The sequence below is a fragment of the Curtobacterium sp. MCPF17_051 genome, assembly GCF_003234595.1.
Taxonomy (GTDB): Bacteria; Actinomycetota; Actinomycetes; order Actinomycetales; family Microbacteriaceae; genus Curtobacterium; species Curtobacterium flaccumfaciens.
On record NZ_QKSE01000011.1, the window covers coordinates 57,672 to 157,649 of the forward strand.

Here is a 99,978-nt window from a genome sequence, read left to right on the forward strand (position 1 = left end):
GTTGCCGTAGGCCGAGCAGGAGTCGCCGGTGCCGTAGAGGTTCGACATCGCCGCCGTGTTCGGCGTGTACGGGGTGTAGATGTACAGGCCCGCCGTCGCCTGGTTCTTGATGTAGACCGTCTTGCGCCCGCACGCCGCGTTCGGGTTGTAGAGGATCGAGTTGTTGCGGCCCGCCTGGTACGCCCACGACGTCGGCGACGCCTGGTAGCGCTTGAACTGCAGTGCCGCGGCGTAGACCTGCTGGCCGAAGCCGTAGTACGCCGGGTCGCACGGTGCGGTGTCCGGGCAGGCGAAGCCGGTGGCGTGCAGGTACATGTAGCTCGTCGGCGAGTTCGTCGCGACGATGCCCTGCTCCTTCTGCAGCAGGACCAGCAGCACCTTCTGGCTGATCCCGCACGCGGCACCCACCTGGGCGATGACCGTGGCGGCGGACTTGTTGCCGCCGGGGATCGCCGAGCACCGGTTCGGGACGACCCCGATGGCGCTCATGTTCTGCGTGAAGTCCTTCAGGCAGGCCGGGCCGCCGGAGGCGCGCTTGCAGTTCGGGGCGACGCTGTTGAGGAACGACTGGACGGCCGATCCGCTCATCGCGCCGCCGTCGTAGAAGTTGGCGTCGCTGATGATGTTGCCCGGGTCGAAGTTGGCGGCGACCGCGGCCGAGGCCGGTTCGGTCGTCGTCTGTTCGGACACGATCGCGCCGATGGTCAGGCCGCTCACCGCGATCGCCAGGGCAGCGGTCATGCCGAGCACCGCACGCAGGGGTCGACGGCGACCGCCACGGTCGAGGATGGAACGCATCACGGCACCTCCGCCGTCATCGGCTCGGACGTGGTCGACTTCGACCCGACCGAGTACTGCAGGGTGATGGACCACGTGCCGGTCGACACCTGGCTCGCGGGGAACGACGCCTGCGCGCAGTTCACGGACGAGGCGCTGGCCTGGGCCGTGCTCGTCGCGCTGCGGGTGACGCCGCCCTTCTTCGCCTGGAAGGTGCAGGTCCCCGAGGCGTCGGTCGTGCCGGACACCAGGCCGCCCGCCTGGAGCGTCTTGCTGCCGGCATCCCAACCGGAGAACGTGACGACCGCCGTCGCCGGGAAGTCACCGGGGTCGACGTCGGGCTGCGGGGTCTCGCCGCTGCCCGGGAACGCCGTCGGGAAGTCGTCGTCGGACGGCTCCGCGGTCGGCTGGGTCGACACGGGCGTCGAGGGGGTCGCACTCGGCGACGTCGTCGGGGTCGCGCTGGGCGTCCGCGACGCGCTGGGCGTGGGTCGGGGGCCGTCGCCGGAGGAACACCCCGCCGCGAAGAGACTGAGAGCACCGACCACCGCGAGCGCAGCGATCGACCGTGGAGCAAGCTGCATGCTGACGGGCCGTCCTGTGGTTGTTGACAAGGGTCCGGGTTGCGTCAACGGTAACCCCAAAGTGAAGGTTGAGAGTTGTTCTCGCGCACTTTGGCCCCCGCACGGGGGCGGAGTCGCGAGGGGTTCCGCGCACGGGACGCGCGGCGTTCCCCCGCTGTGCAATGAGTATGCTGTTCCGGTCCTGCCCCCACGAACGAAGAGACGTATGGTCGACCAAGCCCGCATGACGGCGCTCGCCAAGGAGCCCCTCGTCGTGATCGGCGCTCCGACGAGCGCCTTCAAAGGCACCTGGAGAGAACTGCGCGACGTCTTCCGTCAGCGCGAGATGCTCGGGATGCTCATCCGCCGCGACCTGAAGGCGCGGTACAAGGACTCGGCCCTCGGGTTCGTGTGGACGCTGGTGCGTCCGCTGACCCAGCTGATGATCTACTACTTCGTGATGGGCAAGATCCTCGGCTCGTCACGGGCGATCGACAACTTCGCGATCTACGTGTTCACCGGCCTGACCGCCTACACGCTCTTCAGCGAGATCGTCGCCGGCTCCACCGGTTCGATCGTCGGCAACAGTGGACTGATCAAGAAGGTCTACGTGCCGCGCGAGGTCTTCCCCCTCGCCAGCGTGGGGGCCGCCCTGGTCAACTTCCTGATCCAGTTCGCGATCCTCATCGCCGCGACCGTCGTGCTCGGGGTCTTCCCCTGGCACGAGGGGTTGATCTACCTCATCCCGTCGCTCCTGGTGATCCTGGTCTACGGCGCGGCCATCGGGCTCGTGCTGTCCGCGCTCAACGTGTACCTGCGCGACGTGCAGTTCGTGATCGACGTCGGCCTCATGGTGCTGCTCTGGGCGTCGCCGATCGTCTACTCGTACTCGATGGTCGTCGCCGAGCTGAAGGTGCAGTGGCTGTTGGCGGTCTACACGAACAACCCGCTCACCCTGTCGGTGCTCGGACTCCAGAACGCGATCTGGCTGCACCCGACGCCGGTCGACTACCCCCCGCACCTCATGATGCGCCTCGGCATCGCCCTCGTGATCGGGCTCTTCTGCCTGCTCGGGGCGCAGCGGGTGTTCTCCCGGCTGCAGGGCAACTTCGCGCAGGAGCTCTAGACCATGGCCATCAGCACCCCCGTCGCCCCGGCGACCTCCGGCGCCGACACCGACCGCCCGGACGTCATCGTCATCGACCACGTCCGCAAGCGGTTCGTCGTCCGCAAGGACAACACCATCCGCGAGCGGATCGTCACCCTGGGCCGTGCCGGCCGGAAGCACCGGCAGGACTTCTGGGCGCTCGACGACGTCACCGTCTCGATCCAGGCCGGCACCACCGTCGGGCTCATCGGGCAGAACGGTTCCGGCAAGTCGACCCTGCTGAAGGCCATCGGCGGGATCATCCAGCCGACGTCCGGCACGGTCGCGCGCCGCGGTCGTCTGGCAGCGCTGCTCGAGCTGGGCGCCGGGTTCCACCCGGACCTGTCCGGCCGCGAGAACGTGTTCCTCAACGCGAGCCTGCTCGGCCTGACCCGGAAGGAGACCGAGGAACGCTTCGACGACATCCTCGCGTTCTCGGGGATCGGCGACTTCATCGACACCCAGGTGAAGTTCTACTCATCCGGCATGTACGTGCGGCTCGCCTTCGCGGTCGCCGTGCACACCGACCCCGACGTCCTGCTGGTCGACGAGGTGCTGGCCGTCGGTGACGAGGCGTTCCAGCGCAAGTGCCTCGACCGCATCCGCTCGTTCCAGGAGCAGGGCAAGACGATCATCATCGTCACGCACTCCCTCAGCCAGGTGCAGGAGATGTGCGACCGGGTCGTGCTCCTGAACAAGGGCAAGGTCCTGCACGACGGGGACCCGATCGGTGCGGTCAGCCTGTTCCGCGACGTCCTCGAGGAGCGCCGGGCCGGTGAGCTCAGCGCCGACGTGGCGGTCGGCCGCGGCACGGTCATCGCGGCCTCGGTGCACGCCGACGGCAAGGGCCAGCGCGACGGCGTCACGCCGGGCGACGACCTGCTGGTCGACATGGAGTTCGAGCACCTGGACGGCGTCGAGGACTGGGAGGCCGCGGTCCAGATCAACAACACGGCCGGACAGGTGGTGTACGGCACCACCACCGGCATCATGGGCATCCACCTCGACCCGCTGCACGGCCGCAAGAAGCTCCGCCTCCGGATCGCGGACACGAACTTCGGCACCGGCAAGTACTTCATCAACGTGTCGATGATGGACTCCGCGGGTCGGCACCTGCACGACCTGCCCGAGTGCGACTCGTTCGAGGTGCCGTCGTTCGGCGACGCCGTCGGCAGCGTGTACGCGAAGCCCTCCATCGAGGAGCTGGCCTGACGATCCCCGACGGCGTGACCAGCACCGCGGTCGTCGTCGTCAACTGGAACCGCGCCGACCTGACCACCGCAGCCGTCCGCGCCGTGCTCGCCGAGGGCACCGCCGACGACGTGATCGTCGTCGACAACGGATCATCCGACGACTCCGTCGCCGTGCTCCGCCGCGACCTGCCGGACGCCGTCGTGATCGCGCGGGACGACAACGGCGGTTTCGCCGCCGGCGCGAACACCGGGATCCGGCACACCGACGCCGACGTCGTCGTGCTCCTGAACAACGACGCGGTCCCCGCGCCCGGCTTCGTCGCGGCGCTCCGCGACCACCTGGCGCAGGCGGGGCCGGAGGTCGCGGCGGTGACGGGCCGCATCGTGCTCGCCGGACGCTGGATGGGCCTCCCGGCCGGTGCGGAACCCGCCCCCGACGCGCGCGTGCTGCGCGACCACGACGGCCGTCCCTGGACGCCGTCGGCGGACGGCGAGGTCCGCCTGAACTCCACCGGCGTCCGCGTCGACCGCGACGGCAACGGCATGGACCGGGACTGGTTCGCGCCCGTCGACCGCGTCGCCGACGTCGACGTCTTCGGCTTCTCCGGCGGCGCGTCGGCCCTGCGGCGGAGCGCGCTGGACGACGTCGGCCTGCTCGACGAGTCCCTGTTCATGTACTACGAGGACACCGAGCTCGCCTGGCGGCTCCGCCGACGTGGATGGCGCGTCGAGCACGCCGCCGGCGCGGTCGTGGAACACGACCACTCGGCGTCGTCCGGGGTGCAGAGCGACCTGTTCCTCTTCCGCAACGCCCGGAACCGGATGGTCGTCGCGCTCTGGCACGCACCGTGGCCGACCGTCCTGCGGGCGAGCGCCCGGACCCTCTTCCGCGGTCTGCGCGGACTGCTCACCGCGTCCACCCGTCGGGAGGCCCGGCTCGTCCTGGCAGCGTTCGCGGACGTCGTCGGGGCGCTCCCGTCGCACCTCGCGCGCCGGCTCCGCGAGTCGCGGCGCGCATCCGTCCCTCGTCGCGGCGTGGGCCCGGGCGCATGAGCGCGGAGGGATATCCTGGTCACTCCCCCGCCGACGGACCCGACCGTGGCGCCCCCGTTCGGAAGGACCCACGCGTGCCGCAGCTCACCGTCCTCGTCGACGGGACCGCGGTACCGCGCGAACTCGGCGGTGTGGGCCGGTACGTCGACGGCGTTGTGTCACACCTGACCGATCCGGCGCTCGACGTCCACCTGGTCGTCCGACCCGTGCACGCCGAGCACTTCCGCGCCGTCGCGCCGCACGCCACCGTGCACACCGCGCCGGCGTGGACCGACTCCGTGCCGCTGCGGTTCCTCTGGGAGCAGACCGGCCTGCCGGCACTCGGCCGCAGGATCGGCGCGCAGGTGCTGCACTCCCCGCACTACACGTTCCCGTTCGGCTGGCGCGGCGGATCCGTCGTCACCCTGCACGACGCCACGTTCTTCTCGAACCCGGAGTGGCACTCCCGCTTGAAGCGCACGTTCTTCACCTGGTGGAGCCGTCGCTCGCTGCGCACCCGCCCGGTCGTCATCGTGCCGAGTGCGGCCACCGCGACCGAGGCCGCGCGGGTCGTCCGCGGGATCCGCGCGGACGTCCGGGTCGCACCGCTCGGCGTCGACCGTGCCGTGTTCCACGAGCCGTCGATCGCCGAGGTCGAGGACGCGCGGATCGCGGCGACGCTGCCCGAGGGTGCACCCTGGATCGCGTTCCTCGGCACCATCGAGCCCCGCAAGAACGTCACGGCGTTGTTGGACGCCTACGCCACCGTGCGGGCGTCGCGAGCGACCGCCGGTTCGGACACCCCGTGGCTCGTGCTCTCCGGGGCACGCGGGTGGGACGAGTCCGCGATCGCACGGCTCGACGCCCTGCAGCCGGACGACCGCGTCATCGAGGCCGGCTACCTGCCCCTCGAGGACCTGTCCGGCTACCTCGGCGGCGCGGAGTTCGTCGTCTACCCGTCGCTCGGCGAGGGCTTCGGCCTGCCGGTCGTCGAGGCGATGGCCTCAGGCGCCTGCGTCCTGACCACCCGGCGGTTGTCGCTGCCCGAGGTCGGCGGGGACGCAGCCGTGTACACCGAGCCGTCCGCTCCCGCACTGGCCGAGGCGATGGCCGCGCTGCTCGACGATCCCGCCCTCGTGGCGTCGCACCGGGCGGCGGCGCTGGCGCGTGCCGACGTGTTCACCTGGCAGGCCACCGCGGCCGTGCACGTCGACGCGTACTCCGCCGTCGCCGGGGGTGCACGGTGATCCGGGTCGCGGTGCTGACGGTCACCTACAACACCGGTGAGACCATCCGGCCGTTCTTGGCGAGCGTCGCCGCTGCGTCGTCCGAGCCGGTCGCCGTCGTGATCGCGGACAACGGGTCGGCCGACCTCGACGCACTGCGGGCGATCGGCGAGTCCTACGGTGCCGTCGTGGTGTCCTCCGGGGGCAACCGCGGCTACGGCGGGGGCATCGACGCCGCGCTGAGCGCCCTCGACGACGTCCTGCCCGACGTCCGCCCCGAGTTCCTGCTCGTCACGAACCCCGACGTCGTCCTCGCACCGGGATCGATCGACGAACTCGTGCGCGCCGCCGACCGGCTGCCGACGGGCGGGTCGTTCGGGCCACGGATCCTCGACGAGCAGGGCGAGACGTACCCGTCCGCGCGCCAACTGCCGTCGCTCCGGACCGGACTCGGCCACGCGGCGTTCTCGCGGTTCTGGCCCGCCAACCCCTGGAGCCAGCGGTACTGGTCCACGACGCAGGTCGTCGAGCGTGAGGCCGGGTGGCTCTCCGGCGCGTGCTTCCTCATCCGCACCGACCTGTTCCGGCAGCTCGACGGGTTCGACGAGTCGTACTTCATGTACTTCGAGGACGTCGATCTGGGCCAGCGCGTGGGTCGCTCCGGTCGCGCGAACGTGTACGTGCCGACCGCCGTGGTCACCCACACCGGGGCGCACTCGACGTCGTCGAACCGTCGCCGGATGGAGATCGAGCACCACCGCAGCGCGTACCGGTTCCTGTCGCGGAAGTACCGGGCGTGGTGGCTGTTGCCCCTCCGTGTGGTGCTGCACGCCGGTCTGTCGCTCCGAGCCCGCTGGGTCACGCGCAAGTAGCGCGAGCCGGCGGCGGGCGTCAGGAGCCGGGGCGCAGACGCCTGCGTGCGGCGCGTGCGGCTGCGAGCAGCACCGTGGCCCGGGCGTCGAAGGAGTGCTCCGCCGCGATCCGATCGGCGACCGCAGCACGTTCGGCGGCCGCCGGCCACGCGTGCGCCGGGTCGAGCAGGGCGGCCACGTCGTCCCGCGAACGGGAGACGGCGAGCGTCGGGACGTCGAGCACGTCCCCGAGGCCGGCGACCTCGTCCGTGACGACGACCCCACCCGACGCCAGCACGTCGAACACCCGGTTCGACACGAAACCGCCCGCCGCCATGTCCGGCCAGTGGTCGTTGAGGACCACGCGGGCGGACGCGTACGCCGTCGCGACCTCGGCCCGTGAGAGTGCGACGGCCCCGAGCATCGCAGAGGGCACGACGCCGTCCCACCCCGGGCCGTGCACACGCAGGTCGGTGCCGAGTGCGACCGCGTCGGCGACCACCGGCCGGGCCGCGCCACGGGTCGACCCGACGAAGACGACGTGCCCCGCGTCCGCGCCGGACTCCGACCGGGCGGCCGGGTGGAACACCGCCGGGTCGGTCGCCTGCAGCAGTGTCCGGACCGGCACGCCGGCACGTGCGGCGGCTTCCGCAGCCCACACCGGACCCGCCGCGAACGCCGCGTCGAACGACCGGAGCTCGGTGTCCGAGACGTCGTCGGGGTGGCTGATCACCCAGAGCAGGTTCACCGACGCGGGGTTCGGCGGCACACGGTCCAGCCCGCGGATGACGAGCGTGACGTCGTCTGCGGCGTCGTCGTCCCGGACGTGCGCGTCACGCCGGTCGACGCGGACCTGCTGGCCGAGGCCCTCGAGAGCGCTCGCGAGCTCGGTGGCGAAGTGCACGTCGCCCCATCCGTCGCCCTCGGGGCCGGCCGGGGCGGCGATCTTGACGGACCAGGACAACCGGTCGTCGTCGGATCGCGATCGGAGAGCCGGTGTGACGGGTCGCGCACCCCACGGGGGCAGCGGGGGTCCGGCTGCGACCGCTCCGTCGCCGTCCGGCGCCCGGTCGCGCCAGACCGAGAATGCATCCACCGTCGACGCGTCGACCGTCCGTCCGGCCTCCGCCGAGCGGTCCAGCGACCACACCGCGCGCACGGGTCCGCCGTCGCGGTCCGCGACCGCGCGGGTCCAGCTGGTCAGGGTCATCCGCTCGTCCGGGAGGCACGGTGCCGCCACCAGGGAAGCGCCCGGCATCGAGACGGCCGGCTGGTCCGCTGCGAAGACCGGCACCACAGCGAGCGGGAAGCCCTCGCGGTCGTCCGCCTGGCTGCGGACCGGGCTCGTCGACCCGTCGTCGGACCAGGGAAGCGCTCCCGGGCGCACCAGCCGCACGCCGTCCCGCTGCGAACCGTCGGGCATCCGGATGCGGGCCTGGGCCACGCCGCCGCCGCCGGCCTCCGCCAGGACCTGCAGGTCCTGGTCGGTCACCCAGACCGTCGAGTCGACCACCAGGAGCACCCGCCCGACCCCGTCGGCGACCCCGGCGTTGATCGCCGAGCCGATGCCGTCGACCGGGTCCGAGCGGACCCAGGGGATCCCCCGCGCCTGCTTGCCGACCGGCGACGCATCGGCGACGTAGCCGACCGCGCGGGTGTCCGCCGAGGGGCCGAACGCCATCCGGGCCGCGGTGACCATCGACGGCAGCGCGTCGTACCGGTCGGACCGGCTCACCAGCAGCACCGTCACCGACCGGTCGAGTGCCGGCAGGGCACCGTCCCAGCCGACCACCCGTTCGGGGTGGTCCGGCGTCACCGACGGGCGACGGGCCTCCGAACCGGAGACCGCCGCATCCGGTCGGCGGCGACGGAAGAGTGCCATGCGAGGACCGGCCGGGGGCGACGTCAGACGGCGAGCAGTCGCTGCAGGTAGACGCCGTAGCCGCCCTTGACGAGCGGTGCGGCCAGGTCGGCGAGCTGCGCGTCGTCGATCCAGCCGTTGCGCCAGGCGATCTCCTCGATGCAGCCGATCTTGAAGCCCTGACGGTCCTCGATGACCTTGACGTACTCGGACGCCTGCATCATCGACTCGAACGTGCCGGTGTCGAGCCAGGCCGTCCCGCGGTCGAGGACCTGGACGCCGAGCTCGCCCGCCTCGAGGTAGCGCTCGTTGACGGTCGAGATCTCGAGCTCCCCGCGGGCGCTCGGCTCGATCGTCTTCGCGATCTCGATGACCTTGTTGTCGTAGAAGTACAGGCCGGGGACGGCGTAGTTCGACTTCGGCTCCGCCGGCTTCTCCTCGATGGAGACGGCGGTGAAGTCGTCGTCGAACTCCACGACGCCGTACGCCTTCGGGTCGGCCACGTGGTAGGCGAAGATGGTGGCGCCGTCGACCTCGGTGTTCTTCCGCAGGTTCGTGCCGAGGCCCGTGCCGTGGAAGATGTTGTCGCCGAGGACCAGCGCGACGCTGTCGTCGCCGATGAACTCCTCGCCGATGACGAACGCCTGCGCGAGGCCGTCCGGGCTCGGCTGGACCGCGTACTGGATGTCCATGCCGAGGGACGAACCGTCGCCGAGCAGGGCACGGAACTGGTCGTTGTACTCCGGCGTCGTGATGACGAGGACCTCGCGGATGCCGGCCATCATGAGGGTCGACAGCGGGTAGTAGACCATCGGCTTGTCGTAGATCGGCATGAGCTGCTTGCTGATGCCCTTGGTGATCGGCCAGAGACGGGTGCCGGAACCCCCGGCCAGGATGATGCCCTTCATCGCGGTGTGCTTCCTTCGTTCGTTACTTGGTCGTGCGGAGCGACTCGGTGTACGCCACGCACTCCTCGTAGGTGGGCAGCAGACCCGCGGCGGCGGCTTCCTCGAGCGTCGGCGCGCTGGTGTCCTTCTCGGACAGGACCGGCTCGCCGAGTCCGTCGGGCAGCTCGAGGCCGACCGTCGGGTCGAGGATGGTGATCCCCTTCTCGCGCTCCGGGGCGTAGTGGGCGCTGACGAGGTAGTTCACCGTGGACTGGTCCTCGAGCGCGACGATGGCGTGCCCGAGGCCCTCGGACAGGTAGACGGCCCGACGGTCGACGTCGTCGATGCGCACGGAGTCCCACTGCCCGAACGTCGGCGAGCCGACCCGGATGTCGACGATGTAGTCGATGAAGGCGCCGCGCACCGCGGTCACGTACTTGGCCTGGCTCGGCGCGACGAGGGCGTAGTGGATGCCTCGGGCCACACCGGCCGCGGAGATCGACATGTTCACCTGTCGGAGGTCCAGCGGGTGACCGACCGTCTCTTCGAGGACGTCGGCGCGGTACGCCTCGAGGAATGCTCCTCGTGCGTCGCCGTGCTGGACGGGCGTGAACTCCCACGCGCCGGGGATCTTCAGTTCGCGGATCTGCACGGCTGCACCCTACCAAGCCGCCCGCCCCTGGACCCGTCGGCAGGCCGTTCCTGCGGCGGTCCGCGGGTTCGCATAGGCTGTCATGGCCTCGCGCACCTGCCGGACCCCATGAAACGAGACACTGCGAACCCGTGAAGCTCTTCATCCAGATCCCCTGCCTCAACGAGGAGAACACCCTCGCCAGCGTCATCGACTCCATCCCGCGGGAGATCGACGGCATCGATGAGATCGAGATCCTGGTGATCAACGACGGCAGCACCGACCGCACCGTCGAGGTCGCCAAGGAGCACGGTGTCAAGCACTTCGTGCACCACACCACGAACATGGGGCTCGCCCGCTCCTTCCGGGACGGCGTCGATTACGCGCTGCTCCACGGCGCGGACATCGTCGTCAACACCGACGGTGACAACCAGTACCCGCAGGCGCAGATCGCCGAACTGGTGCAGCCGATCCTCCGGAAAGAGGCCGAGATCGTCATCGGCGACCGGCAGACGCGCACCATCGAGCACTTCTCCGGCTTCAAGAAGCTCATGCAGCGCTTCGGCTCGTGGGTCGCCAGCCGCGCCGCCGGGCTCGACCTGCCCGACGCCGCGAGCGGGTTCCGCGCGTACTCGAAGTACTCGCTCATCCGCCTGAACATCGTCACGCGCTTCAGCTACTGCATGGAGACCATCGTGCAGGCCGGCTACAAGCGTCTGGCCATCGCCTCGGTGCCGATCACCACGAACCCGAAGACCCGCGAGTCGCGGCTGTTCAAGAACATCTGGCAGCACATGTTCCAGTCGGGTTCGGCGATCGCCCGCGTCTACCTGATGTACCGGCCGATGGCGCTGTTCCTCTGGGTGGCGGCGATCCTCGGGGCGCTCGGGGCCTGGCCGCTCGTCCGGTACCTGGTGCTGCTCGCGATGCACACCGGCGGCAACCACCTGCAGTCGATCATCCTCGGCGTCGTCCTGTTGATCACGGCGGTGCTGAGCATCGTGATCGGCGTCGTGGCGGACCTGACCCGCCTGAACCGGACCCTGGCCGAGGAACAGCTCGACCTGCAGAAGCTGCAGCGGTATGGGGACTGAGCGCGGAACGTCCTTGCTCGACCGGCGGACACGCTTCGCGCTCTGGGTCCGTCGACCCGGCAGCTGGGTGGAGATCGCGGCCTGGGCTGCGCTCGCAGCGTTCGTGGTCTGGACCATCGGACCGGCACTGATCGGACACGGCACCTTCCTGAACACCGGCCTGCTCGGGCGGTACACCCCGTGGGGTGAGACGTTCCAGTCGACGACGGCGTCGACCAACATCCTGAACAGCGACACGATCGACACCGTCGCGCCGCAGAACTCGCTCCTGACCCGCCTCGCCCACGAGGGCGTCTTCGGCGCGTGGAACCCCTACGTCGCCGGTGGCGCGGAACTCGGCGGCGTGCCCGACTCGGGCGCGTGGTCCCCGCTCGCCCTGCCCTGGTGGATCCTCCCCCTGGCCGCCGCCCCGGGCTGGGTGAAGCTCCTCGAGATCGTCGTCGTCACGGTCGGCATGTCCCTGCTGCTGCGCCGCTGGGGTGTCCCCCGCGCGGGCTGGGCGATCGCCGCCCTCGTCTACTCGTCGTCCGGGTTCATGGTCGCGTGGTCGAACTGGCCGCAGACACGGGTCGCGGCCTGCATCCCCCTGCTCTTCTGGGCGATCGACCGCGCCGCGGTGGAGCTCCGCGCGCGTGACGTCATCGCCGTGGGCGTGCCGCTCGCGTCGATGCTGCTCGGCGGGTTCCCGGCCATCGTCGGCTACGCCCTCTTCATCGGTGGGCTGTACTTCCTCGTCCGCACGATCGTCGCGCACCGACGGTGGGTCCCCGTGCTCGTGAGCGGGGCGATCGCGGTGGGCGGCATCCTGTTCGGCCTGCTGCTCTCCGCGTGGCAGCTCGTCCCCTTCGCCATCAACGCCACGAGCCTGGTCGACTTCAGCGGCCGTGGGCAGAGCGGCCCGAACGGTCTCGGCACCCCGCCGCTCGTCAGCGCGTGGGTACCGGACATCTCGTTCGTGCAGAGCACCGGCCCGGCCTGGGGCATCCGCAACCCGGTGGAGGAGTACTCCTACCTGGGGATCGCGGCCGTGGTGCTCGTCGCCGCGGCGGTCCTCATCCGCCCGGCGACGCACACCGTCGCGTCCCTGCCCGACGACGCCACACCGGCCGTCCGCGCACGGCACGACCTGGTCCGACGTCGCACCCGCGGCGTCGTCGCGATCGTCGCCTCGATGCTGGCGCTCGCGGTGGTCATCGTCTACCTCGGCGGCCCCGTCCTGTCCGCCGTCCGCGAGCTGCCGGTGTTCGACACGAACCCGATCGGTCGCGCCCGCGTCGTCGTGATGTTCCTCGCCGCCGCCATGGCCGGGGTGGGCTTCGGCCGCCTCGTGCAGCCGGAGAACCTCCGTGACGAGCTGGCACGCTTCCGCGCCGCCGGGCCCCTCCGGCGCACCGGTCGGATCGCCGCGGTCGCCGTCGTGTTGTTCACCGCCGTCGGGGTGGGGATGCAGACCCTGCTCGCGATCCCGCCGATCGCCGAAGAGTACGTGCACCGCACCAAGCTCGAGATCCTCACGGTCGGCATCCTCGGCGCGGTCACCGTCGTGCTCGTCGTGCTCGTCTGGGTGTTCCGGTCGCGGGTGCTGGCGACCGTCGCGGCGGTCGGGGTCGTCGCGCTCGTCGTCGTCCCCGCCGTGACGGCCACGAAGCCCTGGTGGCCGATCGCGCCCACCTCGACGTTCTACCCGACCACCCCCGCCATCGACTACCTGCAGGAACACGTCTCCGCGCAGGACCGCTACGCCGCCACCGGCAGCGCCATGCTCCCGGGGTCGTCCTCCTACTACCGGATCCGCGAGACCACCGGACACGCGTTCCAGACGGGCGAGTGGAAGGACCTCATGCGGGCGGTCGACCCGGACACGTACCCGACGGCCACGTACCTGACGTTCGAACCGAACCTCATGCCGTCGCTCGCCCGGTCGGGGATCCTCGACCGGCTCAGCACGAAGTACCTCGTCGCCGATCCGTCGGCGCCGCTCGCCGGCACCGCCGAGGCGGGTGCGGCGCAGACGAAGTGGTCGGACCTGACCGCGGACAACCCCTCGGTGGACTCGGCCAGCAACACCGGCCCGGTGAACGGCATCACCTTCACCGGTCCACCGGCCCCCACCCTGACGCCCGGGGGCATGACCCTCGACGTGGCGATCGTCGCGGACGACTCCGGCAAGACGATCACGTCGACGTCGACCCGCGTGCCGGGCCTCGGCGGCCCGCGGAACGTGGCGCTCCAGGGCTCCACCATCCCGAGATCGACCTCGTGGCACGTCCGCATCACCGTGACCGGGCAGGACAAGCTCGTGCCGATCGGCACCGACGACGCCGGCGACGCCGTGATGAGCATCATCCGTCCGGTCTCCGGTGACGGCGTCCGGGTGGTGCACACCGGCGATGCGACGATCTACGAGCGCGGTGCCGCCCTGGACCGCGTGCGCTGGGCGTCCGACCAGGTGGTGGAGCGCACCGGACCGGCGCGCGTCCGGGCACTCGCCGACCAGTCGCTGCCGGACTCGACCGTCGTCCTGAGCGCTCCGTCCGAACACACGGCCGACCCGGACTCGAGCGCCGAGATCACCCTGCGGGGCAGCGACGTGAACAGCACGGTCGCCGAGGTCGACGCCACCGGGAGCGGCTGGGTGGTCGTCGCCGACTCGCTCCAGCGCGCCGGCTGGACGGCGACCGTCGACGGCGAACCGACCGACCTCGTCGCGGCCGACGACGCCGGCGCCGCCGTGTGGGTCCCCGCCGGCGAGCACACGGTGGAGCTGCGGTACACGGTGCCGGGCGCCCGGACCGGGTACCTGCTGACCGGCGGCAGCGTCGTCCTCGCCGTCCTCACCTGCACCGTCGTCACCCTGCTCGTCCGGCGCCGCCGCAGGCCGGGCGACGACGCGGCACGGCTGTGACCGGCTGGTATCGTCAACCGATCCACGGTCGACCGGCGGTCCTGAACGACACGCCGACGACCGACGCACCACCGGACGGCCACCGTCGACCGGAGAACACCGATCCCAGAACCACACCGACTCCGAAAAGGAACCAGACCTCGTGAAGATCCTCGTCACCGGCGGAGCCGGCTTCATCGGCTCGAACTTCGTCCGACGCACCCTGCAGGACGCGTACCCCGGACTCGAAGGCGCCGAGGTCGTCGTCTACGACGCACTGACCTACTCGGGCAACCTCGAGAACCTCGCCCCGGTCTCGGACTCCCCCCGGTACACGTTCGTGCAGGGCGACATCCGCGACGCCGCGAAGCTCGACGAGGTGATCCCCGGCATCGACGCGATCGTGCACTTCGCCGCCGAGTCCCACGTCGACCGGTCGGTCCGCGACTCCGGCATCTTCGTCGAGACGAACGTCGTCGGCACCCAGCGTCTGCTCGACGCGGCGCTCCGCCACGGCACCGAGCGCTTCGTCCACGTGTCCACCGACGAGGTCTACGGCTCCATCAGCGAGGGGTCGTGGGACGAAGAGCGCCCGCTCGAGCCGAACTCGCCGTACTCGGCGTCGAAGGCCGGCAGCGACCTGCTCGCCCGCAGCTACCACCGCACGCACGGGCTGAACCTCTCGATCACCCGCTGCTCGAACAACTACGGGCCGTACCACTTCCCCGAGAAGGTCATCCCGCTCTTCGTCACGAACCTCATCGACGACCTGCACGTCCCGCTCTACGGCGAGGGCAACAACATCCGTGACTGGCTGCACGTCGACGACCACACCCGCGGCATCGCGATGGTCCTGACCCGCGGTCGCGCCGGCGAGATCTACAACATCGGCGGCGGCACCGAGCTGACCAACAAGGAGCTCACGCAGCTGCTCCTGGACGCGACCGGCAAGGACTGGTCGTACGTCGACCGCGTCGCCGACCGCCTCGGCCACGACCTGCGCTACTCGGTCGACATCTCGAAGATCAGCAGTGAGCTCGGCTACGAGCCGCAGGTGCCGTTCGAGCAGGGCCTCGCCGACGTCGTGCAGTGGTACCGCGACAACCGCAGCTGGTGGGAGCCGCTCAAGGAACGCGCCGCCCTCTCCTGAGCCGCCGTTGGCCCAGGAGCACACCGGCGTGCTCCTGGGCCGACCCCTCTCGACCGCCACCCCCGACACGGAAGCGACACCATGACCCGGTACCTCATCACCGGCGCCGCCGGCATGCTCGGCCACGACCTGCAGCACGCCCTGGCCGGCCGCGACGTCACCGCCCGTTCCCGTGCCGAGCTGGACATCACCGACCCCGAGGCCGTCGACGCCGCGGTCGCCGGGCACGACGTCGTGATCAACTCGGCCGCCTACACGAAGGTGGACGACGCGGAGACCCACGAGGACACCGCGACCGCGGTGAACGCGGACGGGCCGGCGTTGCTCGCCGAGGCCGCGGTGCGGCACGGGGCCAAGCTCGTGACGATCTCGACGGACTACGTGTTCGACGGCAACGGCACCGCTCCCTACGCGGAGGACGCCCCCACGGACCCCCTGAACGCCTACGGCCGGTCCAAGGCCGTCGGCGAAGCCCGCGTCCGCGCGATCGCGCCGGACTCCTCGTACGTCGTCCGGACGGCGTGGATCTACGGCGCACACGGACCCAACTTCGCCGCGACCATGCTCCGGCTCGCGGCGTCCCACGACACCGTGAGCGTGGTCACCGACCAGGTCGGACAGCCCACCTGGACCGGTGACCTGGCCGCACGCATCGTCGAGCTCCTCGACGCCGACGCACCCGCCGGCATCTACCACGGCACGAACAGCGGTCAGGGCTCGTGGTACGACTTCACCCGGGCGATCTTCTCCGAGAACGGTCTCGACCCGGAGCGCGTCCTGCCGACCGACAGCGGCGCCTTCGTCCGTCCGGCGCCCCGCCCGGCGTACAGCGTGCTCGGCCACGACGCCTGGTCGCGCGCGGGCCTCGCCCCGATGCGCGACTGGCGCGAGGCGTTGCACGCGGCGACCGAGGCCGGGATCTTCCGCGCATGACCCAGCCGTCCACCCTGGTGGTCGGCGCCGGCGGGTTCCTCGGCGGCGCCGTGCACCGGTCACTCGTCGGTTCGGACGCAGCGACCATCGCCGCCCGCGTGCCGTGGGACGACCAGGACGCCGCCGTCGAGGCACTCGTCGACGCCTTCCGCTCGGTGCGGTCGCAGCCCGGCCGCTGGCGCGTGCTGTGGTGCGCGGGCACGGGGGTCGTCGCCACCGGAGCCGACGTCTTCGACGAGGAGCAGCGCCTGATCGCCCGGGTCCTCGACGCGACCCGGGACGACCCGTCCGGAGACGGCACGCTCTTCTTCGCGTCGTCGGCCGGAGCGGTCTACGCCGGCAGCGCCGAACCGCCCTTCGACGAAGGCACCGAACCGCTCCCGCTGGCTCCCTACGGCCATGCGAAGCTCGCTGCCGAGGCCCAGTTCCGGTCCTGGGCCGCGGAGACCGGCACGCGCCTCGTGGTGGGACGGATCTCGAACCTCTACGGACCGGGCGCGAACCTCGGCAAGCCGCAGGGGCTCGTCTCGCAGCTCACCCTCGCCCACCTCGAGGGCCGGCCGTCGTCGATCTACGTGCCGATGTCGACCACCCGCGACTACCTGTACATCGACGACGCCGTCGACATGGTGCTCCGGACCATCGACCTCGTCGAGCAGGCCCCCCCTGCGGCCGCGGTCACGAAGATCCTGGCCTCCGGACAGCCGGCGACGATCGCCGAGGTCATCGACGCGGTCGAGCAGGCGATCGGCAGCCGCCTGGACATCCGCGAGGGCGCCGACCCCTCGGCCACGTTCCAGGGACTCGACCTCCGCATGCGGTCCGAGGTGCTGCCGCAGGTCGGCGACCGCACCTTCGTCCCGTTCCCGCAGGGGGTCGCGACGACCGTCGAAGCCATCCGCGCCCGTCGCGCACCGGTCGGGGCCGAACCCGCCGAGCAGTAGGATCGCCGCATGCGTGATCGCCCCGCGGGCCGCATCGGGTCGTTGGACGGACTCCGTGGCGTCGCCGCCGCCGTCGTCCTGATCCACCACGGACTCCTCGTGGTGCCGACGCTCTCCGACGGCAACAACGGCCAGCCGATCCCGGCGAACCGCGCCTGGCTGGTCGACACGCCCCTGCACCTGTTCTGGGCCGGCGGCGAAGCGGTCTTCGTCTTCTTCGTCCTGAGCGGTTTCGTGCTGACGCTCCCCGCACTCCGTCGCGCACAGGACTGGATCGCCTACTACCCGAGCCGCCTGCTCCGGCTCTACATCCCCGTGATCGCCTCGGTCGGTCTGGCGCTGGCCCTGTTCCTGCTCGTCCCCCGGACCCCCGAAGCCGGGGCCTCGGGCTGGCTGCTCCGGCACGTCGAACCGCTCACCGCCGGCGGCCTGCTGGGCGACCTCACCCTGTTCGCGCCGACCCGACTCAACAGTCCGCTCTGGTCGTTGACGTGGGAGGTCGCGTTCTCCCTCCTGCTGCCGCTCTTCGTGCTCATCGCGAAGGCCACGCACCGGGTGTGGTGGCTCACCGCGATCGCCGCGCTCCTGCTCTCGGCACTCGGTCGGCAGTACCGCGAGGACTGGCTGATGTACCTGCCGATGTTCCTGCTCGGGTCCGCCCTGGCAGCCGGGTGGGAGCGGATCCCCGAGATCCGGCGTGGCCCGGGCTGGGCCCTCGCCGTGCTGGCGGTGCTCGGCATCACGTTCGAGTGGTGGCTCCCCCGCTCGCTGGTCGGCATCCACGTCCCGATGGTGGTCGTCGCCTCGGCCGGGCTCATCGTCCTGCTGTGCGGGAAGTGGCTGCCGGCGGAACGCGTGATGCTCGGACCGGTCCCCCGGGCGCTCGGACGGCTCTCGTTCAGCCTGTACCTGGTGCACGAGCCGATCACGGTGTCGGTCGCCTACCTGCTGCCCACCTCGGTGCCGTGGCTCACGATGCTCGTGGCGATCCCGGTCGCCGTCGTGGTCGCCGGGCTCTTCGCCCGGCTCGTCGAGCTGCCGGCGCACCGGCTGGCCAAACGGGTCGCGCGGACCATCACGGCGCGACGCGGACGCGTCGGCGGCCCGCCCGCCCGCGCCGACGACGCACGGCTCCCGGACGACGACCGCCGCGCAGCCTGACGGACGTCAGGTCGCGGGAACGGGACGGAACGACCCTGCGGGCCCGGAGGCGCGTGACGGCGCCGCCACGCGCCTCCGGGCCGCCCGTGGTCGCGTCACCTGGTCGAGGGGACGATCCTGACTACCGGGCGCGCGCGGCGGTGAGCAGGGTGCGGTACCGGTCGCCGACGGCGCCGACGGTGTGTGCCGCGGCGGTGTCGGCCGCGGCACGGCCGAGCCGTTCGGCCAGCGCGGGATCGGCGAGCAGGCGGTCGATCGCCGCCGCGAGCGCACCGGCGTCGCCGGGTTCGACGAGCAGTCCGTTCACGCCGTCCTCGACGACGTCGACGATGCCGGGGACCGCCGAGGCGACGATGGCGCAGCCGGCCGACATGGCTTCGAGGAGCGCCACCGGCAGGCCGTCGCGGTCACCGTTGGCGGCCGGCACCGACGGGTAGAGCGCGATCGCCGCCTTCGCGTACTCGGACGCGAGCGCTTCCTTCCCCTGCGCCCCGAGGAACGTCACGGCCGAACCGGCACGGGCCTCCAGCTGGGCGCGCAGCGGACCGTCCCCGACCACGGCCACCTCGGTCGGCTGCTCGGCCATGCGGTCGAGGGCGTCGAGGAGGACGGTCGCGCCCTTCTTCTCGACGAGGCGGCCGACGAAGAGCACCCGGCCGGGCACCCGGGCCTCGCGCTCGACGGCGCGCGTGATCGGGTCGAGGTCGACACCCATCGGGACGACGTGCACCTGGTCGTCACGGGCGCCGAGCTTCCGGAGTTCGCGCGCCATGTCGGTGCTCATGCAGGTGACCGACGCGGCGCTGCGGATGACGGACCGCTTGACGGCCTGGAGGACCGGGTGGCGCAGCGCGTACAGGTCGCCGCCCAGCGTGGTCACGACGCGGGGCAGGTCGCCGAGCACGACACGGCCGACGGCTCCCTGCGGGATGATCCAGTGCAGCAGCGCGACGTCGGGCTGCGAGCGGCGACGCTCGCGCCGGAGCGCGGCGGCCATGGAGACGAAGAAGAACGGGACCTGCAGCCAGCGGGACTTCTTCGCCCGCAGGTTGTCGACGATCGCGCCGTCCGCCAGGTCACGCCAGCGCGACGGGAAGTAGCCGAACCGACGGACCTCGACGTCCCCGATCCGCTGGTGCGCGCGGGCGCCCTTCGTCATCGGGGCGACCACCACCACGCGGTACTCGTCCGACAGTGCCGTCGCCAGGTCGAGCACGAAGCCGGGCGTGCCGTCGCCGGCCTCGGCGGGGAAGGTCGACGCAGCGACGAGCAGGGTCGGGCGGAGTTCCGGATCGGGTCGCATCCAGCGCGCTCCCTTAGAGTTGTCGGTCGATGGACGCACAACAGCCTACGGGGTCGGCCGCGGGGTCCCCGGACCCGCTCGACACCTCCGCCGACGCCGCGATCGGCGCCGTCCCGACGACCGGACGGCGGGCCCGTGTGCTCACCGTCGTCAAGTGGGTGGCGGCCGTCGTGGCCCTCGCGTTCCTGGTCTGGAGCATCGCGCGGCAGTGGGACGACATCGCTCGCGACTTCGTGCGGCTCGACGCCCTCACGATCGTCCTCGGCGTCGCCGCGACGATCGTCGCCCTCGTGGCGAACATGCTCTCCTGGCGGGCCATGATGTCGGCGAGCGGGTTCCGGGTGCGCCTCGCCGCGGCGTCCTCGATCTTCTTCGTCGGCCAGCTCGGCAAGTACATCCCCGGCGGCGTGTGGTCGATCGCCGCTCAGGCCGAACTCGGGCGCGCACACGGCCTGCAGCGCACCGGCAGCGCCGTCGCGGCACTGGCGTCGATGCTCGTGAGCATGGTCACCGCGGCCGTCGTCGGGATCGTCGCGGTCCTGCTGGCCTCCTCCACCGGGTTCGCGACGTTCTGGTGGCTCATCCCGGTGATCGTGGTGGGGCTGGTCTGCCTGACCCCGCCGGTGCTCGGTCGCCTCATCGCCGTCGCGTTCCGGGTCCTGCGTCGCCCCGCCCAGGACACCACCCTCACGTGGACGGGCACCGTCATGTCGCTCGTCTGGTCGCTCGTCATGTGGCTGGCGTACGGGGTCCAGGCCACCCTCGTGCTGCGGGTCTTCGGGGCCGACTCGCCCGCGCTCTTCCCGGTGGCCGTCGGCGCGTACGCCGTCGCCTGGCTCGTGGGGTTCGTGGTCGTCATCGCCCCGGCGGGCATCGGGCCGCGCGAGGGCATCCTCGTCCTGCTCCTCGGCAGCGTGGCCGGTGGATCGGCGCCGCTCGCCCTCGCCGTCATCAGCCGGGTCTTCATGACCATCGGAGACGTCGTGCTGGCCGGGGTCGGCGCGCTGCTCGCAGCGCGCCACCGCCGGAAGTCGGCCGCCGCCGCGCTGGGCGGTGGCGCCCCGGGAGCGCCCCGTGCCGACTGATAGGGTCGGCGTTCGGCCGCGCCGCGCGCACGGCAGCACCACGAGGAGGCGCACCACATGACAACGCTCCACGTCATCGTGGACCAGGTCGTCGCCCCGGTCCCCGGAGGCATCGGTCGGTACGCCGAAGAGCTCACCCGCCACCTCATCGAGCACGCCCCCGTCGGCTGCGAGGTGTCCGGGGTCGTCTCGGCGGTGGGCCGCGACGAACTCGCCCACATCCGGACCCTGCTGCCCGGGCTCGCCGACCTCGACCGGCTGCCGCTCCCCCGCCGCGAGCTCTCCCTCGCCTGGCAGGGCGGGATCGTCGGCGGCCTGGCGAAGGGCATGGTGCACGCTCCGAGCGTGCTCGCCCCGCTGGTCCGGCACGACCGTTTCCAGGACCCGGGCCGGCAGACCGTCGTCACCGTGCACGACACGGTCCCGTGGACCAACCCCGAGACCCTGACGCCGCGCGGCGTCCACTTCCACAAGGCGATGGTCAAGCGTGCGTGGAAGCACGCCGACGCCGTGGTGGTGCCGACCCACGCGGTCGCGAGTGCGCTCAACGAGATCCACCGGTTCGACGACCGGCTCCGGGTCATCGGCGGAGCGCCGAGCGGGCGGCTCCGGCTGCCCGTCGACGCCGATCTCCGCGCCGAGCGGCTCGGGCTGCCGGAGCGGTACGTGCTGGCCGTCGGCACGCTCGAGCCACGGAAGGCGCTCGGATCCCTGATCGAGGCGATGGCGCACCCCGACGCGCCTGCCGACATCCCCCTCGTCATCTCCGGCCCGGACGGTTGGGGCGACGTCGACGTGTACGGCACGGCGGAACGAGCCGGTCTCTCGCGGGACCGGGTGAAGGTGCTCGGGCGGATCGACGACGCCGACCTCGCCGTGGTCTACGACCGGGCCACCGTGTTCGTGTTCCCGAGCCTGGCCGAGGGGTTCGGCCTGCCCGTCATCGAGGCGATGAGCTTCGGCACCCCGGTCGTGCACTCGGACGACCCCGCCGTGTCCGAGGTCGCGTCGGACGCCGGCGTCACGGTCGCCCGTGGTCCGAAGGAGTCCTACCCGGAGCGGCTCGCGCAGGCCGTCTACCAGGTGGTCAACGACCCCCTGCTCGCGGGGCAGCTGGCCGTCGCCGGCCCCGATCGCGCGCGCATGTACGACTGGAGCGATTCCGCCGCCGAGACCTGGCAGCTGCACGCCGACCTCTGACGGCGTGCAGCTGCCCGTCCGGCGGTCAGCCCGTGTACGAGTAGGTCGTGACCCAGTCGATGTACAGGTGGCCGAGCCCGCCCCAGTTGCCCACCTGGAACATGTAGCGGTGCGCGGTGGTCGGGACGTCCTTGGTGATCGTCTTGATGACCTTCCCGTCGAGCGAGTACGACACGGACTTCCCGGGGATCCACTCGATCGAGTAGGTGTGCCACGAACGCCACGACGTCCCGGTGCTCAGGCTGGTCGCCGTCGCTTCACGTCCGGGCGTCATCGAGTGCTGGTGCAGCATCGGTGCGGACTCGAAGTTGGACTCCGGGTAGTCGATCTCCCCGTCCGACCACTTGTCCGACGTCGGCCACAGCATGAAGGCGGCGCCGTTCCCGTTGCCACCGGCGGCCATGGCGCGCACCGTGAACTTCCCGCCCTTGTGTCCCCACGCTCCCGTGGGCGAGCCGAACGTGCCGGCGGCCCCGCGCTTGCCGTCGAGACGGACGTCCATGTTCCCGTTGATCGCACTGATCTGCGTCCCCGAGTAGTACATCCCGCCGGTCCCGTCGGGGTAGGGCTGCCACGACTTCGCGTAGGACGCGGCGAACTTCCCCTTGGCCGCCGCGGTCGTGCGGAAGTCCTCGCGGAAGGTCTGCTTGAACTTGCCGATGTTCCCGACCGGCGCGGACGTGTTCGCTGCTGAGGCGGCGCTCCCCTGACCGAACGGCCCGGCGACCAGCACGACTCCCAGGAGCACGACTGAGAGTGCGGCTCTCGTGATCGCGCGTTTCTGCATGAGCTGTCACTCCCTGACATGACGATTCGCACCCGTTCCCGTGGGCGCCGGACGGCCGACCCTCGGCCGTCCGCGGTCCACGGTAGTTGCGTTGTCCATCCTGCGCGGGGGGTTGACTTCGCCAGGGCGTCCCCAGTACGAGGGGTGCCGGATGGTGCGGGGAGCGCAGCGGACGTCAGAGGGAGTCGCGGAGGCGCGCGGCCTTCTCCTCGACCAGGCGCTCGAGTCCTTCGGCGTACTCCGTGAGCCGCGCCGCGACACGGGGCTCGGAGGACCCGATGATCCGTGCGGCGAGCAGTCCGGCGTTCGCCGCGCCGTTGATCGCCATCGTCGCGACCGGGATGCCGGCGGGCATCTGGACGATCGACAGGAGCGAGTCGAGTCCGTCGAGCCGTGCGAGCTGGACGGGCACGCCGATCACGGGCAGCGTCGTCATCGAGGCCACCATGCCGGGCAGGTGGGCAGCCCCACCGGCACCGGCGATCACGACACGGATGCCCCGCTGGGCGGCACCCCTGGCGAAGCGGGTCATCTTGTCGGGGGTGCGGTGCGCGGACACCACGTCCGCCTCGAACGGGATGCCGAGCTCGGCGAGGATGTCGGCCGCAGCCCGCATGGTCGGCCAGTCGGAGTCCGATCCCATGATGATCGAGACGAGCGGCTGTGCTGGGGCTGCGGAGTCGGTCACACGCCGAGCCTAGCCGAGCAGCACCCGCCGCCAGGTGTCACCGTCACGGCCGATCGTCCGCGCGTCGCGGACCCACCGCTCGGCCCGTTCGTCGGGCGCCCCACGCTCGACCGCGCCGCGGACGGCTGCCCGCCAGGCGTCGACGTCGTCGGGGACCCCGACCGCTCCGTACCGCCCGGCCACGGCGTACGACGGTCGGTCGGAGACCACGGCCGGCAGCCCGAGTGCCGTGTACTCCAGGAACTTCAGGTCGCTCTTCGCGCGGTTGAACTCCTCGTCGCGCAGCGGCGCGACCCCCGCACGCCAGCGCGCGCGGTGGGCGACGAGCCAACGGGAGAACGCCGGGTAGTGGCCGTCGGGCACCTCGATCCGGCGGAACCAGTCGGCGTCACCGTCCTCGGTGACGCCGATGACCTCGAGCCGGATCGGGGTGCCGTCGGCGGTGGCCAGGTCGGCGAAGACGTCCCTGAGCAGTTCGAGGTCGGCGGCGTGGGTGAGCGTTCCCATGTACAGCACGCGGTGCTCGCCGGTCGGCCGTTCGTCGTCGTCCTCGGTCGCGCCGGACGTCCACAACCCCGGGTCGAGGGCGTTCGGCACGACCACGACGTGCCGGGCGACGGGACGCACCACCTCCGCGAGCTCCGGCGTGCTCACGATCACGGTGTCGGCGCCGCGCACCAGGGCGTCGATGGAGGCCAGGCGGTCCGGGTCGTACTCGGCACGGGCAAGCCGTGCCCGGCCGGACGCCGTGAAGAAGTCGTCGTCGACCTCGGCCACCACCCGGATCCCCCGCCGCGCCGCGGTCTCGAGGAAGGGCTGCACGACGGTGCGCGGCAGGACGTCGCGCTGCACGAGGACCGCGGTGTACGCAGTGGTGTCCGTGCCCGCGACGAAGGCCACGGGATCGACCTGTCGGACCTCGGCGGCACCGGCGGACGACAGGTGCTCCACACGGCGCACGACGCGCACGTGGGCGGACGCGGGGTGTGCACCGTCCCCGCCCGCGACGACGTACCCGAGGACCGGCAGCGGCGCGGCCGGAGCGGCCGGCGCCTGCTGCTGCTCGGGCTGACGCTCGTGCTCGGCATCGGGACGCGGGGCACCGACGACGGCGCGGCGGAGTCGACGGGCGGCCCGGCGGAGGAGATCACGCGGCATGGGTGCCATTCTCCCGCACCCGCCGGACGGTCGCGGTCGCCCAGGCAACCGCTCCGGTCGCGGTCGCGGTCGCGGTCAGCGCACCTGCACCGTCGCGCACCCCAGCGACGTGTCGCCGCCCTTCCCGATCCCGACCGCGGTGAGGCACACCGACCGCTTCCCGGACGCGACCGGCACCGACCCGGTGAACCCGTGGTGCTCGCCGCCGCCGTGGACACGGTCGACGTCACTGCGCTGCCGGTCGGCGACGAGACTGCCGACGACCCGGCCGCCGACGCTGACCCGCACCGTGACCGGACGCTGCACGGCGTCACGGTCGAACGCCCACCCCCGGACGCTGACCCGGCCGGCGGATCCCGACGACGCCGCGTCGCGTCGGCCGACCGGGGCTGCGACGGGCACCGTGATGCTCCGGCACGGGCTCGCCGTCCGGTCCGCGCCGATGTCGATGTTCCGGGCGATCGCGCACACGGTGTGCTTCCCCGCCCCCGCCGCCACGATCTCGGCGAACCCGTGCGCGGGACCGGCGCCCCAGGTCCGGTCGACGTCGGCCCGGGCCCGACCAGCGGACCGGGACGCGACGACCCGACCGTCGACCGTGAACGCGACCGTGCTGGCCGTGTCCGGAGCGTCCCCGTCGAACGCCCAGCCCGTCACGGCGACGCCACCGACCGCGACGCTCACCGACTCGAGGCCGACGTACGGGTCGTGCCGGTGGGCACGCACCCTCGCGCACCCGAGGTCGGCGTCGGACCCCGCGCCGATGTTCACCGCGGTGACGCAGACCCGGCGGAAGCCCTCGGCGGCCGGCACCGCGGTGTCGAACCCGTGGGTCTCCCCGACGCCGTACGCCGCGTCGACGTCCGGGCGGGTGCGGTCCGCGCTCAGCACGCCGGCGGAGACACCGTCCACCGTCGCCCGGACCCGGACCGGTTGCGTCGGGTCGTCCTCGTCGAAGGCCCAGCCGCGCACGCGGACACCGCCTCCGGCACCGACGACGGCCTCGAGCGCACCGCGCGGGGCCAGGTCGGCGGTCCGCACCCCGAGCCGGGCGTTCGCGACCAGCGCCTGCGCGTAGGCCGAGAACCACTTGCCGGCGGCCGGGGCACCGTTGCAGGTGCCGTCACTCGCGCCGGGGGTCTTCACCCACAGCAGGGCGTCGAGCGCCGTGCCGTCGGACACCACCCGGGGCGACGTGCCGAGCCCGGCGCCCGGCCCGTTGCACCAGGTGCCGCGCCAGCCCTGCCCGTTGCGCGAGGTGTCGATCACGTAGTGCGAGCCCCCGGTCGCGGCCGACACCTTCTGCGCGTACGCCTGCTCCTGGGCGGTCGGGTAGTAGTTCGCGACGTTCGTGAAGAACCCCCGGGCCTGCTGCACGCCCGCGCTGTTCAGCCGTGACGCCATCAGCGCAGGCTGCACCCAGTTCGAGTTGCCGGCGTCCAGGTAGGCGGGGACCCCGGCGGCGGTCAGCCCGGCGACCGTGCGGGAGAGGATCCGGTAGCGCTGCTCGTCGAGCGCGGTGCTGCACTTGGCGTTGCTGAGCATCGCGAGCGAGTCCGGTTCGACGATGACGGCTGCGCGGTGCCCGGCGAGCGCCGCGGTGACCTGGTCGACCCAGGCGTCGTAGGAGCGCTCGTCGAAGCCGCCGGCGGAGTACCCGCCGCAGTCGCGGTCCGGGATCGCGTAGAGCACGAACACCGGGGTGGTGCCGGACTGCTCAGCCCCGGTGAGGGCGGTGCTGATGGTCTTCGTCAGCTGCGTGCCCTGGCTCCAGTCACCGAGCCAGGTGGCGACGGGGTAGCCGGCGATGGTCCCCGCCGCAGCGGCTCCGGCCGGGTCGGTGGCGGCGAGGGCGGCCTGCGCCTTCGCCGCCTCGCTCGTGGGCGACCGGTACGGCCCGGCGCCGTAGAGCGACGCGGACGTGGCCGAGCGGATGGTGGCGGCCGAGGTCGCTGCGGACGCGGTCGCGGTCGGCAGCAGTCCGGCGACGGCTGCGACGAGGGCGACGGCGGCGCCGCAGACGGCGGCACGGCGCGGGCGGCGGCGCATGGAGACTCCCTGGACGGTGGGCGCGGACCCTTCCAGGGGAACACGCGCTCCCGACCCCCGCCAGCCTCCCGAGCGGGTGGCACCCGAGGGGGTGTCCGCAGAGCGACCGACAAGTGTGTCCCGCACCCGTGACGGACGGGAGGCCCGTGGCGGCGTCGCCACGGGCCTCCCGTCCGTCATCCGGTCACGTCGAGGACGCGACCTCAGTCGTCGAAGTGCGCCGCGGCCGCACGGGCGCGGTAGACGACCTCGTCGACGTCGTCGCCGAGCACCGTGACGTGCCCGATCTTCCGGCCGGGCCGGGGCGCCTTGCCGTAGAAGTGGTACTTCGCCTCGGGGAAGGCCTCGAGCGCTGCGGGGTACCGGGCGGCGAGGTCGCCGTCCGCGGGTCCGCCGAGCACGTTCACCATGACGGACGCCGGGGCGAACGAGCCGGTGGCTCCGAGCGGCAGGTCGAGGACCGCTCGCAGGTGCTGCTCGAACTGGCTCGTGGTGGCGCCGTCGATGGTCCAGTGCCCGGTGTTGTGCGGACGCATCGCGAGCTCGTTGATCAGGATGCGTTCGTCGTCGGTCTGGAACAGCTCGACGGCCAGCACGCCGGTCACCCCGAGTTCTTCGGCGATGCGGACGGCGATCGACTCGGTCAGGTCGGCGATCCGGCCGGCGCTGTCAGGGGCCGGTGCGATGACCTCGGCGCAGACCCCATCGCGCTGCACGGTCTCGACGAGCGGCCAGGCGACGACCTGTCCGGAGGGTCGGCGCGCCACGGACTGCGCGAGCTCGCGGGTGAAGGGGACGAGCTCCTCGACCAGGAGGGCCTGGTCGCCGCCGGCCTCGGCCACCGCGATGAACCAGTCGTCGACGTCGGAGGCGTCGGAGACGACCCGGACGCCCTTGCCGTCGTAGCCGCCCCGCGGGGTCTTGACGACGGCTCGGCCACCGTGCTCGGCGAGGAAGGCACGGAGTTCGTCGGGACCGTGCACGGCGGCCCAGTCGGGCACCGGCAGCCCGAGTTCGCTCAGCCGGCGGCGCATGGTGATCTTGTCCTGGGCGACGGCCAGCGCGTCCGGACCGGGATGGACCGCCACGCCCGCGGCGACCAGGCTGCGCAGGACGTCCTGCGGCACGTGCTCGTGGTCGAAGGTCACGACGTCGACCTGTCGGGCGAACTCGAGCACCGTGGCGGCCTCGTGGTAGTCGCCCTCGGCGGTGGCGGCGATGCCTGCGGACATGCCCGGCCCCTCGGCGAGCACCCGGATGTCGATCCCCAGTTCGACCGCGGCCGGCACCATCATCCGTGCCAGCTGTCCCCCACCGATGACCCCGACGCGCAACGCCATGCTGTGTGATCCTTCCGGCGCTCCCACCGTGCGGTGTGAACGCGTTGTCTACAATCGCTGTTCGGGTCGCGCTCTGCCCGACCGGTCACAACTCTACGGATCCTGGAGGGCTCGTGCGGCGTCTCATCGCCCAACTGGCACGCTTCGGCGTCGTCGGTGCCGTCGGCTTCGTCGTGGACACCACGGTGTTCAACGTGCTGCGGTCGACCCTGCTGAACCCGGACGACGTGCACTCGGGACCGTTCTGGGCGAAGGTGGTCTCGACGACGGTCGCCATCTTCGTGAACTGGATGGGCAACCGGTACTGGACGTTCCGCGAGCAGCGACGGGCCGTGGCCACCCGCGAGGGGGTCGAGTTCGTCGTCGTGTCCCTCGGCGGCATGGTCATCTCGCTCGGCTGCCTCGCCGTCTCCCACTACGTCCTCGGCTTCACGTCGGCGCTGGCCGACAACATCTCCGGCAACGTCATCGGGCTGCTGCTCGGCACCGTGTTCCGCTTCTGGCTCTACAAGGTGTGGGTCTACCACCCGGAGCGCGCCGGACGCACCGGACCGGACGAGCGCACCGGAGCCGACACCGTCGAGGACGCGACCGTCGCCACGACGGCCCGGTCCGAGGCGTCGGGCCACTAGTCTCGAAGCGATGCAACACGCACCGCACCCCCTCGTCACCCGGGCGGAGGCCCTGCGGACCGCGGCGCTGACCGCCGCGTTCGGTCTCTGGCTCGTCCTCTGGGCGCTCGTCGTGCCGGTGTTCCAAGCACCGGACGAACCGGCCCACTTCGACGCCGCCCTGCACGTCGCGACCGGCTCCGGCTGGCCCGACCCGGGCACCCTGCACGTGTCGAACGCCGTCGCGGCCGCGCAGCAGGAGCAGGCCTCCGCCGATGCATCGTCCTGGTCGACCGTCAGCGCGTTGCTGCAGGAGCACCCCGGCGACTCCCCGACGGTGAACCAGATGACCCAGCACCCACCGACGGCGTACCTGGCGGACGCCGCCGTGCTCCGGGTCCTGCACCACGGCTCGTTGCGCTGGGACCACGCGCTCGTCGCCCTCCGGCTCTTCGACGCCGCCCTCGTGACCCCGCTCGCGCTGCTGACGTGGGCAGCGGTCCGCCGTGTGACCCGCTCGCCGCGCGCGGCACTGTTCGGCGCGCTCGCCCTGTTCGCCGTGCCGCAGCTGGCGTCCGTCGGCGCGTCGGTGACGAACGACGCCCCGGTGCTCCTGCTCGGCGGCACGGTGGTGTGGCTCGCGACCCGGCTGCTCACGGGCGACCTCCGCCGCCGGACCCTGCTCGCCCTCGCCGTGGCGCTCGGACTCCTCGTCGCGACGAAGGGCACGGGGCTGCCAGCGATCCCCTTCGTGGCGCTCGTGGTGCTCGTCGCGGGCGCGGGCACGCTGACCCGTGGTGCACGCTCCCTCCGGACGGCCGCCGCACTCGTCGTGGCGGGGGCGATCGGCGCGTGGTGGTGGGTGCGCAACCTCCTCGTGTTCCACACGCTGCAACCCGACGGCTACGCCGCGATCCGGCCGGACCGTCCGTTCCCGGCGGGTGAGCAACCGTCACCCGGGCACTTCCTCGACGTCAGCTGGGGAACGCTCGCGCGGACGTTCTGGGGGTCCCCCGGGCAGCGGGCGCAGGTGAGCATCGGTGACACCCTGACCGCCGTCCTGACCGCCGTCGCCCTCGTCGTGCTCGTCGGCTGGGCGTTCCGGCGCGGACCCACCCTGGTGCCGGCGGTGTGTCTCGCGGTGTTCCCCGGACTCCTGCTGCTCCTGCAGACGGCGAGCAGCGCCCGGGCGTACCTGGACACCACCGAGGTGGCCGGCACCCAGGGCCGCTACCTGTTCCCCGCACTCGTGTGCCTCGTCGCGCTCAGTGCCCTCGCGTGGCGGCGGCTCACGGGGCCGGGCGCCGGACGGACCGTGCTCACCCGGTCGCTCGCCGTCGCGCTGCCGGCGGTGGGGCTCTGGGGGCTCGCCGTCGTCAGCGCCTGGTTCTGGAACGCCGCCGACGGCCCCCTGTCGGCGACGAGCGTCGGGCAGTACGCGGCCACCGGTCCGGTGCCGTTCGCCGTGGTGCTCCTGGTCGCGGTCCTCGTCGCAGCCGGGATCACGGTCGGCGTGGGCGGGGTGTGGCGGCCGTGGCCCGTCGGGGTCAGCGCTCGGCGACCCGGATGACGTCCACGGAGCAGGACTGCTGCGGGGCGCCCTTGGCGTCCGAGCAGACCTGGTACACCGGGAACGAGCCGACCACCGCTCCGATGGCGGAGTAGTCGCGGACCTGCGGGTCGCGCGGGTTCGTGTAGTTCAGGAAGTACTGCACGCCCGCTTCGCGGAGCAGGCCGACGAAGGCCGGGTCCTGGTAGTCGTACGCCTGCCCGTCCTCGCCGTACATCTGCGCACCGAGCCGGAACGCCACGAGCACCGTGTTGCGGGTGTTCGTGCCGAGGATCCTGCTGCCGGCGGGGATGACGTCGGACGCCAAGAGCGCGTCGACCAGCGGCTCGTCGGGGTCGATGACCTCGCCGAGGACCTGTCCGGCCGGGATGCCCGACGGGCGGACGTCGTACGTCGAGAACGGGGCGCGGACACCGTTCACGTTCTGACTGTACGACGCGACCACGACCAGCACGCAGCCGAGGACGGCGACGACCTTCCGGATGCGTCGGCCGCGCCGAACCGCGCGCCAGAACGTGGGCAGCAGGGCGCCGGCGACGAGCACCGAGCCCGTGAAGAGCGGCAGGTAGTACCGCGCGTTGCCGCCCGCCGTCTCCACCGTCGCGATGCCCGCGTACCCGAGCAGGTACACGCCGGAGAACAGCCCGACGATGCTCGCGAAGACGAACCGCCGGTAGTGCACCACCCCGGCGACGGCCGCACCGACGAACACCACCCCGATGGCCAGGGTGAAGGGCGCGAACGAGCCGATGCGGGTGAAGTAGAAGGGCAGCGCTTCGAGGCGCTGCTCGACGTAGTACCGGACCTTGCCGACGAGCGTCGTCGTGTTGCTCTCGGCGGGCTCGGCCGCGACCGGTGTGCCCGCAGGCAGCCGGACCGGCAGCTCGCGCTCGGCGGTGTACACGCCGGCCTCGTACAGCGACGGGGTGCGGTCCTCGTTCGGCGACACCGCCAGCCCGTTCGGCGGCGAGGGGATGCGGACCTCCTGGTAGTCCTTGCCGGACGTGTCGGAGAACTTCTTCGAGACGTTGACCGTCAGTGACGATCCGAGCTCGATGCCACCGAACTTCGCCGACAGCGCCCCCACCCAGGGCGCGGAGAACAACACCGCCGTCAGGAGCGCGACCACCGGCAGCAGCAGCGACCGCGGTTCTCGTGCGTCCCGCCGGTCCTGGAACCACCGGACGAGCGCCCACGACGGCACCACCACGAGGAACACGGGGACCAGGAACGCCTTCGTGCAGTACCCGATGGCGCACACCAGTCCGACGACCGCCGCGGCCACGACGATGCGCCGGACCGAGCCGTGCCACGCGCGGTCCGCCGCGAGCAACGACCACACGAAGAGCAGGCCCCACAGCAGCACGAGGGTGTCCGGCGTCTGCAGGGCGACGTTCGCCAGCATCAGCGGGGCGGTCGCCACGATCGACCACGCGGCGGTCCAGCCGTTGCCGGTCGTCCGCAGCAGCAGCCACGCGCCGATGCCCATCACGGCGGTGCTCGCCGCCAGGTTCACGATCGCGAACGCCGTGCTCGGTCCGGACCCCATGACCAGGAACGGTGCCATCAGCCAGGAGACCATCGGGGACCAGTAGCCGTTGACCGCCTCGGCCCAGTGCCCGCCGGCGTACTGCTCGGCGATCGACATGTACGAGATGCCGTCGATGTTGGTCACCTCGAGCCGCGTGCGGTAGGCCACGACGCCGACCAGGACCGCGGCGACGAGCAGCAGCGCAGCGTTGGCCAGGATCGAGGAACGCGACGGGTGCCGCCCCTCGTGGAACGCGCCGAACCGACGACGGTGACGCTCCCGCTCCCGCGTCCGTGGCCCGGCCGCGTGCGCGACAGCACGTGGCGGCACGGTCGTCCCCGTGTCTGTGTCCGCGATGCCCGTGCTGCCGCCCCCCGGGATGATGCTCAGCGCCCCATGCCGCGGTACGTGAAGCCCGCCGCGGTCCAGGCGTCGCGATCGAGGCAGTTGCGGCCGTCGATGACGACGGGCGACGCCACGAGCGCGGCAGCGGCGGTCGCGTCGAGCTCGCGGAACTCGGTCCACTCGGTGAGCACGAGCACCAGCTCCGCTCCCCCCAGCGCCTCGGCAGCGCTCTCGACGTAGTCGAGCTCGGGTCGCACGCGGCGCGCGGTGACGACGGCCTCGGGGTCGTACGCCGAGACGACGGCGCCGAGTTCGTGCAGGCGGGCCGCGATGTCGAGGGCCGGCGAGTCGCGGACGTCGTCGGAGTTCGGCTTGAAGGCCAGGCCGAGCACCGCGACGCGCTTGCCGCTGACGACCCCGCCGAGCAGCTCCTGCGCCAGCTCGACGACGTGGGCGCGACGGCGCAGGTTCGTGGCGTCGACGTCGGCCAGGAACGCCAGGGACTCCCCGACGCCCAGCTCGTTCGCCCGCGCCTGGAACGCACGGATGTCCTTGGGCAGGCAGCCGCCACCGAAGCCGAGGCCGGCGTTCAGGAACTTCCGGCCGATGCGGGCGTCGTGGCCGATCGCGTCGGCGAGCGCCGTGACGTCGGCACCGGCGACCTCGGCGATCTCGGCCATCGAGTTGATGAACGAGATCTTCGTGGCGAGGAAGGCGTTGGCGCTGATCTTCACGAGCTCGGCGGTGGGCAGGTTGACGACGAGTCGGGGCGTGCCGGTGGACAGTGCCTCGGCGTAGACCTCGTCGAGGGCGGCGACGGCCTGTTCGCCGGCCTCGCCGTCGGGCACGCCGTAGACGAAGCGGTCCGGCGCGATGGTGTCCTGCACGGCGAAGCCCTCACGCAGGAACTCGGGGTTCCAGACGAGGGTGGCACCGGGGACGGCCTCGCTGACCTCGGCGGCCAGGCGTGCGGCGGTGCCGACGGGCACGGTCGACTTGCCGACGACGAACTCGCCGGCGGACAGGTGCGGGGTGAGCGCGGCGACGGCGGCGTCCACGTAGGTCAGGTCTGCGGCACCGGTCGGACCCTGCGGGGTGCCGACGGCGAGGAAGTGCACGCGGGCGCCGGCGACCTCGGCCATGTCGGTGGTGAAGCGGATCCGACCGGACTCGAGGGCCTCGGTCAGGATCTCGGGCAGGCCCGGCTCGAAGAAGGGGGCCTCGCCCGCGGCGAGCCGCTGGATCTTGGTGGGGTCGACGTCCACGGCGACGACCTCGTGTCCGAGTTTGGCCATGGAGGCGGCGTGCACGGCACCGAGGTAGCCGCAGCCGATCACAGAGATACGCACGTCGAAGACGGTACCGGTTTCTCGCCGAACTCTCATCACGGCGCCCGCTGCGACGCCCACGGCGACGCTCGCGGCGGCCGGGGTCAGGCCCGCACGTCACCCCACGGCGGACGTTCCGGACCGCCGACGATCTCGTCCCAGTCCGGCTCACGGTGCCGTCGCCTGGCCTCGTACGCCTCCACCAGGTCGTGCAGGACAGCGACGACGAGGTCGGCGTGCGGCACGTCGGCGAGGACCACCGCCGGGTCGTCCCCGGGGAACACGAGCACGTCGCCGGAGCGGAACAGCCCCTGCAGCCCGCGGCGCCGCACGGTGACGTCGTAGCCGCGGGAGTGCAGGAGCTCCCGTCGGGTCCGGGTGCCGAGTCCGTTGACCACGACCAGGCGACGGGTGGTGACGACGTACCGCTCCGACATCCAGCGGAACAGCGGGACGGCACCGCCGAACACGACGAGCACCACGACGACGAGCGCGACGACGGCGTTCAGCCACGCCAACTGCGCCTGGAACACGCCGAAGCCGAACCCCCCGGCCGCGGTGACGAGCACGACGAACACCGCCGGGCGCACCAGCCGACGAGCGTGCGGTCGCAGGCGCGCGACGACACGTTCGGGCGGGGGCTCGGCGGTCATGCCGTCATGCATACCGCAGGTGGGTGACGTCTCCCACCGCGACGCCCCTGGTGACGCCCGCCTGGTCCCGGATCGTGATGCGACCGGCGTCGTCGATGCCGGTCGCGTCGGCCTCCTCGACCGTCCCGTCCGGCAGCTCGAGGCGGATGCGGCGACCGATCGTGCCGCACGCCGCACGGACGTGGGACCGGACCGTCTCGGCGGCGGGACCACCCGTGACCAGGCCGGCCACCGCCTCCAGGACGGACCGCAGGAAGGCGGACAGGACCGCGTCGGCCAGGGCGGGTGCGTCGTCGACCGCGCCGGCGAGCAGGAGCGAGGTGGACGTCGGGGTGGGCAGCCGATCCGCCGGGATCGTCAGGTTCACGCCGGCCCCGACCACGACGCTGCCGTCGGCGGCGACCTGGCAGAGGATCCCGCACACCTTGTCCCCGGCGACCTGCACGTCGTTCGGCCACTTGACGACGACGTCCGCGCCGGCGGGGAGCACCGACGCGATCGCGTCGCGCATCGCCGCGCCGGCGACCAGCGGCAGCCAGCCGCGGTCGTGGTCGTCCAGGTCCGCACGGACGAGCACGCTCGCGGCGAGCGTCTCACCGGCCGGAGCGGCCCAGGTGCGGTCGAGCCGACCCCGCCCCGCGGTCTGGTGCAGGGTCGCGACGACGCTCCCGTGCCGCTGCTCCGGGGCGCCGGCGAGCAGGTCCGCGTTCGTGGACCCGGTCTCCGCGGGGGTGGTCATCGTCGCACCCGCCGACCGGACAGCCTCGCTGGTGGCGGGGAACGACGGCGACGGGGATGTGGACATGCACGCAAATGTACGGGCAGGAACCGTGGGGGTCCTCCAACCGGCAGCGTCCCACCCGCCGGTAGGGTGAGCGGGTGACTTCAGGAGACACCCCCGATCTGTCGACGACGGCCGGCCGGCTGGCCGACCTCCGCGACCGGTACCACGAGGCCGTGACCGCCGCGGGCGAATCCGCCATCGCCAAGCAGCACGCGAAGGGCAAGGGCACCGCGCGCGAACGCATCGAGCAGCTGCTCGACGAGAACTCCTTCGTGGAGCTCGACGAGTTCGTGCGCCACCGCACCACCTCGTTCGGCATGGACGCCAAGCGCCCCTACGGTGACGCGGTCGTCACCGGCGTCGGCACGATCCACGGCCGCAACGTCGCGGTCTACGCGCAGGACTTCACGGTCTTCGGCGGGTCCCTCGGCGAGGTCGCCGGCGAGAAGATCATCAAGGTCATGCAGCACGCGCTGAAGACGGGCGTGCCGATCATCGGCATCCTCGACTCCGGCGGCGCCCGCATCCAGGAAGGCGTGGTCGCGCTCGGCAAGTACGGCGAGATCTTCCGCCTGAACACCCAGGCCTCCGGCGTCATCCCGCAGCTCTCCATCGTGATGGGCCCGGCGGCGGGCGGCGCGGTGTACTCCCCCGCCCTCACCGACTTCGTCATCATGGTCGACAAGACCAGCCACATGTTCGTCACCGGTCCGGACGTCATCAAGACCGTCACGGGCGAGGACGTCGGCTTCGAGGAGCTCGGCGGCGCCCAGACGCACAACGCGGTCTCCGGCGTGGCCCACTACCTGGCCGAGGACGAGACCGACGCGCTCGACTACGCGCGCTCGCTCATCGGGTTCCTGCCGGACAACAACCTGTCCGACCCGCCGGCCTACGACGTCGCCCCGGAGCTCGAGACCACCGACGCCGACCACGAGCTCGACCTCGTGATCCCGGACTCGACGAACCAGCCGTACGACGTCACCACGATCATCGAGCACATCGTCGACGACGGTGAGTTCCTCGAGGTGCAGCCGCTCTTCGCCCCGAACATCCTGATCGGCTTCGGCCGGGTCGAGGGCCGCACGGTCGGCATCATCGCGAACCAGCCGCAGGCGATGGCCGGCACGCTGAACATCGACGCCGGCGAGAAGGCCGCCCGCTTCGTGCGGTTCTGCGACGCGTTCGGCATCCCGATCCTGACCCTGGTGGACGTGCCCGGTTACCTGCCCGGCACCGACCAGGAGTGGACCGGCGTCATCCGCCGCGGCGCGAAGCTGCTGTACGCCTACGCCGAGGCCACCGTCCCGCTCGTCACCGTCATCACCCGCAAGGCCTACGGCGGCGCGTACATCGTGATGGGCTCCAAGCAGCTCGGTGCCGACATCAACCTGGCGTGGCCGACCGCCGAGATCGCCGTCATGGGTGGTCAGGGCGCCGTCAACATCCTGTACCGCGCCGAGATCAAGCGCGCCGAGGAGTCCGGCGAGGACGTCGCCGCGGTCCGCACGAAGCTCGCGAACGAGTACACGTACAACGTCGCGTCGCCCTACCTGGCAGCAGAGCGCGGTGAGCTCGACGGCATCATCCAGCCGCACGCCACCCGGGTCTCGGTCATCAAGGCCCTCCGGTCGCTGCGGGGCAAGCGCGCCACGCTGCCGCCGAAGAAGCACGGGAACATCCCCCTCTGATGGGGCGCCACGCAGCAGCCGTGCCCTCGGACGAGCCCGCCTCGGTGGCGGACGTCCGGGTGGTCTCCGGCGACCCCACACCCGAGGAGCTCGCCGCCGTCGTGGCCGTCCTGCAGCGCCAGGCCGACGAGGCCGCTGCCGCCGGACGCGCAGCCGTGGTCGTCGAGCCCCGCACGGGGTGGGACGCCGCCGCCCGCGGACTGCGCCGCCCGCTCGACCACGGACCGGGCGCCTGGGGCCGATCGCTCCGCTGATGTACCCCTGGCGCGCACGCGACCGGAACGGTTGCAGGGCGCACTTCCCGGTCGGTATCCCCTCACTCGGGGGACACGATCAGCGGATACGGACCGGAACTGCCGGAATTGTCCCCCATAATGACGACTGACATGCAGCTCGTGCGTGGGCATAGTAGTTGGTGTTCGGTGTCCTTCAACGAAAGACATCGCAGGACGGTGGCCGACTAGGGTACGAAGCCACCGCCCGCTGCGAGGCAGGGCGACATTCGGGTTGTCGCTCAGCCTCGGGTCGTGAACGGGCCGGTCGGTATCCGACCGGCCCGTTCCCCGTTTCCGGGGCGTGTTGCGGCTGTGGGCGGGTGTCGGAGCGGCTGCCGGGGCCGACGCGGAACGACACCGTCGACGTCGGACGACAACGACATGGTCGTGTCCGTGCCCGCGCCGGCCCGGCGCGACCACGTGACGGCCGGGAGGCCCGTGGCGGGGCCGCCACGGGCCTCCCGGCTGTCCCCCGATCGCGTCCCCCGCCGCCCGCACGCCCGGCGCACCACGTTCGTCCGCAGCGCGGTCCGCACCACGTTCGCGACGATCCACCTGTCGATCACGTGGTGCATCGTCGCGACACGCGCGCGCGCGCCGCCGCGCGCCGCCGCGTGCCGCGCGCGTGCCGCGCGCTACGCCGGCTCGTGCCGCGGGATCTCCAGCCAGAGGGCGACGGAGTCGTCCTCGTCACCGTCGTCGTCGTCCAGCCCCGCTCCGAGCGCCGCGGACTCACTGGCCGCGCCGTCGAGGCGGAGTCCGACGACGGTCACCGCGGAGTCGGATCCCTCGCCGACCGTCCGGACGATGACGTTGTCGGCGTCACGGGCCTGCCGGAGCGCCTCGGCGACGCGGGCGTGGATGCGGCGGATGTCCGGGGCGTCCAGGTCGTCGAGCCCGCCGTCGTCGTGCAGCTGGACGGTCGCGCCGCGGCGACGCAGGCGCATCACCTCGTCGCGGACGTCGTCGGACAACAGGGAGCGGCCGCGGATCTCGTCGCGGATGGCCTGCTCGAGGTGCAGGCACTCGGCACGGTCGGCGTCGTCGAGGTCGCCGCAGGAGTCGATGATGCGCTGCAGCATCGGCAGGGCCATCCGGGTGGTCTGGCTCAGCCGGAACTGCCGCTCGAACACGTGGGCGTCCTGCGCGGCCTGCCAGTCGGCGGTCTCCTGCTCGGCGACGACGAGCTCACGGGTGTTCCGGGTGGCGCGGCTCATCGCGGCGGCGAAGACCGTGGCGATCGCGACCCAGGCGACGCTGCCGACCACGCCGAGCCCACCGAGCGAGCCGAGACCGGCCCAGGCGACGGTGTACACGGTCAGGAACAGCACGCCAGCCCATGCGAAGGGTCCGCGGCCCCGCACGACGAGCACCACCATGAGCGTGCCGATGGCCGCGATCCACCACGTGGCGGAGCCCGGACCGCGTCCCTCGACGAGGACGGGGGCGGCGATCACCGGCATCACGATCGCGGTGGCGAGCGAGAAGCAGGCGGTCCAGACCGGCAGGACCCTGCCGGGGACGAACAGCGCGAGGCCGGTGGCCGCGGCGTACAGGACCATGCAGGCGATGATCGGGGCGACCTGGTCGACGCGCGGGAGCGTGGCCGCGGCGAGGACCAGGTGGTAGACGGAGAACAGCGACGCCAGGCCGAGGGCGATGCTCGCCGGCAGGGAGACCTTCATGCGGTCGTCCTGTCAGCCGGCGACCACGTCAGCACGATGCGGGTGCCCTCGCCCGGTGCGGTGTGCACCTCGGCGCGTCCGTCGACGGTCGCGACCCGCTCCACGATGGAGCGACGGACACCGAGCCGTTCGGCGGGGATGGCCGCGACGTCGAACCCGCGGCCGTCGTCACCGACCTCGACGAGCACTCCCTGGCCCTGCTGCTCGATGCGGACCCAGCGCGTGACGTCGCCGTCGCCGGCGTGCTGCACGCTGTTCACCGCGGCCTGCAGCGCTGCCGAGGCCAGCGCATCGGCGACCGACGCGGGCAGGCGGACCGACCCGGTCGGCGTCGGGACGAGGCGGACCGGGGCGGGCAACGCACCCACCCCCTCGCGGATGCGTGCCCGGAGTTCCCCGAGGGCGACCGGCGCGACGTCACCGGGACCGTCGGTGGCCGCGGCCTCGAGGTGGTCGATCGCGTTCCGGGCCATCCGCGCGGCGAGGGTCTTGGCCTCGAGCGTGTCGGCGCGGGCGGCGGAGAGCAGCGTCGTGAGCACGCTGTCGTGCACGATGGCGTCCACCTGGACCCGCTCGACCTCGGTCGCGTGTTCCCGGATGGCGAGCGAGTACCGCCGCACCGCCGTGGACTGCGCCGTGTCGACCGCCGTGGCCGCACGCCGCAGCACCACCGCGATGACGAGCACCGCGCCGCTGAGGAGCGCCGTGTACACGCCGTCGAGCAGGACGGCGAGGACCCCGACGTCGCCGCCGAGCGGGCTGAGCCGGATGACGACGTACACCGCCGGCACGAGCGCGGTGTAGACCGTCGCGCGCCACGTGGCGAAGCCCATCGCCGCCGCGGTGCAGCCGACCGTGCAGAACCACCACGGCCACGGCTGCTGCGACGAGGGGATGGGCTCCTGCACGGTCGCCGTCCACGTCACGAGCACGACGAGGAACAGCAGCGCGCAGACGATCTGCGCCGGCTGCGCCACCCGCTGCACGAAGGCCGAGACCCCGATGAACACGAACGACGCCGCGAGGGCGAGCATCAGCGTCGGACCCCAGAACGGGTCGAGGTACGGCAGCTGCTCCAGGACCGCGGGCGCGTCGACGATGCCGAGGCCGATCGCCGCCATCGCGAGGAGGATCGCGAACGCACGCTCGACCGACGCCTGCGTGATCGAGGCGCGGACGCTGCGCGCCGGATCGGCGCCGAACGGCGCCGGTTCGACGACCGTCCGCGCCGACTCAGCCGCGGTCGCCATCCGTGTCAGCGACCGTCGCCGTCGGGGTCGATGCCCGAGTCGAGCCCGGGGAGGATCCCGTCCTCGACGGCTCGACGCAGCAGGTCGACCTTCGTCGGGGCCGGGCGACCGACCTCGACGTACTTCACACGGATCCGGTCGAGGTACTCACGGGCCGTCGAGTAGCCGATGCCCAGCTGCTGGGCGGCGAGCTTGAGCGGGAGGCCCGAGGCGTAGAGGTGCAGGATCTCGCGCTCGCGGCGGCCGAGCTGCGCCTTCGCGAAGTCGCGGTCGGCGTCGATGGCGCTCGCCCACTCGAGGTTGTTGAGCACGTCACCGCGTGCGACGGTGGCGACCGCGGCCATCACGGTCTTGGTGGCCGAGGACTTCGGGATGACGCCGGCAGCCCCTGCTGCGAGCGCCTCACGCACGTTGGCGACACGGTCCGCGATGGAGTGCACGAGCACCGCCGATCCCGTCCCCTGCACGCCCTTGACGTTCTCGGTCACGGTCGAGCCGTCACCGAGGGACAGGTCGAGGACGACGACGTCGACCTCTCGCCCGTCGAGGTTCTGGACGTACTCGGGGACGCTGGCGGCGGTGAGCACCACCTCGAACCCCTCGTTCTGGCACGCCGCCTGGATCCCGAGTCGGACGGACTCGTGGTCGTCGACGATCGCGACCCGGACCGGCCTGGTGGCCGCCCCTGACGTCTCGGTGCTGGTGGGTGTCGTTCCTGCTGCCACAGTGGCCTCTCGTTCCGATGCGCGACGCCGGCCCCTGAAACCGGAGTGCCATCAACGACCCAGGATACCCAGCCCGGACTCAGGTGCGGGGCTTCTCCGCTGCGCCACGCTGGCCGGTCCGCCGATTGGTGGACACCCCGACACGCGGGGACCCTTGGTCGCGCGACCACCGGACCTCAGCGCGCGGGGACCAGGCGTGCGACGGCTTCCAGGTGGTGGGTGTGCGGGAACAGGTCGAAGGCCCGCAGTGCTTCGAGCCGGTAGCCGAGGTCGGCGAACGTCGCGACGTCGCGGGCCAGCGCCACCGGGTCGCACGCCACGTAGACGACCTGCTCCGGCTGGAGCGCGGCGATCTGCACGACGACGTCCCGACCGGCACCGGCGCGGGGCGGGTCGAGCACGATCGTCCCGGCGCGGAAGCGGTCCTTCTCGGCGCGCGAGGCGTTCGCCACCGTGTTCGTCAGCCAGCGGTCCACGCGGCCGGTCTCGGCGCGGGCGCCGAGCCACTCGGACAGGTTCTCCTGCGCGTGCTCGGTGGCACGGGCGGCGCTCTCGACACTCGTGATGCGCGCCTTCGGGCCGACCAGGTCGCCGAGCGCGGCGGCGAGCAGGCCGACACCGCCGTACAGGTCCAGGTGGGTGCCCTCGGGGTCGAGGCGGTCGCGGTCGACCAGGTCCTGCACGGCCTCGGTGAGCACGGTCGCCGCGGCGCGGTGCACCTGCCAGAACCCGTTGTCGTCGACCTGGAACGTGCGCTCCCCCACGACCTCGGTCACCACGGTGGGCTTCTGGTCGTCGATGACGAGCCGCGCTCCCTCGGAGCCACTCGGTGCGAGGACGTCGATGACCGACGAGCCCGGCAGCGCACCACGGCCGAGCGGGGCGCTCTGCTGCACGACGGCGGTCGCGAGCGGCAGGCCGGTCACCGGGACGACGGAGTGGGAGCGTGCCGCGAACGGGCCGGCGGTGCCCTGCTCGTCGACGTGCAGCCGGACGCGGGTGCGCCAGCCGAGGCCGTTCGCCGCGTCGTCGCCGGGCGCGGCCTCGACGACGACGTCGTGGCCGAGCACCTCGGCGAGGTCCATCCGTGCGAACCGCGCGAACGAGTCGACGAGGACGTCGTGCTTGAGCGTGCGCTGGTGCGCCAGGGCGATGTGACCGAACTCGGCACCACCCGGACGCGTCTCGGGGTCACGCTCGAGCGCGGCCTCGGGCCAGACGTGGTCGACGCGGTGCTCGCTCGGCGTGACGACGCTGACCGTGTCGGCGCGCCAGAACGACTTCTTGCGGTCCTCGGTCACCCGGGCGACGACGCGCTCCCCGGGGATCGCGTCCGAGACGAAGACCACCCGTCCTTCGTGCCGTGCCACCGAGATGCCGCCGTGGGCGATCCCGGTGACGTCGAGTTCGAGCAGCGTGCCGACGGATTCACCCATGGTGAGATGGTCCCATGCGTCTGTACCTCGCGAGTACATCCCCCGCCCGCCGAGCACTCCTCGCCCAGTCCGGGGTCGATCCCGTGCTCGTGTCCCCCGGGGTCGACGAGGACACCGTCGGCGCCGCCGCCGCGGCATCGCTCGGCCGTGCCCTGACCGGGCCGGAGCTCGTCTCGCTCCTCGCCGTCGCCAAGGCGTCCGCAGTCGCCGACTCCGCGGTCGCCGGGTCGCCGGTCGACGGGGTCGTGTTCGGCGGGGACTCGGCCTTCGAGGTCGACGGGCAGCTGTACGGCAAGCCGCACGACCCCGCGGTCGCCCGGGAGCGCTGGCGGCAGATGCTCGCCGCCGGCGGCGGGACGCTGTGGAGCGGACACTGCGTGATCGATCGACGACGCGACGACCGGCGCCGGGCTCCGGACCCGGGCACGGGACGGCCTGGAGGCACGGCACCGGCCCGCACCGTGCCTCCCGTCCGGTCCCTGGTCACGTCCACCGCCGGCGTCCCGCTGCTGGGTGACGTCGCGCCCGGCGGATCGGCGCTGGCCGCCGCTGGCGACCGCGTGGTCGCGGTCGACAGCGCGGTGCTGACCTTCGCCGACGACGTGTCCGTCGACGAGATCGACGCGTACGTCGCGACGGGCGAGCCGCTCGAGGTGGCCGGCGCCTTCACCATCGACGGTCGGGCCGCGGCGTACATCACGCGGATCGACGGAGCACCGTCCGCCGTGATCGGGATGTCGCTGCCGGTGCTGCGATCGATGCTCCTCCGGGGCTTCGGCATCGCCTGGCACGACCTGTGGGCACTGTAGACATCCGCACCTGTTCCGGGTGGTTCTTTGTGGGTGCCAGTCAAAACGCACTCCCGCCGCACGAATACGCTGATGTGTCATGCCCCGTATCAGCAAGGTCCTCATCGCGAACCGCGGCGAGATCGCCGTCCGCATCATCCGCGCGGCCCGCGACGCGGGCAAGGCATCGGTCGCGGTCTACGCCGACCAGGACCGTGACGCCCTGCACGCCCGCCTCGCCGACGAGGCCTACGCGCTGAACGGCACCACGAGCGCCGACACGTACCTCGTCATCGACAAGATCATCTCGGTCGCCCGCCGCTCCGGCGCGGACGCCGTGCACCCGGGCTACGGGTTCCTCGCCGAGAACGCCGACTTCGCCCGCGCCGTCATCGATGCCGGGCTCGTCTGGATCGGCCCCTCGCCTGCGTCGATCGAGCGCCTCGGCGACAAGGTCTCCGCGCGCCACGTCGCCGAGAAGGTGGGCGCACCGCTCGCCCCCGGCACCATCGAGCCCGTGCAGGACGTCTCCGAGGTCTTCGACTTCGTCGACCAGGTCGGTTTGCCCGTCGCGATCAAGGCGGCGTTCGGCGGTGGCGGTCGTGGTCTGAAGGTCGTCCGCGACCGTGCCTCGGTCGAGGAGCTCTTCGAGTCCGCCACGCGTGAGGCGATCGCCGCGTTCGGTCGCGGTGAGTGCTTCGTCGAGAAGTACCTGGACAAGCCGCGCCACGTGGAGACCCAGTGCCTGGCTGACGAGCACGGCAACGTCGTCGTGGTCTCCACCCGCGACTGCTCGCTGCAGCGACGCCACCAGAAGCTCGTCGAGGAAGCTCCGGCGCCCTACCTGACGCCCGAGCAGCAGACCGCACTGTACGAGTCGTCGAAGGCGATCCTGCGCGAGGTCGGCTACGTCGGTGCCGGCACCTGCGAGTTCCTCATCGGCGCCGACGGCACCGTGTCGTTCCTCGAGGTGAACACCCGCCTGCAGGTCGAGCACTGCGTCTCCGAAGAGGTCACCGGCATCGACCTGGTGCGCGAGCAGTTCCGCATCGCCGAGGGCGGCGTGCTCGACTACTCGGACCCCGCACCGCGGGGACACTCGTTCGAGTTCCGCATCAACGGCGAGGACCCGGGTCGCAACTTCTTCCCCGCGCCCGGCCCGGTGCACGCGTTCAACGCGCCGTCCGGCCCCGGCGTGCGTGTCGACTCGGGCGTCGTCTCCGGTGACGTCGTGTCCGGATCGTTCGACTCGATGCTCGCGAAGCTGATCGTCACCGGCGCCACCCGTGCCGAGGCGCTGGAGCGTTCGCGTCGTGCACTCGCCGAGTTCGAGGTCACCGGCCTGCCGACCGTGCTCCCCTTCCACCGTGCCGTGGTGTCGGACCCGGCGTTCGCGACGGCCGACGACGAGCCGTTCAGCGTCTACACGCAGTGGATCGAGACCGACTTCGTCAACGAGATCCCGGCGTGGAGCGGCTCCCCCGAGGAGCTGCCGGCGCCGGCTGCGCGCGACTCGGTCGTGGTCGAGGTGCAGGGCAAGCGCATCGAGGTCACCATGCCGTCGATCGTCGGTGGCGGTGCTGTCGGCGGTGTCGCCGGTCGTCGTCCCACCGGCCCCTCCGCTCCCCCGAAGCGCCGTTCGTCGGCCGTCCGCGGGGGCCTGGCGAAGTCCGGGTCGTCGGTGGCGTCGCCGATGCAGGCCACCGTGGTGAAGCTCGCGGTCGCCGAGGGTGACACCGTGGTGAAGGGCGACCTGCTCGTCGTGCTCGAGGCCATGAAGATGGAGCAGCCCGTGCAGGCCCACAAGGACGGCGTCGTCACCGGCTTGAACGCCCCGGTCGGCCAGACGGTCTCCTCCGGTCACGTGCTGCTCGAGCTCGCGTAGCGCGGGCGCTCCTTCTCGCAAAACACCGGTGTTCGCCGGTCGAACACGCGCACACCGTGGTTCGACTCGTGAACACCGGTGTTTTGCTTCATCGAACACGATGCACTCCGGCTGCCTCGAGTGCCACGGGGCCGTTGCCGCCCGGCTCCACGTCCGGCCACGTCACGCGGACGACCCTGCGGACGTGGCGGTGCGCACGGAGCCGGTCCTCTCGGAGCTTCTCGTCGATGACGACGCGCTCAGGGGATCGACCAGCGCGCATCGTTCGGTCACGGTACTTGACCAGCCCGTCGAACTCCACGACGACGCCGGCGTCCTCGAACCAGAAGTCCACCCGGCCGATCAGGCCGGCCGCATCGCGGAACTCCTGCTGCAGCACCGGCGCCGGGAACCCCGCTTCCGCCCAACACAGCCGCGCCACTGACTCACCCGGTGAGTCAGCAGCCGCGTCTGCGAACTCGATCGCGCGTCGCGCGCGGGTGGACGCCCGCGGACGAGGCTCCCGACTGCGCAGTTCGGCGAGCAGCGCTTCCTGCGCCACTCCTCGGGCCAGCACCGCGTCCAACACGACCACCGCAGTGCGGAACGACGCTCGGAGCGCGACGTCGACCCCGGTGACCACGAGAGTCGTGACGGGCAGTCCGCCGACGCTCGCACAAGCGATGGGGCGACCCGCCCCTCCGACCTTCTGGAGATGGGCGCGACGTTGACCGGTGGCTCGACGCGGATCGGTGGCGACGACGTGCTCCGGGAACTCCCCGAGCCACGGGAGTCCGAGCATCGCCACAGCCGACTCGTGGGAGATCACGAGGGCGGGGTGGATGTTCGGCGCGACCGCTTCGACCCGTGCACGATGGCGCTCCGCTGCACTCGCTGCTTCGAACGCGTCTCGGTCGACGTACCGGCCGGCCGTCAGGCGGATGAGGGTCCCGCGGCGAGCGGCATCCGCGAGCCGTCGGTGCGCTCTCGGATCGGGATTGCCCGGAGCCGCGCCGAACACCGTGATGTGAGCCATGGCCCCACCGTCGCGGCTCCCGCACGGCCCACACGACGGCGGTCCCCTCCTTGTTGGCGGCCCTCGCTCCCCCACCCCCCTGTGGAGGAACAGCAAAACACCGGTGTTCGCGCTCTGCACCGCGTTGTGCGGGTGTTCAGAGCGCGAACACCGGTGTTTTGCGGACCGACGCCCTACGACACCAGGGGGCGCACCGAGTCGGCGAGGGCGTCGACCAGGCGCTGAGCCTCGGCGGGGGTGTCCGCGACGGTGTCGATGTAGACCTTCACCTTGGGCTCGGTCCCGCTCGGGCGGACGATCACCCGGGCGTCGCCGGACAGGTCGTAGCGCAGGATGTCCGAGGGCGGGAAGCCCGCCACCCCGTCGGAGTAGTCCGTCACCGTGTGCACGTCGAGCCCACCCAGCGTCGTCGGCGGCGTGGACCGGAGCGACGCCATGATCTCGCCGATGCGCGCCAGGTCGTCGACGCGGGTCGCGACCTGCCCCGAGGCGAACGCCCCGAACTCGGCGGCGAAGGCCTCGAGGTGGTCGGCGATGGTCGAGCCCGACGCGGCGAGCTCGTCGGCGAGGGACAGCAGCTCCAGCGCAGCCGAGATGCCGTCCTTGTCGCGGACGACCGACGGGTCGACCAGGTAGCCCAGGGCCTCTTCGTACCCGAACAGCAGCTCGGGCACCCGCGACACCCACTTGAAGCCGGTCAGGGTGTCGCGGTACCCCAGCCCGTGGCGTGCAGCCACCCGAGCCAACGCCGGCGACGAGACGATCGAGGCGGCGAGGGTGCCGGTCGCGCCGGACTCCGACGCCCGTGCGGCGGCCCGCCACCCGAGCAGCCAGCCGACCTCGTTGCCCGACAGCCGACGGAAGGAACCGGATCCGTCCGGGATCGCGAGGGCGAGCCGGTCGGCGTCGGGGTCGTTCGCGATCACCAGGTCGGCGCTCACGGCGAGACCGCGGGCGATCGCCAGGTCCATCGCACCCGGCTCCTCGGGGTTCGGGAACGACACCGTCGGGAACGCACCGTCCGGCTCGATCTGCTCCGGCACGACGGCCGGCTCGGCGAACCCGGCGGCGGCGAACACCGCGCGAGCGGTCTCCCACCCGACGCCGTGCATCGCCGTGTAGACGACCTTCGGCTGCTCATCGAGACCAAGTGCCGGAGCGGGCACGATCGCGGCCGTGGCGGCCACGTAGGCATCGAGCAGGCCCGCCGACGCCACGGTGTAGTCCGTGTCGCGCGGCAGCTCCGTCACCGACCCGGCGGCGACGGCGTCGATGGCGTCCGCGATCTCGCCGTCGACGGGCGGCACGATCTGCGAGCCGTCGTCGTCCTGACCGAGGTAGACCTTGTACCCGTTGTCCCGCGGCGGGTTGTGGCTCGCGGTGACCATGACGCCGGCACCGACGTCGAGGTGCCGGACGGCGAACGCCAGCACCGGTGTCGGCAGGGCCGAGGGCAGCAGGGTGACCTCGAGCCCGAGGCCGCGCATGACCTCGGCCGAATCGCGTGCGAAGACGTCCGAGTTCACCCGCCCGTCGTACCCGATCACGACGCTGCGCGAGCGACCGGTGTCGATGAGGAACCGTGCGAGCCCCGCAGCAGCCTGGGTCACGACGACCCGGTTCATGCGCAGCGGGCCCCAGCCGAGCTCCGCGCGGAGTCCGGCGGTGCCGAACTGCAGCCGACCGTCGAACCGCTCGGCGAGCGCACGGACAGCGGACCCGTCACCGTCGACCGCCGCGTCGATCGCCGCGGCCAGCTCGTCGCGGGTCTCCGGGTCGGGGTCCTGCGCCAGCCACGCCCGCGCGGTGCCGAGCACCTGGTCGAGGTCGAGCTTCACGATGCCGGCTGCCCGACTGCGGCGACCACGCGTGCGAGCAGGTCGGCGATCACCGGCTCGGCCTGCTTGCCGGCCTCGAGCACCTCGGTGTGCGACAACGGGGTCTTCTGGATGCCCGCGGCGAGGTTCGTGATGAGCGAGAACCCGAGGACCTCCATGCCGGCCTGACGGGCGGCGATGGCTTCGAGCGCGGTGGACATGCCGACGATGTGCCCGCCGATGGTCTTCGCCATCTGGACCTCGGCCGGGGTCTCGTAGTGCGGGCCGCGGAACTGCGTGTAGACGCCCTCGTCGAGGGACGGGTCGACGGACTTCGCGACCGAGCGCAGCCGCGCCGAGTACAGGTCGGTGAGGTCGATGAACGTCGCGCCCTCGAGCGGGCTGTCCGCGGTCAGGTTGATGTGGTCGCTGATGAGCACCGGGGTGCCCGGGGTCCAGTGCTCCTTGATGCCGCCGGCACCGTTCGTCAGCACCATGATCGAGGCACCGGTCGCCGCCGCCGTGCGGACGCTGTGCACGACCCGACGGACCCCGTGGCCCTCGTAGTAGTGGGTGCGGGCACCGATGACGAGCGCGTGGCGGCCGTCGGCGAGGCGGATCGACCGGATCGTGCCGGAGTGTCCGGGGACGGCCGAGGCGCTGAACCCGGGGACCTGCTCGGCCGGTATCTCGGACACGGTCTCACCGATGATGTCGGCGGCCTTGCCCCAGCCCGAGCCGAGGGTCAGGGCGATGTCGTGCCGCTCGATGCCGGACTGTTCGGCGATGGCGGCTGCGGCGTCCCGCGCGACCTCGAACGGGTCGGCAGCGGGGTCGTTCAGCGGGTTCTCGGTGCTCATGCCCCAACTCTAAAGGGCGGACTGAGCGCTCAGTGCTCGCCGAGCGCCCGGTCCACCGCCGCCGTGATCTCGCCCTGGTCGAAGTGGTTCGCGATGACGATGACCTCGGCGTAGGTGTCGCCGATCGCCTCGACGAACTCCTGACTCGTCAGGATCACGTTGGCGTCGTCCGAGACGTCCCGCACGGAGGCGACGTCCGCCGCGACGACGGACGCCGAGAGCCCGAGGGCGTCGAGCGCCTTCTCGGCGTTCACCTTCAGGATGCCGCTCGACCCGATGCCGGCGCCGCAGATGGTCACGATCTTCACGCGGAGACCCCCATGATCGAGCGGACCTCGTCCGCCGTGGTCGCCGCCGCGATCCGCCCGGTCACGGTGGCGTCGTTGAACAGGTTCGCGATCTCGCCGATCGACTCCAGGTGGGTGCCGACCTCGGCCACCGCGAGCCCGAGCACCACACGGACGGGGTCGTTGTGCGGGTGTCCGAACGCCACCGGCGACGCGAGCGTCACGATCGCGAGTCCGTCCCGCACGACGGCACCACCCGGCCGGGCGTGCGCGAACGCGAGCCCCGGCGAGATGACGATGTACGGCCCGTGCTCCTCGACCATGCCGATCATGGCGTCGGTGTACTCGTCGGTCGTGGCGCCCGAGGCGACGAGCGCACCGCCGACCAGGCGCATCGCGTCACGCCACGCGGGCGCGTCCACACCGAGGAGGACGGCGGTGTCCGGCAGCGGTGGCAGTCCCATGCGTCAGGCCTCCTGGTACCCGGCCGTGATGGTGGCGATGATCTCCTCGCGGTCCTCGAGCGGCAGGAACGACCCGAGCGCGGCGTTGATCTGGAACGCGGCCAGGTCGTCGAGGTCGTACCCGAACGTGCCCGCGAGCAACGAGAGTTCCTTCGACAGCGAGGTCCCGCTCATCAGGCGGTTGTCCGTGTTCACCGTGACGCGGAAGCCGAGCTGGTAGAGCACGTCGAACGGGTGGTCGGCGAGGTCGTCGCCCCACGCGGCGATCGCCCCGGTCTGCAGGTTGGACGACGGCGAGACCTCGAGCGGGATCTCGCGGTCACGGACCCACGAGGCGACCTCGCCCAGCGAGGCCAGCGTCGAGCCGTCCCCGGCGTCGGACAGGGCGACGTCCTCGAAGATGCGGACGCCGTGCCCGAGGCGGAGCGCCCGACCGTCGACGAGGGCGGACCTGATGGAGGCGAGCCCGTCGGCCTCCCCCGCGTGCACGGTGACGGGGAACAGTTCGGACGCCAGGTAGTCGAAGGCGGCGCGGTGGTTCGAGGCGGGGAACCCGGCTTCGGCACCGGCGATGTCGAAGCCGACGACCCCGGCGTCACGGTGGCGGACGGCGAGCTCGGCGATCTCGAGCGACCGGTCGGCGTGCCGCATCGCGGTGACGAGCTGGCCGACGCGGATGCGCCCACCGGCGGCGTCGACGGCTTCCTCGATGCCGGCCTGCACGGCCTCCACCGTCTGGTCGAGGGTCAGCCCACCCTGCAGGTGCTGCTCCGGCGCCCAGCGGACCTCGCCGTAGACGACGCCGTCGGCGACCAGGTCCTCGACGAACTCGCGGGCGATCCGGGTGAGCTGCGGTGCGGTCTGCATCACCGACGTGGTGACGTCGAACGTCTTCAGGTACTCGACCAGGGAGCCGGAGTTCGACTGGTCGGCGAACCACTGCCCGAGCTCGGCCGGGTCGGTGGTGGGGAGCGACACACCCGCCGAGGCTGCGAGCTCGATGATGGTCGCGGGACGCAGACCGCCGTCGAGGTGGTCGTGCAGCGAGACCTTCGGCAGGTCGTTGATGACCGCCCCGGCGTCGGGCAGGCGGTAGGTCGGGGCGTCGGCGCTCATGCCCCCAGGCTATCGGTGGTCACCGCCGCCGCGCAGGCACCTGTGCACAACCCACAGCGGAAGACACTGGAGGCTCCCCACAGGTGTGCAGGGAGCCTCCGGTCGGTCGCGCGGCCGGGTTCAGGACCCGATGCGCTCGCGCACGATCGGCCCACGTGCCGCAGTGGCAGAGTCCGCCGGGCCGATGGTCCACGCACCCTCGAGCGACTCCAGCGCGCGCGGGATCCGCGACGCGTCGTCGGAGTGCAGCGTCCAGAGCGGCTGCCCCTCGGTCACGGTGTCCCCCGGCTTGGCGTGGAGCTCGATGCCCGCACCTGCCTGCACCGGGTCCTGCGCGCGGGCACGACCGGCCCCGAGCCGCCAGGCCGAGACGCCGAACGGCAGCGCGTCCTGCTGCGTGAGGACCCCCGACGTCGGAGCGGTGACGACGTGCTGTTCGCGGGCCACGGGCAACGCGGCGGACGGGTCCCCACCCTGCGCCTCGATCATCCGACGCCAGGTGTCCATGGCGCGGCCGTCCGCGAGCGCCGCTGCGGGGTCGGCGTCGGGCAGTCCGGCCAGCGTGAGCATCTCGGTCGCGAGCGCCACGGTCAGCTCGACGACGTCGGCGGGGCCTCCGCCGGCGAGCACCTCGACCGACTCCCGCACCTCGAGGGCGTTGCCGATCGTCAGCCCGAGCGGGACCTCCATGTCGGTCAGCAGGGCCAAGGTCGCGACCCCGGCGTCGTTGCCGAGGTCGACCATGGTCTGTGCGAGCTCACGGGACGCCTCGTACGTCGGCATGAACGCGCCGGACCCGAACTTGACGTCGAGCACGAGCGCACCGGTGCCCTCGGCGATCTTCTTCGACATGATGCTCGACGCGATGAGCGGGATGCACTCGACCGTGCCGGTGATGTCGCGGAGCGCGTAGAGCTTCTTGTCCGCGGGGGCCAGGCCGGACCCAGCGGCGCAGATGACCGCGCCGACGTCCTGCAGCACCTGCATCATGCGGTCGTTCGTGATGGACGCCTGCCACCCGGGGATCGACTCGAGCTTGTCGAGCGTGCCGCCGGTGTGGCCGAGTCCGCGGCCGGACAGCTGCGGCACCGCCACGCCGAACGACGCCACCAGGGGTGCCAGCGGCAGGGTGATCTTGTCGCCGACCCCGCCGGTGGAGTGCTTGTCGACCGTCGTCTTGCCGAGCGACGAGAACGACATCCGCTCCCCCGACGCGATCATCGCGAGCGTGAGGTCCTTGATCTCGCGCCGCTCCATCCCGTTCAGGAAGATCGCCATCGCCATCGCGGCCATCTGCGGGTCCTCGACGTACCCGCGGGTGTACGCGTCGACGAGCCAGTCGACCTCGGCGGTGCTCAGGGCCCCGCCGGAGCGCTTCGTGCGGATGAGGTCGACGGTGTCGAACGGCTCGACGGCCATGTCAGTGCTCCTGCTGGTAGGTGGCGAGGGTCCGGGGCCCGAAGGCGTCCGGCAGGACCTCGTCGATGGTGCGGACACCGGAGAGCGTCTCGAGGAGCATGCCCTCGGTCGAGTGCTCGAACAGCAGCTGACGGCAGCGGCCGCACGGCATCAGGGTCGCCCCGTCGCCGTCAACGCACGTGAACGCGACGAGCTTGCCGCCGCCGGTCATGTGCAGCTGCGACACGAGGGAGCACTCCGCGCAGAGCGTCACTCCGTAGCTCGCGTTCTCGATGTTGCAGCCGGAGACGATCCGGCCGTCGTCGGTGAGCGCCGCGGCGCCCACCGGGAACGACGAGTACGGCGCGTAGGCGCGCCGCATCGCGGCCGTGGCGGCGTCCCGCAGGGCGCCCCAGTCCACGTCGTCGGCCGGGAGGCCCGTGGCGGCGTCCGTCGGGTCGGTGGCGGTGACCGCCTGGTCACCTGGTTGCTGCGTGTCGGTCATGTGTCGTGCCTCCAGGCCGTCAGCTCTTGATGTAGGGCTTGCCGGACGCGGCGGGGCCGCGCGACTGCCCGACCAGGCCGGCCACGGCGAAGATCGTCACCACGTACGGCAGCATCAGCAGGAACTCGCTGGGCACGGGTGAGTCGATCGCTCCGAGCGTGTTCTGCAGGTTCGACGCGAAGCCGAACAGCAGCGCCGCGAGCGTCGCCTTGATCGGGTCCCACCGGCCGAAGATGACGGCGGCCAGGGCGATGTAGCCGGCGCCCGCGGTCATGTCCTTCGTGAACGGCCCGACCGCGTCGAGGGTGAAGTACGCCCCACCGAGACCGGCGATCGCACCGGCGAGGGAGACGTTCCAGAACCGGGTGCTCGTGACGTTGATGCCCACCGTGTCGGCGGCCTGCGGGTGCTCGCCGACCGCGCGGAGCCGCAGGCCCCAGCGGGTCTTGAACAGACCGAAGGTGACGACGGCCACGGCGATGTAGGCCAGGTAGACGACGACCGTCTGCTCGAAGAACACCGGACCGATGACCGGGATCTGGTGCAGCAGCGGGATCTCGACCTTCGGGAACCGGATGCCGATGTTCAGGGTCTCCTCGTTCGGGGAGAGCACCTGCGAGTACAGGAAGCCGGTCAGGCCGGAGATGAACGCGTTGATCACGACACCGACGATGACCTGGTCGACCAGGTACTTGATGCTGAACGCCGCGAGGACGAACGACACGAGCATGCCGGCGACGAGCGCGGCGACGAGGCCGACCCAGGGCGACCCGGTGATCGACGCGACCATCGCGGAGCTGAACGCACCGGCGAGGAACTGCCCCTCGATCGCGATGTTCACCACGCCGACCCGCTCGGAGATGACGCCGCCGAGGGCACCGAACACGAGCGGGACGCTCAGGCTCAGCGCGCCGAGCAGCAGGCCGGGGATCGGCAGGGACGAACCGGCAGCGGCCCAGGTCAGGAACCCGATGACGAAGACGACCGCGAACACCGACGTGACCCACAGCGGGACCCGGCGGAGCGCCCGCGTCTCGATGAACGCGTACACGGTCAGGATCGCGAGCAGGACGATGACGACGATGCCCGTCCCGAGCGCGGGCAGCGGGACGTTCGGCAGCGCGAAGAAGTCACCGGCGTTCGCGAGGCGGAACGTGGTGGTGCCGGAACGCGGCAGCAGGCCGAACAGCACGATCGCGATGAGCGTGAACACGCCGTACCCGATCGGGAGCTTCCAGCTCCTGGTGGACTCGACCGGACGGTCCGCGAGCGGCGACGCGGGGGCCGCGGTGGGGCTGATGGTGCTCATGCGGCGACCGCCTTCTTGCTGGTCTTGCTCGTCTTCGTGCGCTTGCGTGCACCCGGCTGCGGGATCCGGAAGATCGCGCGGACGAGCGGCGGCGCCGCGATGAAGAGGACGATGAGGGCCTGGATGACCCCGACGATGTCGATCGGGATGCCGTTGGCGGCCTGCATGGCGTAGCCACCGTTCTTCAGCACGCCGAACAGGATGGCCGCCCAGAAGACGCCCCACGGCTTGGAGCGGCCGAGCAGGGCCACGGTGATGGCGTCGAAGCCGATGCCGGCGTCGATGCCCGAGGTGAAGCCCGACGTGACGGCGCCCTGCACCTGGTAGGCGCCGGCGATGCCGACCAGGGCACCGGAGATCAGCATCACCCAGATGGTCAGCGACGGGACGCTCATGCCGGCCACGCGGGCGGCACGGGGGTTCTCACCGATCGTGCGGAACCGGAAGCCGAGCGATGACTTGTTGACGAGCCACCAGACGACGACGACCGCGATGATCGCGACGACGAACCCGAGGTCCACGCCGTACCGCACGCCGAAGAGCTGCGGCAGGAGCGCGCTCTCCTTCGTGGCGGGCGAGATCGGGTTGCTGCTGCCGGGGGCCTGCAGCAGGCCCGGGGTGCGGAGCAGGTAGCTCACCAGGTAGAGCGCGACGTAGTTGAGCATGATCGTGACGACCACCTCGTTCGCACCCGTCCGGGCCTTGAGCACCCCGACGATGCCACCCCAGACCGCGCCGCCGACGATGCCGGCGATGATCGTGAGCGGGATGTGGATCGCGGCCGGCCCGTCGAACGAGAACCCGACCCACCCGGCGGCAGCGGCGCCCATCAGGATCTGGCCCTGGCCGCCGATGTTGAACAGCCCGGCGCGGAACGACAGCGCGATCCCGAGCCCGGCGGCGATGAGCGGCACCGAGTAGTCGACGGAGCGCGTGAGCGGCCCGATCGCCTGCTGGAAGGACTCCGCGCCGAAGTTGAACACCGAGCCCTGGAACAGCGAGGCGTACGCGCCGCCGACCGCGGTGCCGACCGCCTGGAGCATGTCCGTCGGGCGGGCGAAGAAGTACCCGGCGGTGGCACGGACGTTCTCGTCCGTCACCGCGATGAGGATGCCGCAGGCGACCAGCGCGAGGACGACGGCGAGCACCGTGACGAGCACGGACCCGTTCAGGATCCCCTGCAGGGCGGCCTGCCAGCGGTCACCACCGGCTCCGTTGCGGCGTTCGGTGTCCTCTGCCGAGTCCGTCATCAGGTGCGGGGTCGACTCGACCTCCTGCAGACGGTCGTCGGTGAGCGGGGCGTCCGCGGTGCCGTGCGCAGCCGGCACCGGCTGCTGCGTGTTGTCTGGCGGTGGGGTGGTCACGCTGCCAGCTCCGTTCCTTCGGGGATCTCCCCGGCCATCATGAGGCCGAGGACGTCGCGGGGGGTGGTCGCGGGGACGATGCCGACGATGCCGCCGCGGTACATCACGGCGATGCGGTCGGCCAGGGCGACGACCTCGTCGAGCTCGGTGGAGACGACGATGACCGGCACACCGGTGTCGCGGGTGGCGACGATGCGCTTGTGGACGAACTCGATCGAGCCGACGTCGATGCCGCGGGTGGGCTGCGCGGCGACGAACAGCCGGAGTTCACGGCTCAGTTCGCGCGCCAGGACGATCTTCTGCTGGTTCCCGCCGGACAGCCGACCGGCCGCGGTGGTGCGACCGGGCGTGCGGATGTCGAACTCGGCGATCTTCTCGTCGGCGAAGGCGTCGCGTTCCGCCGACCGGATCGTACCGGCGCGGACGAACTCGGCGTGGTCGGCCCGGTCGAGCATCAGGTTCTCGGCGATGGTGAACTCGCCGACCAGGCCGTCCTCCTTGCGGTCCTCGGGGACGAAGCCGACGCCCGCGTCGAGCACCTGCTTGACGCTCCGGCCGGTGAGTTCCTTGCCGTCCAGGGTGATCCGGCCGGCGTGGGCGGGCTCGAGGCCCATGATCGCCTCGGTGAGCTCGGTCTGCCCGTTGCCCTGCACCCCGGCGATCGCCAGGACCTCGCCGCGACGCACCGTGAAGGAGACGTCGTCGACGAGCACGATGCCGGACGGGTCGGTGACGGTGAGGTGCTCGACGAGCAGGGCGTCGTCGCCGCCGGTCGAGGGTTCCTTGTCGACCACGAGCGAGACGGCACGGCCGACCATCAGGGCGGCCAGCTCGTTGTTCGTGGCGGTCGGCGAAGCCTCGCCGACGACCTTGCCGAGACGGATGACCGTGATGCGGTCGGCGACCTCGCGCACCTCGCGGAGCTTGTGGGTGATGAAGACGATCGCGGTGCCGGCTTCGCGGAGCTGGCGCATGATGCCCATCAGCTCGTCGGTCTCCTGCGGGGTGAGGACGGCCGTCGGCTCGTCGAACACCAGCACTGAGGCGTCGCGGGACAGCGCCTTGATGATCTCGACGCGCTGCTGCACGCCGACGGGCAGGTCCTCGACCTTGGCGTCGGGATCGACGTCGAACCCGAAGCGGTCGGAGATCTCCTGCACGCGCTTGCGGGCACCGGCCAGGTCGAGCCGCCCGCCGAAGGTGGTCTGCTCCTGCCCCAGCATGACGTTCTCGGCGACGGTGAACACGGGCACGAGCATGAAGTGCTGGTGCACCATGCCGATGCCGGCGCGCATGGCGTCACCGGGGCCGTCGAAGTCCTGCACCACATCGTCGAGCAGGATCTCGCCCTCGTCGGCGTCGTACAGGCCGTACAGGACGTTCATCAGGGTGGACTTGCCGGCGCCGTTCTCACCCAGGAGGCAGTGGACCTCACCCGGCTCGACGGTGAGCGAGATGTGGTCGTTGGCGACCAGGGCGCCGAACCGCTTGGTGATGCCGCGGAGTTCGAGCTTCATGTTCGGGAGTCTATTTCTGTCTCGCGCGCGCCACGCGGGCGCACGGTGTCGCGTGCACCCCGCGGATGCACGATGTGGTGTGCGCCACCCGGGCGCACGAGAACGCGGGCGAGGGATGCTCCCCCGCCCGCGTTCACCGGGTCAGGACTGGGTCTTGACCTTGATCGAGCCGTCGATGATGCCGGCCTTCACGTCGTCGAGCTCGCCCTGCAGGCCCTTGTCGACCTTGGACTCGAAGTCGTGGAACGGCGCGATGCCGACGCCGTCGTTCTCGAGGGTGCCCACGTACGGGTCCTTCGAGAACTTGTCGTCAGCCGCCTGCTCGACGACGTCCTTCACGGCCGGGCGCATGCCCTTCTCGACCGAGGTGAAGGCGATGTCCTTGTAGCGGGGGTCGGCCTCGTAGAGGTCGCTGTCCGCACCGATCAGGACGGAACCGTTGTCGGCGTCCTTGATGGCCTCGGCAGCGGACTGGTAGATCGGGCCACCGACGGGCAGGATCACGTCGGCGTCCTGGTCGAGGAGCGTCTGCGCGACCGACTTGGCCTGCGTGCCGGCCTCGAAGCCACCGGTGAAGGAGCCCTTGCCGGTGTCGACGTTCCAGCCGACGACCTTGACGTCCTTGTCCTTCTGCTCGTTGTAGTACTTCACGCCGTCCGCGAAGCCGTCCATGAAGATGGTGACGGTCGGGATCTGCATGCCGCCGAAGGTGCCGACGACGCCGGTCTTCGAGTAGGACGCCGCCGCGTAGCCGGCGAGGAACGCCGCCTGCGAGGTGTCGAACGTGATCGGCTTGACGTTCTTCGCGTCGATCGAGTTGTCGTCGATGATGGCGAAGTCGGTGTCGGGGTTCGCAGCGGCCTGCTTCTTCGTGGCGTCGGCCAGGTTGAAGCCGACGGTCACGACGAGGTTGCAGTTCTGGCCGATGAGCTGCTCGATGTTCGAGTCGTAGACGGTGGCGTCCTTCGACTCGGCCTCCTTGTAGGTGGCACCGAGGTCCTTGGCGGCGTCCTTCATGCCCTCGTAGCCGAGCTGGTTGAACGACTTGTCGTCGAACCCACCGGCGTCGGAGACCATGCAGGGGCGGAAGTCGGTCTTCTTCGCCGAGTCGGTGGTGGACGGCGCCGAGGCGCAGCCGGCCAGGACGGCGACGGTGCCGGCGAGCGCGAGGCCGCTGAGGACGACCTGTCGGGTACGAGATGTCACGGGTTGGTTCCTCCGGGGAGCGTGCCCGGACCACGTGCGTTCCGGGCGATCGTGGCGACAGTACACGACCGTCGGGCCGGTACAGGACCCGTTGCGGGGGTCCTGCGGATCGGTTACGGGATCGCGACCCCGCCGAAACGCGCCCGTAACGCGACGTCGCACACAGACCCCCAGTTCGAGGGGTTTGTCGGTGGAGCGCTACAGGACGTCGCCCCGGCCGCTGATCTTCAGCGCATCCACCACACTCTTCACCCGCTGCGCGTTCGCACTGGTGGTGACGAGCAGGGCGTCCGGGGTGTCCACGACGACGATGTCCTCGACGCCGATGAGCGAGATGAGCCGCTGGCTGTGCGAGATCACGATGCCGCTCGACGAGTCCGCCAGGATGCGGGCACCGTCCCCGAGCACGGCGAGGTTGTTCGGTCGACCACCGGACTGCAGCTTGGCGAGGGAGGCGAAGTCCCCCACGTCGTCCCAGTCGAAGTCACCGGGGACGACCGCCATGCGTCCGGCCGCGGCGGCCGGTTCGGCGACCGTGTAGTCGATCGCGATCTTCTCGAGCATCGGCCAGACGGCGTCGACGACGGCGCCGCGGGCCGAGGTGTCCCAGGCGTCGGCGAGTTCGTTGATGCCCGCCAGCAGTTCGGGCTTCGTCCGACCGATCTCGGCGAGCAGCACGTCGGCGCGCGCGATGAACATGCCGGCGTTCCAGAGGTAGTTGCCCTGCTCGACGTACGAGCGGGCGGTGTCCAGGTCGGGCTTCTCGACGAACGACTTCACCGCGTGTGCGGTCGGGGCACCCTCGATGTCGAGCGCGACGGTGTCCGCATTGATGTACCCGAAGCCGATCGCGGGTTCCGTCGGGGTGATGCCGATGGTCGTGACGTAGCCGGCGCGGGCGACGGCGACGGCCTCACGCACCGAACGACGGAAGCCGCGGGCGTCCCCGATGACGTGGTCGGCGGCGAACGAGCCGATGACGACGTCGGGCTCGCGGCGCACCAGGATCGCCGCGGCCAGGCCGATGGCGGCCGTGGAGTCCTTCGGCTCACTCTCGAGCACCACGTTGTGGTCCTCGACGCCGGGCAGCTGCGACTCCACCGCGACCCGGTGCGCACGGCCGGTGACGACCATGATCCGCTGGTCGCCGGCGAGCGGCGCCAGGCGGTCCCAGGTCTGCCGCAGCAGCGAGGTGCCGGAACCCGTCAGGTCGTGCAGGAACTTGGGTGCGTCCGCGCGCGACAACGGCCACAGGCGCGATCCGATGCCCCCTGCGGGGATGATCGCGTAGAAGTCTTCGAGAGCGTCAGCCACGCGCTCACCGTACCGGTCCCACCGGGCGGATCCTGGGTGGTCTCCGCACGATTCCCGCATGCGGGCTCCCGCAGCGTCGGCCGCCGCGTTGTTCACCCGGCGCGCGCGTCCCGTTCACGTCGTCGGCCCCACCGGGTCACGTCACGCCCGGAGCATGGGCAGCACCATGAGCGCACGCAGCGTGGAGCGCGGCACGTCCCCCCGGACCGTCGCCGTCGTGACCGAGAGCTTCCTGCCCACCCTCAACGGCGTGACCACCAGTGTCCTGGCGGTCCTCGACCACCTGGAACGACGGGGTCACCGCGCGGTCGTGATCGCCCCGGACACCCCCGGCCTCGCGCAGTTCCGGTCGCGCAGCGCCGTCGAGCGCTACCGCTCCTTCGACGTCCACCGCATCCCCGCCGTCGCCTACCGCCAGTTCCCGGTGGCACTCCCCCACCCGGTGCTCGACACGATCCTCGCCGCCTCCGGCGCCGACGTGCTCCACGCCGCCAGTCCGTTCCTGTTGGGTGGGCGCGCGATCACGGCAGCCGGGAGGCTCGGCATCCCCTCCGTCGCCGTCTTCCAGACCGACGTGGCCGGGTTCGCCCGCCGCAACGGCCTGACCGCGACCGTCCCGTTGGTGCGGAAGATCCTCGGACGCATCCACGCCGGCGCCTCGCTGACGCTCGCCCCGTCGAGCGCGACGGCCGCGATGCTCGCCGAGGAGGGCGTGCCCCGCGTCGCCCGCTGGGGTCGCGGCGTCGACACCGAGCTGTTCCACCCCGCGCGCCGGTCGACCGGGCACGTGCGGGGACTCCGTCGCCGCCTGGCCCCGAACGGCGAGACCATCGTCGGCTACGTCGGACGCCTGGCCCCGGAGAAGGAGGTCGAGCGGCTCGCCGAAATCGGCGGTGTCCCCGGCATCCGGGTCGTCGTGGCCGGAGGGGGTCCATCGCGGGCGATGCTCGAACGTCGGCTCCGGCACCTCGACGTCACCTTCACCGGTCCCCTGCGCGGCGACGCCCTCGCCGACGCGTACGCCGCGCTCGACCTGTTCGTGCACACCGGTCCGGCCGAGACCTTCGGGCAGACCCTGCAGGAGGCCCACGCCTCCGGCCTGCCCGTGATCGCGCCGGCGTCCGGCGGCCCGCTCGACCTGGTCGCCCCGGGGCTCGACGGCGAGCTCTACGACGCCGAGGCCCCGCAGGCCCTGCGGCACGCGGTCCTGCGGCTGCACCACGACCGCGCGCTGGCGGAGCGGATGGGTTCCGTCGGTCGACTCCGCGTCGAGGGAACCACCTGGGAAGCCGTCGGCGACCAGCTCCTCGACCACCACGACACGGCCCGCACCATCGGCGCGCCGCCCGTCGGACGGGGCCTCCGGGCCGGTCGGGACGAGAAGGTCAGCGCCCGCGCATAGGATGGGTCGTGTTCCACACGAACACGAACGGCAAGGGCTCGCCGATCGGGCGAGCCCGTCCTATGGAAGGACGAGCTCATGGCTGAGCACACCGGCGGGGGTACGGCGACCGCGGTGCCCGACGCACGTATCGATGGGGAGCGTATCGATGCTCCACGGGCTTCTCGGACGCCACAGGGCACGCTCTACCGCGGTTCGATCGGGATGTGGTCGTGGGTCCTCCACCGCATCACCGGCGTGGCGATCTACTTCTTCCTGCTCGTGCACATCCTCGACACGGCGCTCGTGCGGCTCTCACCCGAGGCGTACAACGCGGTCATCGGCACGTACAAGACCCCGCTCATGAACCTCGGCGAGATCGCCCTGGTGATGGCCATCGTGTTCCACGCCTTCAACGGGCTACGGATCATCCTGATCGACTTCTGGTCGAAGGGCCCGAAGTACCAGCGGGCCATGTTCTGGATCGTCATGGTCCTGTGGGCGGTGGCGATCGCGGGCTTCCTGCCCCGCCAGCTCATGAACCTCGTCGCGGACTTCAACTGAGGGGCACGAAGATGACCACGCAGATCGTCGAACCTCCCCGCTCGGCCGCAGCCGCCCGCAGCACCACCAACTGGGAGAAGTGGGGCTGGATCTACATGCGCGCCTCGGGCGTGCTGCTCGTCGTGCTGATCTTCGGCCACCTCTTCGTCAACATGGTGGCGGGCGAAGGCGTCAAGCAGATCGACTTCGCCTTCGTCGCCGGCAAGTGGGCCAACCCCTTCTGGCAGGTCTGGGACTCGCTCATGCTGGTCCTCGCGCTCATCCACGGCTCGAACGGCATGCGCACGATCGTCAACGACTACGTGTCGAAGCCGGGCATCCGGAAGACGCTCCTCGTCGCGATCCTGGCCGCCTGCGTCGTGCTGATCGTCCTCGGGCTCCTCGTCTGCTGGACCTTCGACCCGTGCCCCGCCGGCGCCGCTGCCGCTGACCTGCCGTCCTTCTGCCCGGCGCAGTAGCACCACCACCGCTGCTGCCCGCGTTCCCACCGTCTACGGAAAGACCCCTGTGACCGAGACCACCGTCCACCACCACCAGTTCGACATCGTCATCATCGGCGCCGGAGGCGCGGGCATGCGAGCCGCGATCGAAGCCGGCCCGAAGGCGAAGACGGCCGTCATCTCGAAGCTCTACCCCACCCGGTCGCACACCGGTGCGGCACAGGGCGGGATGGCCGCGGCCCTCGCGAACGTCGAAGAGGACTCGTGGGAGTGGCACACCTTCGACACGATCAAGGGCGGCGACTACCTGGTCGACCAGGACGCCGCCGAGATCCTCGCGAAAGAGGCCATCGACGCCGTCATCGACCTCGAGAACATGGGCCTGCCGTTCAACCGCACGCCCGAGGGCAAGATCGACCAGCGCCGTTTCGGTGGCCACACCCGCGACCACGGCAAGTCCCCGGTCCGCCGGGCCTGCTACGCAGCAGACCGCACCGGGCACATGATCCTGCAGACGCTGTTCCAGAACTGCGTGAAGCTCGGCGTCGAGTTCTACAACGAGTTCTACGCGCTCGACCTCATCATGGTCGACGTCGTCGGTGACGACGGTGTCACCCGCCAGCAGCCGGCCGGCGTCGTCGCGTTCGAGCTCGCGACCGGTGAGCTGCACGTCTTCCACGCCAAGGCGATGATCTTCGCGACCGGCGGCTTCGGGAAGATGTACAAGACCACCTCGAACGCGCACACCCTGACCGGCGACGGCGTGGGCATCATCTGGCGCAAGGGCCTGCCGCTCGAGGACATGGAGTTCTTCCAGTTCCACCCGACCGGGCTCGCCGGGCTCGGCATCCTGCTGACCGAGGGCGCCCGCGGCGAGGGCGCCATCCTCCGGAACGCCTCGGGCGAGCGCTTCATGGAGCGGTACGCCCCCACCATCAAGGACCTCGCACCCCGTGACATCGTGGCGCGCTGCATGGTGCAGGAAGTCGCCGAGGGTCGGGGTGCCGGACCGAACAAGGACTACGTGCTGCTCGACTGCACGCACCTGGGCGCCGAGGTCCTCGAGACGAAGCTGCCGGACATCACCGAGTTCGCACGCACCTACCTCGGCGTCGACCCCGTCGTCGAACCGGTGCCCGTGATGCCGACCGCGCACTACGCGATGGGCGGGATCCCGACGAACGTCAAGGCCGAGGTCCTGTACGACAACACCACCGTCGTCCCCGGCCTGTACGCCGCCGGCGAGTGCGCCTGCGTCTCCGTGCACGGCTCCAACCGCCTCGGGACCAACTCGCTGCTCGACATCAACGTCTTCGGCAAGCGCTCGGGCAACAACGCCGCCGAATGGGTCCAGACCGCCGAGTTCCTCCCCCTGCCGGAAGACCCGGCGGCCGGCGTCCGCGGCATGCTCGACCAGCTCCGTGCCTCGACCGGCACCGAGCGCGTCTCCGCCCTCCGCAAGGAACTGCAGGAGGAGATGGACAAGAACGCCCAGGTGTTCCGCACGGACGAGTCGCTCGCCCGCGTCACCGAGACCCTGCACACGCTCCGCAACCGCTTCATGCAGGTCTCCGTGCAGGACAAGGGCAAGCGGTTCAACACCGACCTGCTCGAGGCCGTCGAGCTCGGGTTCCTGCTCGACCTGGCCGAGGTCGTCGTCTACTCCGCACGAAACCGCAAGGAGAGCCGCGGCGGTCACATGCGCGACGACTACCCGAAGCGCGACGACGAGAACTACATGCAGCACACCATGGCGTACCTGACGGGCGACCCGCACTCGTCACTCGCCGACGACCACATCACGCTCGACTGGAAGCCCGTCGTCATCACGCGGTACCAGCCGATGGAGAGGAAGTACTGAGATGACCGACACCCTGGTCTCCGACGCACCCCGCACCGACACCGTGCAGGACGCTCCTCCCGGATCCTTCTCCGTCACGGTCATCGTCCGTCGCTTCGATCCCGACGTCGATGACGAGCCGCGCTGGCAGGACTTCGACGTCATGATGCTGCCGACCGACCGCATCCTCGACGCCCTGCACAAGATCAAGTGGGAGCAGGACGGGTCCCTGACCTTCCGCCGCTCGTGCGCACACGGCGTCTGCGGGTCCGACGCCATGCGCATCAACGGTCGCAACCGCCTGGCGTGCAAGACCCTGATCAAGGACCTCGACGTCTCGAAGCCGATCTACGTCGAGGCGATCAAGGGCCTGCCGCTCGAGAAGGACCTCGTCGTCGACATGGAGCCCTTCTTCCAGAGCTACCGCGAGGTGCAGCCGTTCCTGCAGTCCTCGTCGGCCCCGACGCCCGGCAAGGAGCGCGTGCAGTCCGTCGCCGACCGCGCCCGCTTCGACGACACCACGAAGTGCATCCTGTGCGCCGCGTGCACGTCGTCCTGCCCGGTGTTCTGGACCGACGGGCAGTACTTCGGCCCCGCAGCGATCGTGAACGCACACCGGTTCATCTTCGACTCCCGCGACGACGCCGCGAACGTCCGTCTCGACATCCTCAACGACAAGGAAGGCGTCTGGCGCTGCCGCACGACCTTCAACTGCACCGACGCGTGCCCCCGTGGCATCCAGGTGACGAAGGCGATCTCCGAGGTCAAGCAAGCGATCATGCGCGGCCGGGCGTAGTCCCGGCTCTGTCCAAGGCCCAGCACCACGCCGACCGATAGGCTCCCGACCATGACGTTCGCGGACACCCGCCCCATCCTCGACCAGCTCGGCTACACGACCCGGTACGTGCAGCTCCCCGGCGAGACCCTGCACGAACCGCCGGTCGAGGGGGCGCTCCGCATCGTCCAGACCGACGCCTCCGGCTACGCGCTCGAGGTCGTCGACTACGGCACGGCTCGTCGTCTCGCGCAGGCCACGGGCGAGGACGACGCGGTCGAGATGCTGCGCCGGTTCCTGAACCGTCCGTTCCCGGAGCCGCGCGACATCCCCCGCCACGAGCTCGAGGGGCTCCGCGACCGCGCGGCGTCGACCTACCCGCAGCTCGCGCAGCAGGTCGCACAGGCCGGCGAGCAGGGGCTGACCATCCAGATCCCGGCCGGTGTCCCCGTCGACCGCATCGGTGGCCCGGACGGCTACCTGCTGCACCCGCTCGACACCCCGCTGCCCAGCCGGTCGCTGCCCCCGCACGTGACCTCGTCGCCGGAGACCCACCGGTACGTCGTCGACCGGCCGTTCCTGGTGAACGTCCGCTTCGTCCAGCCGTGGTTCGAGCAGCCGGGCGGGGCCCTGCGCTTCCAGATCGCCGACCCGTCGGCCACCGTGCGTGACCTGGTCGTCGACGGCGCGCTCGTCCGTCTCCGGGTGGTCTGAGCCCTCCGACACACGAACAGCCCGCCCCACGCTCGACGCGTGGGGCGGGCTGTTCTGGTCCGTGGAACTACCGCAGGTCGGGGCGGTCGTACTGCGCGCCGGCCGGGCTCGACGGCAGGCAGCCGAACACGATCGCGGCGGCGCTGACGAAGAGCGCGATGAGCCAGAACGGGCCTGCCAGGTTCGCATCGTGCACGCGACGCCAGCCCAGGGCGATGCCCGGCACGATCGTGGCGAGCCACCAGAGGAAGTAGAGCCCGAGCAGCACGAAGGCGAACGGAGACGGCGCGCTGCTCCCCGTGGGGTTGCCGTACTCGTCGACGGCGCCACTCGCCCCGACCGTCGCGAAGAGGACGGCGTAGAACCCGCCGAACAGCACGATGGTCACGATGGCGTTGGCGAGCACCGCGTACCAGAACTCACTCCGGCTGGCGCGGCCGTCGAACCGGGCGTACTTCTTGAAGAACCGGGTGAACGCGTCGAGGAACCCGATGCCGTACCACGGTGCCCAGAGCGGCGGGACCCCGTCGGGACCGAGCGGGATCGGCTGCGCGAACTGCGGGTACGGGTCGGCGTACGGCTGCGCGTACGGCTGTTGCCCGTAACCCGGCTGCTGCCCGTAACCCGGCTGCTGCCCGTAACCCGGCTGCTGCCCGTACCCAGGCTGCTCGCCGGAACCGGGCTGCTGCCCGTACCCAGGCTGCTCGCCGGAACCGGGCTGCTGCCCGTGGCTCGGATGCCCCTGCGGCTGATCGCCGTTCGGCTGGCCCCACTGGGGCGTCCCGTCGTTGCTCATCGGTTCGTCTCGGGCCGGTCGTAGCGCGCGCCCTGCGGGTTCGACGGCAGGAGGCCGAAGACGATGCCGGCGACGCCGATGAACAGCGCGATGATCCAGAGCGCCCCGGAGAGGTTCGCATCGTGCAGACGTCGCCAGCCGAGGGCGAGCGACGGCACCAGGGTCGCGAGGCCCCAGAGCGCCAGCAGGACGAGCACGACCCAGAAGACCGGCGGAACCGGGTCGACCACGGTGATCTCGTTGCCGTAGTAGTCGACGGTCCGGGAGTTGAGCGTGGTGAGGCGGATGACCGTCCCGATGACCACGAGTGCCCCCGTGACGATCGCGTTCGCCAGGAACCACCACCAGAACTCACTCCGGCTCGCACGACCGGTGAACGTGGCGTACTTCGCGAAGAAGCGCGCGACTGCCTTCGGGAACGAGATCCCGTACCACGGGGCCCATCGCGGCGGCGTCCCCGCGGCGTCGGTCTGCTGACCGGTCTGCTGCGGGGCCGCCCACTGCTGCGTGCTCTCGGTCATCGGGAGCCCTGCGGACGGTCGAAGCGCGCACCCTGGGGGTTCGAGGGCAGCAGGCCGAAGACGATGCCGACGATGCCGACGAAGATCGCGATGATCCACAGCGCGCCCGTCAGGTTCGCGTCGTGCAGGCGGCGCCAGCCGAGGGCGAGCGTCGGGACGATGATCGCGAGACCCCAGAGCAGGGAGACGATGCCGACGATGACGAAGAGCGCGGACGGCTCGGTGACGGTGGACTGGACGCTGGCCGACGTCGAGGACGACATCGACACGGTCGAGCGCTCGGAGGTCGCGAAGCCGATGCCGTACAGGATGCCGAGGACGATGCCGACGATCCCGTTCGCCAGGTACCACCACCAGAACTCGCTCCGGCTGGCCCGACCACTGAACGTCGCGTACTTCTTGAAGAAGCGGCCGAAGGCCTTGCCGAACGAGATCCCGTACCACGGTGCCCAGAGCGGCGGTTCGCCGTTCGGTCCGGTCGGCGGCTGCTGGCCGTACTGCGGTGCGCCGCCGTTCTGGGGTGTGCCGCCGAACTGGGCGTTCGGCTGGTTGTTCGGATCCTGCGGGTACTGGTCGCTCACGTGGTCCCCCTCGAGTGTTGGCTGATGTTCACGGTCGAGTCAACCAGAACTCCTGAGAGGCCGTCAGAACCGGTACCGCGCGTCAGCCCTGCAGCGGACGGTCGTACTGCTGCCCCTGCGGGTTCGACGACATCAGGCCGACGATCAGCGAGAACAGGATGCCGATCGGCGGGATGACGAACAACAGCGCGAGCAGGCCGCTGAGGTTCACGTCGTGCAGCCGCCGCACGGTCAACGCGATGAAGCCGAGCGCGCAGGCCAGGTTCCAGAGGCTGCCGAGACCGTCGGAACCGTCGTCGATGAACGGCAGCACGTTGAACCCGTTGCCGATGATGCCCGCGGCCGCCGAACCGATCAGGTACCAGAGCGCCCAGAACCAGTACTCCGACTGGCTGGCCCGGCCGTCGAACCGCACGTACTTCTTCCAGAAGCGCAGGAACGCCTGGGGGAACGGGATGCCGTACCAGGGCGCCCAGAGCGGCGGCTCGGACCTGCCGCCACTCGGCCGCCCCGGACCGGGCTGCGCGGACTGGCCGTACGGGTCCCGGGGCGGGTACTGGTCACTCATCGTGGGGTTCCTTCCGGCGGGGCTGTCGGTCCACACAGAGTGTGGCACTCCCTCGAGCCGGCGAGCGTCCTCCGTGCGAACGACTCTGGCTCCGACCGTGCACCTGACCCGACCGTGCGGTCAGGGCAGGAGCGCGAGCTTGCCCCCGGGGTGCCCGGACTCCAGCAGCTCCGCCGCCGCCTTCGCCTCGGCCAGCGGGAAGGTCCGCGCCACCGGGACCTCGAGCTGTCCGGCGCCGGCGAGGTCGATGAGCCGCTGCCGCACCGAGTCACGGAACGCCTTGCTGGCCGGCTGCGCGCCGCCCACCGCGGCGATGCCGTCCGATGCAGCCCGCGCCTGCGCGGCGATCGTGACGATGCGTGACCGGTCCGCGACCAACGCGAGCGAGACGTCGACGGCCTCGTCGGTGCCGACGCAGTCCAGTGCCACGTCGATGCCGGAGGGTGCGAGGTCACGGACACGCGCCTCCAGGCCGTCGCCGTACTGGACCCACTCGCCACCGAAGCGTCGCACGACGTCCGCACCACGTTCCGACGCGGTTCCGATGACGCGGGTGCCGAGCAGCCGCAGCTGCTGGAGCAGGCTGACGCCGACCGCGCCCGAGGCGCCGTGCACCAGGACGGTGTCGCGCCCCTCGGCGCGGGTGACGCGGAGCATGTCGGCGGCGGTCGAGCCGGCGAGGAGCAGGTTGGCGGCCTCCGGGAAGCCGAGCGACGCGGGCTTCGCGAAGACGTCGGCCGCGGGCACCGTGACCGACTCCGCCCAGCCGCCGCTGATGCGGAACGCCAGGACCTCGTCGCCGACCGCTCCCCCGCCGGACGCGATCTGCGTGTCGGGGCCGACGGCGGCCAGGACGCCGGCGATCTCGTACCCGACGGCGATGGGCAGGTCCGCGGGATCGCCCTGACGGGTGTGCTTGGTGTCCGCCGGGTTCATGCCGGCGGCGCGGACGGCGATGGTGACCTCGCCGGAGGCGGGCGCCGGCACCTCGGTGTCGACGTACTCGAGGACTTCGCTGCCGCCGAACCGTGGTGCCACCCAGTGCTTCGTCATGCGTGCGACGGTACGCCGATGGCCTGCTGGCGGGACGAGCCACGATCGACTGACCGGCCTCGTGCTGCCCTTCCGGCACGACGCCGGATGGTCACGAGTGCTCGCGCCGGTCAGGGCGTGGTCGCTTCCGTAGCTCCTGGTACCAGGCGGAGCCTTCGACACGGCGGACGAGATCTTCGACGGCCGCCTCGCGGTCGCCGCTCTCGCGAGTCGATTCATCCGTGCCGCGATCGCTGGTCGTGGACACTCGCCATCCGTACCGTTCAGCTCCGCACGCGACTGACTCATGGAATGACCACCGCCTTTCGGACAAGCGTCGGACGCCAACCGAGGTCGAATCTCCGTGCCGGGCCAGGCGCAGTGGTGCGAGTCACGCTCGCCGGCATCGCCGTCTTCGGACAGCCAGGCTCGGCGCACACCCGGGGCCGCGGAAGGACGAATCGAGTGATTCGGGACTAGATGCTTCCCACTTGTGTACCCGGAGAAGACCCACTCACGATCTCGATCACCTCGGCGAGCGAACGCTCCCGGACCCAAGCAAGCCGGTAGACCAGTGACCACTCGATGTCGGAGAGCGTTCGCACGATGTGTTCCTCACCGTCGATGTGCCACCGAAGCTCTCTGTCTGAATTGTCCTCAATCAGGTCGACTCCTGCAGGCGTCATCGCCTTCCCGTCGAACCACGGCGCATCATTTCGGGCTTCACCTTCTCGCACCAAGACGTAGCGCTCGGCGTCGGCCAAACAGCTGAACCACGCGAGAGGCCAGCTGCTCCCCTTGTCACGAATCTCGAACTTGTACCCAGAGCCGTCGGAAGCAATCCGGAAAGCGGTCTCCGGTGTGCCGTACTCGAAAACGATCCGCTCATCGCGCTTGATGCCGGGTATCGAAGAGAGGTCCGGCGGTTCATTGCCCACGAACGCTCCGAGCAGATCGGCGTCAAGTCGCCGAAGGCCAGTCCGATCAATCAAGCGTGAAAGCCCTTCTCGTCATCGACGGCAGCATTCCTTCGTCAGGTCTGCTCCGCAGCATCGTCATCGCATCGACCGGAGTTCCGCGTGAGGTCACGACCTGTACGTGCGGACCGCCGCCCGGCTGACCGAATGCCGCGTCGATACGACTCACCTTGAGCTCCCGCCCGCGATCCCGGTCGACCGCGTCGGTGGGCCGGATGGTTGGCTCCTCAACCCGTTCGGCGCGTCGTTCGAGTCGAGGCCACTCCCGCCCAACGCCTTGTCGCTCCCGTCGAGCGTGCACCCTCACGTCACCGACGGCATCGTGCTCGTGCATGCGCAGATCACACTTCCGTGGTTTGGCAGCCCGGCGGAGCGATCCGGTTCTCCATCGCCGAGGACACCGTGACGATCCGGGACCTGCTCGTCTGCGGTCAGCTCCGGAGGATGCCCGGCAGCGACTGATCAGACGGTGGCATCGGCGAACGCTGCACGGCCATCCCACAAGTGCTCGGGCTTGCCTCCGAAGCACTTCTGCCGACCGTCCCATTCGGCACGAAAGAACACTCGATCCGCACGGACCCACTTCGGATAGCTCATCGTCCTCAGTCATCTCACGGAGACAGCTCGGTGAATCTCGGTGACGTCGTTCGCCTGCAGGGAGGCCCACACTTCATCCACAGCGGAAGCGGAATCCAGCGTTTCGTCAGCAATGAGATAACGGCCGCCGTTGCCCGGCTGGACACGAACACGAGAGGTCGACGTCTGCACGATTCCAAGACGATCAGAAACCCACGTGCGCTGCCCGATTACCGGCGCGAACTTGCCTCGTCCTTCGGCTGCCACGGCAGCGTCATCGTCATAGACCGCTGCCGAATCCGGATCCCAAGCTGACACGAGGCCCCGCAGTACGCCCTCGACGAGGTCGGAGTCGATCGAGAGACGCTCTCCGTCGCGCAGTGGACCCGCGATAGTGATCTGCACCGTGTTGGAAGGCATGCGCTTCACTGCCCTCGCGGATCCGACCCGGAATCTCAGCGCAAGATGACCAGCGCTGCCCTCGCGGTACACGTTCAGGATGTACCCGCGTGCCGGGAATGCGACCCCCTCGGCGTCACGGTAGACGTGTGCGGAGAGCACCAAGGCGAGAGTTGCAGGATCCGGTAGGATACTGCGGTCATCGTCGGTGAGCGTCCACCCGTCGCCAGGGCCAAGGAATTCGTCGTACGCGGCGAGCTGGTCTGCGATTCGTCCAGCCAAGTGTCCGGGCAGCTCTTCTCGTGCGTCCCACACGGCACGAGCGTTCACCTGCGCAGTCCGGAGCCAAGAAGGAAAAGGCATCCGACAAATACTCCGTTCTCATCGGCGTCAAGATGACCGTCAGATCATCGCCGTCGTTCCCCACGCCTCGAAGAAGCCGTCGAACGGCGTCCGCTGCGTACGGATCCCACACATGCCATTCTAATCGAGCCCCTTCAGGCAAGGCGGCGATCTGGTCCTCGGCCTGCTCGATCATCTTGGGAATCCGCTTGCTCCAGTACGGACCAGACGGGTCCGCGAACGCAATTCCTCGGTCCAATGCCTTCGCATCGAAGAACACCTGCTGTAGGGGGTGTCCGCGTTCAGTCATGCCGTCGAAGTCGACGGTAGCGCCGTCTTCCGTACCGCGTGCCCGTCAGCGGTCCGGCACCACGGTCCACCGCTCCTCGATCACCGAAAAGTCCGACACCGCGAATCGCTCCACAATCTCGCGCCCTCGAGGAGCCCAGGTCGTGGAAGGTTCCGGAACGCGCCCAATCACCACAGAGACCCGAACTGAGTTAGTGCCCGAGGAACTTCTTGCGGAGCTCCTTGTGCCGGACGAATCCTTGCACACGGTTCACAAAATCGTCGACGGCTGCGGAGCGGTCCGAATAGTCGTTGACGGACTCCTCCGTGCTTCGTTCGTTCGTCGTTGAGACCCGCCATCCGTCTGCAGTCTTGTAGATGCAAGAGGTGTCCACGTCGTTGGAGGGCCGCCGCATCCAGCAGAAGGGAACACCTGCGGCTTCGGCAAGGGCGAGTTCGCGCGTGGCGTCGATGTCATCCATGAGTTCGTCCTGTTCTCAGTGCCGAAGGAGTTCGCGGAGCACGCCGAGCGCCTGGAGGATCCCGAGCGGCAGCGGCATCTCATCGGTTCAGCGCCAATCCCAGGAGAACTCTCACTCGAGCGCGTCGAGCGCGTCGAGCGCCGAGGGATCCAGGTCTGAGTGAAGTCGCGAGAAGTTCCCCTTGACCAGATCCATCCCGCAGATCAAGTCGTTGTCGACGGAGGCCCAGTCGATCTGTGACAGCGTCTCATAGTCGCGCATGACCTCCTCGAGATCACGGTGAACCGTGTCGGGAAGCGACTCCGCTTCGATCCAGGACTCACCGGGTGTCGCACTGCGCCCCTTCCCGATCAGTTGCACTACTGCTTGGCTGAGAGCGACATCCACGACCAAGTGCGGTCCTTCCGTTCAGGCCAGGTCGCCCGGGCGGGGCTGAATGCCGGATCCACCTTCACGCTCTTTGTGATCGCCGGGTTGTTCTTCAGAGGCGGGATCCGCTCCCAATCGTTCCTCCACCGCCGCCCGTACCCAATATCCGTTGTTACGCTCGTGGCATGACGTTCGAACAGCTTCGCGCTGACCTCGATGGCCGGGGCTTCGGCCTGGAGCTGGTAATCCTCCCTGGCGATCCGCCAGCCGGGCCCCCTCCCGAGGGTGCACTCCGGGTGGTGCAGGTCGGGCAGGCCTTCGAAGTGCAGTGCATCGACTACGGGCAGCCTCGGGTCGTCGTCAAGGCCCCTGACGAGGACGCGATCGGGCGAGCACTTCTGGGGTTCCTCGACCGGCCGATCCCGCCGGTGCTGACGATGGCCCCGTCGGAGGTCTCCGCGATCGAGGACAGACTCGCTCCGTACTATCCGCAGCTCCGCGAGCAGATCACGGCGAGTGGTGGTGCGAGCTTGATCCAACTCCCGCCTGGGATCCTCGTGGACCGCATCGGCGCGTTCGACGGCTGGCTCTTGACCCAGCTCAACGCTTCGTTCGAGTCTCGCTCCCTGCCGCCGACGGCGCTTCGGGAGCCTTCCGGAGTGCACCAGTTCGTGACCGAGGCGACCGTGCTCGTGCGAGCATCGATCGTGCCTGCCTGGTTCGGACAGCCCGGCGGTGCCATCCGCTACACGATCGCCGACGAGTCTGTGACCATCCGCGACCTCCTCGTCGAAGGTTCTCTTCGACGGATCTCCGTGCCTGTCAAAGCGCAGACTCCTTAGCCAAGCCGAAGCGATCGAGCGCGACTCGGGGATCGGTTTCCGGTCTACCGGACTCGATGACGGAAGCCCTTCTGGTCATCGACCGCAGAATTCCTTCCTTAGGTCTGCCCCGCAGCATCGTCATCGCATCGACCGGATTTCCACCTGAGGTCACGGCCTGCACCTGCAGACCGCCACCCGGCTAACCGAATGCCGTGCTCGTGCATGCGCAGACCACACTTCCGTGATTCGGGCAGCCCGGCAGAGCTCCGGAAGATCACCGGCAGCGACTGCTCCGACAGTGGGATCGGCGAACCCTGCGCGGCCATCAGCCGCAAGCGTTCGGGTTGCCTCCGAAGCCACTTCTCACTCGGGGAGGGCCGCCCCCGAGAATGCTCGCCGAGAGTCGACCTCGAGCGCACCCCGTTCGATGTCAGCTACGGGTACCCGCGCGACCGTTGCGAACTGCACCGCCGGGGCGACGAACCGCCCGCCTCCGAACCACGCTCGGTGAGGAGATCCGCGGACCGTCCATTCCAGAAGGTTCCTCTCGTTCTCCACACTCAGCGACATCCCATCGGGGAGTTCCTCGGGACGGTCGAGGAGCCAGTGCCCCAGCTCAAGGCCGGCCCGATAGCGAAGGGCACCAGACGCTGAAGCGGCAATCCGCCGCGCAGCGTCCTCGCCTGCTTCGAACGCCACCCCGGTCCAGTCACCGGATCCCCTGTCGCCTTTCCACGCGTGAACTGCTCCGCCTCGAACGACGTAGCGCTCCAGCGTCTCCCGATCACCGAACTCGACGAGCCCCGGCTCCGTCACGACCAGATCGTGTCCAGCGCGGCGCAGGAGGTCTTCGAGGAGTTCGAGGTGCGGGATAGCGATGCGTTCGTCCCTCACGACGGGATGCCGAGCTCGCGGAGGTCCGCAGACGAGCGGAAACTCACGGGAGGACCGGGGTCGATGAACCTGACTTGGCCCCCTTCCTGATGCCCGAATGCTGGAGCGATCTCGCTCACCTCGATATTCAGCCCCTGCCCCTCGAAAGCAGCGGCGTCAAAGTCGTACGTCCGGTAGGCCTCGCTGAGGTTGGACGGTGGAAGGGCGCGCTGTTCGAACGAGGTCCCCGCGAACGAGAAGAAGTTGCCGGACTCCTTGCCCAGCCGGTCGAGTTTTGAGCCGTATCGCTTGACGAACCCGTGCGGATTTAACCAGTTGATGAGGTGCCCGGCGACGGCGTCAGCGTTGCCGGGGTCCTCGGGCAGGTACGACTGCCGTTCCTCGTTCCAGTCGATGTAACGGTCTTCCCAGCTGTCCCGCGTGAGGTAATTGCCGTCGGCGTCCTTACCGTATTCGTCGTATCTCCGTGCCGATCGAAGCGCAGACTGGGTAGCGACAATCGGTTCGGGCACCCGTGCGCTGAGACCGGTGACAGCAGAGTGGCCCCGAGCTGGATCAGTCACCTGACGAACGCCTTTATTGTGATCATGGGGCCAGCCCGGCTCGCGGGTCTCCTTCGAGGAACTGCGCAGCGTCGACCGCCGCACCGTCGGGAGCGATGATCTGCACCTGAAGACCGCCGCTGGGCTTGGCAAATGCGGGGTCGATCCGACTGACCTCGATCGAGTACCCGTTACCCCTGAGCGCGACGGTGTCGATGTGGAACACGGAGTCGAGTACCGCACAATGCGCTGCAGGTCAGCAGTCCGGCAGGGAGCCAAGGACTGCCTACCGTGCGGCCGAAGACGCAGCTGCGGCGAACGCTGCGCGGGAATCAGCCGCAAGCGCGCACGATTCGATCAGCGCGATGGGCACGCGCGCCACGGTGGAGAATTGCAGCGCCGATCCCTTCGGGAGCGCGCCGCCGAACCGGGCTCGGTGTTCCGTTCCCGAAGCGACCCACCGGAGGACGATACCGTCGCCGTCAGGGTGCAACGCAAACCCTTCAGGGAGCTCCTCTTCGCGGTCGAGGAGCCAATGTGCGATCGGCAAACCACGGGCCTCGCGCAGGTATCCGCTGGCGTCCGCGACGATCCACCGTTCCGCATCAGCCGCCGACTCGAACTCTGTGCCTGTCAGCGCGCCCGTCCCTCGGTCTCCGCGCCACTCGACCACCGAGGTGTCCGACACCGCGAACCGCCGCATCGTCTCGAAATCGCCGTACTGGACCCTGTGCGGCTCGACGACGACGCGGTCGTTCCCGGCCCGCCGGAGGGCACTCTCGAGGAGTTCCAGGTGACGAAACACCCCCGGAGGGTCCTTGATCATGACAGGACCCCGAACCTCTTGAGGTCAGTTACGGAAACGAACTGGGGAGGATCTCCGGGCCGGAAGAAACGCACCTGCAGTCCCCCGCCAGGATGGCCGAAGGCCGGAGCGATCTCGCTCACCTCGATCTTCAGCCCCTGCCCCTCGAAAGCAGCGGCGTCGAAGTCGTACTTCCGATAGGCATCGCTGAGGTTGGACGGTGGAAGGGCGCGCTGTTCGAATGAGGTCCCCGGGAAGGAGAAGAAATTGCCGGACTCCTTCCCGAGCCGGTCGAGTTGCGGGCCGTACTGCTCGACGAACCTGTGCGGATCCACCCAGTCGATGCGGTGCCCGGCGACGGCGCCGGCGTTGCCGGGGTACTCGGGCAGGTACGACTGCCAGTCCTCGTTCCAGTCGATGTACCGGTCTTCCCAGCCGTCCCGCGTGAGGTAGTTGCCGTCGGCGTCCTTGCCGTACAGGCCGTTCGGATTGCCCCAGTCGTCGACGAGAGCGCGCACTTCGTCGCTCATCCCCGCGCCCTTGTACGTCGGGTCGTCAGGAGCTCGGTAGTTCTCACCGAGCTCGTCGAAGTGGAGGTGCGGCTGGCCGTAGCCGGGCCGCTCGGCATCGCCCCGGGCCGACTCGTCACGCTCCCAGCCGGGACCACTGGGATCGTCGGAGAACACCGGGTCCGTCGAACGGTCGTAGTGGTGCGGGGGCGGAGTCCCGGACCCGTCGTGCCCGTCGCCGTCCGGCCGACCACCACCGGCGCCGTGATCGGCATCCGTGCCGTGGCCCGACCCACCGTGCCCGGCCGAATCGCCCCCGTGCCCTGCCCCGCCGTGCGACCCCGACGTCGAACCGCCGTCGCCTGTCGTCGTCTCACCGTGCTCCCCGCGCCCACCGGCCCCCACGAGCGCCGGCTCCCGCTCCGGCGCGTGCACCGTCGCGTCGCCGCCGTCGGCCCGCGCGTTCGCGTCGCTCCCCGCCCGCACGTCCGTGTCCGCCTCGGTCCGAGCCGGCGGCACCTCGACGTCGGTGTCGCCGTGCCTTCCGTGCAGGTAGTCACCGAGCCCGGTCTTGAAGTCGGCGAGTCGCCCGGTCGACCCGACGGCGTCGTCACCGACACCCTTGGTCATGATCGTCTTGAGCTCATCGAGCCTCGGCAGCACCTTGGTCAGGCCCTTCGAGACCCACGCGCCGGCGTCGACGAGGTCGAGGTACTTGCCGGCCTTGCCGACGGCCCCCGCGACTTCGCCGACCTTGCCGACGGCGCCGAGCTTGCCCGCCTGCCCGACGATCGGGACTGCGATCGAGCCGATCCCCCACAGCGCCTGCCCGGCGGCACGACCGGGGTCCCTGCCCCATTCGTCCCAACCGACGGTGGCCTTGATCACCTGGGTCCACGCCTCACGCTGGAGGTCGGGGTCCTTCTGCATGGTCTGCGTGTTGACGCCGGTGAGGGCGAGGACTCCGCTCCACGACGTCGCCGCGGTCTCCAGGTGGAAACCCGTGCCGTCCAGACCGACGAGGGTGCCGAGCCCCTTCACGGTGCCCCAGATGCCGTCGACGACGACGGCCTTGAGCATGTTCGGCAGGAAATCGACGGTCTTCTCGGAGCACGATTCCTTGCGCTCCGACGCGGTCCCCCACGGCAGCTTCGTGCCGGCGGGCAGTTCGTCGTACCCGTAGGCGAGGGCGTCGTCCGAGCCACTGCCGCTCATGGCGTGCAGCGGTTGCAGGCCGGACAGCCCGCGGATGGTGTTCGCGCAGGTGCGCTCGGCAGCCTGGTAGGCCACCACCTGGGCGGCGACGCCGTTGATGATCGCGTTGTTCTCGTCGGTCAGGGTCTCGTCCTGGTCCCAGGACTCGACAGTGGCGTTGTTGCCGTACTCGGTCGTCGCGGTCTTCGGGGTGAACGCATCGACGTCGCGGTGCAGCTGCTCGGCCCGCGTGACGTACGCCTTGAGCGCGGCGACGATCGGCGTGACCTCGGTGACGAACGTGTCGAGCGCCTTCGCAGCGGTGTCCAGGTCGTCGCCGAACGTCGTGCCCTGGGGCCCGATGGGCGTCATGACCGCGAAGAGTTCCTGGTCGCTCGGGCCCTCGTAGGAACCGGAGATGCCGCTCCAGGCGGTGACGATGTCGGCCGTGCCGTCGCGGACGGCGGACGCGACGGTTCGCAGCGAAGCGGCGCCGCTCGTGATCGCCTCGAGCTGGACGTCCGTGTACGGGATGGCTCCCGTCTTGACGACGCCGGTCACCGGTCGAACATCCCGTCGAACGCGCGGAAGTCGCCGTTGGTGGACGCCGTGACGGCGTTCGCCTGTGCCGTGGCAGCACCCATCTCGTCGTCGCCGTGGACGATGGCACGTGTCGCGCCGGCAGCGCCGTACAGCGACGCCTGGATCCGGTTCTGGATCCCCGTCAGTGTGGCCTGCCGGTGTTCGAAGAACCCGGCGAGCGCCTCACCGATCACCTGGGACTGTGCTGCCGTCGCTGCGTCCTGCACGACTGCTCCGACGCCCTGGATCGATCCGTCCGCGGATCCGCCCAGAGCGTTGTTCATCGTCGTGGTCTTGGTCGACACGTCCGTCAGCACAGCTTCGACCCCGGCGGGGTCGACCCGCCATCCGTCGACCACGTCAGCCGATGTTGCCGACGGCCGACTTCGCCTTGCTGATGGCCGACTGCGCCGACTCGTCGTTCGACTGCAGCGATGCACGCAGCGTGGCGATGATCTGCTTGACCTCGCCGGCGACGGTGTTCCACCGCTGTTCCTTGGCGTGGTACTCGTCCGAGACGCCGTCGGCCTGGTAGTCGGCCATGGCTGCCTTCACGTCCGAGTCACGCTGCGCGATGAGCGACTCGAGCTGCGCCGCCACGGCGTTGAAGTTGTCCTGTGCGTTCTGCGAGGCCGCGACGTCGTAGTCGCGACGATCTGCCTGGTTGCCACCGCTCATGGTGTTCTCTCCCTCTCCCCGAAGATCCGTCAGGCGCGGCCGCTGAAGCGGGCCGCGTCGAAGTTCGAGCTGCCCTCGAGCGAGCTCGTGGACTGCGCCATGTCCTGGTCGCCTTCCTGGAACGAACGGTCCATGCCCGAGATGCCCTGCAGCACGCTCGCGAGCGCACCGTTCAGCTCGTTGGCGATGGTGTCGGTCTCGGCCTTGAAACGGTCGAAGGCCGCTCGACCGGCACCGTTGAACCGACCCTGCAGCGGCTCGGCCGAGTCGGCCAGCTTGCGGACGAGCGTCCCCAGGTCACCGGAAGCACCGGACGTCTGCTTGGTCAGGTTGGTCAGGACCTGAGCCCCCATCGCGAACTTCATCGCGCATCCTCTCCGTCGTTCCCCCACCCCGAACGGGTGACAGCGAATACCCGCAGCGTAGACCACGTCCGCCGCGCGCGTCACCCCCGGGTTCTGACATGATCGTTCCTGCCGAGGGGAGGTGGGGCATGTCGTCGATCGTGGTCGAGTCCGTGGTGCCCGTGCTGACCTGTGGTCGCTGCGGGGTCGCGACGAGCCAGGGCCAGCGCTTCTGCACCGACTGCGGCGCCCTCCTCGGGCGCACGGTCGGCTCCGCCGAGTACGACGCCCTGCAGGGCGTCGCCACAGGCTCGGCCGGTGCTGTCCTCCTCGCCCGGCTGGTGGACGTCGTCGTCTGCCTGCTCGGTGGTGCCGCCGGCGCCGCCCTCCTCTTCCTCGCCCACACCGCGGTCCCCTCCTCCGCCCCCGTGGGCACCGCCGTCGCCGGCGCGGTCGCCGGGCTCGTCGTGACGACCGCGATCGTGGTGATGCGTGCCTCCAGGACGGGCCGCGGGCCGGGCGGGCTGCTCCTCGGTACGCGCGTCGTCGACGTCGACGACGCGCTGCCCGCCGGGCCCGTCCGACAGCTCGCCCGACTCGGTGGCCGTCGGCACGGGCGTGCGCCCGGAGCCGGCCCGTGGGCCGCGGCGACGGGCACGCTGACCGCGTCGCTGCACCGTGGACGAGAGCCGCTCGACCCAGCGGTGCCCGCGCTCGGCACGGCCTTCGGTGCCGCCGCGTCGGCGGGTGTCCGTCCGGGGTCGACGCCGCTGCCCGGAGGCGCGGTGCAGGCTGGTCTCGACGCCACCCGTCGTGCGGGGTTCGGTCCCACCCCCGCGGCCGGGTTCGCGGCGGTGCCCGCGCCGACCGCACCGGTGGCCGATGACTCGGTACCGCCCGACGTGGTCGTCCTGCGGTTCGACTCCGGCGCCGTGCACTGGTTCGGCGGAACCTGCGTGATCGGCCGGAACCCCGAGGCGGAGCCCGGCATCGCGACGGTCGCGGTGCCGGACCTGTCGCGCACGCTCTCGAAGACGCACGTCGCCCTCGTGCAGGCCGGCGGAGTCGTCGTGCTCCGCGACCTCGGTTCGACCAACGGCACCTCGGTGGTCCGTCCGGACGGCTCGTTCGAGGACCTCGTCCCCGGAGTGGACCTGCCCGTGCCCGCCGGCTCGACGGTCCGGATCGGGGACCACGCGTTCGTGGTCGACCGGGTCGGAGCCGCGACGTGAACCCGCTCCGACGCGACACCGCCGGGGACGACCGCCCGGTCGCGAAGCACCCGCTCATCGACTCGGCGGGCGACGGCAGCATCCGCTACGAGACCCGCGCGGGGATCGTGCGGCTCGGACGTGCCCAGGCCGACCTGCTCGCCACCGCGGCAGGCGAGGGCGCCCGCCCGATCCTGGTGACCGACGGCCTGTCCGTCGTGACCGAGGCCTTCCGCCAGGCGTTGCTCGACTGCGGCGGGGCGTGGGTCGTCCGCGGTGACGACGGCCTGCGGAACGGACTCGACGGCGGACGACTCGACGACTTCACGGACGCGCTCCGGACCGGCCCGCCGACCTCGGTGCAGGACGTCGCCGTCGGGTACCTGCGCCCCTGGACGCCGACGGCGGAGCAGCTCGTCGTCTCGGTGTCCGTCCGGCACCGGGCCGCGGACGAGACCATCCTCGGGGGCACCACCGAGCTGCTCGCGACGGAGCTCGCCGGGGCGGCACCGACCGGCTGGGCGACGCACGAGCCCGCGGGTCGCGCGTGGGACCGGCGCACGCTCACCGAGGCCGCTCGCTCGCGGATGCCCGACCCCACGCGGTTCCTCGCCGTCGGTTCGCCCGACGCGCCCCTCGCGGTGACGATCGTCGCGCAGCGCACCGAGCACGGCGTCGAGGAGCTCACCACCGGGCTGCTCGCGGTCGGTGCACCCGGGGACACCGTCTCCGAGATGCGGGTCGCCGCCGTCCCGCAGGTGCTCGGGCGGCTCGCCACGACGCAGCTGCCGCTCTTCGCCCTGGTGCTCCGGCGCCCGGGCCGCGCGGACCTCGCGCAGGCGCCGCGCCTGTCTCCGCCCCCGCTGCCGGTCGCGATGCTCCTCGGTGCGCCGGCGGTCCGGCAGCTCGACCTCGACGTCGAGGCGATGCGCGACCGCTTCGGCGCCGTCATCGCCGGGCGCCCTCGGATCCCGGCGCTCGTGCTGCCCTTCGGGCGGCAGCAGGACCGCAACCCGGTCGACGAGCTGGCCGACGTCATCGACCACATCGGGCCCGACCGCGTCGCCGACGCCGTCGGGATGGACGACCGGACGAGGGAGCAGGTGCAGCGTGCCGCGGAACAGTGACTCGATCCTGCTGGAGAGCGTCTCGACGCACCGCCGACGACTCCGGCAGGCGTTCGTGCTCGGGCGCCTCGCCGACCGCCGGTTGGTGAACGACAACGTCAAGCGGTTCATCGGCAGCGTGGTGCTCGCCGCGGTCGTGGGGGTCGGGTGCCTCGGGTACTCCTTCGTCACGAACGCCCTGGCGCAGCAGGCCGCCCAGCAACAAGCGCAGCAGACACCGCGACCGGTGCCGACCACGCAACCCCAGCAGGAGACCAGTTGAGCGACTTCACCCGCGTGACCGTCGTCGGTGTCGGCCGCCGTGCCGACGTCGTCGTCGCCTCCGACGAGCCGTTCGCCGGACTGCTGCCGCGCCTGGTCGACATCCTCGACGAACCGATCGCGGACAGCGCGCAACCCGTCGCCCTCGTGCGCGTCACCGGTGAAGAGGTGTCCCTGGCCGCGGACGCCGCGACGCAGGAGATCGCCGACGGCGAGGTCCTGCACCTGGTCCGTCGCGCCGATGCACCGCCCCCGCCCGAGGTCTCCGACGTCACCGACGCCGTCGCGGACTCGCTCGGCCGTCGTCGCGACGGCTGGGGCACCGCCGCACGCCAGTCCGTCGCCGCCGCAGCCCTCGGGGCCACCGCCTCGGTCGCGGGCACCCTCGTGGTCGCGGCGTTCACCGTCGCCTCGGTCCGAGCCGCGTTCGACGGCGGGACCGTCTCCCCCGCACTGTTGCCGTCCGTGCTCGTCGGCAGCGGTGTGGTCCTGGCGATCGCGGCGCTCGTCGCTGGTCGTGCAGGGGCCCGCTGGACCGGCATCGCCCTCACCGCCGCGGCCACCGGGCTCGCGCTGCCGATCGGGTTGGCCGTCGGACCGGTCGTGGGACGGGACGGCGACCAACCCGCGATGGTCGCTGCCCTGGTGCTCGTCTGGGCGTGGATCGCGCTCGGCCTCGGACTCGGCGTCGGGCAGCGCACGCGGACGATCGGCGTCGCGGCCGTCGTCGGCGTCGTGCTCCCGCTGCTCGGCATGGTCACCTGGCTCACTCCGGCCCCGCAGGCCGCCGGCTGGGGCGTGGTCGGGATCGCAGCCATCGCCGTCTGCGGGCTCCTGCCCTCGGTCGCGATGTCCTCCGCCGGACTGACCGGCCTCGACGACCGGGTGAGCGGCGGCGAGCCCGTCGCCCGCGCCCGCGTCGTCACGGCGCTCGAGGACGCGTACCGGGCACTGGACTGGACGACCGCCGCGGTGGCCGCCCCCATCGCCCTCGCCGGCGCCGCACTCGTCTCCGACCGCGACCCCTGGGCCGTCGGGCTCGGCGCCGCGGTGGTCGTCGTCGCCGCACTCCGCACTCGGGCCTTCCCGCTGACGCTGCAGGGTGTGCTGCTCTGGAGCGCCGTCGTGGTCGCCGCGGTACTCGGGCTCCTCGGTCACGCCACCACCGCGCCGTTCCAGGTGCTCGGCTCGCTCGCCGGCCTCGGGGTGCTCGGAGCCCTGCTCGCCGGGGTCCGGCCGGCCGCACACCAGCGAGCCCGCCTGCGGTCGCTCGGCAACGTCCTCGAGACGATCTCGGTCGTCGTGGCACTGCCGCTGCTGCTCGGCACCTTCGGCCTCTTCGCCGCGCTCCTGGAGACGTTCTGACCATGCGGCTCCTCGACGACGTCGTCCCCGCGCTCGGGCGGGCGTTCTTCGGCAGCGTGGCCGGCGGTGCGCGCGAGCTCGACGATGCGCACCGTGCCATCCGGCAGGCCGTTCCCACCAGTCGGCGCATCGCGTTCGCCTCGCTCCGCGGCGGCACCGGCTGCTCCGTGACCGCGGCAGCCGTGGCGACCGTGCTCGCCCGTCGTCGCTCCGGTCGGGTGCTCGGCGTGGACGGTGCCGCCGGGCTGCGCTCGTTCGCCACCCACGCCGGCGCCGACCGGACGGACTTGACGCCGCGGTCCGAGCGCCGTGCCGCCGCCCGGACGTCCTGGGACGCGACCGACGGTCTGGCGGTGACCCCGTCGGGACTGCACGTGCTCCGGATCGGCGACCCGCGCCTCCCGAGCCGACAGGCCGCACCCGCCGAGTGGACCGACGCCGTCGAACCGATCGCGCGGTTCTTCGACGTCGTCGTCGGGGACTGGGGGTCCCGGAGCCCGTTCGTCGACCTCGGCGCCGTGGCTGCCGATGCCCACGTCGTCGCCCTCGTCACCGGCCCGGACCGCCCCGCCATCGAGGAGGGCGTCGCGCACGCCGACGCCGTCCGGCGGCACGCGCCGGACACGCGCGTCCTGGTCGTCCCGGTCGACGCCACGGGCGCTGGCCTCCGGGCCGCGCGCACCGCCGTCCGGTGGCCCGGGCACGCCGTCCACCCGATCCCGGGCGACCCGAGCGTCACCGGGGGCGGCGAACGCCCCACGGCCTCCCGGATCGCGCTCATCCACCTGACGGCAGCCCTGGTCGACGCCGCGGTCGACCGTCGCACCAGCCGCACGACCCCGGAGGCCGCCCGGTGAACCGCGTCGTGCACCGGCCCGCCCGGGTCTCCACCCCGCTCGTCCGTCCCGAGGCCGAGCAACTCGCCCCGCCACCGCAGCTCCCGGAGGGGCCGAGTGGCGGCCTCCCGCTGCAGTCGCTGCTGCCGGTCGTCGGTGCGATCTCGTCGGTCGTGATGATGGTCGTGCTCCGCGGCAACAACCCGGTGCTCATGGTCGTCGCCGCCCTGGTCTTCGTGGTCGCCCTCGTCGGCGGCCTCGGCATGGCGTTCACCCAGCGGGGCAACGCCGTGCGGAACCGGCGGACGCAGCGCGAGCGGTACCTCGACTACCTCGAGGAACTGCGCGGCGACCTGCGGACGCGCACGACCGCCGTCCGCGAACGTGCCGAGCACGTCGACCCCTCGCCCGACACCCTCCCCCGTCTCGTCGGCGACCCGGCACGCCTCTGGGAACGGCGGCGCACCCACGGCGACTTCCTGCGGGTCCGCGTCGGATCAGGTGACGTGGGGTGGCTCGACCTCGCCGTGCCGCCGGACCAGAACCCGGTGCAACCGCTCGACCCGCTCATGCTCGCCGAGCTCGAGCAGGTCGCCGAACACTACGGCACCGTGCACGCCATGCCCATCGCGGTCCGACTCGACGGCGCCGGGGACGTCTCGGTCGTCGGTGACCGCGACGCCGTGCTCGAGGTCGCGCGGGCACTCGTCGTGCAGCTCGCAGCGCTGCACGCCCCGGACGACCTGCACCTCGCCGCGGCGTTCCCGGCGGCGCACGCCGACGACTGGGACTGGTTCGACCTGCTCCCGCACGCACGGATGGACCGCACCTTCGACGGGCCGTTGCGTGCGCGCCGGGTCGCCGAGGACGTCCCGGCGCTCGCCCGCACGCTCGCCGGCGAGTTGGGCGAACGCGCCCGGACCGCCGCGATGTACCGGCGGTCCGGTGACTCGGCCAAGCGCAGCGACCTGCCGCGCCTGGTCGTGTTCGCGGACGAGCACGGCGTCGTCGCCGTTCCGCTCGCGCTCCCCGAGGGCGAGACCCGGCCGGAGGACCTCCGGATCACGGTCGTGCACCTCGTCGCCGACCGGCTGCACGAACCGTCGGACGTCCGGGTGCGGGTGACTGCGAGGTCCGACGCCCCGGGTGCCGGCCGTGGCACGGGTGCCGGATCCGGTGCACGCACGACGCTCCTCGAGATCGTCGACGCCCGCGACGTCGAGGAGGGTGAGCCCGCACCGGTCCAGCTCGCCGTCTGCGACCCCGTCGCCCCGCCCCTCGTCACCGCCGTCGCACGAGCCCTCGCGCCCCTCCGCCTGTCCGCCGACACCGAGCAGCGTGCCGAGTCGTCGGCCGCCATCGGCGTCTCGGACCTGCTCGGGGTCGACGACGTCGCCACGATCGACCCGGACCGCACCTGGCGGCCCCGAGCCCCGCGGGACTTCCTGCGCGTGCCGATCGGTGTCGACGACTTCGGCGCCCCGCTGCTGCTCGACCTCAAGGAGTCGGCGCAGCTCGGCATGGGCCCGCACGGCATCTGCATCGGTGCGACCGGGTCCGGCAAGAGCGAGATGCTCCGCACCCTCGTGCTCGGCCTCGCGGTGTCGCACCCGCCGGAGGACCTCGCGATGATCCTCGTCGACTACAAGGGCGGTGCCGCGTTCGCCCCGTTCGCCCGCCTCCCGCACGTCGCGGGTCTCATCGACAACCTCGCCGACGACCCGCAGCTCACCCGGCGTGCTCGCGCGTCGATCGCCGGCGAGGTCCGACGGCGTCAGGAGATGCTGCGCGACGCCGGATCGGCGCCCTCCATCACGCACTACCGGGAGCTCCGGACCCAGCGACCGGACCTGCCGCCGATGCCGCACCTCGTGCTCGTCATCGACGAGTTCGGCGAGCTGCTCACCGCGGAACCCGAGTTCGTCGACCTGCTCCTCATGATCGGGCGCATCGGGCGATCGATCGGCGTGCACCTGCTGCTGTCGAGCCAGCGCATCGAAGCCGGCAAGCTCCGCGGCCTCGACACGTACCTGTCCTACCGGCTCGGCCTGCGCACGTTCTCCGAAGCCGAGAGCCAGGTCGTGCTCGACACGGGCGACGCGTTCCACCTGCCCGCGGTGCCCGGCTACGGCTACCTCAAGGTCGACACGAGCGTGTACACCCGGTTCCGATCCGGCTACGTGTCCGGCCCGGTCGAGGACGCCGCTCCCGTGTCGGCCGTCACCACGTCGTCCGCGGACGCCGCTCCCGAGCCTTTCGAGCTGCCCGTCTACAACACGCTGGCCGCCGAGGACGACGAACCCGGTGAGGTCACGCTCGAGGCACCCGACGTCGGGCGGAGCGTCGTCGACGAGGCCGTCGAACGCCTCGACCGCGGCGACCGCGACACCACGCCGGTGTGGTTGCCGCCGCTGCCGACGCGTCTGGCACTCGGCGCCGTCCTCGATCCGAACACCGTCTCCGACCCGACCGGGGTCACGGTGCCGATCGGCCTGCTCGACGACCCCGCGCGGCAGCGACAGCGACCGTGGATGCTCGACCTCACGCGGGGCGGCGGACACGTCGCTGTCATCGGAGCACCCGGCTCCGGCCGGACCACGTTCCTCCGCACGCTGGCCGCATCGATCGCGCTGACCACCACGCCCCGGCAGGTCAGCGTCTACGGGATGGACCTCGCCGGCGGCGGCCTCGGTCGCATCGAGGGCTTCCCGCACGTCGGCGGTGTCGCCACGCGTGCCGACCGGAACCGCCTGCTCCGGTTGGTCGAGGAGCTGCAGGCGATGATCCGTCTGCGCGAACGGGTGTTCCGCGACCACGGCATCGACTCACTCGCGATGCTCCGCACCCGGCACGCCGCCGGCCGTGTCCCCGAACTGGGATCGGCGGACGTGGTGCTCCTCGTCGACGGGTTCGGCGTGATGCGCACCGAGTTCGAGGAGCTCGAGGACGCCTTCGCCGACCTGCTCCAGCGCGGCGGCAGCTTCGGCATCCACGTCGTCCTCGGACTCACCCGGTGGAACGAACTCCGGCTCGCGAGCCAGCCACTGATCGGGCAGCGGTTCGAACTGCGCCTCAACGACCCGGCAGACTCCACGATCGCCCGCGCCGCCGCGGCGACCCTGAAGTCCGGCGAGCCCGGTCGTGTCCTCACCGACGGCGAGTTGTTCGGCCAGGTGGCCCTGCCGGTGCTCGACGACGTGGAGGACGGTGTGGTCGGCGACGAGCTCGGCGCCCTCGCGCAGCGGGTCGCCGACAGCTGGGGCGGTCCGGCTGCCGCGCCGATCCGCCTGCTCCCGGAGTCGTTCGACCCGGCCGAGCTCCCGGACCCGCTCGACACCCCGACGACGGTGCCGTTCGCGCTCCGCCAGGACACGATGGACTTCGTGGCCTTCGACCCCGCCGTCGACCAGCACCTGCTGGTGTTCGGCGACACGGCCAGCGGCAAGACCGCGCTCCTTCGGGGCCTGGCGACCGGGTTCATGGACCGTTCGACGCCGGACGAACTCGTCCTCGCCTTCATGGACGTCCGCGGCAGCGCTGCAGCCGGGACGCCGGACGACTTCCTCGGCGGGCACGCGGCGAACGGCCGGGACGCCCGGGGGCTCGCCGCGGCCATCGCCGCGGAGCTCGAGCAGCGCGCAGCCGGCACGTCCACCGGACCACGGCCCCGCATCGTGGTGCTCGTCGACGACTACGACATCGTCGCCTCGGCCGGCACCGACCCGCTCGCGCCCCTCATGCCGTACCTGCCGTCGGCGCGTGACCTCGGGCTCCACGTCGTGCTCACGCGGCCCGTCGCCGGTGCCGCACGCGCGATGTACGACACCGTGATCCAGTCGATCCGCGACTCGGGTGCGACCGGGCTCGTGCTGAGCGGCGAACGGTCGGAGGGGCAGGTGTTCCCGAAGGTCTACGCGGAGCAGTTCCCGGCCGGCCGCGGGCGTCTCGTCCGACGCGGTACGCCCCCGCGCATCGTGCAGGTCGCCCACTTCCCCACGGCGACGACCGTCGCCCCGGCGCAGGCCGACCCCGCCGGTCAGACGACCGTGCTCGACCCGAAGGGAGCCGTCGATGCCCCGTGAGGTGACCATCCTGTCCGCTGCGGCTCCGTCGTCGCTCGCGCTGGTCGAGGCCGGAGCGCAGATCGCGCCGGATCTGCGGGTGCGAACGCTCGACCGCGTGGTCACCGAGATCGTCGACGACCGCGGGCGGGCCGTCCTGAGCGTCCAGATGCCCGAGCGTGTCGAGAACGCCGCCGAGATCGCACGACTCGCCCCGTGGGCGACGCTCGCCGCGCCCGTCTGGTGGACCGAGGCCTGGGTCCCGTGGGGGCCGACGGGTGAGGTCGGTGTGGCGATCGTCCGGGCCTTCGCAGCGTCGATCGACGCCCAGCTCCTCGTGGAGGACGGCGCGTGAGCACCACACCCCCGACCTCGGCTCCGCTGCCGCCCATGCCCGGCTCGCGGCGGGCAGCCGCGCAGCGCGCCCGGACCGTGCTCGTCGCCGGGGTCGCCGGCGGCACCGGGATGACGACGGTCGCGGCGCTCCTCGCCGATGCGGTCGGTGGACGTCTCGGCGTGGTGGTCCAGGCGACGGACCACTCCGGTGGCGAGCTCGCCGCACGACTCCCCACCCTGCAACCGGCCACCTCACGCGTGACGGTGCACGACATGGGGGCGCACGTCGGCCCTGCCGCCGTGCTCGCGGCGACGCCGGAGAACTCCCTCGTCGTGGTCGGGCGGGCCACCGCCGACGGCGCGGCGGACGTCCGGGCAGCGCTCGCGTCCATCGCCGATGCTCCGGACCCGACCCTCGTCGGGCGATCGGTCGTGGTGCTCGTGGACCGCGGCGCGGCGCACGATCCGGTGGACACCCGTCGGCTGAGCGACACAGGGGTCTCGGCGGTCCTCGTGCTGCGCGCCGACCGCGCTCTCGGCCGTCCCGGTCGGGTCCAGCTGGGAGCGATCAGCGACACCACGATCACGACGGTGTCCGGTCTGCTCACGGCCCTGGGCTGGTAGCCGCGACCGGTGGACGAACGGGAGGCCCGTCACCAGCTGGTGACGGGCCTCCCGTTCGTCGGTGCTGACGTCGTCAGGCGCGCGCGGACCGGATCCGCTCGGCGAACGCGGCGTGCAGCGGGTGCTCCGCAGCGAGACCGGTGATCTGCGTGGCCACGTCCGCGTCGGACGCGTCCGACGCCAGCAGAGCCTGCAGTTCGACGCTCTGCTCGTCGTCCGCGACGTCGAAGCGGAGCGCCGCACCCATCGCGTCCAGCAGCGCCGTCGGCTCCGTGCCGTCCTCGGCCAGCGCGGCGGCTGGCGAGACGAACCGCTCGTCGCGCGACAGCTTGCGGAGCGGCTGGCGGCCGACGCGGGTCACCGTGTCGGGCAGGTGCGGGTTCTCGAACCGGCCGATGATCGCCTGCACGTACGCGCGGTGCACCTCGGGGTCGAGCTCGTGCCGGCGGATGAGCAGGTCGCTCGTCTCGGCGAGCACGGACTCGAGCTCGGAGCGCACGGCGGGGATCGCGATGGCGTCCGAGATCTTGTCGGCCCCGGCGACGAAGCCGTGGTACGCGACGGTGGCGTGCCCGGTGTTCACCGTGAAGAGCTTGCGCTCGATCGACGCGGCGAGGCCGTCGACGTAGTGCGCGCCGGGGATCTCCGGCTCGTTCCCACCGAACGGCGTGCGGTCGATGGCCCACTCGTAGTAGGTCTCCACGGTCACGTCGAGTCCGCCGCCCTCGGGCTGCGCGGGCACGATGCGGTCGACGGCGGTGTTGGCGAAGACGGCCTTGGCCAGTGCGGCGTCGCGGCCGTCCTCGGGCAGGGCGGCGACGATGAACTCGCGCAGCCGGTCCGTGGCGTTCAGGGCGTTCTCGCATGCCATGACGGCGATCGGTGCGGCGTCCGCGTCACGGGCGACGAGCGCGCGGGCGATGACCGGGGCGATGAACTTCAGGACGTTCGGGCCGACGGCGCACGTGACGACCGCTGCGGTCGCGATCTCGGCGACCACGCCGTCCTCGTCCTGCGCGCTGTTCAGTGCGCGGAAGTTCGTGACCTCGTGGTCCTGGGCGCCGGCCCCGACCTCGTGCACGGTGTACGAGTCGGCTGCGGCCAGGGCGTCGATGAGCGGGGCGGCGACGTCGGCGAAGACGACCTCGTACCCGGCCTCGTGGAGCAGGAGCCCGACGAAGCCGCGGCCGATGTTGCCGGCGCCGAAGTGGACGGCGGTGCTGGTGCTCACTCGTTGACCTCGCCGAGGATCGACAGGATCGCCGCGGTGTCGGCGGCGTCGGTGAGCTTCTGGACCTCGTCCTCGTCGGAGAACACGATCGCGATCTTCGACAGGATGTCGAGGTGCTCGTTGTTCACGCCGGCGATGCCGACGACGAAGCGCACGGGGTTGCCGTCCCAGTCGATCGGGCTGGCGTAGCGGATGAACGACAGGGCGGACGACTTGATGGCGTCCTTCGCGTCGTTGGTGCCGTGCGGGATGGCGAGGAAGTTGCCCATGTAGGTGGACACGCTCTTCTCACGCTCGAGCATGGCCGGGTAGTAGTCGGCCGTGACCGCGCCCGCAGCCTCGAGGATCTCGGCCGCCTCCTTCATCGCTTCCGACTTGGTCGGCGCGGTGTCCTCGGTGTGGATGCGGATCTGGCTCTCCTGCAGGACGGGCATCGGGGGTTCTCCTTGTGTTGAGGACGAGATGGAGGGGACGGGTCAGCCCCGTCCCCTCCGATACTGCACTTCGTTACTGGTTGTGGCGTTACTGGTTCTTCAGCTGCTCGACGACCTGGTCGTACTGCGGAGCGTTCATGAAGTTGCCGACCGACACGTGCTGCGCGTTCGGGTTCTTCTGCTTCGCGCGGTCCGTCAGCTCCTCCTGCGTGATGATCAGGTCCTCGTCACCGGACAGGTTCGCGATCGCCTTGTTGGAGACCGTGACCCCTTCGATGCCCGCCTTCTTGATCTTGTTGCGCAGGACGCTGGCGCCCATGGCGCTCGAGCCCATGCCGGCGTCGCAGGCGAAGACCAGGTTCTGGACCTTCGTCGCCGTCGCCGTGCTCGCCGAGCCGACGCCGCCGAGGGAGGCCTCGGCCTCTTCCTCGTTGGCCGGGGAGTTGTTGCCGAGCAGGCCGGCGGTCGCCGAGTTGACGTCGCGGCCCTTGTTGGCCTGGAGCTTCGCCATGGCGGCGCTCATGTCACCGCCGCCGTTCGCCAGGTCGCGCTTGCGGCTGGCGAGGAGGAAGAAGGACGAGACCGCGAACGACACCGCGGCGGAGAGGATGACCGACAGGATCACGCCGAGGAAGCTGTTGCGCTCCGTGGCGCCGAGCACCGCGAAGATCGAGCCGGGCGACGCCGGGGCGACGAGGCCGGACTGGAACGCGACGTTCGTGGCGACACCCGTGGCACCACCGAGGATGACGGCGATGAACAGGATCGGCTTCTGCAGCACGTACGGGAAGTAGATCTCGTGGATGCCACCGAAGAACTGGATGATGATCGCGCCGGGTGCGGTCGAGCGGGCGATGCCGACACCGAAGAAGGTGAAGGCCAGCAGCAGACCGAGGCCGGGGCCGGGGTTCGCCTCGAGCAGGAACAGGATCGACTTGCCGGACTCGGCCACCTGCGCCGCGCCGAGCTGGTCGAGCACACCGTGGTTGATGGCGTTGTTCAGGAAGAAGACCTTCGCCGGCTCGATGATGACGCTGGCGAGCGGCAGGAGCGAGTGCTGCACGAGGAAGTCCACCGCGGAGCCGAGGCCCTCGGCGATGAGCTTGAACAGCGGCGCGAGCCAGAAGAAGCCGATCATCGCGAGGACGAAGCCCAGGATGCCGGCCGCGTAGTTGTTCACGAGCATCTCGAAGCCGGGCTTGATCTTGCCGTCCCAGATCCGGTCGATCTGCTTGATCAGGTAGGCACCGAGCGGGCCACAGATCATCGCGCCGAGGATCATCGTGGTGCCGGAGGCCCCGATGATGACACCCATGGTCATGATCGACCCGACCACGGCACCGCGGGTGTCGTAGATCATCCGGCCGCCCTGGATGGCGATCGCGAGCGGGATCAGGTAGGTCAGGATCGGGCCGACGAGGCCGGGGTTGGCGACACCGGCCGTCTCACCGAACCCGCCGAGGACGCCGACGGGCGTCCACCCGGTCTCGATGAAGAAGGCCGTGATGATGCCCCACGCGATGAAGATCGCGATGTTGGGCATGACCATGCCGGAGAGGAACGTGCCGAACTTCTGAACGGCGACGCGTGCGCCGCCCCGCGACTTCGCGGGTGCGTCGGGCGCTGCAACGGACGACGTTGTCATGTGCGGTGACTTTCTGTGTGGTGGAGCTGCTGCGTGGTGATGGGAGGGGTGGTGCTGGGGGTGGTGGCTCAGGCGGCGTGCGTCGCGGCCGCGGCAGCGGACTTCGCGGCCGCCGCCGTGCTCGCGGCGAGTGCCGCCGTCGCCATCTCGCGGGCCTGTTCGAGCGTGTAGCGACCGAGTTCGGCGCGCACGTCGGCCAGGGCCGCGGGGGTCATGGAGAGGGTGGTGGCGCCGAGACCGACCAGGACGACGGCGAGCAGCGGGTCGGCTGCTGCCTCACCGCAGATCCCGACGGCCTTGCCGGCGGTCGCCCCCGCGGCGCCGAGCTGCGCGACGAGGCGCAGGACGGCGGGGTGCCACGGGTCCTGGTAGGACGCGACCGTGCCGAGCATGCGGTCGGCAGCCATCGTGTACTGGGTCAGGTCGTTCGTGCCGATCGACACGAAGTCGGCGTTCTGGAACACCTGCTCGGCCATCAGCGCGAGCGACGGCACCTCGGCCATGACACCGGCGGTGCGGATGCCGAGTTCGCGGGCCAGGGTGACGAAGTACTCGGTCTCCTCGGCGTCGGCGACCATCGGGGCCATGACCCACAGGTCGGCCTCGGTCGCGGCGTCGGCCTGCGCGAGCGCGGTGAGCTGGTCGCGCAGGACCTCGGGGTGGTTCCGCAGGGCACGCAGGCCGCGGCGTCCGAGGGCCGGGTTCTCCTCGTCCTTGTCGGTGAGGAACGGCAGGGGCTTGTCGGCGCCGGCGTCGAGCGCGCGCACGACCACCTTCTTGCCGGGGAACGCCGCGAGGAGCTGGCGGTACGACTCGGTCTGCTCGTCGACCGTGGGGGCCTTCGGCGAGTCGAGGAAGAGGAACTCGGTGCGGAAGAGCCCCACGCCCTCCGCACCGAGAGCAACGGCGCCGGCGGCGTCGGCGGGGCTGCCGAGGTTCGCGAGCAGGGGCACGACGTGGCCGTCGGCGAGGGCACCGGCGGTGAGCGGCGCCGCTGCGGCGGCGAGACGCTCGGCGATGCGGCGCTCGACGTCCGCGACCAGTGCGGCGTCGGGGTCGGTCACGACCGTGCCTGCGATGGCGTCCACGACGACGGACTGGCCGTCGGCCAGGTCATCGGCACCGGTCACACCGACGATGGCGGTGATGCCCTTGGCACGGGCGAGGATCGCGGTGTGCGAGGTCGGGCCGCCGTCACGGGTGACGAGCGCCAGGACCTTCTCGAGGTCGAGCAGCGCGGTGTCCGCCGGGGCGAGGTCACGGGCGACGAGGACGAAGGGGGTGTCCGACTCGGGGACACCGGGGGCGTGCACGCCGCGGAGCTTGGCGATGATGCGCTGCGCGACGTCGTCGAGGTCGGCCGCGCGCTCCCCCATGTAGCCGCCCATCCCGACGAGCAGGTCGCGGAACTGGGCGAACGCCTCGTACACGGCGCGCTCCGCGTTGGTGCCGCCGTCGATGCGGGTGTGCACGTCGTCGAGGAGCGTCGGGTCCTGCGCCATGAGCGCCTGGGCCTCGAGCACGGCCTGGGCGTCGCCACCGGCGAGCTGTCCGCGCTTGTTGAGGTCGTCCGCCACGGCGGCCAGTGCGTCGTGCACCGCCTGCTTCGCGTCGTCGGCCGAACCCACCAGGGCGTCCTTCGACGGTTCGCCGAGCGGGTCGGCCATCCGGAGCACGGGGCCGTGGGCAACGCCACGGCCGACGCCGGTGCCGAGCAGTTCGGACATTCGAGACTCCTTCATCTCACACGCGCTTGCGGTGGGGTGGATCGTTCGGTGCACACGACACGGGAACAGACCACGCCCGTGCGGCTGAGCAGCACACTACCCCGCATCGCGTTGACAAACAAACACATCCGGGGATAAAAATGCAGAAACAGATGCCCGTTTGCGTCTGGCGGATCGAACGCAGGGGACGACATCGCGGATGCCGTGCCCGAGCGTGTCCGTTCCGTTCCGACCCGAGACGACGAGGTCCGATGTACGCACCAGAACGCCACCAGCGCATCGTCGAGCAGGCGCGCGCGCAGGGCCGGGTGGACGTCAAGGACCTGGCCGAGTTGCTCGCCGTCACGCCCGAGACCATCCGCCGCGACCTGACGAGCCTCGAGCGCCGCGGCCTCGTCCGTCGCGCGCACGGCGGCGCGATCCCCGTCGAGCGGATCACCCTGCACCCCGGTGTCGGCGACCGCGGCGGCATCAACCAGACCGAGAAGATGGTCATCGCCGAGGCCGCCCTGGCGGAACTGCCCGAGAACGGCTCGATCATGATCGACGCCGGCACCTCGACCATCTGCCTGGCCGAGCTGCTGCCGACCGACCGCGGGCTGACCGTGGTCACGCACTCGCTCCCCGTCGCCACCGCCGTCGCGAACCGCCCGGGCATCGACCTGCACCTGCTCGGCGGCAACATCCGCAGCGACTCCCTGGCCGGCGTCGGCACCTGGACGCACCAGCTCATCGGCATGGTCAGCGTCGACGTCGCCTTCATCAGCATCAACGGCATCACACCGGAGCGCGGCCTGACGACCCACAACATGGCCGAGGCCGCCGTGAAGAGCGCGATGATCAAGTCCGCACGACGGAGCATCCTGCTCGCCGACCACACCAAGTTCGGCCGCGAGGAGTTCGGTCGCGTCGCCCCGCTCGCCGCGATCGACACGATCATCACCGACCCCGCCGTCAACCTCGACCTGGTCCGCGAGGTCGAGGCCGCCGGCACCGAGGTCTTCTGGCCCGGCCGACCCTGACCGCGCCCCGTTCCCGCCCACCCAGCGCTCGCTAGCATGAGCCAACCACCCATCGACAGGAGTACATCGATGTCCGAAGCCACCCGCACCGTGACCGTCGCCAGCGCATCCGGCCTGCACGCTCGCCCCGCATCCCTCTTCGTCCAGACCGTGACGGCGTCGGGGCACCAGGTCACGATCGCCAAGGGCGACAAGTCCGGGAACGCCGGCAGCATCCTCGCCCTGCTCGGGCTCGGCATCGAGAACGGCGACGAGGTCACCCTCACCGTGTCGGGCGACGACGCCGAGACCACGGCGGACAGCCTGGTCGAGTTCCTGAAGACGGACCACGACGCGGCCTGATCGCGCAGGTCGCGTCCTGCACGCGACGACAGAGCGGACGGGAGGCACGGTGCCAGCTGGCACCGTGCCTCCCCTGCGTCCGTGGGGGCGTCCAGGGCTGTCGGCGCCCGCCGATAAGGTGTTCTGCATGACACGCCTGCGCCTCGCATCCGTCAACGTGAACGGCGTCCGCGCCGCCTTCCGCAAGGGCATGGGCGACTGGCTCGCCACCCGTGACGTCGACGTCCTGGCCCTGCAGGAGGTGCGCGCGTCGAGCGACGACCTGCCGGCGCTGCTCGGCGACGAGTGGGACATCGTGCACGACCCGGCGACCGCGAAGGGCCGGGCCGGCGTCGCGATCGCCTCACGCCACTCGGCCCAGATCCACCGCGTCGCGCTCGGCCCGGACGACTTCGACTCCGCTGGCCGCTGGCTCGAGGCCGACTACGAGATCGGCGGGACGACCGTCACGGTGGTCTCCACGTACGTGCACTCGGGCGAGGTCGACACCCCCAAGCAGGACGAGAAGTGGAAGTTCCTCGACGCGATGACCGAACGGCTGCCGAAGCTCCGCGAGCACAACCCGCTCGCGGTCGTCGTCGGTGACCTCAACGTCGGGCACGACGAGCGCGACATCAGGAACTGGAAGGGCAACGTCAAGCGAGCCGGCTTCCTGCCGCGCGAGCGCGCCTACTTCTCGCGGTTCTTCGGCGCCGACGGCGAACCGGTCGAGGGTGCCGACGGCTCCACGGGCCCCGGGCTCGGTTGGGTCGACGTGGGCCGCGCCCAGGCCGGCGACGTCGACGGCCCGTACACGTGGTGGTCGTGGCGCGGTCAGGCGTTCGACAACGACACCGGCTGGCGCATCGACTACCAGATGGCGACGCCCGACCTGGCCGCCAAGGTCACGGAGTACACGGTGGACCGCGCCGCGGCGTACGACCAGCGATGGTCCGACCACGCCCCCGTGGTCGTCGACTACGAACTCTGACCCCTCCTCTCTCGCTTCACCTGACGCACCGGAGCACCACCATGACCAAGACCCGCATCTTCTCGGGCATCCAGCCGTCCGCCGGATCGCTGCACCTCGGCAACTACGTCGGGGCGCTCATGCAGTGGAGGACCCTGCTCGACGACCACGACGCGATCTACTGCGTCGTCGACATGCACGCGATCACCTCGCCCCAGGACCCCGCCGAGCTCCGCGCGAACACCCGGGCCACCGCTGCGCAGTACATCGCGTCGGGCATCGACCCGTCCAGGGCGACGCTGTTCGTGCAGTCGCACGTGCCCGCGCACGCCGAGCTCGCGTGGGTGCTGAACACGCTGACGGGCTTCGGCGAGGCGAGCCGGATGACCCAGTTCAAGGACAAGTCGTCACGCCAGGGCGCCGAGGCCGCGTCGGTCGGGCTCTTCACGTACCCGATCCTGATGGCCGCGGACATCCTGCTGTACGACACCAGGGTCGTGCCGGTGGGCGACGACCAGCGACAGCACGTCGAGCTGACGCGCGACCTGGCCGGACGCTTCAACTCGCGGTTCGGTGACACGTTCGTCACGCCCGAGGCACGGATCCTGACCGAGACCGCGCGCATCTACGACCTGCAGGACCCGACCAGCAAGATGAGCAAGTCCGCAGCGTCGGACAACGGCCTCATCCGACTGCTCGACGACCCGAAGCGCACCGCGAAGAAGATCAAGTCGGCCGTCACCGACGCCGAGCGCGAGATCCGGGCCGACCGCCAGGCCAAGCCCGGTGTGACGAACCTGCTGTCGATCCTGTCGGCGTTCACCGGCACCTCGATCGCCGCGCTCGAGGAATCGTTCGCCGGCAAGGGCTACGGCGACCTGAAGGGCGAGGTCGCCGACGCCGTCGTGGCCGAGCTCGAACCGGTCCGCGCCCGGACGCTCGAACTGCTCGACGACCCGGCGGAGCTCGACCGGCTGCTCGCCGTCGGCGCCGACCGCGCCGAGTCGATCGCGCAGGAGACCCTGGCCCGCGTCTACGACCGCATCGGGTTCGTCCCGCGGTCGCGCGGCTGACCGTGCAGCCCGTCACGCTCGAGTCGGCGCGGGTCCGGCTCGACCTGCCCACCCGTGCCGACACCGCGGCGATCACCGAGGCCTGCCAGGACCCGGAGATCGTCCGGTGGACCACGGTCCCGACGCCGTACCGCGAGCAGGACGCCCGGACCTTCGTCGACGCCCTGGTCGGACCGGGGTGGGCCTCGGACCGCGAGTACACGTGGGCGATCCGACCGGCCGGTTCGACGTGGCTCGCGGGCATCATCAGCTACCGCACCGCCGGTCGTGACCTCGGGTTCTGGCTCGCACCGTCCGCGCGCGGTGCCGGCCTCATGCACGACGCCGTCCGGCTCGTCGTCGACCGGGCGTTCGAGCAGGGTGCGCCGGACGTCTACTGGGAGTGCTACGAGGGCAACACGGCCTCGGCGGCGGTCGCCCGTGCGGCCGGGTTCTCGTACACCGGCCTCGGCGCAGCCCGGGTGCCCGACCGGGACGGCGGCCCGACCACGGCCTGGACCGCACTGCGACGCGCCGACGGCACTCCCGCCTCCGAGCTCCCCTGGCCCAGCGCCTGAACGCGCTCACAACCGTGGTGACGTGTCACCCAACCACCGCCGGTAGGCTCGGCCCGTGAGCGACACGGCACGACCCACCGAGGTCCGGGCGATGCGCCGCGGGCTCGAACTCGCGGCCCTCGGGCCCGTCGTCGGCGACCACGCCCGCGTCGGCGCCGTGATCCTCTCCCCCACCGGCGAGGTCCTCGCCGAGGGGTGGCACAAGGGCGCCGGCACCCCGCACGCCGAGGTCGACGCGATGGCCAAGGTCGACCCGGCACTGCTGCGCGGCGCGACCGCGGTCGTGACCCTCGAACCCTGCAACCACGTCGGTCGGACCGGGCCGTGCGCCGTGGCACTGCTCGACGCCGGGATCACCCGGGTCGTGTACGCGATCGACGACCCCGGAGCCGACGTGCACGGCGGCGCCGACCGACTCCGCGCCGCCGGGGTCCAGGTCGTCTCCGGCGTCCTGGCCGACCAGGCCGAGGCGTTCCTCGAACGGTGGCTGCTCTCGGTCCGACTCGGCCGACCGTGGGTCACCGTGAAGTGGGCGTCCAGCCTGGACGGGCGCGCCGCCGCTGCCGACGGCACGAGCAAGTGGATCACCGGCGCCGCCGCACGGCAGCACGTCCACGAACAGCGTGCCGCCCATGACGCGATCCTCGTCGGCACCGGCACCGTCCTGGCCGACGACCCGAGCCTGACCGCCCGCGGGGACGCCGGCGAACTGCTCGCCGACCAGCCGCTCGCCGTGGTGCTCGGTGACCGCCCGGTGCCGGCCGACGCCGCGGTCCGTCGGCACCCGCGCGGGCTCGTCACCCTGCCCGGACACGACCTGGCCGCCTCACTCGGTGCCCTGCGCGGGCACGGCGTGCACTCGGTGTTCGTCGAGGGTGGTCCCACGGTCGCCTCGGCGCTCATCGCCGCCGGACTCGTCGACGAGTACCTGGTGTACCTCGCCCCGGTGCTGCTCGGCGGACCCCGTGTCGCCCTCGACGACCTGGGGGTGGGAAGCATCTCAGATCGTCGGCGGTTGGACGTACTATCGACCACCAGCCTCGGCCCCGACCTGCTGGTCCGAGCCCGACCGCACCGTCCGCAGCACCAGCAGCAGCAGCAGCACGACGCGACACCCGGGCTCGGGAACGACGGGCCCACGAACGACCGGAGCACCCCATGACCGATGCGCTGACCTCCCCCACGCCGGGGAGCCCGGTCAAGTTCGAGGTGTCCACGAACGTGCCGACCACCCACGGCACCTTCCAGATGCGCGCCTACCGCGACCTCGTGACGAGCGCCGAGCACGTCGCGATCATCGGCACCCTGCCGGACGGCTCGATGCCCACCGACGGGGCACTCGTCCGGGTGCACTCCGAGTGCCTGACCGGTGAGGCCTTCGGGTCGCTGAAGTGCGAGTGCGGCCCCCAGCTCGACGCCGCGCTCGACACGATCGCAGCCGAGGGCGGCGTGGTCGTCTACCTGCGCGGGCAAGAGGGCCGCGGCATCGGCCTCATCAACAAGCTCAAGGCCTACCGCCTGCAAGAGGACGGTCTCGACACCCTCGACGCCAACCTCGCGCTCGGCCTGCCCGCCGACTCCCGCGCCTACGGCGGCGCGGCGGGCATCCTCGCCGACCTCGGCATCACCCGCGTCCGGCTGCTGTCGAACAACCCGGAGAAGCGCCGCCAGCTCGAGGAGCACGGCATCACCGTCGACTCCCTCGTGCCGCTGGTCGTCGGCGTCTCGGCGCAGAACGCCGGGTACCTCGACACCAAGCGCGACCGGATGGGCCACCAGCTGCCCGAGCACCTCGAAGCGGGGGCCGGCGCGGGCGCCTGAGCGCGCGCAGGCGACGGACGCTGCGGCCAGCTGACTCTGGGCTGATTCGCAGGCAGACGACATCTGTCGTATGATCGGGCTTCCGTCACAAGCGGTCCCCCCTCAGCCGAACGCACCCGATCGGTGCCCGCGCCACCCCGCGCGAACCGATCGGTGTCCGCCGTTTCGGATCCTCGTGCTCCCCGTCGGGAGCACGCAGCACGGAAGACCCCGCCCTGTCATGACCGCCGCCCCGGCACCCGCAACCCCCACCTCCGCTCCGGCGCCCGCCGGCAACCCGCGCTCCCGCGTCGTCATCGCGAGCCTCGTCGGCACGTCGATCGAGTTCTACGACTTCTACGTCTACGCGACCGCCGCGGTGCTCGTCTTCCCGACGCTGTTCTTCCCGAACGAGGACCCGACGGCCTCGCAGCTGTCGTCCTTCGTCACGTTCGCCCTGGCGTTCTTCGCCCGACCGGTCGGGTCGATCATCTTCGGGCACTTCGGCGACCGGATCGGCCGCAAGACCACCCTCGTCGCGTCGCTGCTCGTGATGGGCACCGCCACGTTCCTGATCGGCTGCCTGCCGACGTTCGACACCATCGGGGTCTGGGCCCCGATCCTGCTCGCCGTGATGCGCTTCGCCCAGGGCGTCGGGCTCGGCGGCGAGTGGTCAGGCGCGGCCCTGCTCGCGACCGAGAACGCGCCGAAGGGCAAGCGCGGCGTGTTCGGCTCGATGCCGCAGCTCGGTGCCCCGATCGGCTTCCTGCTCGCCAACGGCCTGTTCATCGCCATCAACGCGGCGATGCCCGCCGGCGCCGACGGCACCCCGAACGCCGACTTCCAGGCGTGGGGCTGGCGCATCCCGTTCCTGCTGTCCGCCGTGCTCGTCATCATCGGCCTCTACGTGCGCTTCAAGCTCGTCGAGTCGCCGGTGTTCCGCGGTGTGCAGGAGTCCGGCACGGTCGCGAAGGTCCCGCTCGGCCGGGTGTTCCGCACCTCGTGGCGGGCCGTCATCGTCGGCACCTTCGGCATGGTCGCCACGTACGTGCTCTTCTACTTCATGACGACGTTCACCCTGTCGTACGGCACGACCGGCGCCGAGGCGAGCGCACTCGTCCCGAAGGTCGGCCTCGGGTACACCCGTGGCGAGTTCCTGACGCTGCTCATGATCGGCGTCGTCTTCTTCGGCATCTTCACCCCGATCGCGGGGCTGCTCGCCGACAGGTTCGGTCGCCGGAAGACCCTCATCCCGACCACGATCGGCATCGCGCTGTTCGGCCTGACGTTCCAGTTCTGGTTCGCGGCGTCGAGTGGGCCGATCACCGTGGTGACGTTCCTCATCGTCGGGCTCTCGCTGATGGGGCTGACCTTCGGTCCGATGGGTGCACTGCTGCCCGAGCTGTTCCCGACGAACGTCCGGTACACCGGCTCGGCCATCGCGTACAACGTCGCGTCGATCCTCGGTGCGTCGCTCGCCCCGACCATCGCGTTGGCGCTCTGGAAGCCGGACGGCAACATCTTCCTGGTCGGCCTGTACCTGACGATCGCCGCGGTCGTGACGCTGGTCGCGCTGCTCTTCGTGCGCGAGACGAAGTCGAAGGACATCGCCGACGCCTGATCGGCGACCACCCGCGGGACGGGAGGCCCGGTGCCAGCTGGCACCGGGCCTCCCGTCCGTCATGTG

Annotated in this window: 94 protein-coding genes and 2 pseudogenes (1 of these 96 cut by a window edge); 43 read left to right on the top strand and 53 right to left on the bottom strand. The window is 71.2% G+C overall.

What is annotated here, in order from left to right:
* Together DEJ35_RS10115 and DEJ35_RS10120 are read right to left on the bottom strand one after the other, a co-directional pair.
* Positions 1–798, bottom strand: the beginning of a protein-coding gene (locus tag DEJ35_RS10115) for a hypothetical protein (protein WP_111192666.1). Its footprint begins 1,716 nt before the window's first position; the window shows 798 of its 2,514 coding nt (coding positions 1–798); its start codon is at positions 796–798; the stop codon falls past the left edge of the window.
* Positions 798–1,196, bottom strand: coding sequence for a hypothetical protein (locus DEJ35_RS10120; RefSeq protein ID WP_111192667.1), 399 nt, complete (start codon positions 1,194–1,196; stop codon positions 798–800). Before DEJ35_RS10120 ends, DEJ35_RS10115 begins: the two co-directional genes overlap by 1 nt.
* 370 nt (positions 1,197–1,566) lie before the next feature.
* Between DEJ35_RS10120 and DEJ35_RS10125 the strand changes: the two genes are divergently transcribed.
* From DEJ35_RS10125 to DEJ35_RS10145, 5 genes are all read left to right on the top strand, one after another.
* Positions 1,567–2,466 (top strand): ABC transporter permease, encoded by a 900-nt coding sequence (locus DEJ35_RS10125; protein WP_110861215.1) that lies wholly within the window; start codon positions 1,567–1,569, stop codon positions 2,464–2,466.
* A 3-nt stretch (positions 2,467–2,469) separates the two neighbouring features.
* The gene (locus tag DEJ35_RS10130) at positions 2,470–3,699 is read left to right on the top strand and encodes an ABC transporter ATP-binding protein (protein WP_110861217.1); all 1,230 of its coding nucleotides are present in this window, start codon (positions 2,470–2,472) and stop codon (positions 3,697–3,699) included.
* A gap of 14 nt (positions 3,700–3,713) precedes the next feature.
* On the top strand, positions 3,714–4,733 hold the full coding sequence (locus tag DEJ35_RS10135) for a glycosyltransferase family 2 protein (protein WP_220036885.1): 1,020 nt from the start codon (positions 3,714–3,716) through the stop codon (positions 4,731–4,733).
* 74 nt (positions 4,734–4,807) lie between these two features.
* Positions 4,808–5,959 carry a glycosyltransferase family 1 protein gene (locus tag DEJ35_RS10140; protein ID WP_220036886.1) on the top strand — a complete coding sequence of 384 codons (1,152 nt, stop codon included), beginning with the start codon at positions 4,808–4,810 and terminating at the stop codon, positions 5,957–5,959.
* On the top strand, positions 5,956–6,810 hold the full coding sequence (locus DEJ35_RS10145; protein WP_110861223.1) for a glycosyltransferase family 2 protein: 855 nt from the start codon (positions 5,956–5,958) through the stop codon (positions 6,808–6,810). Before DEJ35_RS10140 ends, DEJ35_RS10145 begins: the two co-directional genes overlap by 4 nt.
* A gap of 19 nt (positions 6,811–6,829) precedes the next feature.
* On the opposite strand, the gene DEJ35_RS10150 is transcribed toward DEJ35_RS10145, so the two are convergent.
* Genes DEJ35_RS10150 through DEJ35_RS10160 form a run of 3 tightly spaced genes read right to left on the bottom strand, consistent with a single transcriptional unit; the run spans position 6,830 to position 10,189 of the window.
* The gene (locus DEJ35_RS10150) at positions 6,830–8,671 is read right to left on the bottom strand and encodes a glycosyltransferase (protein WP_111192669.1); all 1,842 of its coding nucleotides are present in this window, start codon (positions 8,669–8,671) and stop codon (positions 6,830–6,832) included.
* Positions 8,672–8,694: 23 nt separating this feature from the next.
* Positions 8,695–9,558, bottom strand: a complete 864-nt coding sequence (gene rfbA / locus DEJ35_RS10155; RefSeq protein ID WP_110861227.1) for a glucose-1-phosphate thymidylyltransferase RfbA — start codon at positions 9,556–9,558, stop codon at positions 8,695–8,697.
* Positions 9,559–9,580: 22 nt separating this feature from the next.
* On the bottom strand, positions 9,581–10,189 hold the full coding sequence (locus DEJ35_RS10160) for a dTDP-4-dehydrorhamnose 3,5-epimerase family protein (protein WP_111123608.1): 609 nt from the start codon (positions 10,187–10,189) through the stop codon (positions 9,581–9,583).
* A gap of 131 nt (positions 10,190–10,320) precedes the next feature.
* Between DEJ35_RS10160 and DEJ35_RS10165 the strand changes: the two genes are divergently transcribed.
* The 6 genes from DEJ35_RS10165 to DEJ35_RS10190 all read left to right on the top strand — a co-directional run bounded on the left by DEJ35_RS10165 (position 10,321) and on the right by DEJ35_RS10190 (position 18,334).
* The gene (locus tag DEJ35_RS10165; protein WP_110861231.1) at positions 10,321–11,262 is read left to right on the top strand and encodes a glycosyltransferase family 2 protein; all 942 of its coding nucleotides are present in this window, start codon (positions 10,321–10,323) and stop codon (positions 11,260–11,262) included.
* A 13-nt stretch (positions 11,263–11,275) separates the two neighbouring features.
* Entirely contained in the window at positions 11,276–14,167 is a 2,892-nt protein-coding gene (locus tag DEJ35_RS10170) for a hypothetical protein (RefSeq protein WP_111123607.1), read from the top strand.
* 142 nt (positions 14,168–14,309) lie between these two features.
* Entirely contained in the window at positions 14,310–15,296 is a 987-nt protein-coding gene (rfbB, locus tag DEJ35_RS10175) for a dTDP-glucose 4,6-dehydratase (RefSeq protein WP_027466479.1), read from the top strand.
* Between the two features lie 81 nt (positions 15,297–15,377).
* The gene (gene rfbD, locus DEJ35_RS10180; RefSeq protein ID WP_111056090.1) at positions 15,378–16,229 is read left to right on the top strand and encodes a dTDP-4-dehydrorhamnose reductase; all 852 of its coding nucleotides are present in this window, start codon (positions 15,378–15,380) and stop codon (positions 16,227–16,229) included.
* The gene (locus DEJ35_RS10185; RefSeq protein ID WP_111192670.1) at positions 16,226–17,173 is read left to right on the top strand and encodes an NAD(P)-dependent oxidoreductase; all 948 of its coding nucleotides are present in this window, start codon (positions 16,226–16,228) and stop codon (positions 17,171–17,173) included. The genes rfbD and DEJ35_RS10185 overlap by 4 nt, the downstream gene beginning before the upstream one ends.
* A gap of 9 nt (positions 17,174–17,182) precedes the next feature.
* Positions 17,183–18,334: an acyltransferase gene (locus DEJ35_RS10190; protein ID WP_111192671.1), complete on the top strand. Its 1,152-nt coding sequence runs from the start codon at positions 17,183–17,185 to the stop codon at positions 18,332–18,334.
* 121 nt (positions 18,335–18,455) lie between these two features.
* On the opposite strand, the gene DEJ35_RS10195 is transcribed toward DEJ35_RS10190, so the two are convergent.
* Entirely contained in the window at positions 18,456–19,637 is a 1,182-nt protein-coding gene (locus tag DEJ35_RS10195) for a glycosyltransferase family 4 protein (protein ID WP_111192672.1), read from the bottom strand.
* A 29-nt stretch (positions 19,638–19,666) separates the two neighbouring features.
* Between DEJ35_RS10195 and DEJ35_RS10200 the strand changes: the two genes are divergently transcribed.
* The gene (locus DEJ35_RS10200; protein ID WP_110861241.1) at positions 19,667–20,722 is read left to right on the top strand and encodes a YbhN family protein; all 1,056 of its coding nucleotides are present in this window, start codon (positions 19,667–19,669) and stop codon (positions 20,720–20,722) included.
* Between the two features lie 57 nt (positions 20,723–20,779).
* A complete protein-coding gene (locus DEJ35_RS10205) occupies positions 20,780–21,922 on the top strand; it encodes a glycosyltransferase family 1 protein (protein WP_111123604.1) in 1,143 nt (380 codons plus the stop codon).
* 25 nt (positions 21,923–21,947) lie between these two features.
* Here DEJ35_RS10205 and DEJ35_RS10210 read toward each other — a convergent pair whose 3' ends face one another.
* The 5 genes from DEJ35_RS10210 to DEJ35_RS10230 all read right to left on the bottom strand — a co-directional run bounded on the left by DEJ35_RS10210 (position 21,948) and on the right by DEJ35_RS10230 (position 27,944).
* Positions 21,948–22,709 (bottom strand): glycoside hydrolase family 16 protein, encoded by a 762-nt coding sequence (locus tag DEJ35_RS10210; RefSeq protein WP_110861246.1) that lies wholly within the window; start codon positions 22,707–22,709, stop codon positions 21,948–21,950.
* Between the two features lie 175 nt (positions 22,710–22,884).
* Complete coding sequence (gene purE, locus DEJ35_RS10215; RefSeq protein ID WP_111192673.1) at positions 22,885–23,352, bottom strand: 5-(carboxyamino)imidazole ribonucleotide mutase; 468 nt, start codon at positions 23,350–23,352, stop codon at positions 22,885–22,887.
* 54 nt (positions 23,353–23,406) lie between these two features.
* Positions 23,407–24,555, bottom strand: a complete 1,149-nt coding sequence (locus DEJ35_RS10220; RefSeq protein WP_146244774.1) for a glycosyltransferase — start codon at positions 24,553–24,555, stop codon at positions 23,407–23,409.
* A gap of 75 nt (positions 24,556–24,630) precedes the next feature.
* Positions 24,631–26,604 carry a glycoside hydrolase family 6 protein gene (locus DEJ35_RS17450; protein WP_220036887.1) on the bottom strand — a complete coding sequence of 658 codons (1,974 nt, stop codon included), beginning with the start codon at positions 26,602–26,604 and terminating at the stop codon, positions 24,631–24,633.
* 203 nt (positions 26,605–26,807) lie between these two features.
* Complete coding sequence (locus DEJ35_RS10230) at positions 26,808–27,944, bottom strand: 5-(carboxyamino)imidazole ribonucleotide synthase (RefSeq protein WP_110861253.1); 1,137 nt, start codon at positions 27,942–27,944, stop codon at positions 26,808–26,810.
* Positions 27,945–28,057: 113 nt separating this feature from the next.
* On the opposite strand from DEJ35_RS10230, the gene DEJ35_RS10235 reads away from it, so the two are divergent.
* Together DEJ35_RS10235 and DEJ35_RS10240 are read left to right on the top strand one after the other, a co-directional pair.
* On the top strand, positions 28,058–28,576 hold the full coding sequence (locus DEJ35_RS10235; RefSeq protein WP_110861255.1) for a GtrA family protein: 519 nt from the start codon (positions 28,058–28,060) through the stop codon (positions 28,574–28,576).
* Positions 28,577–28,586: 10 nt separating this feature from the next.
* Complete coding sequence (locus DEJ35_RS10240) at positions 28,587–30,125, top strand: DUF2142 domain-containing protein (protein WP_111192675.1); 1,539 nt, start codon at positions 28,587–28,589, stop codon at positions 30,123–30,125.
* On the opposite strand, the gene DEJ35_RS10245 is transcribed toward DEJ35_RS10240, so the two are convergent.
* The 4 genes from DEJ35_RS10245 to DEJ35_RS10260 form a co-directional block, all read right to left on the bottom strand.
* Positions 30,103–31,986, bottom strand: a complete 1,884-nt coding sequence (locus tag DEJ35_RS10245) for a hypothetical protein (protein WP_111192676.1) — start codon at positions 31,984–31,986, stop codon at positions 30,103–30,105. The two genes, DEJ35_RS10240 and DEJ35_RS10245, sit on opposite strands and share 23 nt — an antisense overlap.
* Before the next feature lie 56 nt (positions 31,987–32,042).
* Positions 32,043–33,350, bottom strand: coding sequence for a UDP-glucose/GDP-mannose dehydrogenase family protein (locus tag DEJ35_RS10250; protein ID WP_110861261.1), 1,308 nt, complete (start codon positions 33,348–33,350; stop codon positions 32,043–32,045).
* Positions 33,351–33,433: 83 nt separating this feature from the next.
* The gene (locus DEJ35_RS10255) at positions 33,434–33,982 is read right to left on the bottom strand and encodes a PH domain-containing protein (protein ID WP_181420097.1); all 549 of its coding nucleotides are present in this window, start codon (positions 33,980–33,982) and stop codon (positions 33,434–33,436) included.
* 4 nt (positions 33,983–33,986) lie between these two features.
* Positions 33,987–34,787, bottom strand: coding sequence for a biotin--[acetyl-CoA-carboxylase] ligase (locus tag DEJ35_RS10260; RefSeq protein WP_220035368.1), 801 nt, complete (start codon positions 34,785–34,787; stop codon positions 33,987–33,989).
* 74 nt (positions 34,788–34,861) lie between these two features.
* Between DEJ35_RS10260 and DEJ35_RS10265 the strand changes: the two genes are divergently transcribed.
* Both DEJ35_RS10265 and DEJ35_RS10270 read left to right on the top strand, forming a co-directional pair.
* Entirely contained in the window at positions 34,862–36,457 is a 1,596-nt protein-coding gene (locus DEJ35_RS10265) for an acyl-CoA carboxylase subunit beta (protein WP_110861265.1), read from the top strand.
* Positions 36,457–36,711 carry an acyl-CoA carboxylase subunit epsilon gene (locus tag DEJ35_RS10270; protein WP_051596908.1) on the top strand — a complete coding sequence of 85 codons (255 nt, stop codon included), beginning with the start codon at positions 36,457–36,459 and terminating at the stop codon, positions 36,709–36,711. The genes DEJ35_RS10265 and DEJ35_RS10270 overlap by 1 nt, the downstream gene beginning before the upstream one ends.
* A 656-nt stretch (positions 36,712–37,367) precedes the next feature.
* On the opposite strand, the gene DEJ35_RS10275 is transcribed toward DEJ35_RS10270, so the two are convergent.
* From DEJ35_RS10275 to DEJ35_RS10290, 4 genes are all read right to left on the bottom strand, one after another.
* Positions 37,368–38,417: a hypothetical protein gene (locus tag DEJ35_RS10275; protein WP_110861267.1), complete on the bottom strand. Its 1,050-nt coding sequence runs from the start codon at positions 38,415–38,417 to the stop codon at positions 37,368–37,370.
* On the bottom strand, positions 38,414–39,667 hold the full coding sequence (locus DEJ35_RS10280; RefSeq protein ID WP_110861269.1) for a sensor histidine kinase: 1,254 nt from the start codon (positions 39,665–39,667) through the stop codon (positions 38,414–38,416). The genes DEJ35_RS10275 and DEJ35_RS10280 overlap by 4 nt, the downstream gene beginning before the upstream one ends.
* 5 nt (positions 39,668–39,672) lie before the next feature.
* Positions 39,673–40,392 carry a response regulator transcription factor gene (locus DEJ35_RS10285; protein WP_110861271.1) on the bottom strand — a complete coding sequence of 240 codons (720 nt, stop codon included), beginning with the start codon at positions 40,390–40,392 and terminating at the stop codon, positions 39,673–39,675.
* Positions 40,393–40,568: 176 nt separating this feature from the next.
* Positions 40,569–41,828, bottom strand: a complete 1,260-nt coding sequence (locus tag DEJ35_RS10290; protein WP_111192677.1) for a class I SAM-dependent RNA methyltransferase — start codon at positions 41,826–41,828, stop codon at positions 40,569–40,571.
* A gap of 14 nt (positions 41,829–41,842) precedes the next feature.
* On the opposite strand from DEJ35_RS10290, the gene DEJ35_RS10295 reads away from it, so the two are divergent.
* Together DEJ35_RS10295 and DEJ35_RS10300 are read left to right on the top strand one after the other, a co-directional pair.
* Complete coding sequence (locus DEJ35_RS10295) at positions 41,843–42,637, top strand: nucleoside triphosphate pyrophosphatase (RefSeq protein ID WP_111192678.1); 795 nt, start codon at positions 41,843–41,845, stop codon at positions 42,635–42,637.
* 79 nt (positions 42,638–42,716) lie between these two features.
* Positions 42,717–44,501 (top strand): biotin carboxylase N-terminal domain-containing protein, encoded by a 1,785-nt coding sequence (locus DEJ35_RS10300; protein WP_111192679.1) that lies wholly within the window; start codon positions 42,717–42,719, stop codon positions 44,499–44,501.
* A gap of 88 nt (positions 44,502–44,589) precedes the next feature.
* Here DEJ35_RS10300 and DEJ35_RS10305 read toward each other — a convergent pair whose 3' ends face one another.
* From DEJ35_RS10305 to DEJ35_RS10365, 13 genes are all read right to left on the bottom strand, one after another.
* Positions 44,590–45,636, bottom strand: a complete 1,047-nt coding sequence (locus tag DEJ35_RS10305) for a hypothetical protein (RefSeq protein ID WP_146244775.1) — start codon at positions 45,634–45,636, stop codon at positions 44,590–44,592.
* Between the two features lie 53 nt (positions 45,637–45,689).
* On the bottom strand, positions 45,690–47,354 hold the full coding sequence (locus DEJ35_RS10310) for a phospho-sugar mutase (protein ID WP_111192681.1): 1,665 nt from the start codon (positions 47,352–47,354) through the stop codon (positions 45,690–45,692).
* On the bottom strand, positions 47,351–48,193 hold the full coding sequence (locus DEJ35_RS10315; protein WP_110861284.1) for a purine-nucleoside phosphorylase: 843 nt from the start codon (positions 48,191–48,193) through the stop codon (positions 47,351–47,353). Before DEJ35_RS10315 ends, DEJ35_RS10310 begins: the two co-directional genes overlap by 4 nt.
* A gap of 29 nt (positions 48,194–48,222) precedes the next feature.
* Complete coding sequence (locus tag DEJ35_RS10320; protein ID WP_027466460.1) at positions 48,223–48,501, bottom strand: PTS sugar transporter subunit IIB; 279 nt, start codon at positions 48,499–48,501, stop codon at positions 48,223–48,225.
* Positions 48,498–48,944, bottom strand: a complete 447-nt coding sequence (locus tag DEJ35_RS10325; RefSeq protein ID WP_110861286.1) for a PTS sugar transporter subunit IIA — start codon at positions 48,942–48,944, stop codon at positions 48,498–48,500. Before DEJ35_RS10325 ends, DEJ35_RS10320 begins: the two co-directional genes overlap by 4 nt.
* 3 nt (positions 48,945–48,947) lie before the next feature.
* Positions 48,948–50,060: an adenosine deaminase gene (locus DEJ35_RS10330; RefSeq protein WP_110861288.1), complete on the bottom strand. Its 1,113-nt coding sequence runs from the start codon at positions 50,058–50,060 to the stop codon at positions 48,948–48,950.
* 120 nt (positions 50,061–50,180) lie between these two features.
* Positions 50,181–51,479: a thymidine phosphorylase gene (locus DEJ35_RS10335; protein WP_111192682.1), complete on the bottom strand. Its 1,299-nt coding sequence runs from the start codon at positions 51,477–51,479 to the stop codon at positions 50,181–50,183.
* Between the two features lies 1 nt (position 51,480).
* On the bottom strand, positions 51,481–51,963 hold the full coding sequence (locus DEJ35_RS10340) for a cytidine deaminase (protein ID WP_110861294.1): 483 nt from the start codon (positions 51,961–51,963) through the stop codon (positions 51,481–51,483).
* A 19-nt stretch (positions 51,964–51,982) separates the two neighbouring features.
* Positions 51,983–53,272: an ABC transporter permease gene (locus tag DEJ35_RS10345; RefSeq protein WP_110861296.1), complete on the bottom strand. Its 1,290-nt coding sequence runs from the start codon at positions 53,270–53,272 to the stop codon at positions 51,983–51,985.
* Positions 53,269–54,636: an ABC transporter permease gene (locus tag DEJ35_RS10350; protein ID WP_181430086.1), complete on the bottom strand. Its 1,368-nt coding sequence runs from the start codon at positions 54,634–54,636 to the stop codon at positions 53,269–53,271. Before DEJ35_RS10350 ends, DEJ35_RS10345 begins: the two co-directional genes overlap by 4 nt.
* Complete coding sequence (locus DEJ35_RS10355) at positions 54,633–56,153, bottom strand: ABC transporter ATP-binding protein (protein WP_110861298.1); 1,521 nt, start codon at positions 56,151–56,153, stop codon at positions 54,633–54,635. Before DEJ35_RS10355 ends, DEJ35_RS10350 begins: the two co-directional genes overlap by 4 nt.
* Before the next feature lie 141 nt (positions 56,154–56,294).
* The gene (locus DEJ35_RS10360; RefSeq protein WP_027466452.1) at positions 56,295–57,359 is read right to left on the bottom strand and encodes a BMP family protein; all 1,065 of its coding nucleotides are present in this window, start codon (positions 57,357–57,359) and stop codon (positions 56,295–56,297) included.
* A gap of 198 nt (positions 57,360–57,557) precedes the next feature.
* On the bottom strand, positions 57,558–58,673 hold the full coding sequence (locus DEJ35_RS10365; RefSeq protein WP_110861300.1) for a mannose-1-phosphate guanylyltransferase: 1,116 nt from the start codon (positions 58,671–58,673) through the stop codon (positions 57,558–57,560).
* A gap of 166 nt (positions 58,674–58,839) precedes the next feature.
* On the opposite strand from DEJ35_RS10365, the gene DEJ35_RS10370 reads away from it, so the two are divergent.
* The 6 genes from DEJ35_RS10370 (at position 58,840) to DEJ35_RS10395 (ending at position 64,387) form a co-directional block, all read left to right on the top strand.
* Positions 58,840–60,075: a glycosyltransferase family 1 protein gene (locus DEJ35_RS10370; protein ID WP_258378463.1), complete on the top strand. Its 1,236-nt coding sequence runs from the start codon at positions 58,840–58,842 to the stop codon at positions 60,073–60,075.
* Positions 60,076–60,153: 78 nt separating this feature from the next.
* Positions 60,154–60,618 carry a succinate dehydrogenase, cytochrome b556 subunit gene (gene sdhC, locus DEJ35_RS10375; protein ID WP_110861304.1) on the top strand — a complete coding sequence of 155 codons (465 nt, stop codon included), beginning with the start codon at positions 60,154–60,156 and terminating at the stop codon, positions 60,616–60,618.
* A gap of 11 nt (positions 60,619–60,629) precedes the next feature.
* Positions 60,630–61,076 (top strand): succinate dehydrogenase, hydrophobic membrane anchor protein, encoded by a 447-nt coding sequence (gene sdhD, locus DEJ35_RS10380; protein WP_027466446.1) that lies wholly within the window; start codon positions 60,630–60,632, stop codon positions 61,074–61,076.
* A 49-nt stretch (positions 61,077–61,125) separates the two neighbouring features.
* Positions 61,126–62,919 carry a succinate dehydrogenase flavoprotein subunit gene (gene sdhA, locus DEJ35_RS10385; RefSeq protein ID WP_110861306.1) on the top strand — a complete coding sequence of 598 codons (1,794 nt, stop codon included), beginning with the start codon at positions 61,126–61,128 and terminating at the stop codon, positions 62,917–62,919.
* Position 62,920: 1 nt separating this feature from the next.
* Entirely contained in the window at positions 62,921–63,694 is a 774-nt protein-coding gene (locus DEJ35_RS10390; protein WP_071244286.1) for a succinate dehydrogenase iron-sulfur subunit, read from the top strand.
* Between the two features lie 51 nt (positions 63,695–63,745).
* Positions 63,746–64,387, top strand: coding sequence for a TNT domain-containing protein (locus DEJ35_RS10395; RefSeq protein ID WP_071244287.1), 642 nt, complete (start codon positions 63,746–63,748; stop codon positions 64,385–64,387).
* Positions 64,388–64,454: 67 nt separating this feature from the next.
* Here the strand turns inward: DEJ35_RS10395 and DEJ35_RS10400 are convergent, their stop codons facing one another.
* The 6 genes from DEJ35_RS10400 to DEJ35_RS10430 form a co-directional block, all read right to left on the bottom strand.
* The gene (locus DEJ35_RS10400) at positions 64,455–65,183 is read right to left on the bottom strand and encodes a DUF805 domain-containing protein (RefSeq protein WP_220036888.1); all 729 of its coding nucleotides are present in this window, start codon (positions 65,181–65,183) and stop codon (positions 64,455–64,457) included.
* Entirely contained in the window at positions 65,180–65,704 is a 525-nt protein-coding gene (locus DEJ35_RS10410) for a DUF805 domain-containing protein (RefSeq protein WP_111192684.1), read from the bottom strand. The genes DEJ35_RS10400 and DEJ35_RS10410 overlap by 4 nt, the downstream gene beginning before the upstream one ends.
* Positions 65,701–66,285: a DUF805 domain-containing protein gene (locus tag DEJ35_RS10415; protein ID WP_110861316.1), complete on the bottom strand. Its 585-nt coding sequence runs from the start codon at positions 66,283–66,285 to the stop codon at positions 65,701–65,703. The genes DEJ35_RS10410 and DEJ35_RS10415 overlap by 4 nt, the downstream gene beginning before the upstream one ends.
* Positions 66,286–66,367: 82 nt before the next feature.
* Positions 66,368–66,853 carry a DUF805 domain-containing protein gene (locus DEJ35_RS10420; protein ID WP_110861318.1) on the bottom strand — a complete coding sequence of 162 codons (486 nt, stop codon included), beginning with the start codon at positions 66,851–66,853 and terminating at the stop codon, positions 66,368–66,370.
* Between the two features lie 120 nt (positions 66,854–66,973).
* Positions 66,974–67,906 (bottom strand): NADP-dependent oxidoreductase, encoded by a 933-nt coding sequence (locus tag DEJ35_RS10425; RefSeq protein WP_110861320.1) that lies wholly within the window; start codon positions 67,904–67,906, stop codon positions 66,974–66,976.
* Positions 67,907–68,361: 455 nt separating this feature from the next.
* The gene (locus DEJ35_RS10430) at positions 68,362–68,823 is read right to left on the bottom strand and encodes a hypothetical protein (protein ID WP_111192685.1); all 462 of its coding nucleotides are present in this window, start codon (positions 68,821–68,823) and stop codon (positions 68,362–68,364) included.
* 160 nt (positions 68,824–68,983) lie between these two features.
* Here DEJ35_RS10430 and DEJ35_RS17710 point away from each other — a divergent pair.
* Positions 68,984–69,169 (top strand): annotated as a pseudogene (locus DEJ35_RS17710) (hypothetical protein); the annotation flags it as partial.
* Between the two features lie 299 nt (positions 69,170–69,468).
* Here DEJ35_RS17710 and DEJ35_RS17035 read toward each other — a convergent pair.
* From DEJ35_RS17035 to DEJ35_RS10445, 3 genes are all read right to left on the bottom strand, one after another.
* A complete protein-coding gene (locus DEJ35_RS17035) occupies positions 69,469–70,152 on the bottom strand; it encodes a hypothetical protein (RefSeq protein WP_146238566.1) in 684 nt (227 codons plus the stop codon).
* Positions 70,153–70,679: 527 nt separating this feature from the next.
* A complete protein-coding gene (locus DEJ35_RS10440) occupies positions 70,680–70,949 on the bottom strand; it encodes a hypothetical protein (RefSeq protein ID WP_110861326.1) in 270 nt (89 codons plus the stop codon).
* Positions 70,950–71,060: 111 nt separating this feature from the next.
* Positions 71,061–71,336 (bottom strand): hypothetical protein, encoded by a 276-nt coding sequence (locus DEJ35_RS10445; RefSeq protein WP_110861328.1) that lies wholly within the window; start codon positions 71,334–71,336, stop codon positions 71,061–71,063.
* Between the two features lie 167 nt (positions 71,337–71,503).
* On the opposite strand from DEJ35_RS10445, the gene DEJ35_RS10455 reads away from it, so the two are divergent.
* Positions 71,504–72,160: a TNT domain-containing protein gene (locus tag DEJ35_RS10455; RefSeq protein ID WP_110861330.1), complete on the top strand. Its 657-nt coding sequence runs from the start codon at positions 71,504–71,506 to the stop codon at positions 72,158–72,160.
* 345 nt (positions 72,161–72,505) lie between these two features.
* Here the strand turns inward: DEJ35_RS10455 and DEJ35_RS10460 are convergent, their stop codons facing one another.
* From DEJ35_RS10460 to DEJ35_RS10490, 8 genes are read right to left on the bottom strand one after another with little or no spacing between them, the layout of a single operon-like run.
* Positions 72,506–73,036 carry a hypothetical protein gene (locus tag DEJ35_RS10460; RefSeq protein ID WP_111192688.1) on the bottom strand — a complete coding sequence of 177 codons (531 nt, stop codon included), beginning with the start codon at positions 73,034–73,036 and terminating at the stop codon, positions 72,506–72,508.
* Positions 73,033–73,599 carry a TNT domain-containing protein gene (locus DEJ35_RS17275; RefSeq protein ID WP_181435565.1) on the bottom strand — a complete coding sequence of 189 codons (567 nt, stop codon included), beginning with the start codon at positions 73,597–73,599 and terminating at the stop codon, positions 73,033–73,035. Before DEJ35_RS17275 ends, DEJ35_RS10460 begins: the two co-directional genes overlap by 4 nt.
* Positions 73,600–73,621: 22 nt before the next feature.
* Positions 73,622–73,804: a hypothetical protein gene (locus DEJ35_RS17280; RefSeq protein WP_181420101.1), complete on the bottom strand. Its 183-nt coding sequence runs from the start codon at positions 73,802–73,804 to the stop codon at positions 73,622–73,624.
* A 60-nt stretch (positions 73,805–73,864) separates the two neighbouring features.
* The gene (locus DEJ35_RS10470) at positions 73,865–74,404 is read right to left on the bottom strand and encodes a hypothetical protein (RefSeq protein WP_110861336.1); all 540 of its coding nucleotides are present in this window, start codon (positions 74,402–74,404) and stop codon (positions 73,865–73,867) included.
* Positions 74,401–76,647 carry a TNT domain-containing protein gene (locus DEJ35_RS10475; protein WP_111090359.1) on the bottom strand — a complete coding sequence of 749 codons (2,247 nt, stop codon included), beginning with the start codon at positions 76,645–76,647 and terminating at the stop codon, positions 74,401–74,403. The genes DEJ35_RS10470 and DEJ35_RS10475 overlap by 4 nt, the downstream gene beginning before the upstream one ends.
* Positions 76,644–77,027 carry a DUF6507 family protein gene (locus DEJ35_RS10480; RefSeq protein WP_110861340.1) on the bottom strand — a complete coding sequence of 128 codons (384 nt, stop codon included), beginning with the start codon at positions 77,025–77,027 and terminating at the stop codon, positions 76,644–76,646. The genes DEJ35_RS10475 and DEJ35_RS10480 overlap by 4 nt, the downstream gene beginning before the upstream one ends.
* Position 77,028: 1 nt before the next feature.
* Positions 77,029–77,346: a pore-forming ESAT-6 family protein gene (locus DEJ35_RS10485; protein WP_027466434.1), complete on the bottom strand. Its 318-nt coding sequence runs from the start codon at positions 77,344–77,346 to the stop codon at positions 77,029–77,031.
* 29 nt (positions 77,347–77,375) lie between these two features.
* A complete protein-coding gene (locus DEJ35_RS10490; protein WP_110861342.1) occupies positions 77,376–77,711 on the bottom strand; it encodes a WXG100 family type VII secretion target in 336 nt (111 codons plus the stop codon).
* 98 nt (positions 77,712–77,809) lie between these two features.
* Here DEJ35_RS10490 and DEJ35_RS10495 point away from each other — a divergent pair, with 98 nt between their 5' ends.
* The 8 genes from DEJ35_RS10495 to DEJ35_RS10530 are packed head-to-tail and all read left to right on the top strand — an operon-like array spanning position 77,810 to position 87,511.
* Positions 77,810–78,922 (top strand): FHA domain-containing protein, encoded by a 1,113-nt coding sequence (locus DEJ35_RS10495; protein ID WP_111192690.1) that lies wholly within the window; start codon positions 77,810–77,812, stop codon positions 78,920–78,922.
* Complete coding sequence (locus tag DEJ35_RS10500) at positions 78,919–80,028, top strand: DUF6177 family protein (RefSeq protein WP_110861347.1); 1,110 nt, start codon at positions 78,919–78,921, stop codon at positions 80,026–80,028. The genes DEJ35_RS10495 and DEJ35_RS10500 overlap by 4 nt, the downstream gene beginning before the upstream one ends.
* Positions 80,012–80,290: a hypothetical protein gene (locus DEJ35_RS10505; RefSeq protein ID WP_110861350.1), complete on the top strand. Its 279-nt coding sequence runs from the start codon at positions 80,012–80,014 to the stop codon at positions 80,288–80,290. The genes DEJ35_RS10500 and DEJ35_RS10505 overlap by 17 nt, the downstream gene beginning before the upstream one ends.
* Positions 80,287–81,654 (top strand): EsaB/YukD family protein, encoded by a 1,368-nt coding sequence (locus tag DEJ35_RS10510; protein WP_181430084.1) that lies wholly within the window; start codon positions 80,287–80,289, stop codon positions 81,652–81,654. The genes DEJ35_RS10505 and DEJ35_RS10510 overlap by 4 nt, the downstream gene beginning before the upstream one ends.
* A gap of 2 nt (positions 81,655–81,656) precedes the next feature.
* Positions 81,657–82,511, top strand: coding sequence for a hypothetical protein (locus tag DEJ35_RS10515; RefSeq protein WP_111123581.1), 855 nt, complete (start codon positions 81,657–81,659; stop codon positions 82,509–82,511).
* Positions 82,508–86,572, top strand: a complete 4,065-nt coding sequence (eccCa, locus tag DEJ35_RS10520; RefSeq protein WP_111192692.1) for a type VII secretion protein EccCa — start codon at positions 82,508–82,510, stop codon at positions 86,570–86,572. The genes DEJ35_RS10515 and eccCa overlap by 4 nt, the downstream gene beginning before the upstream one ends.
* A complete protein-coding gene (locus tag DEJ35_RS10525; protein ID WP_111090353.1) occupies positions 86,562–86,906 on the top strand; it encodes a hypothetical protein in 345 nt (114 codons plus the stop codon). The genes eccCa and DEJ35_RS10525 overlap by 11 nt, the downstream gene beginning before the upstream one ends.
* Positions 86,903–87,511: a hypothetical protein gene (locus DEJ35_RS10530; protein ID WP_146244776.1), complete on the top strand. Its 609-nt coding sequence runs from the start codon at positions 86,903–86,905 to the stop codon at positions 87,509–87,511. Before DEJ35_RS10525 ends, DEJ35_RS10530 begins: the two co-directional genes overlap by 4 nt.
* A gap of 73 nt (positions 87,512–87,584) precedes the next feature.
* Here DEJ35_RS10530 and DEJ35_RS10535 read toward each other — a convergent pair whose 3' ends face one another.
* The 4 genes from DEJ35_RS10535 to ptsP form a co-directional block, all read right to left on the bottom strand.
* On the bottom strand, positions 87,585–88,742 hold the full coding sequence (locus tag DEJ35_RS10535) for a mannitol-1-phosphate 5-dehydrogenase (protein ID WP_111123578.1): 1,158 nt from the start codon (positions 88,740–88,742) through the stop codon (positions 87,585–87,587).
* The gene (locus tag DEJ35_RS10540; protein ID WP_071244331.1) at positions 88,739–89,176 is read right to left on the bottom strand and encodes a PTS sugar transporter subunit IIA; all 438 of its coding nucleotides are present in this window, start codon (positions 89,174–89,176) and stop codon (positions 88,739–88,741) included. Before DEJ35_RS10540 ends, DEJ35_RS10535 begins: the two co-directional genes overlap by 4 nt.
* 88 nt (positions 89,177–89,264) lie before the next feature.
* Positions 89,265–90,821: a PTS mannitol transporter subunit IICB gene (locus tag DEJ35_RS10545; protein ID WP_071406396.1), complete on the bottom strand. Its 1,557-nt coding sequence runs from the start codon at positions 90,819–90,821 to the stop codon at positions 89,265–89,267.
* A 68-nt stretch (positions 90,822–90,889) separates the two neighbouring features.
* On the bottom strand, positions 90,890–92,548 hold the full coding sequence (ptsP, locus tag DEJ35_RS10550) for a phosphoenolpyruvate--protein phosphotransferase (protein WP_111192694.1): 1,659 nt from the start codon (positions 92,546–92,548) through the stop codon (positions 90,890–90,892).
* Between the two features lie 251 nt (positions 92,549–92,799).
* Here ptsP and DEJ35_RS10555 point away from each other — a divergent pair, with 251 nt between their 5' ends.
* From DEJ35_RS10555 to DEJ35_RS10590, 8 genes and pseudogenes are all read left to right on the top strand, one after another.
* A complete protein-coding gene (locus tag DEJ35_RS10555) occupies positions 92,800–93,570 on the top strand; it encodes a DeoR/GlpR family DNA-binding transcription regulator (RefSeq protein WP_027466423.1) in 771 nt (256 codons plus the stop codon).
* Between the two features lie 69 nt (positions 93,571–93,639).
* The gene (locus tag DEJ35_RS10560; RefSeq protein ID WP_022905912.1) at positions 93,640–93,912 is read left to right on the top strand and encodes an HPr family phosphocarrier protein; all 273 of its coding nucleotides are present in this window, start codon (positions 93,640–93,642) and stop codon (positions 93,910–93,912) included.
* A gap of 127 nt (positions 93,913–94,039) precedes the next feature.
* The gene (locus tag DEJ35_RS10565; RefSeq protein WP_111123576.1) at positions 94,040–94,882 is read left to right on the top strand and encodes an exodeoxyribonuclease III; all 843 of its coding nucleotides are present in this window, start codon (positions 94,040–94,042) and stop codon (positions 94,880–94,882) included.
* Positions 94,883–94,923: 41 nt separating this feature from the next.
* Positions 94,924–95,934 (top strand): tryptophan--tRNA ligase, encoded by a 1,011-nt coding sequence (gene trpS, locus DEJ35_RS10570; RefSeq protein ID WP_111192695.1) that lies wholly within the window; start codon positions 94,924–94,926, stop codon positions 95,932–95,934.
* Positions 95,935–95,936: 2 nt separating this feature from the next.
* Entirely contained in the window at positions 95,937–96,491 is a 555-nt protein-coding gene (locus DEJ35_RS10575; protein ID WP_181435566.1) for a GNAT family N-acetyltransferase, read from the top strand.
* A gap of 55 nt (positions 96,492–96,546) precedes the next feature.
* Positions 96,547–97,653 (top strand): bifunctional diaminohydroxyphosphoribosylaminopyrimidine deaminase/5-amino-6-(5-phosphoribosylamino)uracil reductase RibD, encoded by a 1,107-nt coding sequence (gene ribD / locus DEJ35_RS10580; protein ID WP_111123573.1) that lies wholly within the window; start codon positions 96,547–96,549, stop codon positions 97,651–97,653.
* Between the two features lie 29 nt (positions 97,654–97,682).
* Positions 97,683–98,312, top strand: a pseudogene (ribA, locus tag DEJ35_RS10585) (GTP cyclohydrolase II); the annotation flags it as partial.
* A gap of 220 nt (positions 98,313–98,532) precedes the next feature.
* Positions 98,533–99,912, top strand: a complete 1,380-nt coding sequence (locus tag DEJ35_RS10590) for an MFS transporter (protein ID WP_111090346.1) — start codon at positions 98,533–98,535, stop codon at positions 99,910–99,912.
* Positions 99,913–99,978: the final 66 nt, after the last annotated feature.

What these genes read in the sequence shown, in the direction of transcription:
- DEJ35_RS10455 (WP_110861330.1), top strand. Translation starts at nt 71,504, where the DNA reads ATGACGTTCGAACAGCTTCGCGCTGACCTCGATGGCCGGGGCTTCGGC.
- DEJ35_RS10355 (WP_110861298.1), bottom strand. Translation starts at nt 56,153, where the DNA reads ATGAAGCTCGAACTCCGCGGCATCACCAAGCGGTTCGGCGCCCTGGTC.
- DEJ35_RS10515 (WP_111123581.1), top strand. Translation starts at nt 81,657, where the DNA reads ATGCGGCTCCTCGACGACGTCGTCCCCGCGCTCGGGCGGGCGTTCTTC.
- DEJ35_RS10440 (WP_110861326.1), bottom strand. Translation starts at nt 70,949, where the DNA reads ATGGATGACATCGACGCCACGCGCGAACTCGCCCTTGCCGAAGCCGCA.
- DEJ35_RS10490 (WP_110861342.1), bottom strand. Translation starts at nt 77,711, where the DNA reads ATGAAGTTCGCGATGGGGGCTCAGGTCCTGACCAACCTGACCAAGCAG.
- ptsP (WP_111192694.1), bottom strand. Translation starts at nt 92,548, where the DNA reads ATGTCCGAACTGCTCGGCACCGGCGTCGGCCGTGGCGTTGCCCACGGC.
- DEJ35_RS10590 (WP_111090346.1), top strand. Translation starts at nt 98,533, where the DNA reads ATGACCGCCGCCCCGGCACCCGCAACCCCCACCTCCGCTCCGGCGCCC.
- DEJ35_RS10395 (WP_071244287.1), top strand. Translation starts at nt 63,746, where the DNA reads ATGACGTTCGCGGACACCCGCCCCATCCTCGACCAGCTCGGCTACACG.
- DEJ35_RS10485 (WP_027466434.1), bottom strand. Translation starts at nt 77,346, where the DNA reads ATGAGCGGTGGCAACCAGGCAGATCGTCGCGACTACGACGTCGCGGCC.
- DEJ35_RS10555 (WP_027466423.1), top strand. Translation starts at nt 92,800, where the DNA reads ATGTACGCACCAGAACGCCACCAGCGCATCGTCGAGCAGGCGCGCGCG.
- DEJ35_RS10150 (WP_111192669.1), bottom strand. Translation starts at nt 8,671, where the DNA reads ATGGCACTCTTCCGTCGCCGCCGACCGGATGCGGCGGTCTCCGGTTCG.
- DEJ35_RS10200 (WP_110861241.1), top strand. Translation starts at nt 19,667, where the DNA reads ATGGACGCACAACAGCCTACGGGGTCGGCCGCGGGGTCCCCGGACCCG.
- rfbA (WP_110861227.1), bottom strand. Translation starts at nt 9,558, where the DNA reads ATGAAGGGCATCATCCTGGCCGGGGGTTCCGGCACCCGTCTCTGGCCG.
- DEJ35_RS10290 (WP_111192677.1), bottom strand. Translation starts at nt 41,828, where the DNA reads ATGGGTGAATCCGTCGGCACGCTGCTCGAACTCGACGTCACCGGGATC.
- DEJ35_RS10315 (WP_110861284.1), bottom strand. Translation starts at nt 48,193, where the DNA reads ATGAGCACCGAGAACCCGCTGAACGACCCCGCTGCCGACCCGTTCGAG.
- DEJ35_RS10195 (WP_111192672.1), bottom strand. Translation starts at nt 19,637, where the DNA reads ATGCGACCCGATCCGGAACTCCGCCCGACCCTGCTCGTCGCTGCGTCG.
- DEJ35_RS10560 (WP_022905912.1), top strand. Translation starts at nt 93,640, where the DNA reads ATGTCCGAAGCCACCCGCACCGTGACCGTCGCCAGCGCATCCGGCCTG.
- rfbD (WP_111056090.1), top strand. Translation starts at nt 15,378, where the DNA reads ATGACCCGGTACCTCATCACCGGCGCCGCCGGCATGCTCGGCCACGAC.
- DEJ35_RS10390 (WP_071244286.1), top strand. Translation starts at nt 62,921, where the DNA reads ATGACCGACACCCTGGTCTCCGACGCACCCCGCACCGACACCGTGCAG.
- DEJ35_RS10525 (WP_111090353.1), top strand. Translation starts at nt 86,562, where the DNA reads ATGCCCCGTGAGGTGACCATCCTGTCCGCTGCGGCTCCGTCGTCGCTC.
- sdhD (WP_027466446.1), top strand. Translation starts at nt 60,630, where the DNA reads ATGACCACGCAGATCGTCGAACCTCCCCGCTCGGCCGCAGCCGCCCGC.
- DEJ35_RS10425 (WP_110861320.1), bottom strand. Translation starts at nt 67,906, where the DNA reads ATGACGAAGCACTGGGTGGCACCACGGTTCGGCGGCAGCGAAGTCCTC.
- DEJ35_RS10540 (WP_071244331.1), bottom strand. Translation starts at nt 89,176, where the DNA reads ATGCCCGTCCTGCAGGAGAGCCAGATCCGCATCCACACCGAGGACACC.
- DEJ35_RS10470 (WP_110861336.1), bottom strand. Translation starts at nt 74,404, where the DNA reads ATGATCAAGGACCCTCCGGGGGTGTTTCGTCACCTGGAACTCCTCGAG.
- DEJ35_RS10230 (WP_110861253.1), bottom strand. Translation starts at nt 27,944, where the DNA reads ATGGCGTTGCGCGTCGGGGTCATCGGTGGGGGACAGCTGGCACGGATG.
- DEJ35_RS10400 (WP_220036888.1), bottom strand. Translation starts at nt 65,183, where the DNA reads ATGAGCAACGACGGGACGCCCCAGTGGGGCCAGCCGAACGGCGATCAG.
- DEJ35_RS10295 (WP_111192678.1), top strand. Translation starts at nt 41,843, where the DNA reads ATGCGTCTGTACCTCGCGAGTACATCCCCCGCCCGCCGAGCACTCCTC.
- DEJ35_RS10220 (WP_146244774.1), bottom strand. Translation starts at nt 24,555, where the DNA reads ATGCCGCGTGATCTCCTCCGCCGGGCCGCCCGTCGACTCCGCCGCGCC.
- DEJ35_RS10210 (WP_110861246.1), bottom strand. Translation starts at nt 22,709, where the DNA reads ATGCAGAAACGCGCGATCACGAGAGCCGCACTCTCAGTCGTGCTCCTG.
- DEJ35_RS10240 (WP_111192675.1), top strand. Translation starts at nt 28,587, where the DNA reads ATGCAACACGCACCGCACCCCCTCGTCACCCGGGCGGAGGCCCTGCGG.
- DEJ35_RS10325 (WP_110861286.1), bottom strand. Translation starts at nt 48,944, where the DNA reads ATGGGACTGCCACCGCTGCCGGACACCGCCGTCCTCCTCGGTGTGGAC.
- DEJ35_RS10410 (WP_111192684.1), bottom strand. Translation starts at nt 65,704, where the DNA reads ATGACCGAGAGCACGCAGCAGTGGGCGGCCCCGCAGCAGACCGGTCAG.
- DEJ35_RS10335 (WP_111192682.1), bottom strand. Translation starts at nt 51,479, where the DNA reads ATGGCCGTCGAGCCGTTCGACACCGTCGACCTCATCCGCACGAAGCGC.
- DEJ35_RS10185 (WP_111192670.1), top strand. Translation starts at nt 16,226, where the DNA reads ATGACCCAGCCGTCCACCCTGGTGGTCGGCGCCGGCGGGTTCCTCGGC.
- DEJ35_RS10280 (WP_110861269.1), bottom strand. Translation starts at nt 39,667, where the DNA reads ATGGCGACCGCGGCTGAGTCGGCGCGGACGGTCGTCGAACCGGCGCCG.
- DEJ35_RS10545 (WP_071406396.1), bottom strand. Translation starts at nt 90,821, where the DNA reads ATGACAACGTCGTCCGTTGCAGCGCCCGACGCACCCGCGAAGTCGCGG.
- DEJ35_RS10495 (WP_111192690.1), top strand. Translation starts at nt 77,810, where the DNA reads ATGATCGTTCCTGCCGAGGGGAGGTGGGGCATGTCGTCGATCGTGGTC.
- DEJ35_RS10130 (WP_110861217.1), top strand. Translation starts at nt 2,470, where the DNA reads ATGGCCATCAGCACCCCCGTCGCCCCGGCGACCTCCGGCGCCGACACC.
- DEJ35_RS10205 (WP_111123604.1), top strand. Translation starts at nt 20,780, where the DNA reads ATGACAACGCTCCACGTCATCGTGGACCAGGTCGTCGCCCCGGTCCCC.
- DEJ35_RS10255 (WP_181420097.1), bottom strand. Translation starts at nt 33,982, where the DNA reads ATGACCGCCGAGCCCCCGCCCGAACGTGTCGTCGCGCGCCTGCGACCG.
- DEJ35_RS10125 (WP_110861215.1), top strand. Translation starts at nt 1,567, where the DNA reads ATGGTCGACCAAGCCCGCATGACGGCGCTCGCCAAGGAGCCCCTCGTC.
- DEJ35_RS10565 (WP_111123576.1), top strand. Translation starts at nt 94,040, where the DNA reads ATGACACGCCTGCGCCTCGCATCCGTCAACGTGAACGGCGTCCGCGCC.
- DEJ35_RS10275 (WP_110861267.1), bottom strand. Translation starts at nt 38,417, where the DNA reads ATGAAGGTCTCCCTGCCGGCGAGCATCGCCCTCGGCCTGGCGTCGCTG.
- DEJ35_RS10270 (WP_051596908.1), top strand. Translation starts at nt 36,457, where the DNA reads ATGGGGCGCCACGCAGCAGCCGTGCCCTCGGACGAGCCCGCCTCGGTG.
- DEJ35_RS17450 (WP_220036887.1), bottom strand. Translation starts at nt 26,604, where the DNA reads ATGCGCCGCCGCCCGCGCCGTGCCGCCGTCTGCGGCGCCGCCGTCGCC.
- sdhC (WP_110861304.1), top strand. Translation starts at nt 60,154, where the DNA reads ATGGCTGAGCACACCGGCGGGGGTACGGCGACCGCGGTGCCCGACGCA.
- trpS (WP_111192695.1), top strand. Translation starts at nt 94,924, where the DNA reads ATGACCAAGACCCGCATCTTCTCGGGCATCCAGCCGTCCGCCGGATCG.
- DEJ35_RS10340 (WP_110861294.1), bottom strand. Translation starts at nt 51,963, where the DNA reads ATGACCGACACGCAGCAACCAGGTGACCAGGCGGTCACCGCCACCGAC.
- purE (WP_111192673.1), bottom strand. Translation starts at nt 23,352, where the DNA reads ATGGGATCGGACTCCGACTGGCCGACCATGCGGGCTGCGGCCGACATC.
- DEJ35_RS10345 (WP_110861296.1), bottom strand. Translation starts at nt 53,272, where the DNA reads ATGAGCACCATCAGCCCCACCGCGGCCCCCGCGTCGCCGCTCGCGGAC.
- DEJ35_RS10300 (WP_111192679.1), top strand. Translation starts at nt 42,717, where the DNA reads ATGCCCCGTATCAGCAAGGTCCTCATCGCGAACCGCGGCGAGATCGCC.
- DEJ35_RS10420 (WP_110861318.1), bottom strand. Translation starts at nt 66,853, where the DNA reads ATGAGTGACCAGTACCCGCCCCGGGACCCGTACGGCCAGTCCGCGCAG.
- DEJ35_RS10330 (WP_110861288.1), bottom strand. Translation starts at nt 50,060, where the DNA reads ATGAGCGCCGACGCCCCGACCTACCGCCTGCCCGACGCCGGGGCGGTC.
- DEJ35_RS10370 (WP_258378463.1), top strand. Translation starts at nt 58,840, where the DNA reads ATGAGCGCACGCAGCGTGGAGCGCGGCACGTCCCCCCGGACCGTCGCC.
- DEJ35_RS10190 (WP_111192671.1), top strand. Translation starts at nt 17,183, where the DNA reads ATGCGTGATCGCCCCGCGGGCCGCATCGGGTCGTTGGACGGACTCCGT.
- DEJ35_RS10260 (WP_220035368.1), bottom strand. Translation starts at nt 34,787, where the DNA reads ATGTCCACATCCCCGTCGCCGTCGTTCCCCGCCACCAGCGAGGCTGTC.